Origin of the sequence: Amycolatopsis anabasis (genome assembly GCF_009765355.1) — a bacterium.
GTDB lineage: Bacteria > Actinomycetota > Actinomycetes > Mycobacteriales > Pseudonocardiaceae > Amycolatopsis > Amycolatopsis anabasis.
Genome location: NZ_VTHK01000010.1, coordinates 57,672 through 152,900 on the forward strand (window position 1 = coordinate 57,672; position 95,229 = coordinate 152,900).

The window sequence follows — 95,229 nt, forward strand, 5'->3', positions numbered from 1 at the left end:
TCGTGCGCGTGCGCCACGGCCACCGCCGCGTCGGTGAACCGGTCCTCGGCGAGCTGCGCCCGGCACAACCCGGCGTAGTGGCCGATCAGTTCGGTGACCCCGTCCTCGGGCCCGAGCCGCGCGAGCCGCAGCGCCCCGCGCGCGCACTCGCCCGCGCGTTCGACGTCGCCGAGCCGCAGGTGCAGATCGGCGAGCAGCGCGCGCAACGCCAGCAGCACGACCGGATCCCGGTATCCGGCGCGCAGCAGCTCGTCCTGGCAGTTCTGCAGCAGGTAGGTCGCGTAATGCGGTTCGCCCGCCTCGGCCAGCACCAGCGCGCGCACCGGCACCGCCAGCGCGCGCACCGGCGGCGTGTCCGGTTCCAGCGCGCGCTCGGCGGCGCGCAGGTGCTCCTCGGCCGCCGCGAGGTCCCCGCTCGCCAGCTCGACCCGGGCCAGCCACAGCCGGGCCAGCCCGGACTGCCGGGCCTGCCCGAGCCGATCGGCTTCCGGCCAGAGCCGCCGCAACCGGGTGCGCGCGGCGTCCGGCCGCCCGGCCAGGAACGCCTGCGCGGCCTCCACCAGCCCGAGGTCGAGCAGCATGACCTGCTGCGGTGAGCGCCCGGTCAGCAGTTCCTCCGGGTCGAGCCCCAGCCGGTCGGCGAAATGCCGCAACGCGTCACCGGACGGGGTCCGCTTCCCGCTTTCCACCGACGACACGTAGGCCGCGGTGTAGTGCGGCTGCGCGAGCGCGCGCTGGGTCAGCCCGCGCTCGGACCGCAGCCGCCGCAACCGGGCGCCGACGGGCTCCCGCGCCCGGCTCGCCGGTTCGGCGCCGAACGAGCCGTTCACGAAAGCCCGCCTCACCTTCTGCTCAGACTGCTCAGACCGTGATGCTCCAGCTGTCGAGCGTCCCGGTGTCCTGTGAATACGCGTCATATACCACGAGCGTCCAGGTGCCGCTCGCGTTCTCCCCGGTCACCGGCACGGAATAGGTGCGGGTGCCGAATTCGGTGCACGGTACCGATCCGGTGGCCTTGACCGAGTACGACTTGTTCGCCGGGGACTGCAGGCTGATCCGGAGATCCTCGGAACACGGGTGCGACGCGGTGATCGACAGCTGCACCGGCGACGCCGCGGACCCGGACGCCGAGGAAGTGACCGGGCTGCGCACGGTGCCGAAGTCGGCGATCGGGAAATCGGTGTCGTTGCGGAAGATCCGCACGTCACCCGAACCGACGGTCAGCGTGTACTGGGCCGTGCGGTCGACTTCGGCGCCGTCCCCGGTCACGGTGATCGTGGAGGTCCCGTTCGGGGTGCTGCTCGACGTGGCGATGGTCAGCGTCGAGGACGCCCCGGACTGCACGGAGGCCGGGTTGAACGTCGCGGTCGCCCCGGCGGGCAGGCCGCTCGCCGAGAGGTTCACCGTCTGCGCCGCCCCGGCCGTGGTCTGCGTGTTCACCGCGACGGTCGCCGACTGTCCGGGTTGGACGGTGCCGGAGGACGGGCTCAGCGAGAGCGAGAAGTCCCGGCTCTGGCTGGTGCCGACCGCCAGTTTCCACACCGCGTAGGCGATCGCGTCGCTGTTGCGGTCCAGCGGGGTGTCCGGGATGTTCGAAATGGTGTCGCACGCGCGGTGGTAGCAGTTGTCGAACGGCTGCCCGGCCGTGCCGCCCCACTTCTGCGCCTGTGCGCTGCTCTTGGTGTAGCCCGCGCCGGTGGCCAGGCCGCCGACCGGGATGCCCGCGCTCTTGAACGACGCGTGGTCGGACCGGCCGTCGCCTTCGGTGTCGCCCTCGGTGGGGATGTTGATCGAGGCGAAGTACTCGTCGAAGACCGCCCTGATCGAGGCCACGTCGTCGTACACGAAGTGGCCCCAGTTCTTCGACCCGATCATGTCGAAGTTGAGGTAGGTCTTGATCTTCGTCCGCTCGGCGGCGGGCAGCTGGCTGACGTAGTACCGGGATCCGCGCAGCCCGGATTCCTCGTCGGCCCACCAGGCGAACCGGACCCGTTTGACCATTTCCGGGTTCTGCTGCGCCAGGGTCAGCGCGGTCTCCAGGATCGCGGCCGACCCGGAGCCGTTGTCGTTGATGCCCGGCCCGGCGCTCACGCTGTCCAGGTGCGCGCCGAGCATGATGACCTGGTTGGCGTCGCCCTTCGGCCATTCGGCGATCAGGTTCTGCGTCTGCCCGGCACAGCTGGTGCAGGTCTGCCGGTTCACGGTGTAGCCCGCGGCCCGCAGCTTCTGCTCCACATAGGACACCGAGGCGGTGTAGCCGCCGCTCGGGGCCCGGTTCCCGCCGTTTTGCTGGGCGATGCTCTGGAACTGGTTCAGATGCGCCTTGACGTTGGCGAGCGAGATGTCCGGCGCGGCGGCGGTCGTGGTCTGCGCCTGGGCCGGGGTGGCCGGAACGGCCAGGGTGAGGGCGAGCCCGGCGAGTGCCGCCAGCCCGGCCCGCAGGGTCTTCTTCGTGTTCATGACCAGAAATCTCCGTTCGGGAGCGGAAAGCATGGCGCCCGCGCGGCGGCACCGGGCTCCTCCGGTGCCGCCGCGCGGGAATTCGGTGGGCACGCGCTAGAGCGTGATGCTCCAGCTGTCGAGCGTCCCGGTGTCCTGCGAGTAGGCGTCGTAGAGCACGAGCGTCCAGGTGCCGCTCGCGTTCTCCCCGGTCACCGGCACGGAATAGGTGCGGGTGCCGAATTCGGTGCAGGGCACCGATCCGGTGGCCTTGACCGAGTACGACTTGTTCGCCGGGGACTGCAGGCTGATCCGCAGGTCCTCGGCGCAGGTGTGCTTCGCGGTGATCGACAGCTGCACCGGCGACGTCGCGGTGCCGGACGCGGACGACGTGATCGGGCTGCGCACGGTGCCGAAGTCCTGGATCGGGAAATCGGCGTCGTTGCTGAAGCTCCGGATGTCGCCCGAGCCGACGGTCAGGGTGTACTGCGCCTCGTGGTCGATGTCGGCGCCATCGGCCTTGATGGTGATCGGCGTGGTGCTGTTCGGGGTGCTGCTCGACGTGGTGATGGTCAGCGTCGAGGTCGCCCCGGACTGCACGGAGGCCGGGTTGAACGTCGCGGTCGCCCCCGCGGGCAGGCCGCTCGCGGTGAAGTTCACCGTCTGCGCGTTGCCCTTGGTGGTCTGCGTGCTCACCGTGACCGTCGCCGACTGTCCGGGTTGGACGGTGCCGGAGGTCGAGCTGAGCGTCATCGAGAAGTCGTTGCCCGGCTGCGAAGTGCAGGTCGGTTCACCGGCCACCGCGGCCACGCTCACCGCGTCCCAGGCCTTCTTCACCGTGTCGTACTCGGTGCAGCTGCCCGGGAACACCGCGATCGCGGCCTCCAGGGTCGCCTTGCGGGCGGCCCGGTGGTTCCAGCCGGAGGTCTTCTTCAGCAGGCCGTTGTAGAAGATCTTCCCGGCCTTCTGGATGCCGATGCCGGTGATCGAGGAGTTGTTGCAGGTCGGGCTGTTCGGCTTGCCGCCGCCCGGGCTGGTGCCCTCGGCGAGCAGGTAGAACCAGTGGTTCTGCGGACCCGCGGCCGCGTGCACCTCGGTGTTCGGGATGGACGAGGAGTAGCAGTTCGGGTCGCCGACGCGGGACGGGTCGTACATGTAGCGGATCGGGCCCCGGCCGACCAGGTTGACCTCTTCGCCGACCTCGTAGTCCGGCGGGTCGTTCGGGTTGTTGGCGTAGTGCTCGGTGAGCGCGCCGAAGATGTCGCCGGTGGACTCGTTCAGCCCGCCGTTCTCGTTGCCCGATCCCGCGCCGCCGGGCGTGGTCTGGAAGATCGCGTGCCCGTACTCGTGGCCCACGACGTCCATCGGGGTGGCCTGGCGCTGGTTGTCCTGGGAGTGCCCGAACGTGGTCGAGCTGCCGTCCCAGTAGGCGTTGACCGCGTTGAGGCCGACCCATGCCGGGAAGCCGCCGCCGTTGCCGTTGATCCCGTTGCGGCCCAGCCACTCGCGCAGCATGTCCCATTCCCGCTGGACGTCGTAGAGCGCGTCCACGCAGGCGGTTTCCAGGTTCGTGCCGGAGCCGTTGCCCCAGGCGTCGTCCGGGCCGGTGAAGGGCTGCTTGCTGCTGTTGGTGCCGCAGCGGATGCCGCTGCGCGTCGGGTCCACTGTGGAGTACTGGCTGCCCGACTGGGTGGTGTTGATGGTGACGTTGCCGTTGTAGTAGCTGTTCCCGGTGCCCGCGATCGAAACGTCGCCCTGCGGCTGCGCGGCCTGTGCCGCGGGCGCGTAGGTGCGGACGTCGTCCCGGGTGTCGAGGACCGCGCCGCTGGTGCCGTCCACGAACACGTGCAGCTTGCTCGGCGCCTTGTCGGTCCGGCCGTTCACCACGACCTCGTACGCCAGTTTCGGCGCGCTTCCGGCCAGCACCACCAGCCGTGGCGAGTCCACCCCGTCCACCGCGGGCAGTTGGCGGCGGGCCACCTCGGCGGCCTTGGCCGCGTCGATCTTCGCGGTGGTGTCCACGGCGATGGGCGCGGTCTCCGCGGCGGTGGTGTCGCGCACCCGGCCCTGGCCGTCCGCGACGACGACCGCGTCGCCGCCGACCACCGGGAGGCCGCGGTAGGTGCGTTCGTAGCCGGAGTAGAACAGGCCACCGGCGCCGGGGGTGGTGAGCACCCGGTGGAACGCTTCGCCGACGCCCTTGCGCAGCCGGTCGAGCCCGGCCGCGGCGGCCTGGTCCGAGGCGGTGGCCGCGAGTGCTTGCGGGTCCGCCGTCTGCTGGATGGTCGTGTCCGCGCTCGCCGGGATCACCGGCAGGGCGAACGTCAGGGCCAGGCCGGCTATCGCCGCCAAGCCCGTTCTCGGCCCTCGCTGGGATGACATGGATGGATTCCTTCCAGGGCAGGACCGCGCGACCGGCGCCGGAAAGGCGAGGCAGGGAGGTGCCGTCCGCGCGGTGATCGTCAAACCATGTGCAGGGATGCGCCTGATGGAATAACTAGAGTTATGCCTATAGGCGCATTCGTTGAGTAAAGAGCGATCAACGACTTCCGTCAATTCGCCATTCGGCCTACGCGGAAAGTAGGTAGGCCCTGGTCGGCTCGGGGCCGTGCGGTCGGCGCCGGGAGAGGCATGGCAGGGAGCGCCGACCGCACGGGGGTATGCCGGAGCTTTATGCCTCTGGTGCGTCCCGAGTAATAACTGCCGTTATTCTTATGGACGCTTTATTCGAGTAAAGGACGGCTCGCGGTCCGCGTCAATTCGCCATTCGGACTACTCGGAAAGTAGGTCGGCACCGCGAACCCCGCGCCGGTAGGCGGCCACCGCGTCGTCGAGCCTGCCCTGCGCGCGCAGCACGTCGCCGAGATGCAGCGACGTGGTCACCAGCGCGGTGCGCAGGGCCGCCCGTTCCTGGTCCTCGGCGGCCCGGCGCAACAGGGCTTCCGCGCGCGGCAGGTCACCGCGGGCGCGGGCGAGCAGGCCGAGCAGCCGGGTGGCCTCGGCCCGCGCCTCCACGTCGGGCGAGGCTTCCAGCAGGGGCCGGATCTCCCGGATCAGCGCCTCGGCCTCGTCCAGCGCGCCCTGGCGGCGGCGGACCTCGGCCAGTTCGATCGTCGCGCCGATGACGCCCTCCTGGGAGTCCATCCCGGCGAGCAGGTCCCGGGCCCGGGTCAGTTCCGCGTGGGCCTCGTCCAGGCGCCCCACCTCGCGCAGCAGGAACCCGCGCGCCCAGCGGCAGCGCGCGATGTCCCGGTCGAATCCCAGCGCGGACCACAGCCGCAGCGCCTCGGACAGGTCCGCGTCCGCGCGGTCCGCGTGCCCGACCGCCTGCCACAGCTGCGCGGCCTGCCGGTGGAAGCGGGCGACGAAGTCCGCGCGGTTCGCCGCGGGCGCGATCCGGTCCCCGGCCTCGGCCGCCCGCCGCGCCCGGCGCAGGTCGCCCATTTCCACCAGGGGGTGGATCAGGGCGGTGAGCAGGGCGAGTTCGGCGTCCGGATCGGGCCGGTCACCGGCCCGCAACTCGCTGAGCGCGCCCTCCACCCGTGCGACCGCGGTCGTCGCGAACCCGGAGAGGTACTGGCAGCCCGCCCAGCGGTGCACGATCATCGCCCGCAGCCACGGCGGCGCGGCCGCCGCGACCCGCTCGGCGTGTTCGAAGCCGACCGTCGCGCCCGCGATGTCGAACCGCTGCCAGCGCGCCTCGGCCAGGCAGAACCGCGCGTAGCACTCGACGCCGGGCAGGTGGAACCGCGCGGCGCGGGTCTCCACGTCGACGAAGGTGGCCTCGGCGCGTTCGATCCGGCCCTGCGCGAGCGACCGGTACGCCTCGTCGAGTTCGGCCCACATGGCTTCGGCCAGCCCGGGCGGGCGGCCGTAGCGCAGGTCGTCGACGTCGAGGTCGAGCCTCCGGGCCAGGTAACCGAGCACTTCCTCGGACGGTGACCGCTGGCCGGATTCGACCTTCGCCAGGAAACCGCGGTTGTACTCGGGCTCGGCCAGTTCCCGCTGGGTCCACCCGCGCGCGACCCGAAGGCGGCGGATCCTCTCCCCGAGGCCTTCTCCGGCACCGGCTTCCGGCCACCCGAGCGTCATTCGCCTCACGGTAGATCACCGGCAATCCGATGGCGGGCTCCCCTAGGCTGTTGGAGTGAGCGAGCGACCAGAAGCGGTGACCGGCGAGCAGTACCCCGAGCACCCACCGGAGCGGCATCGGGGGCCCGTCGTGCTGCGGCGGGATCGGCGGTCCGAGGACACCACGACCGACCAGCGGCTGCTGGATTCGCGCGGGCCGAGCGACTGGGTGCACACCGATCCGTGGCGGGTGCTGCGCATCCAGGCGGAGTTCGTCGAGGGTTTCGGCGCGCTCGCCGAGGTGCCGCGCGCGGTCACCGTGTTCGGCTCGGCCCGCACGCCCCGCGACCATCCGGAATACGAACTGGGCCGCAAGATCGGCGCCGCGCTGGCCGGTGCGGGTTTCGCCGCGATCACCGGCGGCGGGCCCGGCGCGATGGAGGCGGTGAACCGGGGCGCCTCGGAGGCCGGTGGGCTGTCCATCGGCCTCGGCATCGAGCTGCCGTTCGAACAGGGCATGAACCCGTGGGTCGATCTCGGCGTGAACTTCCGCTATTTCTTCACCCGCAAGACGATGTTCATCAAGTACGCGCAGGCGTTCATCTGCCTGCCGGGCGGGTTCGGCACGCTGGACGAGCTGTTCGAGGCGCTCACGCTGGTGCAGACGAAGAAGGTGACGAAGTTCCCGGTCGTGCTGTTCGGCAGTTCCTACTGGGGTGGCTTGTACGAGTGGATCACCGGAACCGTGCTCGCCGAGGGCAAGATCAGCGAGAAGGACGCGGCGCTGCTGCACGTCACCGACGACATCGACGACGCGGTGCAGGTCGTGCTGGAGGCCTACCAGGCTTGGGAGGACACGCACTGATGCGGGGGATCTCGTGGAGCCGCGCCGCGGCACTCGTGGTGACCACCGAGCGCGTTTTGGCCGGAGGCCCCGCGATCGTGGCGGCGCGGCGTCCGGACAACGAAAGGGAAGCCAAATGAACGAGTCAAGCCCCGGTGACGCGATCGTGTCGCGCGCGGGCTCACGGGAAACACCGAAGAGGGTTTGCGTATTTTGCGGTTCTTCGGCGGGGAACTCGCCGGAGTATTCCGAGCAGGCCATGCGGCTCGGCAAGCTGCTGGCCGAACGGGGCATCGGGCTGGTCTACGGCGGGGCGAGCGTCGGCATCATGGGCGTGGTCGCCGACGCCGTGCTGGCCAACGGCGGCGAGGTCGTCGGCGTGATCCCGGAACACCTGATGCGGGTGGAGATCGCGCACGCGAACCTGACCGAGCTGCATGTGGTGCCCGGGATGCACGAGCGCAAGGCGAAGATGGCCGAACTCTCCGACGGGTTCCTCGCGCTGCCCGGCGGGGCGGGGACGCTGGAGGAGCTGTTCGAGGTGTGGACCTGGGCACAGCTCGGGCTGCACGGCAAGCCGATCGGCCTGATCGACGTGAACGGCTACTACCGTCCCTTGTGGACGTTTGTGGACCACATGGTGGAGCAGGGTTTCCTGCGGCAGGAACATCGCGACCTGATTTCCTTCGACGCCGATCCGGCGGCCCTGCTGGACGCGTTCGCGAAGTTCGAGCCCACCTCGGTCGCGAAGTGGACCTGACCTCCTGCCGGCACCTTCTTGTACCGTCGAGTAGGTACGGGCGACTGGTGAGCCCGGCTCGCGTTCGCCCTGGAGGAGGGTCCTGGTGCACCTGCTGATCCGCTGGCTGCTCGCCCCGCTGGCGCGCTTCCTCTACCGGCCGGACGTGTCGGGGGCGGAGCGGATCCCGCTCGAGGGACCGATCATCTTCGCGTCCAACCACCGCGCCGCCCTGGACACCGCGGTGATCCCGATGGTCGCGCCGCGGGTCGTCCGGTTCCTCGGCAAGGCCGAGTACTTCACCGGCACCGGGTTCCGCGGCCGGATGATGGCCAGGTTCGTTTCCGCGCTCGGTTACGTGCCCGTCGAGCGGGGGAACGCCCAGGCCGGGCTGTCCGCGCTGGAGGCGGCGCGCAAGGTGCTCGACGCGGGGGAGGCGTTCGGGATCTACCCGGAGGGCACCCGGTCGCTCGACGGCCGCCTGCACCGCGGGCACACCGGGGTCGCCGCGCTCGCGCTGGCCACCGGCGCGCGGGTCGTCCCGGTCGCGCTGGCCGGCACCGAGAACCTGCAGCCGGGCGGCCGGAAGATCCCGCGGATCTGCCGGATCACCGTCACGTTCGGCGAGCCGCTGGACTTCTCCCGCTACGAGGGCATGGAGAACTCGCCCGCGATCCGGCGCGCGGTCACCGACGAGGTCATGTACGCGATCTCCGAGCTCTCCGGCCAGGAGTACGTCGACCGCTACCACAAACGGCCGGGCGAAGCCGCTTGAGCGCCGACTGGTTTGCCGGGCGGACCTGGCAGCACCCGCCGTGGACGTCCCGCGAACTCGCTCGCGTCAAGGGCTCGCGCACGGTGTCGGTGGTGCTCCCGGCGCTGAACGAGCAGGACACGGTCGCCCGCGTGGTGGCCTCGGTGCTGCCGCATCTCGGTTCCCTTGTGGACGAACTCGTGGTGATCGATTCGGGGTCGACCGACGCGACCGTGCCGATCGCCGAACGCGCGGGCGCCCGGGTGGTGCGCCGCGAGGACGTGCTCCCCGGCTGGGCGCCGCTGCCGGGCAAGGGCGAGGTGCTGTGGCGCTCGCTGGCCGCGACCCGCGGCGATCTGGTGGTCTTCCTCGACTCGGACCTGGTCGACCCGGATCCCGCCTTCGTCCCGGCGCTGCTCGGTCCGCTGCTGTGCGAGCACGGGGTGCGGATGGTCAAGGGGTTCTACCGGCGGCCGCTGCGGCTGGAGACCGCGGAGATCGGCACCGGCGGCGGCCGGGTCACCGAACTGCTCGCGCGCCCGGTGCTGTCCGCGCTGCGCCCGGCGCTGTCCGGGATCGTGCAGCCGCTCGGCGGCGAGTACGCGGCGACCCGGGAATTCCTCGAATCGGTGCCGTTCGCGGCCGGGTACGGCGTGGAGATCGGCCTGCTGCTCGACGCGGAGGCGCGCTACGGGCTCGACGCGCTGGCCCAGGTCAACCTCGGCGTCCGCAAGCACCGCAACCGGTCGCTGCTGCAACTCGGGGTGATGGCGCGCCAGATCCTGGGGACCGCGCTCGCCCGCTGCGGCGTGGCGCAGGACGACCCGGCGCGGCTGACCCAGTTCGTCCAGGTTTCCGGGGAATGGCTGCCGGACAGCACGGACGTTCTGGTCGCCGATCGGCCGCCGATGCGGGACGTGCTGGCCGGGCTGCGCCCGCCGGGCGCGGAATCAGCCGAGGGTTAGGTTCGCCTGTTGCCCCCCGGGCAATCGAGGAATCTTTCAGGTGCATTCGGTCCCCGGGCCGCCGAATTCGGCGACACCCGGACTAGCTTCGGGGACATGGATCGGAAGACAATGCGGCTGTCCGCGGAAATGCGCCAACTCGTCGATTACGAGAATCGGGCGATCAGCATTACGGCCTATTCGGGTGACCTGATTCCCAGCCTGTTGCAGACCGCCGATTACGCCCGCGCCTCGATGCTGCGGGACCGGGAGATTCCGGCGGAGGAAATCGACGAGCGGGTCGCCATCCGCATCGCCCGCCAGGACGTCTTCGACCGCCCGGATCCCGGGCGGTACACGTTCTTCGTGCACGAGCGCGCCCTGCTCTCCCCGATCGGCGACAACGACATCATGGCCCGGCAACTGCGGCACCTGGCGCGGGTGGGCACCCGGCCGCAGGTTTCGGTGCGGGTGGTGCCCGCGTCCTCGGGGACCGATCCGCGGCACGCCGAACCGTTCGCGCTGATGGAATTCGCCGACGCGCCGCCGGTCGTCTACGTGGAAACGGAGACCACGTTGCGGCGGGTGGAAAACCTCGCGGAGGTGCCGCGGGACGTGTTGCGGAACCTGGGCGACCGCTAGCGTTCGCGTGCCCGTTCGGCCTGCCGGCGACTGGCGTAGTAGCCGGAGTTCGCGAGGAGTTCGGTGTGCGTGCCGCAGAAGTGCGTCCATCCGAGGTCCCTTCACCGGTTGCGCAGGACGCCTATAGGTAGGCGTACTACATGTAGCGGTCGAATCTATGAATTCAGGGACGGTTCAGGGAAATATCAGGGATGTCCCAGGGTTACCCGCGCCCGGTTCCGATGAGTAGAGTGCCTATGCATGAAAGCGGACGCGCTGCGCGGACATCTCGATGCCCTGCTGCTGGCCGTGCTCGACGGGAAGAAGCTGCACGGCTACGCGATCATCGAGGCGTTGCAGCTGCGCAGCGACGGCGCGCTGGACCTGCCGACCGGCACGGTGTACCCGGCGCTGCGCCGGCTCGAGCGGGCCGGTTACCTGGCCAGCGAATGGGACGTGGTGTCCGGCCGCAAGCGCCGGACCTATCGGCTCACCCGCGCCGGGCAGCGCGCGCTGGCGGCCGAGCGCGCCGAATGGCGGGAGTTCACCTCGGTCATCGGGGGAGTTCTGGAGGGCGGGACATGACGGGTGCGGCGGTGATCGACGGGTACCTCGGCGACCTGGCCGCGCGCCTGCGGGGGCCGTCCCGGGTGAAGGGCGACCTGCTCGCGGAGGCGCGCGACGGGCTCACCGACGCCGCCGACGCCTACCGGGACGCCGGATATCCCGATTCCGCCGCCGAGCGGCGCGCGGTCGACGAGTTCGGCGACCTCGACGTCGTCGCCCGGGAGTACCAGGCCGAACTCGGGGTGGCCAGCGGCGTGCACGCGCTGCGCACGGTGGTGTTCGCGTTACCGGCCATGTACGTGGTGTGGGAGCTGACCCGGGCGGTGTGGTTCGGCGACTGGTCCCAGCTCCGGTCGCCGACGCCGGACTGGTACCGCCCGGTCGCCCTGCTGAACGACTACACCGGCAGCGCCCTGGCCGGGCTGAGCGTGCTGGCGCTGGTCGTCCTGCGGTTCGTCAGCCGCCGTGCGGGCAGCGCGCGGATCGGCCGGGGCATCGCGCTGCTGCTCGCCGTGCTGCTCGGCGTGCACGTCACGGTCCAGTTCGCGCTGCTCGGCGCGACCGGCCTGGTCGAGGTGGACCGGCTGTTCCTGAGCGTGCCGTGCGCCCTGGTCGGGTTCCTGTCGATCCTGGTGAGTGTGCGGCTGGTCGTGTTGGCGCGACGGTCCTGGACGTCCTGTGTCACGATCGTCGCGTGACCACCGCGCTGATCTACCTCGTCGTGATGCTCCTCGTGGCGGCCGTGGTGTTCCTGCTGGCCGCGGTCGTGTTCGGCCGGGGTGAGGAGCTCGCCCCGCTCGCGCCGGGCAGCTCGCCGACCAGACTGCCCGCCGAGGACATCACCGGCGACGACGTGCACGACGTGCGGTTCCAGCTCGTCCTGCGGGGGTACAAGATGTCCGAAGTGGACTGGGTGATGCGCAGGCTGGGTACCGAGATCGACGGCCTGCGGGCACGCGTGCGGGAGCTGGAGGCCGAGCGCGAGGTCTCGCAGTGACCGATGTCGCGTGCTCGGTGGAGATCGGCGCGCCGGCCGGGACGACCTGGCTCGCGCTGACCGACTGGTCCCGGCAGGGCGAGTGGATGCTCGGCACCGAGGTGCACGTGATCGAGGGCAACGGGCGCAGCGTCGGCTCCCGGCTGTCGGCGTTCACCGGCGTGGCCGGGATCGGGTTCACCGACACCATGGAGATCATCGGCTGGGAGCCCCCGATTCGCTGCACGGTCCGGCACGTGGGCAAACTGATCCGCGGAACCGGCGCGTTCCACGTGCAGGGCAAGGGGCCGCAGCGGTCCACTCTGGTCTGGTCCGAACAGCTGATCCCGCCGTTCGGGCTGCTCGGGCGGCTCGGCTGGCCGGTGGCCAAACCGGCGTTCACCCTGGGGCTGCGGCATTCGCTGCAGAAGTTCGCGCGGTTCGCCGAGGCGTATTCGATGGGGGAAACGTGAGCGAACTACTGGGGTCGGACGGCGTGGCCCGCTGTTCCTGGGGCAATTCGGCCCCGGACTACGCCGTGTACCACGACACCGAATGGGGCGTGCCGCTGCACGGCGAGCAGGCCCTCTACGAGCGGCTGTGCCTGGAGTCCTTCCAGTCCGGCCTGTCCTGGATCGTCATCCTGCGCAAACGCGAAGGCTTCCGGCGGGCGTTCGCGGACTTCGACCCGGTGAAGGTCGCCGAGTTCGGCGAGGACGACATCGGGCGGCTGCTCGAGGACGCGTCGATCGTGCGGAACCGCGCGAAGATCGTCGCCGCGATCACCAACGCCCGGGCGATCGCGGAACTCGACCGCCCGCTGGACGAACTCCTCTGGTCCTTCGCGCCCACCGGGAAACGCGCGCGCCCGCGCACGATGGCCGACGTCCCCGCCACCACCCCGGAATCCAAGGCCATGGCCAAGGAACTGAAGAAGCGCGGCTTCTCCTTCCTCGGCCCCACCACCTGCTACGCGCTCATGCAGGCCACCGGCATGGTCGACGACCACGTAACCGGCTGCTTCCGCGCCGCCTGACTGTCATGAGGGGACCCCTCCTGACGAATTTCGTCCGGAGGGGTCCCCTCATGACAGTGCTACTCCGAGATCAGGCGCCGGTGAAGTTCGGCTTCCGCTTGGTGACGAAGGCTTCGACGGCTTCGCGGTGGTCGGCGGTCGCGCCGAGCGCGCCCTGGGCGGCGTCCTCGGCGGCCAGCGCCTCGTCGAGGGTGCTCTCGGCGGCCGCGGTCAGCACGCTCTTGATCTTGGCGTAGGCGACGGTCGGGCCGGAGGCGAGGCGCGCGGCCACGGCCTGGGTGCGGGCGGCCAGTTCGTCGTCGGCGACGACCTCGCCGACCAGGCCGAGGCGCTGGGCCTCTTCGGCGTCGACCGTGCGGGCGAGCAGCATCAGCTCGGCGGCGCGGCCGTAGCCGATCAGCCGCTGCAGCGTCCAGGACGCGCCGGAGTCCGGGCCGAGGCCGACGTTGGCGAAGGCCATCAGGAAGTTCGCCGAGCTCGCCGCGATCCGCAGGTCGCTGGCGTACGCGAACGCGGCGCCCGCGCCCGCCGCCGGGCCGTTCACCGCGGCGATCACCGGCTTCGGCATGTCGACGATCGCGCGGACGATCGGGTTGTAGTGGTCGGCCACCGTGCGCAGCGGCGACGGGTCGCCCGCCTGCAGCAGGCCGACGTGCTCCTTGAGGTCCTGGCCCGCGCAGAACGCCTTCCCGGCGCCGGTCAGCACGACCGCGCGCACGCCGGTGTCCGCCGCGGCCTCGCGCAGCGCCGCGAGCAGGCGCTCCTTCAGCTCGACCGTGAGCGAGTTGTACGCCTTCGGACGGTTCAGCGTCAGCGTGCGCACCCCGTCGGCATCGGCGGTCAGCAACACGTCCTCGGTGGTCACAGATGTCCTCCTGGTAAAAGGGGCCGGCAAGCGGGAGTCTGGCAGCCCCGCGAGCCGCATACCAGCACCTATGCAACACGAAAAGATCGGTCCGCGTTCGCGCCCCCGTACTGATGAGGGAGAATGGTCACAACCCGGTTGGCTTAGGCGAGCGCGACCCGGGCGCGCCGGTTGAGACGGAGGGAGCACGCTATGGCGGCCATGAAGCCCCGGACCGGAGATGGTCCCCTTGAGGTGACTAAGGAGGGGCGGGGCCTCGTGATGCGCGTACCGCTCGAGGGTGGTGGGCGTCTCGTCGTCGAGCTGTCGGCCGAGGAGGCCAAGGATCTAGGCGTGGCCCTGCAGGAGGCCACCAGCTGAGTTAGTTCCCGCCGAGCTGGACGAACATCCCAGCCGGTCCCCCGTTTCTTCCGCACCCCGGTCTCGCGTGCCGAGACCGGGGTCGTGGTTCGTCTGCCCATAAAGATCGTGGTTCCCCTCGCCATGATCCCCAGCCCCGAGCGTGGAGGTCAGGAGATGGCGCGCACCCTCAGCAAGGCACTGCCGTCCGTTCCCAGTTCGTTGGCCGAAGTCGAGGTCATCGACTCGGCCCGGCGTGGCGCGGCGGTGGCCGTGCTCGTCCGGTCGCCCGAAGATGATGCCGCGCTCGAACCCGATCCGGTTTCCGGGGTGCGCCCCTCCGGCAAGGCCGGTGACGTGCGGCTCGCGTCCGGTCCCGACGGCGGGGTGCGCTGGCTGGCCGGCATCGGGACCGGCGAGCCGAAGCAGCTCCGTGGTGCGGGCGCCGCGCTCGCCCGCGCCGCCGACGCGCACATCGCCGCGGAGACCGAGGCCGGGGCGCGGCCGCCGCGGGCCGTGCGGATCGAAGTGGGCGAGAACCTGCGGGGCGAGGACGTGGCCTGGCTGGTCACCGGGTTCCTGCTCGGCGGCTACCGGTTCACGGTCAGCGCGGAACCGGCGAAACCGGGCGTGCGCGCCCTGCACCTGCTGGCGCCGACCGAGCGCGTGGCCGAGTACGCCGAAGTGGTCGCCCGGGTGCGCGCGCTCGCCGAGGCCACCGTGCTGGCCCGGGACCTGGCCAACACCCCGTCGAACGTGAAGGACCCGGCCTGGCTCGCGGAGACCGCGGAACGCGTCGCCGACGGCGTGCCGAACCTGCGGGTCACCGTGCGCGACGAGATCTGGCTGGCCGAACAGGGCTTCGGCGGTGTGCTCGCGGTCGGCGGCGGCTCGGCGAGCCCGCCCCGGCTGATCGAGGCCGAATACCGGCCGCGCGGCGCGAAGACGCACCTGCTGCTGGTCGGCAAGGGCATCACGTTCGACACCGGCGGGTTGTCGATCAAGCCCGCGGACGGGATGCACCTGATGCGGACCGATATGGCGGGCGGCGCGGCCGTGATCGCCGCGGTCCGCGCCATCGCGTCGCTGCGGCTCGGCGTGCGCGTGACCGCGCTCGTGCCCGCCGCCGAGAACCACGTGTCCGGTGGCGCGTACCGGCCCGGGGACGTGGTCCGGCACTACGGCGGCCGGACGACCGAGGTCGCCAACACCGACGCCGAGGGCCGGATGGTCCTCGCCGACGCGCTCGTCTACGGGATCCGGCGGTTCAAACCGGACGCGGTGGTGGACGCGGCGACCCTGACCGGCGCCATGAAGGTCGCGCTGGGCCTGCGGACCGGCGCCCTGTTCGCGAACGACGACGACCTGGCGGAGCGGGTGCTGGCGGCCGGTGGCGACGCGGGCGAGGCGTGGTGGCGGATGCCGCTGCTCGACGCGCACGCCGACGCGGTCCGCGGTGAGCTGGGGGACGTGACGCAGGCGCCGTCCGGGCCCGGCGGCATCACCGCGGCGCTGTTCCTGCGCGAGTTCGTCGACGGGGTGCCGTGGGCGCACCTGGACATCGCGGGGCCCGCGCGGGCGGACAAGAACTACGCGGAGGTGGTGCCCGGCGCGACCGGGTTCGCCGCGCGCACGCTGGTCGAACTGGCGGCCTCTTACGCCTGAGCCCGCACGTAGTCGCGGAAGACGCGCACGGCCGGGGTGAGCGGCTCGTGCGCGGGCCAGGCGAGGCAGATCGAGCGGGTCACCACCGGCTGGAGGGGGACCTCGGTGACCCCCGCGGGCGGGCCGGGGTCGAAGCGGGGGAGCAGTGCGACCCCGAGCCCGGCGGCGACCAGTCCGCGCACGGTGTCGGATTCCTGGCCCTCGAACGCGATGCGGGGTTCGAAGCCTTCGCGCGCGCAGAGTTCGTCGGTGATCTGGCGGAGGCCGTAGCCGTGTTCGAGCGTCACGAACTCCTCGTCGGCCAGTTCGGCCCAGCGGATCGTCGAGCGGTTCGCCAGGCGGTGGGCGTGCGGGACGGTGAGGACGAGTTCCTGCTGGCTCAGCACCACCGCGTCCAGGGCGGGATCGTCGGGCACCGGGGCGAGCAGGGCGAGGTCGAGTTCGCCGCCGGTGAGCCGGTCGAGCATGTCCTGGCGGGAGCCCTGGGCGAGGGTGAACCGGATCCGCGGGTGGGCGGCGCGGAAGCCGCGGACCAGTTCGGGGACCAGGGACCGGCCGAGCAGGTGCAGGAAGCCGAGCACGACGTGGCCGCTGGCCGGATCGATCTCCTCGCGGGCCTGGCGGGCGCCCGTTTCCACGGCGGCCAGTGCGCGTTCGGCGGCTTCGGCCAGCTGGGCGCCCGCCCGGGTCAGCCGGATGCCGCGACCGGCGGGGCGGGTGAGCGGGGCGCCGAGCGCGTCGCCGAGGGCGGCCAGGCGGCGGCTGACCGTCGGCTGGGGGACGCCGAGCAGCTCGGCCGTTTTCGTGATGTTCGCCGTAGTGCGGAGGGCGGCGAGCATGGCCAGGTTCGGGGCGAGCCGGGTCACGAGGCTTTCATTCGTCACGGTATGGATAGTCGCAGATAGACGTATTAGACGTATTGGTTAGCCGCACTTAGCTTCGGTGCGTGGCTACCTCACTGTTCGCCGATCGGGTTTCCGGCACGCGCCGGGTGACGGTCGCCGTCGCGGCCGCCGGGATTTCGTCGTTCGCGCTGCTGTATGCGCCGCAACCGGTGTTGCCGCAGCTCGCGGCGCAGTTCCGGCTCGATCCGGGCGGGGCGTCGCTGGCGGTCAGCGTCGCGACCGGGGCGCTGGCGATCAGTGTGCTGCCGATCGCGGCGCTGTCCGAGGTCATCGGGCGGCGGCCGATCATCCTGACCTCGGTGATCGTGTCGGTGGTGCTGGGCCTGCTGCTGCCGCTGGCACCGTCGTACCCAGCGCTGCTGGTGCTGCGGGCGTTGCAGGGGATCGCGATCGCGGGGTTCCCCGGAGTGGCGGCGGCGTACCTGGCGGAACGGCTCGGCGCGGCGGGGGTCGCCGCGGCGGTCGGGGCGATGATCGCGGGGAACACGGTCGGCGGGATGCTGGGGCGGCTGTCCGCCGGGTTCACCGCGGACTGGCTCGGCTGGCACGGCGCGCTGGCCGTGGTGGCCGGTCTGTCGCTGGTGTTTTCCCTGGTCACCGTGGCGACCCTGCCCCCGGCGCCGCGGCAGGAAGGGACCTTTGCTCCGGCTGAACGTGAGCGAGGGACCTTTACTACCGAAAAACGTGAGCAAAGGTCCCTTCCTAAAAAATCCGCCGCCCGGAACGTGCTGCGCGGCCTGGGCCTGGCGATCCGGCGGCCCGTGCTCCTCGCCCAGTACGCGGTCGCGCTGCTGGCCATGGGTTCCTTCGTCGCGCTGTACAACGCCGCCGGGTTCCGGCTGACCGGCGAGCTCGGCCTCGCGCCCGCCGTCGCGTCGCTGGTCTTCCTCGCCTACGCGATGGGTGCGGTCTCCTCGGCCACCGCGGGCCGCCTGATCGGCCGCTTCGGCCGTCCCCGCGCCCTGGTCGGCGGCCTCGCCGTCACGATCGGCGGCGCCGCGCTGACCATCCCCGACTCGCTCCCGCTGGTCGTGCTCGGGTTCGTCGTGCTCACCGGCGGGTTCTTCGCCGCGCACGCCGTCGCGAACGGGTGGGCGGCGGCCGAGGCGCCCGCGCGGGCTCGCGGCCAGGTCGCCGGGCTGTACACGCTGGCCTACTACCTCGGCAGCAGCCTCGGCGGGACCATCGGCAGCTTCGTCTACGGCCACGCCGGCTGGAACTGGCTGATCGGCGCCACCGCCGTCTGGCTCGCGCTCGCCGCGTCGTCGGTGTTCCTGACCCGGCGAACCTAGGAAGCGGACGCGACCAGCAGGCCCCCGCCGACCGGAAGCAGCGCGGGGACCAGGCGCTCGTCCTCGCGGATCGCACGCGCCACCTCCCGCATGGCCAGCGTCTCGGCGTCGCGGCGGGACGGATCGCCCAGCCAGCCGCCCGCCAGGACGTTGTGGAACGCGATCACGCCACCGGGGCGCAGCAGGTGCACGCCGTGCTCGTAGTAACTCGGGTACTCGGCCCGCGTGGCGTCGATGAACACCAGGTCGTACCCGCCGCTGGTCAGCCGGGGCAGCACGTCGAGGGCGCGCCCCATGATCAGCCGGGTGCGCCCGGCCGGGAACCCCGCGTCGAGGAACGTCTTGCGCGCGGCGCGGTGGTACTCCGGTTCGATGTCGATCGAGGTCAGCACACCGTCCTCGGCCATCCCGCGCAGCAGGTAGAGCCCGCTGACCCCGGCGCCGGTGCCGATCTCCACCACGGCCCGCGCCCGCAGCGCCGCCGCGAGGAACCGCAGCGAGGCGCCCCCGGCCGGGCTGAGCGGGGACAGGCCGAAGTCGTCCGCCCGGCCGCGGGCGGCGACGAGCACCTCGTCGTCGGGCAGGTAGCCGTCGAGGTAATCACCGAGGCCTGCCGAAGCGGAGATGTGCGTCTCGGAGCTCACCCGAGGAGGTTAGCGCTGGTTGTCGATAAATCCGTGCAGGCTGACCCGCACGTCATCCTAAGTTCCCCAAGTTCTCTCAGGCTCTTCTCAGCGCCGTCTCACTACAACCATAAGGAAGTCAGTGAAACTACGTCTGACAAACAGGGAACACAGTGCGGATGGCCCGCGTTGGGTGGAGTAGTAGGGAGACAAGCCTGATGGAGGTGCCTTCCCCGCCGATGCAGAACAGCCCGATGACCGAGGCCGAGCCGGTGACGGTGGACCACGCCGAGTGGACGCCGCCGTCCTGGGACGAGGTCGTGCGCGAACACGCCGACCGGGTGTACCGCCTCGCCTACCGCCTCACCGGTAACATGCACGACGCCGAGGACCTCACCCAGGAGACGTTCATCCGGGTGTTCCGCTCCCTGGCCTCGTACAAGCCCGGCACGTTCGAGGGCTGGCTGCACCGGATCACCACGAACCTCTTCCTCGACATGGCGCGCCGCCGCGCCCGCGTGCGCATGGAGGGGCTGCCCGAGGACACCGACCGGATCGTCGGCGACGACCCGAGCCCGGAGCAGGTGTACTCCGACACCCATCTCGACCCCGACCTGCAGGCCGCGCTCGACGAGCTGCCGCCGGAGTTCCGCGCCGCGGTCGTGCTGTGTGACGTCGAGGGCCTCTCGTACGAGGAGATCGGCGCGACGCTCGGCGTGAAGCTGGGCACCGTGCGCAGTAGGATTCACCGCGGCCGCCAGGCGCTGCGTGCCTCGCTGGAACGCCGCCGCGCCCTCAAGAACGAGCCTGTGGGGTCGACGGTATGACCGAACCGCGCGGTTGGGGACTTCCCGAGTCGCATCTTCTCCCGGACGCCGTAGTCGCCTTCGTCGACGGAGAACTGTCGCTGGGCGCACAGGATCGCGCGTCGTCGCATATCGCCCGCTGCCCATCCTGCGCCGCCGAGGTCGCCGCGCAGCGGCAGGCCCGCGCCGCGGTGAAGCGCGCGGCGGCCCCGCCGATGTCCGCGGGTTTCCTGGCCAGCCTGCGCTCGATCCCGGAGCACACCGAACTCACCACCACCCCGGACAACCTGGCGATCACCCAGGACGGCCAGCTGGTCGCCATCCAGCGCCCGGACCGGGTGGCCGGACTGCGCGACGCGGGGCAACTCGGGGGCACCGCGCCGTTGGGAACAACCGCGCCACTGGGTAATTCGGCACTGGGCAATTCGCCGAACGTCCTGGGCGGGGGCCGGTTCGCCGGTTCGGCCCGCCGCCGTGCCGCACAGGGCGCGGGGGTCGTCGTGTCCGGGCTCGTGCTGAGCGCGCTGGCCCTGGTCGCCACGTCGAGCGGCGGCACCGGTGAAGAGCCGAACACCAGCCCGGGCGGCCCGCCGCCGGGTGTGCTGCGCGCCCAGCTCGGCGGCGTGCCGGAGGCGCCCGCGCCGACGACCACCACGACCACGCCCGCACCCGCCGGCAGCTTCGCGCCCGCCGCCCGCCCCTGAACCGCGGTCGAGCAGGCAACGCTCATTTCACCGGTCCGACGGCAGAATTTCCGGGGTGAGGCTTGGCGTATCGTCACGTCGAGCGACCACCGAATCCGTCTTCCCGGGGAATGATGAGCGAGCCGAACCCGCCCCAGAACCGTCCGGGCGAACCGCCGCGCGAGCAGCGGCTCACCCCCCGGCCCCTGGACCGCCCCGCGGTGGATCCGGCCCAGGCGGCGACCTTCGGCCGGCCGCGCGGGGTCGACGGCGCGTTCGACAAGCTCTACGCCCCCGATTCCCGCAACGGGAACGAGCCGGACAAGCTGCCGCTGGCGCCCCCACCGCCCGAATCGCTGGCCGAGGCGTTCCGCCGCCCGCCGGGCGCCGAGGACGTCGTGCTCCAGCGGCCGCACGACGACAACGGTTCCGCACCGGCCAACGGCTCGGAACCGCCGCTGTGGACGTCCTCGGCCGACCCGTGGCGGGATCCGGGCGCGGGCGCGGTGCTCGCGGGCCCCGCGGTCGGCGCCGAACGGGAGGCCGAAGCGGAAGCGCCGCGTCCGCGCGGCGCGATGCTGTCGCTGCCCGAGGTGCTGTTCGGCCGCCGGGTGAAGCCGACCGCGCTGGGCCTGCTCGGCGTGATCGCGCTGCTGATCGGCGCGCTCGGCGGGCTGGTCGGCTGGTGGCTGACCAGCACGGCCGAATCGCTCACCGGGGACGCCAAGATCTCCGAAGCCGAGGCGGGCAAGGAACGGGCTCCCGGCTCGATCGCCGACATCGCCAAGCGGATCGCCCCCTCGGTCATCTCGCTCGAGGTGGGCGCGCCCGGCCAGCCGGGCGGCCAGGGCTCGGGCGTGATGATCGACACCCAGGGCTACGCGATCACCAACGACCACGTGATCAGCGACGCCGTGCGGGATTCGAAGGTCAAGGTCACCGCGGTGTTCTTCGACGGCACCCGCGCCGAGGCCAAGGTCGTCGGCACCGATCCGAAGACCGATGTCGCGGTGATCAAGGTCGCGGTCAGCAATCCGGTCGCCATCCAGGTCGGCAAGTCCGCGGACCTGCAGGTCGGCGATTCGGTCATCGCGCTCGGCTCGCCGCTCGGCCTGGAGAACACCGTCACCCAGGGCATCGTGAGCGCGCTGAACCGGCCGGTCACCGCGGGCGGGACCAACGGCGAGCCGCCGGTCGTCTACGACGCCATCCAGACCGACGCCTCGATCAACCGCGGCAACTCCGGTGGTGCGCTGGTGGACTCGACCGGCGCGCTGATCGGCATCAACGAGTCGATCCGGACCGATGCCGGTCCGGGCGGGCAGGGCGGCAGCATCGGTCTCGGCTTCGCCATCCCGATCGACGACGCGATCAAGATCGCCCGCACGCTGATCAAGGACGGCCAGGTCAAGCACGCCGACATCGGGATCAACGCGTCTTCGGTGGAGGCCAGCACGTCGAAGGGCGCGCAGGTGCAGAACGTCGCGCCGGGCGGGCCCGCGGCGAAGGCCGGGATCGCCGAACAGGACGTGATCATCAAGGTCGGCGATCGCATGGTGCGCAACGCCGCCGAGCTGACCGTCGCGGTGCGGCGGCACAGCCCGGGGGACACGGTGCCGGTGCAACTGGTCCGGCAGGGAACACAGATCACCGTGGACGTTCCCCTGGGTTCGGATTGACCGGGTAGCGTGCGGAAGGCGGTATCCTGGGCGGCGGGATTGCCTGTGTGAGGCGGAGGTTTCGCGGTGTTCGAGAGCGTTGGCTGGGGCGAGATCCTCGTGCTCATCGTCGCCGGCCTGTTCATCCTTGGTCCGGAACGGCTGCCCGAAGCGGCCGCCTGGCTCGGCAAGGGCATGCGCAAGGTGCGCGATTTCGCCAGCGGCGCCCGCCAGCAGCTGCGGGACGAGATGGGGCCGGAGTTCGACGACTTCCGCAAGCCCCTGGAGGACCTGCGCCAGCTCCGGAACTTCGACCCGCGGCGCGCGGTCACCCAGCACCTGTTCGACGGCGACCCGGATCCGCTCGGGCTGAACGGGACGAGCGGGGGCAGCACCAAGCCGAACGGCTACCCGGTCGTCCAGTCCAACCCGCTGCCCGAACCCCTCAAACCCGGCGAGAAACCCCCGGTCGACCCGGACGCCACCTGATCTTGCGCGCGAATCGATAGCAAGGGACCTTTACTCACGTCTGGCCGTAGTAAAGGTCCCCCGCTCCCGGAGAACGATCGCGAAGGTCCCTTCCTGCCGCGCCGAGCGCCCCAGCGGGGTCGTGAGCGTTCCGACCGGTTAGAACCGGTCCAACCACTCACGACCCGGCCCCGCGGCGAGGCGACCACGTGGTTCCCTCGCCGCCTTGCCGGGTGAACTAGCGGCCGGTTGGGGTGACGTTGAGCATCATCCCGGCCAGCCCCCGGGCCCGGGTGGACAGCTTCGAGGCCGCCTCGCTCAGCACCTTCGACGCCGCGGCCTCCGGATCCGACAGCACGATCGGCGTGCCCGCGTCGCCCTGGGTCACCACCTTCGGGTCGAGCGGCACCTGACCCAGCAGCGGCACCGTGGACCCGGTCGTCGTGGACAGCGAATCGGCCACCAGCTGCCCGCCGCCGGAGCCGAAGATCTCCATCCGCGTGCCGTCCGGGGTCTCCAGCCACGACATGTTCTCGATCACCCCGGCGAGCCGCTGCCGGGTCTGCATCGCGATCGCGCCCGCCCGCTCGGCCACCTCGGCGGCGGCCTGCTGCGGCGTGGTGACCACCAGGATCTCCGCGTTCGGGATGAGCTGTGCCACCGAGATCGCGATGTCCCCGGTGCCCGGCGGCAGGTCCAGCAGCAGGATGTCCAGATCGCCCCAGAACACGTCGGCCAGGAACTGCTGCAACGCCCGGTGCAGCATCGGCCCGCGCCACACCACGGGCGTGTTGCCCGGGGTGAACATGCCGATCGAGATCACCTTCACGCCGTGCGCCTGCGGCGGCATGATCATCTTCTCGACCTTGGTCGGCTTCTCCCGCGCGCCGAGCATGCGGGGCACCGAGTGGCCGTAGATGTCCGCGTCGACCACGCCGACGGACAGCCCGCGCTGGGCCATCGCGACCGCGAGGTTCACCGTCACGCTCGACTTGCCGACCCCGCCCTTGCCGGACGCCACGCAGTACACCCGGGTCAGCGAGCCCGGCTGCGCGAACGGGATGACCGGCTCCTCGGCGTCCCCGCGCAGCGATTTGCGCAGCTCGGTGCGCTGCTCGTCGCTCATCACGTCCAGCTCGACGCGCACGTCCCGCACCCCGTCGAGCTTCCCGACCGCCGCGGTCGTGTCCTTGGTGATGGTGTCCTTGAGCGGGCACCCCGCGACCGTGAGGTAGATCCCCACGGTGACCAGGCCGTCGTCACCGACCACCACGTCCTTGACCATGCCCAGGTCGGTGATCGGTTTCTTGATCTCCGGGTCGTAGACGTTCTTCAACGCGGTGCGGACATCTTCGACGCTGGGGAGCTGCTGCGTGCTGGTCACTGCTCGAGCACCGGCCTTCTCTCGCGACAAAACTGCGGTTGTCCTCCATGTTACGGATCGGTAGCCGTGCCCGGTTCCGCACGCCCGCCTTTCTTCCGCCGCGGCTTGGTGTCCAGGTCCTCGCGGAGCTTGTCCAGCTCGCCGCGCAGGTAGTCCCGGGTCGCCACCTCGCCGATCGCCAGCCGCAGCGCGGCCAGCTCCCGGGCCAGGTATTCGGTGTCGGCCTTGGTCTGCGCGGCCCGGTTGCGGTCCTCCTCCAGGGATACCCGGTCCCGGTCGTCCTGCCGGTTCTGCGCGAGCAGGATCAGCGGCGCGGCATAGGCGGCCTGGGTGGAGAACGCCAGGTTGAGCAGGATGAACGGGTAGGGATCCCACTGCAGCGTCACCGCGGTGAGGTTGAGCACGATCCAGACGACGACGATCAGCGTCTGCCAGAACAGGTACTTCCCGGTGCCCAGGAAGCGGGCCAACCGCTCGGACAGCCGCCCGAAGGTGTCCGGGTCGATATTGAACGAAAAACGGCCCGATCCGCGGGGCTGGTCCAGCCTGCGCCTCGGCAGCAGCTCAGGCACGGTCCACCTCCGAGTCGGTCACGGTGTCGATCACCGGATCGCCGGCCACGTCGTGCAGTCCGGTCTCCCGCCAGCGCTCCGGCAGCAGGTGGTCCAGGACGTCGTCCACGGTGACCGCGCCGAGCAGGTGGTCTTCGGCGTCCACCACCGGTCCGCAGGCCAGGTTGTACGCCGCGAAATAGCGGGTGACCTCGGACAGCGGTGCGGTGGGGCGCAACGCGGCCAGATCGGTGTCCACCGCGCTGGCCACGAGTTCCGCGGGCGGTTCGCGGAGCAGCCGCTGGAAGTGCACGCAGCCGACGTACCGTCCGGTCGGCGTGTCGGTGGGCGGGCGGCAGACGAAAACCATGGTGGCCAGCGCGGCCGGTAGCTCGGGGTTGCGGATGTGGGCCAGCGCCTCGGCGACGGTCGCGTCCGGGGTGAGCACCACCGGTTCCGGGGTCATCAGCCCGCCCGCGGTGTCCGCGGAGTACGCCAGCAGCCGCCGCACCGGGGCCGACTCTTCCGGCTCCATCAGTTCCAGCAGGCGGCTCTGGTCGGCCGGGGTCAGCTCGGCGAGCAGGTCCGCGGCGTCGTCCGGGTTCATCGCCTCGAGGATGTCCGCGGCACGTTCCTCCGACAGGTGGGCGAGCAGTTCCTTCTGGTCCTCCTCGGGCAGTTCCTCGATGACGTCCGCCAGCTTCTCGTCGTCCATCGAGTCGGCGACCTCGTGGCGGCGTTTGAGCGGCAGGTCGCGCAGGGTCGCCGCGACGTCGACCGCGCGCATGGTGTCGAAGAGCATCAGCAGCTGCCCGGCGCCTTGCGGCTGACCGGACAGATCGGTGAGCCCGAGCCCGGCGACCTCCGACCACGGCACCACGTGCAGCGAGGACCGCCTGCGGCCCAGCCCGAGCCGGGCGCTGCGTTCCCGGATCGCGAGCTTGGCCAGCACCCAGTCCCGCGTGCGGGTCGGTTCCATCGCCGCGTCCACCACGGTGATCCTGGTGTCGGAGTCGACGAGCCGGGCGTGCGCGTCGAAGAGCTGGCCGAGCACGAGCACCTCGTTCGGCCGCTGGTGGAACCGGCGCATGTTCACCGAGCCGGTGGCCAGCGTCACCGCGTTCGGTTCGAGCGAGGTGACCCGCAGCATCGGCACGAACACCCGCCGCCGGGTGGACAGCTCGACCACCAGGCCCAGCACGCGCGGCGGCTGCTGGTCCAGGCGCAGCCCGGCGACCAGGTCGCGGACCTTCCCGATCGACTCCCCGTCCGGCCCGAAGACCGGAAGCCCGGCCAGCTGAGCAGCGAAAACCCGGTTCACGGCGGCCATGCCGCCAGGCTATCCGGTGTCGCTTCGCGTTGCTCAGTACGACGCGGCCGCCCAGCGGGCCAGGTGCGGGGCCGCCTGGAACGCGGGATCGTCCGAGTCCTCGAACTCGTCCGGATCCTCGTCGTCCTCGAGGTACCAGAGCCAGTTCTGCACCGCGCGCACCAGCGTCCACGCCCGCGCGCGGCCGGCGTCCAGCTCCGCGCCCGCGACCACGGCGGCGAACCGATCGTCCACTGTGGACTCCTCGAATCGGTTCCACAGCAAGGAGATCGTGCCCCACTCCGGGTCTCCGACCACCGGCTTCGGGTCGATGACCAGCCACGGTTCGCGGGTGCCCGCGAGCACGTTCTCGTAGTGCAGGTCCTCGTTCACCATCAACCGGTCCGCGGACGGGCCCAGGTCCCGGCAGACTTCGACGGCGGCGTCCACCAGGCGGCGCGGGAACGGCTCGCCGAGTTCCTTCCAGTCCCGCGGCAACTCCTCGACCAGGCGGGCGGCTTCCGCGCGCAGGTCGCAGGTCAGCCCCGGCGGGGCGGGCACGCAGAGGCGGCGCAGCAGCCCGGCGGCGACGCGGACCGCGTCGCCGATGGGCTCGGTCTGCAGCATCCGCCCGGAGTCCAGCCGCTCCAGGAGCATCGCGCCGCGCGCGGGATCCGACTCCAGCAGCAGGACCGCGCCGTCACCGTTCCATGTGGACAGTGCGACCGGCTCGTCCCGGGTGTCCTCGTCCAGCCAGGACAGCTTGAGCATCGCCCGCGTGCCGTCGGCGCGCCGCACCGGCAGGATCAGGCCCACGAAACCGTGCAGGGGGTCGCCGTCGGGTTCCAGCGACCACGCGCGGCAGTACCGGTCCGCCAGTCCGGGCAGCTCGGCCAGCCACGCCTCGCCCGCGGCGCCCTCGCGGTCGGCGGTCTGCTCGGCGAAGGCCGCGGGGATGATCAGTTCGCGCACGTGCCCAGCTTTTCAGCCCTGTCGAACGGTTTTCCCCGGCCCGCGTGACCGGAGTAACATCTCCAGGAGGGGTGCCTACCCCGGGAGGCGCCATGTTGGTGCAGATCATCGCCGCGGCCGCCATCGCGGGAGCCGCCTGGCTCGCCGCCGGTTTTCGCGTGGTCAGACAGTACGAGCGGGGCCTGGTGTTCCGGTTCGGCCGCGTCCGGGCCCGGGTCCGGGAACCCGGGCTGGCCTTCCTGATCCCGATCGCCGACCGGCTGCAGAAGGTGAACATGCAGATCGTCACCCTGCCCATCCCGGCGCAGGAGGGCATCACCCGCGACAACGTCACCGTGCGGGTGGACGCGGTGGTCTACTTCAAGGTCATCGAACCGGTGACCGCCGCGGTGAACGTGCAGGACTACCGGTTCGCCGTCGGCCAGGTCGCGCAGACCTCGCTGCGCTCGATCATCGGCAAGAGCGACCTCGACGATCTGCTCTCCAACCGGGAACGGCTCAACCAGGGCCTGGAGCTGATGATCGACAGCCCGGCGCTGGACTGGGGCGTCCACATCGACCGGGTGGAGATCAAGGACGTCGCGCTGCCGGAGTCGATGAAGCGGTCGATGTCCCGGCAGGCCGAGGCCGAACGGGAACGCCGCGCCCGGGTGATCTCCGCCGACGGCGAACTGCAGGCCTCGCACAAGCTGTCCCAGGCCGCGGCCACCATGGCCGACACCCCCGCGGCGCTGCAGCTGCGCCTGCTGGAGACGGTCGTCCAGGTGGCCGCGGAGAAGAACTCCACGCTGGTGCTGCCGTTCCCGGTGGAACTGCTGCGCTTCCTCGACCACGCCACCCGCGACGCCGGGCCCGCGCGGGAACAGGAACGGGCCCAGGCCAACGGGCAGCAGGTCGCACCGGCGCCGCGGACACCGGACGAACCCGCGCCGAGCACCTAGCCGGGCGGCACCGGGGTCAGGTGTACCAGCGCATCGAGATCCCGCCGATCAGGACGAGCAGCCAGAAGACCAGCCAGAGGCCGAGCACGACGTAGCCGATGATGAACGCGGCCTGCGCCATGCCCTGGCCACCCGCCTCACCGCGTTTCGCCTTCCCGTAGGCGAGGTGCCCGAGGATGATCCCGACGATGGTGACCGCGCCGCAGCTGACGATGCCGACCAGGGAGCAGACCAGCGCGCCGATGGCCATGCCGGTGTCCTGGTTCTGCACCGGCGGGCCGTACCCGTACGGCTGACCGTAGGGCTGCTGGCCGTACGGCTGCTGACCGTAGGGTTGTTGCGGATAAGGCTGCTGACCAGACGGCTGCTGCTGGCCGCCGGGCTGCTGCTCGTACGGATTCGGCGGATATGTCATGTCCTGTGCGACCCCTTGCGCTGAGCAGTTCCGGGCAGCGAAAAAGGCTCCCCTCCCGGGAGCATCTCACATCCGGCCGCGGATCACCGGAGTCCCGCCGAGCCCAGAACCGCCAAGCCGAAGAACAGCCAGAGCAACAACGGGATCAACCAGAGACCGACGATGACGTAGCCGATGATGATTCCGGCTTGGGCCATGCCCTGGCCGCCCGCCTCGCCCCGCTTGGCCTTGCTGTACCCGATGTGGCCGAAGACGATGCCCAGGATCGCCGGGAGGCAGAAGAGAATGCCGACCAGGGAACACACCAGGCTCGCGACGGCCATGCCCTGTTCCTGCTGGGGCGGCGGCCCGTAGCCGTAGCCGTAGGGCTGCATCGGGTACTGCGCCCCGTAGGGCTGCATCGGGTATTGCTGGTACTGCTGGGGATAGGGCTGCGATCCCGACGGCGGTCGCGGATCGTACGGGTTCGGTGGATTGGTCATGCTGCCCCCTCGCGTCCTCCCCAGGCTGCCCGATCACCGTACTCACCTTGGGGTGAGCATCGTCATGGCGCCATCGCCCGGCAGGGGTCATACTCACCGGTAACCCATCGCGCCACGAAAAGGGAGCATGCATGGCCCGCCTCGCGCAGACTGCCGGTCTCACCGACGTGCAGTCCGAGATCCTGTCCACGGTCCGGTCTTTCGTGGACAAGGAGGTCATCCCGCACGCGCAGGAACTGGAGCACTCCGACACCTATCCGGCGGACATCGTCGAGGGCATGAAGGAGATGGGCCTGTTCGGGATCACCATTCCCGAGGAGTACGGCGGCCTCGGCGAGTCGCTGCTGACCTACGCGTTGGTCGTGGAGGAGATCGCGCGCGGCTGGATGAGCGTTTCCGGCGTGATCAACACCCATTTCATCGTGGCGCACATGATTTCCCGGCACGGCACCCCGGAACAGAAGCAGCATTTCCTGCCGCGCATGGCGACCGGTGAGGTGCGCGGTTCGTTTTCCATGTCCGAGCCGGATCTCGGTTCCGATGTGGCGGCCATCAAAACCCGGGCGAAGAAGGACGGGGACGACTACGTCATCGACGGGTCGAAGATGTGGCTGACCAACGGCGGCACGTCGAACCTGATCGCGTTGCTGGTGCGCACCGACGAGGGCGCCGAGAAACCGCACCAGAACCTCACCACGTTCCTGGTGGAGAAGCCGGAGGGTTTCGGTGAGGTCGCGCCCGGGCTGACCATTCCCGGGAAGATCGACAAAATGGGGTACAAGGGCGTCGACACCACCGAGGCGGTGTTCGACGGATTCCGCGTCGGCGGCGACCAGGTGCTCGGCGCGGCGCCGGGCAAGGGTTTCTCGTTCATGATGGACGGGATCGAGGTCGGCCGGGTCAACGTGGCCGCCCGGGCTTGCGGGATCGCGATCCGCGCGTTCGAACTGGCCGTGGAGTACGCCCAGCAGCGCAAGACGTTCGGCAAGGCGATCGCCGAGCACCAGGCGGTCGCGTTCAAACTCGCCGAGATGGCCACCAAGGTCGAGGCCGCGCACCTGATGATGGTGAACGCCGCGCGGCTCAAGGACACCGGCGCGCGCAACGACGTCGAGGCCGGGATGGCCAAGCTCATCGCCAGCGAATACTGCGCCGAGGTCACCCAGGACGCGTTCCGGATCCACGGCGGCTACGGGTACTCGAAGGAATACGAGATCGAACGCCTGATGCGGGAGGCGCCGTTCCTGCTCATCGGCGAGGGCACCAGCGAGATCCAGAAGACGATCATCAGCCGCGGGCTGCTGCGCGAGTACAAGTCGAAGGGCTAAACGCGGGAACACTAGCCATCTGATCTTGGTCGCGGAAGGACACGTTGGAGTGAATCCATCTCGACCAAGATCGTTTCGGCTTTCCGGGCCCGATCCGCTGAGTTAGATTCCCGACGCCTCATCGGCTACCCGGGATGGTGATTCAGTGGTTCGACGCAGTGTGTTCGGCGTCCTGGTCCTCCCGGTTGTCGCGGTCGCCGCGCTGACCGGATGCGACGGCGACGGCACCGCCGTGGGCGGCGACGGCGGGTCCCAGCCCGGTACCACCAGCGGCTTGGTGGTCTCACCCCCGGCCCCGCCCGCGCCGCCGTCGAGCGCTTCGTCCGTCGCGCCGACCCCGACCCCCGCGGGCGGCGGGTACAACCTGCAGGCGAAGCTGGACGAGTTGCTCAACGGCGCCCCGCTCCGGTTCGACCCGGACAGCGTCCAGCTCTCCGAGGCCAGCAAGGCGACCATCAAGCAGATCGCCGAGGCGGCGCACTGCCCGCCGGGCGCGAAGCTCGAGGTCATCGCGACGGCCCGGTTCGAGGACGGCAAGAAGGCGACCGAGGTTTCCCAGCAGCGCGCGGACGCGGTCGTCCAGGGACTCATCGCCGGCGGGATCGCCCCGGAACGGATCACGGCGAAGGGCGTCGGCAACGAGGGCATCGGCGGCGACGACGCCACCCTCGGCGTCAAGATCAAAGTCGTCTAGCCCCTCCGCTCCTTTCGCGCAGCGGGGGGAGCAAGGGAGCTTTACTACGGTTCAACCGGAGTAAAGGTCCCTCGCTCCCGATCAGGCGGAGTAAAGGTCCCTTCCTGCCGGTGAGCTTCGCGGTCCCCGGGGCGCGGTGTGGTGCCGGACACCGGGCTCGCCTGGCGGCTGCCCCATGCCGGATTCGCGTGGTTACCTTGACATTGGCAGGATGGAAACATCCGTTCGAGCAAGGCATGGGTGATGATCGTGACCGGTCCATTCTCGTCAGCAGGACGCTCCCCCCAGGGGCACCCCCGCCTGCCGACGCCGCCGTCCGGGTGGCCGATCGGCTCCTACGGCACCTACTCCGAGGCGCAACGCGCCGTCGAACACCTTGCGGACAACGACTTCACCGTCGAGGACGTCACCATCGTCGGCGTCGACCTGATGCTGGTCGAGCGGGTGATCGGCCGCCTGTCCTGGGGCAAGGTGCTCGGCACCGGCGCGGTCTCCGGCGCCTGGTTCGGCCTGTTCGTCGGCGTGCTGCTGTCCATGTTCAGCAACCAGAGCGGCTTCAACTACCAGCCGATCCTGGTCGGCCTGTTCTCCGGTGTGCTGTTCGGCCTGGTGTTCGCCGCCATCAGCTACGCCTCCACCAAGGGGCGCCGCGACTTCTCCTCGGCGAGCCAGCTCGTCGCCGGCCGCTACGACGTGCTGTGCCAGCCGCGCAACGCCGAGCAGGGCCGCGACCTGCTCGCCAAGCTGGCCATGAAACCCTCCTGAGTCACCCCTACTGCGACGATTGGTCTAGGGGTTCGCTACCCTGGCGAGCTTTTGACCTGCACCGGCGGAATTGCCCATCTGGAGCATTTCGCTGAATCGTTACGGTTGTTGCTTGATTGCGATCATCACCGGGCATAGGTTGCTCAGCACCAGCCGGGCGCTCGCGTGCTCATTCGTGCGCTCTCGCCCGGCTCCATGCACGTCGGGGTGCAGGTGCGGTGCGTCTCGCCGCGCCCGCGTTCCGGTCCGGCCGCTGACGCCGGGGTGTGCGCGCTGGGAAGGAGGCCTGATGGGGAAAGCGAGCGGTCGACCACGACGTCGAATCGCCGCCGCGCTCGGTGCCGGGATGATGGCGGCGGGGCTGCTGACCGCCTGTGGTTCGGCGAGCGGCATGAAAATCAACATCTACTACGCGCCGGAAGACAACTTCCAGTCCGTTGTGGACAATTGCAACAAGAAAGCCGCCGGACGCTACGAAATCGTCTACAACAAGCTGCCACGCGGCGCGGACGACCAGCGCCAGCAGATGGTCCGGCGACTCGCCGCGGGCGACGACACCCTGGACATCCTGGGGCTGGACGTGAACTGGGTGTCCGAGTTCGCCGAGGCCGGTTGGGCCGCGGAATGGACCGGTGACAACAAGGCGAAGGCCTCCGAAGGTGTGCTGGCCGGCCCGCTGGAGACGGCGACCTGGAAGGGCAAGCTCTACGGCGCGCCGAAGAACACCAACGTCCAGCTGCTCTGGTACGACGACCGGGTCACCCCGAAGCCCCCGGAGACCTGGGACGAGATGATCGCCCAGGCCGAGGCGCTCAAGGCGCAGGGCAAACCGCACCAGATCCTGTTCACCGGCGCCCAGTACGAGGGCCTGGTGGTCATCTACAACACGCTGGTCGAGTCCGCGGGCGGGCACATCATCTCCGACGACGGCAAATCCGTGGTGATGGACGAGGGCGCGGTGAAAGCCCTGGAGATCCTCAAGCGGGTCACCTCCTCGGGCATCACCAACCCGTCGCTGACCAACCAGAAGGAGGACGACGTCCGCCAGTCGTTCCAGCGCGGCGAGGGTGCGTTCGAGCTGAACTGGCCGTTCGTCTACCCGTCCTTCGCCAAGGAGAAGAAGGCGGACCTGCCGCACTTCAAGTGGTCCACCTATCCCGCGGTGATCCCGGGAACGCCGCCGCGCACCACGATCGGCGGGTACGACCTGGCGGTGAGTTCGTACTCGAACCACAAGCCGGAGGCCTTCGAGGCGGCGCTGTGCCTGCGCAGCCAGGAGAACCAGAAGTTCTCCGCGCTCAAGGACGGCGTCCCGCCGACCATCGAGGCGATCTACACCGACACCACCGGGCTGGACCCGAGCAAACCGGCGGGTGACGACAACCCGAGCATGGACACGAAGTACCCGATGCGCGAGACCATTCTCGCCGCGCTCAAGAACGCCGCGGTCCGGCCGCTCACCCCGGCCTACCAGAGCGCGTCCACGGTCATCTCCAAACTGCTCTCGCCGCCCTCGGCCATCGACCCGAAGGCCACCGCGGACAAGCTCCGCGAGCAGATCGGTGATGCGCTGCAGTCGAAGGGAGTCATCCCGTGACCACCCAGGGACCTTCACCGGCCGAGACGGTCGTCGGCTCGACGGCGATCAAGGAGGCGGGCCGGACCCCGGCCAAGCACAAGAAACCCGCGCTGAGCGAGGGGAAGAAGGCGGAGCGGCGGCTCGGGCTGCTGCTGTGCGCCCCGGCCGCGATCGTGATGATCGCGGTCACCGGGTGGCCGATCATCTACTCGATCTGGCTCTCGCTGCAACGGTACGACCTGCGGTTCCCGGCGCAGCAGGAGTTCGTGGGCCTGGCCAACTACGCCGCGGTGCTGACGAACGGCTACTGGTGGACCGCGTTCGGCACGACCATGCTGCTGACCGTGGTCTCGGTGGCCATCGAACTGGTGCTGGGCATGGCGCTCGCGCTGATCATGCACCGCACGATCGTCGGCCGCGGCCTGGTGCGCACGGTTTCCCTGATCCCGTACGGCATCGTGACGGTGGTGGCGGCGTTCTCCTGGTACTTCGCGTGGACGCCGAAGACCGGCTACCTGGCCGATCTGCTCGCGTCGGATTCCGCGCCGCTGACCGAATGGCTGCCCTCGCTGGGCATCATCGTGCTGGCCGAGGTCTGGAAGACCACGCCGTTCATGGCTCTGCTGCTGATGGCGGGGCTGGCCCTGGTGCCCGACGACCTGCTCAAGGCCGCCTCGATGGACGGCGCGAACGCGTGGCAGCGGTTCACCAAGGTGATGCTGCCGGTGATGAAACCGGCGATCCTGGTGGCGCTGCTGTTCCGCACGCTGGACGCGTTCCGGATCTTCGACAACATCTTCGTGCTCACCAACGGCGCGCAGGACACGTCGTCGGTGTCGATGCAGACCTACAACAACCTGCTCAAGGGGTTGAACCTCGGCATCGGTTCGACGATGGCGGTGCTGATCTTCCTCACGGTCGCGCTCATCGCGTTCGTGTTCATCAAGTTGTTCGGCACGGCCGCGCCCGGCAGCGATCAAGGGGGTAAGCGCTGATGGCCATCACAGGTGCGGTCACCACCGGCCGCAAGGTCAAGTGGACGCTGATCGACATCGTGGTCGTGGTGTACGCGATCGTCCCGGTGTTGTGGATCGTCTCGCTTTCCTTCAAGACCAAGGAAACGCTCACCGACGGGAACTTCATCCCGCGCGAGTGGACCCTGCAGAACTACGCGGACATCTTCGACACCACCGAGTTCATCCGCGCGCTGGTGAACTCGATCGGCATCGCGATCATCGCGACGGTGATCGCCGTGGTGCTCGGCACGATGGCCGCGTACGCGATCGCCCGGCTCGACTTCCCCGGCAAGCAGCTGCTGGTCGGGGTGTCGCTGCTGATCGCGATGTTCCCGCAGGTTTCGCTGGTGACGCCGCTGTTCAACATCGAACGGCAGCTCGGCCTGTTCGACACCTGGCCGGGGCTGATCCTGCCCTACATCACCTTCGCGCTGCCGCTGGCGATCTACACGCTGTCGGCGTTCTTCCGCGAGATCCCGTGGGAGCTGGAGAAGGCCGCGAAGATGGACGGCGCCACCCCGGGCCAGGCGTTCCGGCGGGTCATCGCCCCGCTGGCCGCGCCCGGCGTGTTCACCACGGCGATCCTGGTGTTCATCTTCTGCTGGAACGACTTCCTGTTCGCCATCTCGCTGACGTCCACCGAGGCGTCGCGCACGGTCCCGGCGGCACTGTCGTTCTTCACCGGGGCCTCGCAGTTCGAGGACCCGACCGGGACGATCTCCGCGGCCGCCGTGGTGATCACCATCCCGATCATCCTGTTCGTGTTGTTCTTCCAGCGCCGCATCGTCGCGGGGCTGACGTCCGGCGCCGTTAAGGGGTAGCAAATGGCTGAGATCGTTCTCGACAAGGTGAGCAAGCGGTACCCCGATGGTGCGCTCGCGGTGTCCGAGGTCGACATCGAGATCGCCGACGGCGAGTTCATCATCCTGGTGGGGCCTTCGGGTTGCGGGAAGTCGACCACGCTGAACATGGTGGCCGGGCTGGAGGACATCTCCTCCGGTGAGCTGCGCATCGACGGCCAGCGGATGAACGAGCGCGCGCCCAAGGACCGCGACATCGCGATGGTGTTCCAGTCCTACGCGCTGTACCCGCACATGAGCGTGCGGGAGAACATGGCGTTCCCGCTGCGGCTGGCGAAGGTGCCCGACGCCGAGGTGCGGTCCAAGGTCGAGGAGGCCGCGCGCATCCTGGACCTGACCCAGCACCTGGACCGCAAACCGGCGAACCTCTCCGGTGGCCAGCGCCAGCGGGTCGCGATGGGCCGGGCGATCGTCCGCAGCCCCAAGGCGTTCCTGATGGACGAGCCACTGTCCAATCTGGACGCCAAGCTGCGCGGGCAGATGCGGACCTCGGTGTCGAAGCTGCAGAAGCAGCTGGGCACCACGACGCTGTACGTCACGCACGACCAGACCGAGGCGATGACCCTGGGCGACCGGGTCGTGGTGCTGCGCGCCGGGCACGTGCAGCAGATCGGCTCGCCGCAGTTCCTCTACGAGCAGCCGGCGAACCTGTTCGTCGCCGGGTTCATCGGCTCGCCGTCGATGAACTTCGTCCCGGTGACGCTCGAGGAGGGGCGGATCAGGGGCCCGCTCGGCGGTTTCGTCCTGTCCGACCGGGTGCGGCGGCTGGTCGAGGCCGCCGACGCCCCGCGCGAGGTGATCGCCGGGATCCGGCCGGAGCACTTCGAGGACGCGGCCCTGCTCGACGACGCCCAGAAACAGGGCGGCACCACGTTCACTGCGCAGGTCGACGTGCTGGAGTCGATGGGGTCGGAGAAGTACGCGCACTTCACCGTGGAAGGTGAGCTGGCGTCGACCTCGGAACTGCAGGAGCTGGCCGCGGACTCCGGTTCGGACGACGTCCCGGACAGCGGCGCGAACATCGTCGCCCGGCTCTCGGCGGCCTCCTCGGTGACCGAGGGCGGGAACGTCGACGTCTGGTTCTCCGCGGACAAGGTGCAGCTGTTCGACCCGTCCTCGGGCAAGAACCTGACCTACGAGGGCTGAGGTTCTCCCTCCTCGAGCCATGCATGCATGCCTGCATTCGTGCTAGCATGCATGCATGGCTCAGGTTTCATGGCGCGCGACGGATGAACTGGTGGACCGAGTGCGTCAGGTGGCCGAGCGGGAGGGGAGAAGCATGAACGAGTACATCACCCAGGTGCTCGACGCGGCCACGAATCCGGAGTGGGCGGGGGACGAGCGGCAGCGCCTGCGCGAACGCCTGGCCCGCGCGGGCTTGTTGCTGGCGCCCAGGGACCCGCGGCCGGAGCCGGATCCGGTGGCGGTCGCCGAGGCAGGCCGGGAGGCGGCTGCCCGGGGGCCGCTGCTGTCCGATCTGGTCGTCGAAGAGCGCGAACCGAGGTGAGCGCCTTCGCCGATACGTCGGCGCTGGTCAAGTTCTACGTCCCGGAGCACGGCCACGACCGCGTTCGCGCCTTGAATGCCGTGGTGGTGTCCCAGATCGCCTCGGTCGAGGTGCCGTCCGCGATCTGGCGGAAGCACCGCGTCGGCGGGCTGACGGCCACCGGCGCCCGGCGGCTCCTGTCCGCCTTCGAGGCCGACTACCACGGCACCCCGAAGCGAGCCCCGCGTTTCGAGGTCATCCCGGTGTCCCAGCTGATCTTCGATGTGGCGGCCCGGCTGACCGGCGTGCACGGCCTGCGCGGATTCGACGCCGTGCAACTGGCGACCGCCCAGCTCGCGGCCTCGGCCGATCCCGAGTGCCGCACCTTCGCCGCCTTCGACAAACGCCTGTGCGAAGCCGCCATCGGGGAAGGCTTCCACCTCCTCCCCGAAGCCTGACCTACCGAAACGGGGAACTCGCGCTACCGGAACGCGGGACTCGCGAGGAAGGCGAGCCAGGCGGCGGGCGGGTAGGTGAGGACGGGGCCGGTGGGGTTCTTGGAGTCCCGGACCGCGACGGCGGCTTCGGGCAGGAAGGCCACCTCGACGCATTCGGTGTTTTCGCCTTGGCTGTGGCTGCTCTTGCGCCAGAAGGCCACCTCGACGCACGCGGTGTTTTCGCCATGGCTGTGGCTGCTTTTGCGCCAGACTGCTCGATCCAAGTTCACGGCTCACCTCAGGTACTCAAGTCGCGGGCGAGCCGGGCGACGAGGTCTCGTGAGTCGGGCTCGCCGGGAGCGAGCTTAGCAAGCCGCTTGAACTTGGTGATCAGATCGGAAACTTGGCTTTCCTTGACCAGCTGAAGGTTTCCAGCGGCATGATCCACGTATCCGATGTCGGCGATGGTGTCCTCGGGGAAGGTGAGCACGGTGAAGGCTCCGGTCAGGCCGCTGTACATTCCGATCTGCGCGGGAACCACCTGCACGGTGATGTTCGGCAGCTCGGACATTTCCAGGATGTGGCGCATCTGGGCGGCCAGCAGCGCGGGTTCCACGATGGGCCGGACGAGCGCGGTCTCATCGACAATCGCGTGCAATGTGAGCGGGTCTTCGCCGAATAGCCGCTTGGCGCGGCCCATCCGAATCCGGAGGTTGCGGTTCTTCTCGCGAGTGTCGCCCACAGTGAACAACGCGCGGGCGTAATCCTCGGTTTGGAGTAGTCCCGGCACAGTCGCGAGCTGGAAGTTGCGGACTGTTACTGCTTCCGACTCCAGGGCGGGGTAGCTGTTGGCGGTTACGCCTTCGATGAGGTTGTGGTTGCGTTTGATGGCTTCGCGGGCGATGGCCATCAGGTGTTCCAGGTCGTCGAGGGAGACCCGGTACAGCTCGGCCATCGCGCGCACGTGCAGCGGATGCACGGTCACCGAGCCCTGTTCCGCGCGGTGCAGGCCGCTGGGGGACATGTCGAGGTCCTCGGCCGCCTGCTCGAGCGTCAGACCCGCGCGGTGGCGCCGGTCGCGCAGTTCCCGGCCCAGCTGCAGCCGCCTGATCGAAGGAACGCTGTACCGCGCCACGCAAGGACCTCCCCGTGCACCCGTTTCATGCTCGCGCGCGGAGCACTCTCGCCGCGGGAGGTGCGGCGCGGGATCCCGCACCGATCACCGGATCGGGTCACCTGCGGGTGTTGCGGAGGGTTTCGATGACGTCGTCGTCCCAGCGGTGGGTGCGGATCAGGCGGTACCGTTCGCTCGCGACCCACAGGTACGCCTCGGTCTCGGTGCGGGCGCCGATCAGGTCGGCCTGCCGCAGCATCTCGACCACGGGCACGTATTCCTCGTCGTACCAACGCTTCGCGATGGTCGGCCGGTCGAGGTAGGCGCATTCGTCCTGCATCAGCCGGAAGCCCCACGCTTCGACGTGCTCGCCGAGCTGCGCGTAGTCCCAGGGATCCGACACGAGCACCGAGGCGCGCGCCTGGCCGGTGAGCGGAACCCGTTCCAGGAACAACCGGCGGTAGTCCTTGACGATCAGGTCGCCGCGGTACCGGATCCCGCTCGGGTTCAGCTTGGTCCGCACCTCGGTCACCGAAGCCTCTATTGTGGACAGTCCCTGCGCGTAAGCGACGGAAACGCGGTGGTGGCCGTCGATGATGAAGTGCAGCTCGCCGATCCGGTACACCTCGATCGGCGGGATGCTCTCCCCGCGCCGCGCGGCCAGCGCGAGGCGTTCCCAGCGTTCCCGCACCCGGCCCGAGGTCGGCCGGAACCGGCGGTCGAAGTCGCGGCCGCGGTCCACGCTGCCCACGATCGAATCGAGCCGGATCACCCGCAGCCCGATCCGCCGCTCGCTCTGGTAGCCGAGTGCGTCCACGACCTCGTGGAACGGCAACATGATGTTCACGTCGTCGGGCTCGCGGCGCAGCCAGGTGGCCAGCCGGGAGAGCACCTGGCGCCGCCGCGCGCGCAGGAAGTCGTGCTCGGCGTCGGCCTTCGGGAACCCGGTGTCGCGACTCACGACTTCACCTCGTGCTCGGCGGGTACGTCGAACTCCATGATCTGCCGGCCCACCACGTTGCGCACCCGGGTTTCCCCCATCCGCCGGTCCGGGAGCCGCTCGCCGTACGGGTGGATGTGCCCGTGCAGCAACCATTTCGGCCGCAGCCGCTCGACCGTCCGATGCAGACACTCGAACCCGTGGTGCGGCGGGTCGTCCCGGTCGCCGACGCCGCGCGGCGGTGCGTGGGTCAGCAGCACGTCGACCCCGCGGCCGTCGCGGCGGCTTTGGCGCCCGGCCGCGCGCACCAGCCTGCGCGCGCGGCGCGCCTGCTGGCGCTCGGTCCACTGGTTCGGGCCGTCGTTGTACCGGATCGACCCGCCGAGCCCGGCGATCCGCAGCCCGGCCACGTCCACCACGCGCGCGTCGGCGTTGATCCCGCCCGCCGGGCCGGGCCAGGCGGCCGGGAAACCGTCCCGCATGGACAGCCCGCCGTACCGGGTGAAACCGCTCAGATCCGGATCGTGGTTGCCGGGGACGAACACGCAGGGAACATCCAGTGAACCGGCGAGGAACTCCAGGTACTTGTAGGGCAGATCACCCGCGCCCAGCACCAGGTCGACCGAGAACTCGTGGACGGCGGCGGTCCACAGCCGCTCGTCCACCTCGTCGGCGACCACCAGCGCGCGGAGCATGCGCCCAGGGTACGTCCTGGCTGGTCAGCGCGTGCCGTGTGCGAAGCCCGGATCCCGGGCGATGATCGCGGTGACCACCACGACCCAGACGACGGCGAACATGAGTCCCCAGAACTTCAGGTTCGTGAGCAGGCGAGGCATGGCAGAACTCCTCTCAATCGAATGGTCGGAAGAACTTCTAGAGCCAGCGGTTCTTCCGGAATATTCGATAGAGCAGCAGGCACACGCCGAGAATGACGCACATGACCATCGGGTAGCCGAACTGCCAGTGCAGCTCGGGCATGTAGTCGAAGTTCATGCCGTAGATCCCGGCGCCCGCGGTCGGCACGGCGACGATCGCGGCCCACGCGGTGATCTTGCGCATGTCGGTGTTCTGCTGGAGCGTGATCTTCGCCAGCGTGGCGTCGACCAGGGTGGTGAGCAGCTCGTCGAACCCGGCCACCCGCTCGGACACCGTGGTGAGGTGGTCGTCGACGTCGCGGAAGTAGGAGCGCACCTGGTCGGGCACCAGGCGGGTGTAGCCCTCGGCGAGGCGGCGCAGCGGGGTGGCCAGCGGCATCACCGCGCGGCGCAGCTCGAGCACCTCGCGCTTCATGAAGTAGATGGTCTCCGCGCTGACCGAGGACCGCGGCGCGAACACCTGGGTCTCCATCTCGTCGATGTCGCCCTCGATGCGCGCGGTGACGTCGAGGTAGTGGTCGACGACGTGGTCGGCGATCGCGTGCAGCACGGCCGACGGGCCCAGCCGCAGCCGCTCCGGATCGGCGTCCAGCTCGTGCCGCAGCCGGGCGAGGCCGGAGTGGTTCCCGTGCCGGACGGTGATGATGAAGTCCTGGCCGAGGAACGCCATCAGCTCGCCGGTCTCGACGATCTCGTTGGCGGTGGTCGGCGACTCGTGCTCCACGTACCGGACGGTCTTGAGCACCATGAACAGCGTGTCGTCGTAGCGCTCGAGCTTCGGGCGCTGGTGCGCCTGCACCGCGTCCTCGACGGCCAGCTCGTGCAGCCCGAACGTCTCGGCGATGCCCTGGATCTGGATCTCGTCGGGTTCGTGCAGGCCGATCCACACGAAACCGTCGCCCTGCTCGCGGACCTCCTTGATGGCGTCCATGTGCGAACAGCGCCCGGGCTGGCGCTCGCCGTCGACGTAGACGGCGCAGTCGACGACGTACGCCGAAAGGGGGACGGGGATGGGCGGCTCGACGCGCGCGGCGCGGCCGTTGCCCCGGCCTCGCAGACCGCCGAGGGAAGGAATCGCAGGCATGGCATCTCCTGGGGCTGACGTCGTGCATGGCTACGACGCGCCGAACGGATCGGGGTCCGCCCGGCACAACCAGCGTCCCGGTTCGCGCCCGGGCTACCAGTGAGAAGGCAGGCCGACCGGCGTGCGGGGAACGCTGGGACTACTAGGGAGCGGACTATCGCCACTACTCATCGTGCGTTCCTCACCTCCTCGGGTCGGCGGCTGCGACAACGTGTCATTGCTCGCGTTGACGCACTGACACCAATGGTCGAGGGTACTCCTCAACATCACCCCATGTCGTCAGAGGTCGATGTGGCGTTACCCGAGGAGGACAAATCGTGCAGTTCGGGCGGTACTTCGAGGAGTTCGAGGTGGGTGCGGTGTACAAGCACTGGCCCGGCAAAACGGTCACCGAATACGACGACCACCTCTTCTGCCTGCTCACCATGAACCACCACCCGCTGCACATGGACGCGCACTACGCGGGGGAGACCACGGATTTCGGCAAGAACGTGGTCGTGGGGAACTACATCTACTCGCTGCTGCTGGGCATGTCGGTGCCGGACGTCTCCGGCAAGGCGATCGCCAACCTGGAGGTCGAGTCGCTGCGGCACGTGAAGCCGACCTTCCACGGCGACACGATCTACGGTGAGACCGAGGTCCTGGACAAGACGCCGTCGAAGTCGAAGGACGACCGGGGCGTGGTGTACGTGGAGACCCGCGGGTACAAGCAGGACGGCACGATCGTGTGCGTGTTCCGCCGGAAGGTCATGGTGCCGAAACGCTCGTATGGTGAGACCCGCGGCGGCGAACAACCCGGCCGCCCGGTACCCCACGAGTGATCCGCACTTAGCCGACGAAGTGCGGCCTGGAGGCAGCGTGTCGATCGAGTTGGACGAGGTCAAGCGGCGGCTGCGGCGGTTCGCCGAGCGCGAGGCGCGCGGCAACTCGCCGCTGTACGACCACCTGGCGTCGCGGGCCGCCGACGATGACGAGATCGCCGGGCTGCTCACGCACGCCGCGCCCGAGGACGCGCGGGCGAACCTGCTGCTCGCGGTCGCGCACCGGCTCATCCAGGCGGATCCGATCCACCCCTTGTCCCGGTACTACCCCTCGCTGGGCGGATTCGACGGGGTGGATTCGGAGACCTGGCCGCTGTTCCGGTCGTTCCTGCTCGAGCGCGCGGACCAGGCCCGCGAGCTGATCGGCACGCGGTTCACCCAGACCAACGAGGTGCGCCGCGCGGCCCTGCTCTACCCCGGGGTCGCGCTGGCGGCGAAGGACGCGGGCGGCAAGGTCGGACTGCTGGAGGCGGGTTGCAGCGCGGGATTGCTGCTCGGGCTGGACAAGTACGGCTACCGCTACCAGTGCGACGGCGGTGAGCAGCTCGCCGTCGGCCCGGCCAAGGCCGCGGTCGGGCTGCACTGCGCGCTGGAGCTGGCGCCGGGCGCGACCGTGCCGAAGCTGCCGAAGAAACTGGCCGTCGCCGCGAAGGTGGGCCTGGACCGCGCGCCGGTGGACGCCGACGACGAGGACGAACTGGCCTGGCTCGAAGCGTGCGTCTGGGCCGATCAGGTGGACCGGATCCGGTTGCTGCGCACCGCCGCGGCCGCCCAGCGCAAGGATCCGCCGGAGTTCGTCACCGGGGACGCGGTGGACGATCTGGCCGCCGCGGCGGCCCGGGTGCCCGCCGAACTCCCGCTCGTGGTGCTCACCAGCCACGCGCTGGTCTACCTCCCCGAGCGGCGGCGCGCGGATTTCGTCGCCGCGCTGGGGGACATCGCGGCTGACCGTCCACTGTGGTGGGTCAGCCAGGGGCCCTACCAGGCCGGGCTCGCCTACGTCCTGCCCGGCCGCGACGATCTGCGCACCGAAGCGGGCGAGCCGCCGTGCGTGCTCGGCCTCGCGCACTGGTCCGGCGGCTCCATCCAGGCGAGGGCGCTCGCCCGCACGGACCCCCACGGCCAGCGCATGACCTGGCTCTAGTGGTTGTGCGGCGCCCGGCCTCTGGTGAGGATGGGGCGCCATGGACACCTGGTACACGCCGCTGACCCCGCTGGCGTTCCTGGAGCGCTCGGCCGAGGTCTTCGCGGACAAGACCGCGATCGTCTACGGCGACCGGCGCACCAGCTACCGCGAGTTCGCCGCCGAGGCGACCCGGCTGGCGCACGCGCTGCGCGCCACCGGCGTCGGACCCGGCGACCGGGTGGCCTACCTGCTGCCGAACATCCCGGAGATGCTGGTCGCGCATTTCGGCGTCCCGCTGGCGGGCGGGGTGCTGGTGGCGATCAACACCCGGCTGGCCCCCGCCGAGATCCGGCACATCCTCGAGCACTCCGGCGCCCGGGTGCTGGTGGCGGACTCCGGGCTGCACGCCTCGATCGCGCCGATCGCCGCCGAACTGGAGCTCGCGGAGATCGTCACGGTCACCGATCCGGCCTCCGGTGCCCGGCCCGATCCGGCCGTCGGCGGGATCTCGTACGCCGAACTGCTCGCGCGGGGGAGCGACGAACCGCTGCCGTGGACCGTCGAGGACGAGCGCGGCACGATCTCGATCAACTACACCTCGGGCACCACCGGCAAGCCCAAGGGCGTGATGTACCACCACCGCGGCGCCTACCTGAACGCGCTCGCCGAGGTCGTGCACTCGCGGCACACGCCGGAGTCGCGGTACCTGTGGACGCTGCCGATGTTCCACTGCAACGGCTGGTGCACGACCTGGGGAGTGACCGCGATCGGCGGCACGCACGTGTGCCTGCGCGCGGTGGACGCGGCCGAGATCTGGCGGCTGCTGGACACCGAGGGCGTCACGCACCTCAACGGCGCGCCGACCGTGCTGGTCACCATCGCGAACCACGAGGGCGCGCATCCGCTGGCCAACGAGGTCGTGGTCACCACGGCCGGGGCGCCGCCGAGCCCGACGGTGATCGAGCGGATGGCCGGGCTGGGCGCGCGGCTGGTGCACGTCTACGGGCTGACCGAGACCTACGGGCCCTACACCGTGTGCGAGTACCAGGAGGGCTGGGCGAAGCTGGACGTGGCCGCGCGCAGCACACTGCTGGCCCGGCAGGGGGTCGGCATGATCGTCGCCGACCAGATCCGGGTGGTGGACGAACAGCTGCGGGACGTGCCGCGCGACGGGGCGACCATGGGGGAGGTGGTGATGCGCGGCAACAACGTGATGTCCGGGTACTTCGCCGATCCCGAGGCGACCGAGAAGGCGTTCCGCGGCGGCTGGTTCCACTCCGGGGACCTCGGGGTGTGGCATGCGGACGGGTACATCGAACTGCGGGACCGGGCGAAGGACATCATCGTGTCCGGCGGCGAGAACATCTCGACGATCGAGGTCGAGGCGGCGATCTACGCGTTCCCCTCGGTGCTCGAGGTCGCCGTGGTGGGGGTGCCGCATGAGAAGTGGGGCGAGCGGCCGAAGGCCTACGTGGTGCTGCGCCCCGGTGCGACCCCCGACGCGGAGGCCCTGCTCGAGCACGTGCGTGGGCGGATCGCGCGGTACAAGGTGCCCGAGGCGGTCGAGTTCGTGCCGGAACTGCCGAAGACTTCGACCGGCAAGATCCAGAAGTTCCAGCTCCGCGAACGGGAATGGGCGGGGCGCGACCGCCGAGTCCAGGGTTAGGCCGACGGCAGGGCGTTCCAGTTACGGAGCGTGTCGACCAGGCCGTCGGTGAGGGCTCCCGCGTCGTCGAGCTCGGCGATCTCCGCCGCGCCGACCCAGCGCGCGTCGGCGGCGTCATCACCAGCCCGTAACCGTCCGCCCGTCACCGCGCAGCGATAGTCGAAGATCTCGTACGGACCGCGCACCACCGTGCCGACGAGTGCGCCCGGGCGCACCTCGAGCCCGGTTTCCTCGCGCAGTTCCCGGATCACCGCGGCGGCGTCCGTTTCCTCCCCTTCCACCCGGCCACCAGGCAGCGACCAGCGGCCGCGGCCCGGTTCGTTCGCGCGCTGGACGAGCAGTAGTCTGCCCGCGCCGTCGTACACGATTCCGCCTACGCACCGCACGGAATTCTGGTCGTTCACCTGCATTGGGAGAGGTTAACCGGGGTGATCCGGACCACGGTGTACACGGAGAGTAGTCGTACGGTACACTCTCAACCGGTCGCTGACCCAAGCGCGGGACTTTCCTCCCGTAACGCAGGGCGGTGCGGTACAACGTAACTGGTTGCCCTTGCAAGACAGGCGTACGCAAGAGACGGGATTGATCGTTGTGAACGCGAAAAAGCTTATCGGTATCGCGGCAATCGCGTTGGTTCTGTTTTTCGTGATCGCCCAGCCTGGACAAGCAGCGGGTCTTGTCAACAACATCATCGGCTTCCTGCGGGATTCGGCGGAATCGGTGATCACATTCGTCCGCAACGTGTTCAGCTGATCGACGGATAGTCTCCGGGTATGTTCGCCCCACGCGACCCCGACGAGTACCTGCTCGACACCGAGCGGCGGGTCATCCGGATCCGCCGCCATTGGGCGTACCTCATGTGGGACAGCTTCGAAGCGGTCGCCCTCATCGCGATCTGCGTGATGGTGTCCTACCTGCTCCCGCCGTCGATGTGGGTGCTGCAGAACGTGCTCTGGTACGCCGCGTTGCTCGTCGTGTTGCGTTACGCCTACCAGGTGATGGAGTGGTGGGTCGAGCGCCTGGTGGTCACGGACAAGCGGTTCGTGATGACCACCGGGGTGTTCACCACCAAGGTGCTGATGATGCCGATCAGCAAGGTCACCGACCTCACCTACGAGCGCACCTGGAACGGCCGGATGCTGGGCTACGGCACGATGGTCGTGGAGTCCGCCGGTCAGATCCAGGCGCTGAACCGGATCGAGTACCTGCCCCGCCCCGAGGAGTTCTACGACACGATCTCCGAGCTGGTGTTCGGCGACAAGCAGAAGCAGGCCGAGCGGTTCTCGATGATCAAGGCCCAGCGCGCCGCGCGCGGCAAGAAGATGGTCGGCTAGAACGTGTTCTCGCTTGACGGTCGTTCCACCTGGTAGAGACTGGTCGGGGGCGGTCGGCAAGAATGGGTCCGATGCGCATCGATCTGCACACCCATTCGAACGTCTCGGACGGCACCGACACCCCCGCCGAGCTGGTCGCCGCCGCGGCGCGCGCCGGGCTCGACGTCGTCGCGCTGACCGACCACGACACCACCGCGGGCTGGGCTCGTGCGACCGAGGCACTGCCGCCCGGGCTCACGCTCGTGCCGGGCGCCGAGCTGTCCTGCGTGTCCCACCGGGACGCCGGATACGGCATCAGCGTGCACCTGCTGGCCTACCTGTTCGATCCGGATTCGCCCGCGCTGGTCACCGAGCAGCTGCGGCTCCGCCTCGAGCGGCGGACGCGCCTGCACGCGATGGCCGTGCGGATGGCCGCCGACGGGTTGCCGATCGACGCGGACGAGGTGCTCGGCCTGCTGCCGGAGGACGCCCCCGCGGGTCGCCCGCACCTCGCGCAGGCACTGGTTCGCGCCGGGCTGGTGGAATCGGTCGACCAGGCGTTCGCGGAGTACCTCGGCCACGGCCGCGGCTACTACCTGCCGCGGGAGGACACCCCGGTGGAGACGGCGATCGACATGATCGCCGACGCGGGCGGGGTCACCGTGCTCGCGCATCCCTTCGCGTACTCGCGCGGCGCGACCGTTTCCGCCGCCACGATCGCCGAACTCGCCGACCGCGGCCTCGGCGGCGTCGAGGTCGACCACCCCAACCACGACGAGGAGGCCCGCGCGAAACTGCGCGGGCTGGCCGACGAGCTCGGGTTGCTGAAGACCGGGTCCAGCGATTACCACGGCACCAACAAGACGATCGGCCTCGGCCAGGAGACCACGGACCCGGAGGTCTTCGAGGCGATCGTCGAACGGGCGACCGGCGCCCGGGTCCGGACGGGCTGACCGGTGGCGCTGACCGACTTCTTCGAACCGAAGCTGTTCATGGAGGCGACCATCACGCTGGTCGTCATCATGGACCCGCCGGGCACGGTCCCGGTTTTCCTGAGCCTCACCGGGCGCAAGTCGCCCGCGGTCCGGGCGCGGGCGGCGCGGCAGGCGGTGCTGGTGTCGCTGCTGGTGATCTCGCTGTTCGCGGTGGCGGGCCAGGCGATCCTGTCCTACCTCGGGATCGGGATCCCGGCGCTGCAGGGGGCGGGTGGCCTGCTCCTGCTGCTCATCGCGCTCGACCTGCTGACCGGGAAGGGCGGCAGCGAACCCGAGGTCGCCGACGACGTCAACGTGGCGCTGGTGCCGCTCGGCACGCCGCTGCTCGCCGGACCGGGCGCGATCGCCGCGACGATCGTGTTCGTGCGGCAGGCGGAGGGGCGGCTCGGCGCGTACGTCGCATTGGCGCTGGCGATCGTCGCGGTGCATTTCGTGCTGTACACGTGCATGCGGTACTCGGGCGTGGTGATCAAGCTGATCAAGGAAAGCGGGATCACGCTGCTCGCGAAGATCGCCGGCCTCCTGCTCGCCGCGATCGCGGTCGAACTGGTCGCCAACTCGGTGCGCGGCTTCATCGCGGGCGCCTGACCCCGGCCACCCCCTGGCCGCGACGCGGAAGCAGGAAGGGACCTTCGCTCACGTATTTCTGTAGTAAAGGTCCCCCGCTCCGGTTTCGCGGCAGCGAAGGTCCCCCGCTCACGAACTTGGAGCGAACTTGGAGCAAAGGTCCCTCGCTCTCGGTTAGCCGTAGCGAATGTCCCTTGCTCCAGGCGAGCGATAGCAAAGGTCCCTCGCTGCCGGATCGGTGCCCCGGGGGCGAAGAGTGTCGGTGGGGGTGCGTAGCGTGGAACCCGGGGGAGCTTTTCCCGTGGAGCAGGGGTGTTTGCCGGTGGAGCAGATCGGTTTCGACTTCGGGGTGCAGCCTCGGCGGCTGACCAAGGTGAGCCCGGCTCGCCTGGCCACGTTCGAGGACTGCCCTCGCCGGTACCGCATGGCGTACCTGGATCGCCCGACGCCGCAGCGCACCGGGCCGTGGGCGCACAGCACGCTCGGCGCGGTGGTGCACAACGCGTTGCGGGCGTTGTTCGACCTGCCGGTGGAGAAGCGGACCCCGGCGCGCGCCGCCGCGTTGCTCACCGAGCACTGGAAGGACGCCGGGTTCGCCGACGCCGCGCAGGCCGCGATCTACCGCGAGCGTGCCAAATCCTGGGTCGCCGACTACGTCGAGGAGAACGACGTCACCATCGACCCGGTCGGCCTGGAGCGCTGGATCTCCGCCCCGGTCAACCCGCACGAAGGCGGGCGCGCGAACCCGACGATGATCATCGAGGGCCGCGCGGACCGGATCGACGAACGCGACGGCGAACTGGTGATCATCGACTACAAGACCGGCCGCCGCCCGCCCGACGAGTACGAGGCCCGCGGTTCCCAGGCGCTCGCCATGTACGCGGTCGCCTCGGCCCGGACCCTGCGCCGCCCGTGCCACCGCGTCGAACTGCACCACGTGCCGACCGGCACCATCGCCGCCGCCGAGCACACCGACGACAGCCTGCGCCGCCAGCTCGTCCGCGCCGAGGAGACCGCCGAAGATCTCCGGCTCGCGGCGGATACGCTTGCCGCGGGCGGGGACGCGGACGTCCTGTTCCCACCGCAGACCGGCCGGCGCTGCGCGTGGTGCGACTTCCGCCCGAGCTGCGCCGAGGGACAGCAGGCCGCACCGGCGGCGAAATCGTGGGATCTGCTGGCACCGTGAGGACGGGTAACGAGTTGGGACCGGAAGCGGAAACCGAAGAGTTGGAGCTGGGAGCATCAGGCACGCCCGGGGAGCGGCCCGCCGTCCGCTGGTGGCGCGGCCTGACCGGATCGCTCGCCGCGGGCCTGGTCGTGCTCGCCCTCGTGGTCCTCGGGATCACCCTGCTCTCCACCGCACCCGGGCCGGGGGCGGTGTCGCTGATCGGTCACCCGGTCGCCGCGGTCGTCGCGGTGGCGGCCCAGTGGATCGCCGACCACCGCCGCGGCCGGGTCGCCGGGATCGCGGGCCTCGTGGTGGTGGCGGACACCGTGCTCGCGATGTCGCTGTTCTGGTGGTTCTAGGGCGCCTTGACGCCGTTGAGCACCCGTTCCACGGTTCGCCGGCAGAGCGCGCGGAAATCGGCCTCGGACAGCGCCATGCGGCCGGCGAGGTACTGCTGCACCAGCCCCTGAGCCGGCGACGTGAGCGCGAGCGTGACCTCCAGCGGATCGTCCGGACGCAGCAACCCCTCCCGCATCCAGTCCTGCACGGCCTCGTAGACGGGGTTGAACGCCGCCGACCCGCCGGACCGGAAGTCCTCCGGGAACCGGCGTGCCGCCTCCCGCCGGTCGGTGAGCAGGAAGGTGTAGAGATTCGGCTTGCCGAGCGCGAAATCGAGGAAGTCGGTCAGCAACGACTCCAGGCGCGTGTTCATATCCGCGGCCTCGACGTGTTTGCCCCAGTCCTGCGCCAGCTCCGCGAGCCCGGCTTCGGCCACCGAGCGCAGCAACGTCTCGCGGTTCGGGAAGTGCCGGTAGGTCGCCATCGGCGTGACCCCCGCGGCGGCGGCGACCCGGCGCATGGTCACCGCCTGGGCGCCCTCCTCGACCAGGATCGCCAATGCCGCGGACGCGATCCGTTCCCCGGTGCCCTGATCAGCCATGTCTACAGCGTACACACCGCGATCTAGCGCCAGGACCGCCAGGCAGGGAGCAGGACCTCCAGGAGCCCGGCGGGGTTCTCGATGTTGGGGGAGTGCGCGGCGCCGGGCACCAGCGCGAACGGCGCGTCGAGGCGGCGGGCCATCTCGCGTTGTTCGGGAACGTGCCACGCGTCGTCGTTCTCGCCCGCGGCGACCAGCCGGGGCCGCCCGGCGAGGGCTTCGGCGAGCGCGTCGACGCGGTCCGGTTCGGTGCGCAGCCCCTGCGCCATGCCGAGCAGGGCGGCCGGGGCCGACGCCAGGAACCGGGCGCGGAAGAAGTCCTTGAGTTCGGCGGGCAGCAGCGCCCACACGGGAAAGCGGGCGCTCACCTTCTCGCGCTCGACGTAGGCGGCGGCGAGCCCGTCGGCGCGCAGCAGCGGTTCGCCGATCGACAACGCGTCCCACCGCATACCGCGGGGCAGGTGCCGCGGACCGCTGTCGAGCAGGGTCAGCCCGGCGATCGGGGCCCCGGCGAGGACCGCGCCGCGCGCGACCAGCCCGCCGTAGGAATGGCCGAGCAGCACGACCGGACCGTCGAACGTGCCGACGAGTTCGGCCACCTCCTCGCCGAGCGGGCCGGGCAGGTACGCCGATTCGTCGTCCGGGCCCGGCGACTCGTACTGGCCGGGCAGATCGATCGCCACCGCCCGCAACCCGGCCGCCGCGATCGGGTCCAGCAGCGGTGCGAAGTCCTCTTTGGACCCGGTGTACCCGGGCACCAGCAGCACGGTCGCGTCCGCCGCGCCCGGTGTGCGGAGGGCGGCGATCGGGCCGTGGCGGCCCGGCAGGTCGACGCGTTCGGCGTGGTGCGGGGTCAATTGCCCGACCCGGCCGCTTTCCACCACACTCATCGCAACGCCGCCAGCGTGTCGCCGCGCTGTTCGAACAGCATCGGGCCGAGCGCGCCCAGCCGGACCGGGCCCTGATAGCCGTGCCGGTCGACGCCGATCGTGCGGATCGTCGTGCCGGTCTGCTCGTCGAGCACCGCGAGCCCGCCCTTGATCGGCACCACGAGCTGCTTGGCGAACAGCACGCCCGGGCCGAGCGTGCCGTCGAGTGTCCACAGTGGAGTCAGATCGGATTTGGCCAGGGCCATGGTCTTCGAGCCGGTGAACCAGTACACGTTGTTCGCGGTCGTGGTCGTCGGCAGTACCCCGCCCGGCGGGTCCTGCGCGAGGTCCGCCGCGGGAATGGTGAGCGGGTAGGCGGCGCGCTGGTTGCCGTCCGCGCCGTAGAGCACCAGCAACTGCTGTTCCGGCAACGCGATCGCCGCGGAGTCACCGGACATCGCGACCAGTTTCGCCGAGCGGCCCGCGAGCAGCGCGCTGAACAGGACCTTCGGTTCGTCCTCCTTGTCGCCGGTCGACTTGTACACGGTGAACCGGTCGGCGAGGTCGCCCGGGCAGCGTTCGATCACGCCGACCTTGCCCGACGACACGGCCACCGAGCCGTACGTGCAGCCGGTGCGCGGCTGCTTCTCCGGGTTGACCAGCGCGGGCACCTGCCCGTACTCCATGCTCTTGACCAGATCGTCGCGCCAGGTGTTGAGCAGGCGCTGCCCGGTGGCGGTGACGTGCGAGCCGTCGCTGAGCAGCCGGGTGCCGAGTTCGGCGTCGCCGTTGCGCTGCGCGGTGCGGTGCCCGGTCGACGGGTCGAGCTGGGTGACCTCGCTGCACCCGATCTCCTTGCGGTACACCGCGTTCACCCGCGACCACGCCCCGCCGATCGTGCACAGCGGGATGTCGCGGGCGTAGCGCCAGCGGATCTGGCCGGTGACCGGGTCCCGGCCGTCGACCTCGCCGCCGGAGCCGGTCACCACGCTCGTTCCCTCGGTCACCGGCGCGGTGGTGGCCCCGCTCGGCGCCTGCCACACCTGGGTGAGCGAGCCGGGCACCGCGTCCGGGGCGGGCGGCAGTTCGGCGGCGGCGTTCGCGGTCTCCGAAACGGTCGCCCGGTGGTCGCTGCCCGCCCAGATGAGCACGCCCGCGACCACGCAGACCACCACGATCATCGCCGCGGCCACCCGGTCGCCCCGGCGGTTCCACGGCGAGCGCCGGGCGACCGGTTCGACGGCGTGCCGGGGCGCGCCGCCGCCTTCGACCGGAACGGGCAACACGTCTTCGGCGCCGATGTCCTCACCGGCGGGACGGCGGTGCCGCCCACCCTCAACGGGCTCGCTCACGTCCTCTGGCTCCCCGGTCGTCGGCTCCTGGGCCTATCAGTCTGCCGACGAGGATGTATCAGACGCGTTTGCCGTGGTGTTCGGGGTGCCCGACCGGCGGCGCCGACGGCGGCGGGCCGGGCGTTCGGCGTTGTCCGAAGTGTCCTTCTCCGCGGGGCCGGAGGTCTCGCCGCTGGGCTTGCCGCCGCGGGTGCGGCGACGGCGGGTGCGCGCGGCGCCCTCGGTGGCGCCGCCCTCGCCCTCGGACTTCTTCGCGGCGTCGGCGGCCTCGATCGCGGCCGCGGCCCGGGCGCCGCCCCGGGTGCGGACGCGCGGTTTGCGGGTGCGGCTGCGGGAGCTCTGCTCGGAGCGGCCGCGGCGCTTCTTGCCCAGGTCCTCTTCGTACTCCGCGGCGAGCCCGGCGCGGGTGCGCTTGGCCAGCGGCAGCCGCCCGGTCGCGTCCTCCGGGATGCCCAGGTCGCTGAACAGGTGCTTCGAGGTGGAGTAGGTCTCCACCGGCTCCGGCTTGTCCAGGCCGAGGGTGTCCGAGATGAGCTTCCAGCGCGCTTCCTCGTCCCAGTCGACGAGGGTGATCGCGACGCCGGTCTTCCCGGCCCGGCCGGTGCGGCCGATGCGGTGGACGTAGGTCTTCTCGTCCTCCGGGGTCTGGTAGTTGATCACGTGCGTGACGTCGTCCACGTCGATGCCGCGGGCGGCCACGTCCGTGGCGACCAGCACGTCGATCTTGCCGGAGCGGAACGCCCGCAGGGCCTGCTCGCGCGCGCCCTGACCCAGGTCGCCGTGCACCGCGGCGGCGGCGAACCCGCGTTCGGCGAGGTCGTCGGCGACCTTCTGCGCGGTGCGCTTGGTCCGGGTGAAGATCATCGTCAGGCCGCGGCCCTCGGCCTGCAGCGTCTTCGCGATCAGTTCGGGCTTGTCCATCGAATGCGCCCGGTAGACGAACTGGGTGGTGCGCTCGTGCACCGCGCCCGCGTCGTTCTCCTCGGCCCGGATGTGCGTGGGCTGGTTGAGGAACGTGCGGGCCAGCGTGATGATCGGGCCGGGCATGGTGGCCGAGAACAGCATGGTCTGCCGCTCGTCGGGGACCATCCGCAGGATCCGCTCGATGTCCGGGAGGAAGCCGAGGTCGAGCATCTCGTCGGCCTCGTCGAGCACCAGGCCGCGCACCTTGCCCAGCACCAGGTGGCGCTGCTCGGCCAGGTCCAGCAGCCGGCCCGGGGTGCCGATCACCAGGTCGACGCCCTTGCGCAGGGCCTCGATCTGCGGCTCGTAGGGCCGCCCGCCGTAGACCGAGAGCGTACGGATGCCGAGGTGCTTGCCGGCGTCGGTGAGGTCGTGGGTGACCTGCAGGCACAGTTCGCGGGTCGGGACCACGACCAGCGCCTGCGGGGTGCCGTCGCCCGGGGTGGTGATCCGCTGCAGCAGCGGCACGCCGAAGCCCAGCGTCTTGCCCATCCCGGTGCGGGCCTGGCCGATCAGGTCGTTCCCGGCCAGCGCGAGCGGCAGGGTCAGCTCCTGGATCGCGAAGGTCCGCTCGATGCCCGCCGCGGACAGCGCGCGCACGATTTCCGGGCGCACGCCGAATTCGGCGAAAGTGGGCGATTCGGGCGTGACCTCGTGGCCCGCCTGCAGCGGGTGCGAGGGGTCGGTCTCCGGGAGCCCGCTTTCGCTGTGCTCCAGGACGACCGGGTCGGTAGGGGTGGTGGTGTCGTCTTCCGACGGGGTTGCGGTCAGAGTGATCGCCTCTCTCATGCCAGCGCGCACGGCTTGGTCACGTCCGACACTCGACCGCACGGGGTTCGCTCGGCTTGTCGCCGGCACTCGGCGAACCTGGCCTGCGCGGGAATGCCGCTCGAGGCGTGCACGCACACTGTCTCCACCGCGGCTGAGGCGTCCGATTTGTCGTTCTCCCAGGTAGGAAGCTCGTCTGCTTCATGGAGGGACGCGCTGCGGAGCCACGGCGGCTCCTGTCAATACAATTGAAAGTGTACCTTGCCACTTCTTGATCTCCGCACTTCGGGCACGGCGAGTCCGCGTGGGATTGGTCTCCTTCCGGCGGGGGATACGCTCTCGGCGTGACCGAGGCGCGAAAGATCTCCGAAGGCGTTGTCGACCTGCTCGGCGTGGTGGCCTACCTGGAACTGTCCGCGTTCGACCGGATGGCCGAGGACGCGCGCAGCGCGCCGACGCTGTCCGGGCACGCGGCCCTGGCGTCCATGGCCGCCGCCGAAATCGGCCACTACGGCCTGCTGGAGAAGCACCTGGCCGAGCACGGCGTCGCGGTCGAGGACGCGATGGCGCCGTTCATCCAGCGCATCGACGCCTGGCACGCCTCGACCGAACCGAAGTCGTGGCTGGAGTCCCTGGTCAAGGCGTATGTCGGTGACGGGTTCGCGGCCGATCTGTACAGCGAGATCGCGAACTGGCTGGATCCGGAGACCAAGGACCTGGTGCTCACCGTGCTCGCCGACACCGGGCATTCGGCGTTCGCCGAGCGCGAAGTCAAGGCCGGGATCGAGGCCGACCGCAAGACGCGGGACAAGCTCGCGCTGTGGGGCCGGCGGCTGCTCGGCGAGGCGCTCACCCAGGCCCAGTACGTGGTGGCCGAGCGGGACGGGCTGGCCGAGTTGATCATCTCGGGATCGGGCGACCTCGCCGGGATCGCCGCCCTGTTCCGGCGGCTTCAGCAGGGTCACACCAAGCGGATGCAGGTGCTCGGTCTCGGTTAGGCTTTCCCGGTAAAGCTTGCGGAAACAACTGCGGAGGTCGCACGTGGAGGTCAAGATCGGCATCAAGGACACCCCGCGAGAGCTCGTGGTGTCCAGCGGCCAGTCGACGGACGAGGTCGAGGCCCTGGTTGCCGAGGCGTTGAAGTCCACCGACGGCCTGCTCCGCCTCACCGACGACAAGGGCCGCAAGTTCCTGGTCCCGGCCGACCGGATCGCCTACGTCGAGGTCGCGCCGTCCGACGTGCGCAAGGTCGGGTTCGCCGTCGGTTCCTAGGTCCCTTAGCGGGGTGAAGTCACAGCTCAGTCACCGCGCGGTCTCAGGAACCTCTCAGTTAGGCTCGTCAGGATCTGTCCAGCCCCTGTCGACTAGCTGAGAGCTGAGGTGGACGTCGTTACCGTCGCAGCGGAACCCGACCAGCTACTCACGAAGCCGGGTCGGCAGGACAGCAGACGGATCCCCGGGATCGCGCCACGCGTTCCCCGGCTGGCCGGGATCGACGTGGCCCGCGGGCTCGCGGTGCTCGGGATGTACGCGGCCCACGTCGGGCCGGATCCGTCCCAGGGCGGCGCCGGGGTGTTGTTCCGCCCTTTCGAGGGGCGTTCGGCCGCGTTGTTCGCGGTGCTCGCCGGGGTGTCCATCGCGCTGATGTCCGGTGGCCGGGAGCCGAAGACCGGGCTCGCGCAGACCCGCGTCTCGCTGCGGCTGGCCACCCGGGCGCCGCTGATCATGGCGCTGGGGCTGTGGCTGACCAACCTGAACACCGGGTACCTGGTCATCCTCTCCTACTACGGGATCTGTTTCCTGGTGGCGATCCCGTTCCTGCGGATGCGGGCCAAGGCGCTGGCGATCGCGGCGGCGGTGACGGCGGTGGTCGTGCCGTTCGCGTCGTACTTCATCCGCGCCGCGGTGGCCCCGCGCGATCTGTACTACCTCCTGCCCGACGCGCGGTTCGAACACTTCGGCTCGTTCGGGGAGGCGCTGACCATCCTGGTGCTGACCGGCACGTTCCCGGCGGTCGGCCTGATGACGTACCTGTTCGCCGGGATGGCGATCGGGCGGCTGGACCTGCGGTCACCGCTGGTGTGCCGCCGGTTGTTCCTCGGCGGGACCGCGCTGGCCGTGCTCGCGTACGGCGCGTCCTACCTGGCCACGGACGTGTTCGGCGGGATGCGGCGGATCTACGAGACGCTCGCCCCGGCGGCGGCGCGGGCCGGGATGACCCCGGAGCAGTACTTCGGCTTCCACCTCAACAACATCCACGGCACCCCGCCGACCACGACCCTGGCCTGGGAACTGGTGTCCAGCGCGCATTCGTACACGCCGTTCGACTTCGTCGCCTGCATCGGCGTCGCGGCCGCGGTGATCGGCGGGTGCCAGCTGCTGATGCGGCGGTGCGCCCGGTTCCTGCGGCCGCTCGCGGATCTCGGCTCGGTGATCCTGAGCGCGTACGTGTTCCACTTCATCGCGATCTGGCTGCTGTGGAACGCGGACGACGAATCGGCGTTCAGCCTGCTGCACTTCCTGGAGTTCTCGGCGGTCGCGATCGTGGCCGCGGTCGCGTGGAAACGCTGGATCGGGCGGGGGCCCCTGGAATGGCTGCTGCACGTGCTCTCGAAGTGGCCGAACCGGGTGATCCGGCCACGCATCCCCGCCCAGCGGTCGTAGCGGCGGCAGGAAGGGACCTTCGCTCCGCTCAAACGTGAGCGAGGGACCTTTACTACGGCAGAACGTGAGTAAAGGTCCCTTGCTATTTCGCGGTGACCCGGTGCTGGGGTCGTGAGTGAACAGGCCGGTTAGAACCGGTCCAAACACTCACGACCCCGTCGGCAGGTGGCCCGGGGCAGTCAGGAGCCCAGCTGTTCCAGCTCCTCCAGCGAGGTCGGCACGTGGAACGGGGGCGTGCTGGTGCCCATGATCCGGTACCGGCCCCACGGGTCCGGATCGGAGATCTCGCCCTTGGCCGAGCCGTCCGGGGTGCGGATCTCGGCGGGCTTCTTCTTGCCCTCGGCGATCTTGTCGAGCTGCTCGTTCGCCACGATCCGGCCGTACCAGCGGTAGTAGCCGTCGATCGGCTGGAAGTGCCCGCGCAGTTCGACCTCGATCGGGATCTCGGTGTCGGCCACGATCAGCGTGGCGGCGCCGGTGTAGCCGTCTTCGTCGTGCTCGTCGTGTTCGCTCACTCGGGGGCCTCCTTGCCCGCTAGCTGACATCCGATTCCCGCTCGCCCTCGGGTTTCGCGGCGGCGAGCTGGACGATCTTGTTCTCTTCCAGCGGCAGGTTCGGGTCGATGACGACCCCGTGCTGCCGGGTCAGGCCGTCGATCGCGGCCCAGATGATCTGCGTGAGGTACTCGACCACGCTGTCCCGGCCCATCGACTGCCGGTCCAGCCACCATTCGCCGGTGTTCTGCACCATGCCGACGATCCCGTGCGCCCACGGTTCCGCGGCGCCGGAGTCCATGTTGAACATCCGCATGTAGTCGCCGAGCAGCGCGGTCAGCGCGGTCGCGATGAGTTCCTTGTCCTCCGCGACGACGTCCGAATCGATCGGTTTGTCGGTCAGCGAACCGCGCGCCAGCAACCGGTAGAGGTTCGGGTGCTCCTCGATGACCGTGAAGAACGCGTCCAGGGCCATGCGGATCCGCGGCACCGGCGCGAGTTCGGCGTTGATGGCCGGGATCAGGCGCTCGAACAGCATCTCGGTGCCGCGCTGGCCGAGCGCCACGTACAGATCGGCCTTGTCGTCGAAATGCCGGTACAGCACGGGTTTCGTGACCCCCGCGGCGGCGGCGACATCCTCCATGCCGAGGTCGGGCCCGTGCTCGTCGAGCGCCCGGAGCGCGGCCTCGACGAATTCGGCCCGGCGGGCGATCCGGTGCTTGCGCCAGCGGTCCCGGCGCGCGTCGCCGGTGCCCGCCTCCCCCGGGATGGGGTGCTTGCTGGAGTGCTTGCTGCTGCGCTTGACACGATCCGCCACGGGCCTCATGCTACCAGAGGTAACTGTTACCTCAAGTTACAGTCATTTGGGTCACGAAGGGTGGGGCTTAGCAATGACGCGGACGCTCAACGAGCCAAGTCGCGAGAAGACCGCGGAACGGCTGCTCAAGTCGTCGGCCAACAAGTTCTACGACCCCGAGGTCGACATCGACTGGGACGCGCCCCTGGCCGACGGTCAATACTTCCTGCCGCAACACCGCTCGTCGCTGTACGGCACGCCGCTGTGGGACCGGCTGACCCCCGAACAGCGCATCGAGCTCACCAAGCACGAGGTCGTCAGCGTGGCGACCAACGGCATCTGGTTCGAGATCCTGCTCATGCAGATCCTGCTCAAGCAGGTCTACAACGTCGACCCCACGACCAGCCACGCGCAGTACGCGCTGACCGAGATCGCGGACGAGTGCCGCCACTCGACCATGTTCGCGAAGATGGCGTCGCGCTTCGGCGTCCCGGCCTACGGTCCGGTGAAGTGGCTGCGCCAGGTCGCCAAGATCCTGCCGATGATCGCGCACGGCCCGGCGGCCTACGGCTCGGTGCTGGTCGCCGAGGAGATCCTCGACCGGCTGCAGCGCGACCAGATGAACGATCCGGACATCCAGCCGCTGGTGCGCATGGTGAACCGGATCCACGTGCTGGAGGAGGCGCGGCACGTCACGTTCGCCCGCGAGGAGGTCAACCGCGGGATGGGCAAACTGTCCCGGCCGGTGCTGGCCTGGCAGCGGCTGCTGATGGCGATCGTGTCGTTCGCGATCGTGCGCACGCTGATCAACCCGAACGTCTACAAGTCCGTGGGGATCAGCCCGCGCGAAGGCCGCAAGGCGGCCATGGCCAACCCGCACTGGCGCGAGACGATCACCTACGCGGGCGAGAAGATCATGCCGTTCCTGCAGGAAGCCGGTCTGGTCAAGGGCCCGGGCATGATCCTGTGGCGCCGGTCCGGCCTGCTGCCCAAGAAGTGACGGGGACGCCGATGACCGCACTGCACACGGTGCCCGTCTCCTGGGATCCGGCGCGCGAGCACCGGTTCGTCACCGGCGACGGGACCGCGCTGCACTTCACGCTCACCGGCCCCGAGGACGCCCCGGTGACCCTCGTGCTGGTGCACGGCTGGACGCAGGACCACCGCACCTGGGACCGGGTGCTGGCCGAGTTCGACGAAACCGTCACCGGGCCGGTGCGGGTGCTGCGGTACGACCTGCGCGGCCACGGCGGCTCGGCTCCGGCGGCGCCGGGCACCGCGACCATTCCCCAGCTCGCCGACGACCTCGCCGAACTGCTCGAGGCGAAGGCGCCGCACGGTCCGCTGGTGCTGGCCGGGCATTCCATGGGCGGTATGACGATCATGGAACTGGCCGAACGGCACCCGGAACTGGTCGCCGACCGGGTCGTCGCGGTCGCCTTCGTGGCGACCTCGTCGGGGCAGATGGACCGGATCACCCTCGGCCTGCCGGGGCTCATGGGCAGCGGCGCGGCCCGGTTCGAGCGGTACCTGGCGAAGTTCCTCGCGCGACAGCGGCGGGACGCGCTGCCGCTGAAACCCGCGCTGGTGCGGCCGGGCGCGCGGTTCCTGGTCTTCGGCAAGCGGCCCCGGCGCGCCGATCTGGACTCGGTCGCGGAGCAGTTGCTCTCCGCGCATCCGGCGAGCGTCGGCGAGTTCCAGAACGCGATCTCCCGGCACGACAAGCGGGTCGCGCTGGCCGCGCTGCGCGGCACGCCCGCGGTGGTGCTGGCCGGTGACCGCGACCGGCTCTGCCCGCCGTCGCACGCGCACGTGATCGCCGAAGAACTCCCCCACGCCGAGTTCGTCCGGTATCCGGGCGCCGGGCACATGCTGTGCCAGGAGCGCGGGGCCGAGGTTGCCGTCCGGATCGGCGCGCTGGTGCGCGACGCGGTCCGGGAAAAGGTGAGGAAGTAGCCCGATGTTCCTCGCCCAGCAGGTCAAACCCGCCGGGGGAGCGGCCTTCGACCAGATCGCCATCGTCGCGGGGTTCACCACCCTGGTGTTCGCCGCGATCGCCTACGTCATCTGGCGGGAGGGACTCGGGCACCGCACGATCGTCGGCAAGCTGGCCGACGCGCTCGCCGTCGCCGCCGGGGTGCCGCGCTGGGTGGCCCTGCCCGCGCTGGTGCACCTGGCGTCCATCGCCTCGGCCGGGGTCGGCGTCTACTGGGACGTCTCGATCCACTTCGACCTCGGCCGGGACGAGGGCCCGCTGGCCAACCCGGCGCACTACTTCATGTTCGCCGGGCTGCTGGGTTTCCTCGCCGCGGGCGGGTTTTCGCTGGCACTGGCGGACAAGCGGCGGCCCCGCCGCACCTTCCGCCTGGGCCGCGCGTGGCGGGTGCCCTACGGCGCCGCGCTGATCACGCTGTCCGCCTTCTTCGCGTTCGCGGCGTTCCCGATGGACGACGTGTGGCACCGGATCTTCGGCCAGGACGTCACGCTGTGGGGGCCGACGCACATCCTGCTGATGGGCGGGGCGCTGTTCTCGTTCGTCGGCGCCTGGCTGCTCGCGGCCGAGGCCCGGCAGGTGACCGGGGAGAACCGGTGGCTGCGGGGCTACGAGTTCGGCGCGGCGCTGGCGACCCTGCTCTGCGCCTGCCTGTACACCATGGAGTACGACGACGGCGCGTCCCAGTTCCCGCTGCTGAACCACCCGGCCCTGCTCGCGTTCTGCGCGGCCGCCGTGCTGGCGGGCGTGCGGGCCCGGTTCGGCCGCGGTTCCACGCTGCTCGCGGTGGCGATCTTCGCCGCGCTGCGGGCGGTGCTCGCGCTGATCGTCGCGGGCGGGTTCGGCCTGTCCCTGCCGCATTTCCCGCTGCTGATCGCCGAGGCGCTGCTGATCGAGGGGGCCGCCCTGGCCCTCTCGCCGGAGCGGCGCAGGCTGGCCTTCGGCGCACTGTCCGGGTTCCTGATCGGGACGATCGGCGTGCTCGCCGAGTACGTCTGGCAGGGCGTCTTCTCCGCGGTGCCGTGGCCGGCGAACCTGCTGGCGTGGGCGCTGCCGGTGGCGGCGGTGACCGGAACCGCGGGCGGGGTGCTGTCGGCGTGGCTGTCCGCGCGGCTGGACGACATCGCCCGGGACGAACCGGTCCGCGTGCCCAGCCTGCCCGGCGGCCGGATCGCCGCGGTGGCGGTGGGCGTGGTCGCGGTGGTGCTGGGCCTGACCATCCCGCCGACCGCGGACACCAGGGCGGGCGGCACGCTCGCCCTCGAGGACGTGAAGTCCGGCCCGCGGCGCGAGGCGGTGATCACCGTGCGGACCGCGCCCGGTGACGTGGCCGAGGGCGCGATCTGGTTCGACGCGCTCGCCTGGCAGGGCGGCGGCCTGATCCGGGTGCCGATGAACCCGGCCGGTGACGGCACGTACCGGTCCGCCGGCTCGCTGCCGGTGCACGGCGAGTGGAAGACGGTCGTCCGGCTGCACCACGCGCCGAAGGACCTGGTGGCGCTGGCCGTGCACTTCCCGGCCGATCCGGCGATCGGCGCGCCCGGCGTGCCCGCGGTCTCCGGGGTGACCCGGGACTTCGTCGAGGAGAAGAAACTGCTGCGCCCGGAGGAGAAGGACGGGGTCCCCGGCTGGTTGTGGACCAGCGGTTACCTGGTCGTCGGCCTGGTGTTCCTGGCGATGATCGGCAGCAGCGGCGTGGCGCTCACCCGGGCCTCGGGCGGCACCGCGCGCACGTCCGCGCTGACGGGATGAACGCGATGCCGCTCGCCGCGCGGGTGGTGATGATGCACCAGGGCGGCTGGGACGAGATCGGCATGGTCGTCGGGCCGCTGATCGTCCTGGCCGTGTTCATCGTGGTCGCGCGCAAGCGCGAACCCGAAGACGGCGAGGACGACGATCCGGCGAGCTAGCCCCGCCCCCAATGCGGCCTCCGTAACCCTCAACGCCCCCAATGCCGCATTGGGTACTTTCAACGCCCCGAAAGCCACATTGGGGGACGTCAGCCCTGCGGGTGCAACGGGAAGCCGCCGCCGATGCCCTTCCAGGCCAGCGTCGAGGTGAGCGCGACGGCCTCTTCCTTGCTGATCGTGCTGTGGTGGGCCAGCCAGAACCGCGCGCTGACCTGGCTCAGCCCGACCAGGCCGACGGCGAGCAGCCGGGCGCGGTCCTCGTCGAGCCCGGCGTCCGCGGTGATCGTCTCGGTGATCGCGTCCACGCTGGCCGAGGTGGCCCGGTCCACCGCCTCCTGCACCGCGGGCTCGCCGCGCAGGTCGGATTCGAAGACCATCCGGAACGCGCCGGCGTCGCCGTTGACGAAGTCGAAGAACGCGCCCACGGTGGCCGGGACGCGCTGCTTGTTGTCCGTGGTGGACGCGAGCGCCTCGCGCACCCGGCGGACCAGCTCGTCCACATGGCTTTCCAGCAGGGCGATGTAGAGGTCGAGCTTGCCCGGGAAGTGCTGGTACAGCACCGGTTTGCTGACCCCGGCCTGATCGGCGATCTCGTCCATCGCGGCCGCGTGGTAGCCGTTCGCCGAGAACACGCGCTGCGCGGCGGCGAGCAGCTGCGCGCGCCGTTCGGTCCGGGGCAGGCGCACGCCCCGCGGCTGTAGTGGCGCGGTCTCCGTCATGGTTCCTCCAGTATGTTTCCGCCGCTTCGCGAGTGGGGTCACCACCGCGCGGAGCTGACCCGACACTACTCGCCGGTAGACCGGATATGCCAAGTACCTGGGGAGATCAGGCATATTGTCAGAGTGTCCGAAACGACTTCCACCGCCGCGGCGTCCCGGATGGACAGGGAGACGCCAGACCGGCCGCCGATCACGCACGTGCCGTTCTCGGCCACCCCGCTGCCGCCGCTCGACGAGCACGCGCCGCCCTGGCCGGGCGGGGTGGAGGAGGTCGGCGGGGTGCGGCTGCACGTCCGGCGCACGCCGGGGAACACCGAGGCCACCGCGGTCTACGTGCACGGGCTCGGCGGTTCGTCCACCAACTGGACCGATCTGGCCGCGCAGCTCGCGCCGTTCGCCCAGGGCGTCGCGGTGGACCTGCCCGGGTTCGGGTTCTCCGAGCCCGCGGACGGTTTCGACTTCTCGCTCGACGCGCACGCCGAGATCCTCGGCCGGTTCGTCACCGGTTTGGAGGCCGGGCCGGTGCATCTGGTGGGCAATTCGATGGGCGGCGCGGTCGCCCTGCTGCTCGCGGCGCGCAGGCCCGAGCTGGTGCGCACGCTGACCCTGGTGTCGCCCGCCATGCCGGACCGGCGGCCCGACCCCCGGAGGCTCTCCGATCCGCGGATGATGCTCGCCTACCTGCCCGTGGTGGGGCGCCGCGTCCGGCGCCAGCTCGCCGCGCTGGGGCCCCGGGAGCGCGCGTCGCAGGTGATCCGGCTGTGCTTCGCCGAGCCGGACGCGTTCCCCGAGCACCGGCTGGCCGAACTGGCCGAGGAGGCCCAGGCCAGGGCCGGGCTCGCCTGGGCGACGCCCGCGCTCGCGCGCAGCACGTTCGGCATCTTCCGCACCTGGTTCACCGGGGGCGACGGATCGCTCTGGTCGGTGGCGCCGAAGGCGTCGATGCCGTCGCTCGTGGTGTGGGGGACCCAGGACCGGGTCATCTCGGTCCGCCGCGCCGCGCGCACGGCGAGCCTGCTCCCGCGGGGGCGGCTGCTCGTGCTGCCCCGGACCGGGCACGTGGCGCAGATGGAACGGCCGGTGACCGTGGCGAAGGCCGTCCTCGGCATGTGGGAGCGGTCGGCGACGCGCCGCTGGTAGGCGGCGCGTTACGCCGACCGGGTGAAGGAATCGGTTGTGTGATGCGCCAGTCGCCGCGTGAACGACCGTCCGCATGTGGCACCCTGGGGTGCGTGAACCGGGTGACGCACGGCGCGCGAGGCGACGGTCAGCGGGCTCAGACCCCGCCGTTGCCCCGTCGTTCACCCCTGGCGCAGACGCCCGGCGGGACCGGGCAGTACCGGCCCAAGGCGTCCGTGCCGCGGGCCGTGCGGGCCCACGAGGAGCGCTACCGGCCGGGGGCGCGCCGGACCTCCGCGGAGCCGCTCACCGCCTCCTGGCAGCCGAAGCAGGAGGACGACGAGGGCGCTCGAAGCCGCCCGCGCAAGAAGCGCGGGCTCGGCAGGCTCACCAAGGTCTACGGCTGGCGGGTCTACGCGCTGCCGGTGCTGGTCGTCCTGACCGCGCTGGTGGTGTTCCAGACCGCGACCAGCTCGCCGGAGACCGGTGACCAGCAGAACGCGGCGTCGGCGGGCGCCGCCGGCGCGGACGGCGGCCCGGTGGCGACCGAGAACCCCGCCCAGCCGGTCAACCTGAACATCCCGACCGCCGAACTGCCGGCGGGCGCCGACTTCACCCCCAAGGGCGCGGGGACCTACCGCGTCCTCCCGGTGCCGCCGGGCCTGGGCAAGAAGGTCGGCAAGGGCACCAAACGCGCGTACACGTACACGATCGAGGTGGAGAACGGGATCGACCCGGCCAGCTACGCCGGCGACGACGCGTTCGCCCGGGCCGTCGAGGGGATCCTGGCGAACCCGAAGGGGTGGACCGGTGGCAACAGCGGGATCTCGCTGCAGTGGGTGGACGGCAGCAAACCGGACCCCGATTTCCGGGTGAGCCTGACCACACCGGAGACCGATCACCGGCCGGACGTCTGCGACTTCCAGATCAAGTACGAGGCGTCCTGTTACCGCCGGAGCTTCGAAAACCGCGTGGTGATCAATCTCGCGCGCTGGGTGCGCGGGGCCGCGGCGTTCGGCTCCGATCTGGGGTTGTACCGGCAGTACGCGATCAACCACGAGGTCGGGCACGCGCTGGGCAACGGTCACGTCGGCTGCGGGAAGGACGGCGACCCGGCGCCGGTGATGATGCAGCAGTCGTTCGGCGTCTCCAACGACTACGTGGCGCAGCTGAACCAGGTCGATCCGACCAACTACGGCAAGGTCGCGGCGGACGGCAAGGTCTGCAAGCCGAACCCGTTCCCGAACCCCTAGATCTTTTCCTAGATCTTCCGCCGGGCGAATGCCCTGCGGATGGCGCTGGCTCCCAGTATGTGGACGCCGGGAAGGTCGGCTTGCCTGCGCGCGTTGTGGATACTGGGATGCGACGACGCGATCCGCGTGAGATGGAGGACCCGATGTCAGGCACGCTGCCACCGCTCGTGGAGCCAGCCGCCGAGCTCACCAAGGAAGAGGTGGCCCGGTACAGCCGGCACCTGATCATCCCGGACGTCGGGATGACCGGGCAGAAGCGGTTGAAGAACGCGAAAGTGCTGGTGATCGGGGCTGGCGGCCTCGGCAGCCCGGCACTGCTCTACCTCGCCGCGGCCGGGGTGGGCACCCTCGGCATCGTGGACTTCGACGAGGTCGACGAGTCGAACCTGCAGCGCCAGGTGATCCACGGCCAGTCCGACATCGGCAAGCTCAAGGCGGCCTCCGCGCAGGAGTCGATCGCCGAGGTGAACCCGTACGTCAAGGTCCACCTGCACACCGAGCGGCTGGACAGCACGAACGCGCTGAAGATCTTCGAGGGCTACGACCTGATCCTGGACGGCACGGACAACTTCGCCACCCGGTACCTGGTCAACGACGCCGCGGTGCTGCTGGGCAAGCCGTACGTGTGGGGTTCGATCTTCCGTTTCGAGGGCCAGGTCAGCGTGTTCTGGGAGGACGCGCCGAACGGCAAGGGCCTGAACTACCGCGACCTCTACCCCGAGCCCCCGCCGCCGGGGATGGTGCCGTCGTGCGCCGAGGGCGGCGTGCTCGGCGTGCTGTGCGCGTCGATCGGTTCGATCATGGTGACCGAGGCGATCAAGCTCATCACCGGGATCGGCGAGCCGCTGCTCGGCCGGCTGATCAGCTACGACGCGCTGGAGATGCGCTACCGCGAGGTCAAGATCCGCAAGGACCCGGAGACGCCGAAGATCACCGAGCTGATCGACTACGAGGCGTTCTGCGGCGTGGTGTCCGACGAGGCGGCCCGCGCGGCGTCCGGCAGCACGATCACCCCGGCGGAGCTGAAGGCCAAGTTCGACAACGACGAGGTCTTCGAGCTGATCGACGTCCGCGAACCGCACGAGTACGAGATCGTGAACATCAAGGGCGCCAAGCTGATCCCGAAGGACCGGATCCTCTCCGGCGAGGCGCTCGCGGAGTTGCCGCAGGACAAGCCGATCGTGCTGCACTGCAAATCGGGCGCGCGGTCGGCGGAAGCCCTGGCGGCACTGCACGCGGCGGGCTTCAAGGACGCCACCCACCTCGGCGGCGGGGTCCTCGCCTGGGCTCGCCAGATCGACCAGAGCCTGCCCACCTACTGACCGGCTGACGGCGGCAGGAAGGGACCTTCGCTACGGCTCAACGGGAGCGGGGGACCTTTACTACGGTTGAACGGGAGTAAAGGTCCCCCGCTATTTTTTGGTGACCGGGTGCTGGGGGTCGTGAGTGGCCAGGCCGGTTAGAACCGGTCGGAACGCTCACGACCCACCCCACTCGGCGACCGTTCGCCGAACCCGTCGGTCCCGCGCGCCTGCCTGCCGCAAGCGTGAAAATCCTTGCGCCAGGACGCCAAAAAGTGTGCTCGGGCCGGTAACGTCCTGCGGCGTGTCCGCACCGCGCGAACGCCCGCCCGAGCACGTCTGCGCCGCGTTCGGCGTCCGGGCCGCCGACGCCGAGCCGATGCCGGGCGGCCTCGCCTGGCGCTGCGGTGCGGTCGTGCTGAAACCGGTGACGGACCGGGCCCGCGCGATGTTCGTCGCCCGCGTCCTCGAACGCGTCGACGTGCCCGGACTGCGGGTGGCCCGCCCGATCCGCGCCACCGACGGCCGCTGGATCCTCGCGGGCTGGGCGGCGAACCGGTATGTCACCGGATCGACCGAGCAGGGCCGGTTCGACGAGGTGGTGCTCGCGGCCGTCCGGCTGTCCCAGGCCGCCGTGGGACTGCCCCGGCCGTCCTACCGCGTCCCGGAGGACGATGTGGACGCGATCGCCGACCGGGTCGCCTGGGGCGAGCGGGAGGTGCCGCTCGACGAGACCAAGGGCGGGCGCTGGTTCGAGATCCTCGCCGCCGCGCGGCGGCCGATGCGGCAGCCGGATCAGGTGGTGCACGGCGACCTGTTCGGCACCGTGCTCTTCGACGGGGACGCGGCCCCGGGCATCGTCGACTTCAGCCCCTACTACCGCCCGGCCGAATGGGGCGCGGCGGTCGTCGCGGTGGACGCGCTCGCCTGGGGCGGCGCCGACATCGAACTGCTGCACCGGTGGGCGCACCTGCCGGAGTGGCCGCAGATGTTGTTGCGCGCCATGCTGTTCCGGCTCGCCGCGAACGCGCTGAACCCGAAGTCGACCAAGGCCGCATTGGACGGTCTGCGCGCCGCCGCCCGCGAGGTCAGCGAATTCGTCTGATCGTTTCGGGAGAAAGTGCCGGTCAGCGGCTTGACCGCGGCACTTTCCCACCAAAGTGACCGGTCTGACGCAGGCGGGGGAGATCTCACCAGCCACCAGCCCGGACACCAGTGCAATGTCAAACGCCTGAAACATTCGGGCATTTCCAGGTAACACCGCCTCCTTACCGTCGACCCACGCCGACGCGAGAGGAGGCAGCACGTGACGCTCACCGCGACCGCCCCTGCCACGGCCGTGGACACGCACTGTCCGTACTGCGCACTGCAATGCGGCATGAGCCTCACCCCGCGACCGGGAGAGACTCAAGTCACACCAAGGGATTTCCCCGCGAACGCGGGCGGTCTGTGCCAGAAGGGCTGGACGTCGGCCGCCCTGCTCACCTCGCCCGCGCGGCTCACCACCCCGCTGGTCCGCGTCGACGGCGAACTCCGGCCGTCCACCTGGGACACCGCGCTCGACCTCATCGCCCGCAAACTCACCGAGATCCAGGCGGCGCACGGGAAAGACGCGGCCGCCGTGTTCGGCGGCGGCGGGCTCACCAACGAAAAGGCTTACCTCCTCGGCAAATTCGCCCGGGTCGCGCTGCGCACCTCGCAGATCGACTACAACGGGCGGTTCTGCATGTCGTCGGCGGCGGCCGCCGGGAACAAGGCGTTCGGGATCGACCGCGGCCTCCCGTTCCCGCTCACCGATCTGGCCGAAGCGGACGCCGTGCTGCTCGTCGGCGCCAACCCGGCGGAGACCATGCCGCCGTTCGTCCAGCACCTGCGCGGCGCGACCGATGCGGGCGGGCTGATCGTCGTGGACCCGCGCCGCACGCCGACCGCCGAACAGGCGAGCCTGCACCTCGCCCCGGCGCCGGGCACGGATCTCGCGCTGGCCCTGGGAATCCTGCACGCCGTGGTCGCCGACGGGCTGTTCAACTGGTCCTATGTAGACACACGGACTCGCGGATTCGACGCGGTGTGGCGGATCGTGGCCCGGTGGTGGCCGGAACGCGTGGAACGGATCACCGGGGTCGCCGCCGCGGACCAGCGCCGGGTCGCCGCGAAACTGGCCCGGGCCCGCAACGCCTACGTGCTCACCGCGCGCGGCACCGAACAGCACGCGAGCGGCGCGGACACGGTCAGCGCGTGGATCAATCTCGCGCTCGCGCTCGGCCTGCCGGGTCGCAAAGGATCCGGATTCGGCTGCCTGACCGGGCAGGGCAACGGCCAGGGCGGCCGCGAGCACGGGCAGAAGGCCGATCAGCTCCCCGGGTACCGCAAGATCGACGATCCGGCCGCCCGCGAGCACGTCGCGAACATCTGGGGTGTCGAGCCGGACGAACTGCCCGGTCCCGGTCGTTCCGCCTACGAACTGCTGGACGCGCTCGGCACCGAGGACGGTCCCCGCGCGCTGCTGGTGTTCGGCAGCAACGTCGTGGTTTCCGCGCCCCGCGCCGCGCATGTCGCCGAGCGACTGTCCACATTGGATCTCTTGGTGGTCGCCGATCTGGTGCTGTCCGAGACCGCGGCGCTCGCCGACGTCGTGCTCCCGGTCACCCAGTGGGCCGAGGAAGAGGGCACGATGACCAACCTGGAGGGCCGGATCCTCCTGCGCCGCCAGGCGATCCGGCCCCCGGCGGGCGTGCGCACCGATCTCGAGGTGCTGAACGGGCTGGCGATCCGGCTCGGCCAGCCCGCCGATCGCTTCCCCGTCGACGCGGAAACCGTGTTCACCGAACTGCGCGCGGCCTCCCGCGGCGGGCTCGCCGACTACTCCGGGATCAGCTACGAGCGGCTGCGCGCGGGCGAGGCGCTGCACTGGCCGGTGCCCGCCGAAACGCACCCCGGCACGCCGCGCCTGTTCCTGGACCGGTTCGCGCACGCCGACGGGCGGGCCCGGTTCGTCCCGGTCGACCACGTCGGCCCGGCCGAACCGCCGGACGCCGAGTTCCCCCTGCAGGCCACCACCGGCCGGGTGCTGCAGCACTACCAGTCGGGGGCGCAGACGCGCCGGATCGAGGAACTGAGCGACGCGGTGCCCGAGGCCTACGTGGAGGTCCACCCGGACACCGCGGCCCGCCGCGGGCTCGCCGACGGCGACCGGGCCCGGATCGCCTCCCGGCGCGGCGAGACGACGGCCCGGGTGCGCTGCGTCCCCACGATGCGGCCGGATCTGGTCTTCCTGCCCTTCCACTTCCCCGGTGACCAGCGGGCGAACCTGCTCACCAATCCGGCCCTGGACCCGACCAGCCGGATGCCCGAATTCAAGGTCTGTGCCGTGAATCTTTCCACTGTGGACGGTGACTCATGAACCCGCGCAAGGTCGTCGTTCTCGGTTACGGTATGGCGGGAGCCCGGCTGGCCGAGGAGATCCGCCACCGCGACCCCGAAGGCGAACGCGTCGCGCTGACCGTGATCGGCGAGGAGACCCACCACGCCTACAACCGCGTCCTGCTCTCCGCGGTCGTCGCCGGGACCATGCGCCCGGAAACCGTGCTGCTGCACGAGGAGGACTGGGCGGAACGCCACGGCGTGACCCTGCTGCGCGGGGTCGCCGCCACCCGGATCGACCGGACCACCCGGACCGTGGCGCTTTCCGACGGATCCACAGTGGACTACGACGCCCTGGTGCTGGCCACCGGCAGCAAGCCGTGGCTGCCGCCGATCGAGGGCCTGATCACCGAGGACGGTTACCCGGCCGACGGCGTGGTCGCCTTCCGCGGCCTGGACGACTGCGAGCGGATCCTCGCGCACGCCAAGATCGGCGCGCCGGTCGCGGTGGTCGGGGGCGGGCTGCTCGGCCTCGAAGCGGCGCGCGGCCTGGCCGGGCGCGGAAACCTGGTGACCGTGGTGCACCCGGTCGGGCACCTGATGGAACGGCAGCTCGACCCGGCCGCGGGCCGTGTCCTCGCGCGCTCGCTTTCCCGGCTGGGCATCGACTTCCGGCTCGGCGCGAGCGCGGCCCGGTACCTGCCCGGCGACGGCCTGAAACTCGACGACGGCACGCATGTGCAGGCCGATCTCGTGGTCGTCTCGGCCGGGGTGCGGGCGCAGACCTCGCTGGCCGCCGACGCCGGGATCGCGGTGGACCGCGGGGTGCTCGTGGACGACGCGTTGCGCACCAGCGACGGCCGGGTGCACGCGATCGGCGACTGCGCCCAGCACCCGGGCACGGTTTCCGGGCTGGTGCAACCGGCTTGGGAACAGGCCGGGGTGCTCGCGGACCTGCTGACCGGCACGAACACCGCCGCGCGGTACCGGGGCACGCCGGTGGTGACCCGGCTCAAGGCCCGCGACATCGACCTCGCCGCGTTCGGTGACGCGCTCGTCGAGACCGACGACGAGCACACCGAGGTGGTGAGCCTGCACGACCCCGCCCGCGGCCGCTACGCCAAGCTCGTCGTCCGCGACGACAAGGTCGCCGGGGCCATCCTGCTGGGTTCCCCGGACGCCGCGGCGACCATCACCCAGCTCTACGACCGGGGCGTGCCGGTGCCCGAAGACCGGCTCGCCCTGCTGCTCGGCCGCGCGCTGCCCACCGCGGCCGCCGTCGCCGCCAGCCCGGCCGATCTGCCCGCCTCGGCGGTGGTGTGCCGGTGCAACACGGTGACCAAGGGGCGGTTGGTGGAGGCGTTCCGCGCCGGGGCGACGTCCGTGCCCGAACTGGCCTCGGTCACCAGGGCGACCACCGGCTGCGGTGGCTGCCGGGACGCGGTGTGCGGCATCGCGGACTGGCTGGCAAGTACTTCCTAGATCTTCCCGAAAGGAGCGAGCATGACCGTGACCGCGGAAGCCACCCGTAAGCGGTGGATCGAGCACTGGGATCCCGAGGACGAGACGTTCTGGGAGAACACCGGGCGGAAGGTGGCCCGGCGGAACCTGATCTTTTCCATCTTCGCCGAGCACGTGGGATTCTCGATCTGGACCCTGTGGTCGGTCATGGTCCTGTTCATGGGCAAGGACTACGGTCTCTCGGCGGCGGACAAGTTCCTGCTGGTGTCCACGCCGACCCTGGTCGGATCCATCCTCCGGCTGCCCTACACGCTGGCGGTGGCGAAGTTCGGCGGCCGCAACTGGACGATCTTCAGCGCCGGAATGCTGCTGGTGCCGACGGTCCTGGCCGCGATCGTGATGCAGCCGGGCACGTCGTTCGGCGTTTTCCTGCTGGTGGCGGCGATCGGCGGGGTCGGCGGCGGGAACTTCGCCTCATCGATGACGAACATCAACACCTTCTACCCGGAGCGCCGCAAGGGCTGGGCGCTCGGGCTGAACGCGGGCGGTGGCAACCTGGGCGTCGCGGTGATCCAGCTGGTCGCCCTGCTGGTGCTCGGCACGGTGGGCGCGGCCTCGCCGCGGCTGGTGCTGTGGATCTACATTCCGCTGATCGTGCTGGCCACTCTGGGTGCCGCGCTGTACATGGACAACATCGCCAGCGTGCGCAACGACAAGCGGTCGATGCGCGAGGTGATCAAGGAACCGCAGGCGTGGGTGATGTCGTTCCTCTACATCGGCACGTTCGGCTCGTTCATCGGGTACAGCTTCGCGTTCGGCCTGGTGCTGCAGAACCAGTTCCACCGCAGCCCGGTGCAGGCGGCCGCGGTGACCTTCCTCGGCCCGCTGCTCGGTTCGCTGTCCCGGCCGCTGGGCGGCAAGCTGTCCGACCGGATCGGTGGCGCGAAGGTCACCCTCGTCACCTTCGTGGCGATGGCGCTGGGTGCCGGGTTGACCATCGTCGCCTCGAACGCGCAGTCGCTGTCGCTGTACACGCTGGGTTTCATCGTGTTGTTCGTGCTGTCGGGGATCGGGAACGGCTCGACGTACAAGATGATCCCGGCGATCTTCCGCACCAAGGCCGCGCTCGCGATCGACGCGGGCGCGGACCAGGCGACCGAACTGCTCAAGGCCAGGCGCCTGTCCGGCGCGCTGATCGGCGTCGCCGGGGCGATCGGGGCGCTCGGCGGATTGTTCATCAACCTGGCGTTCCGGGCCTCGTTCCAGAGCTTCGGCTCCGGGGACATCGCCTTCTACTCGTTCCTGGCCTTCTACGTGGTGTGCGCGGTGACCACCTGGGCGGTGTACCTGCGCGGCGAATTCGCCCGCTCCTCCCAGCAGGTCGCCCTCGCCGGAGTCGGGGTGTGACGTGGTCGACGTACCCATCGCACCCTTCCTGACCTGGGAAGAGAGGTCTTGGTAACACCGGCGAAATAGCGCGGAAGCAGGCGTGACACGAGCGCTGGTGAGCATGGGACGTAACCGTTGATGGAGGTTGACGCAGATGAGTCGCACGCTGGTCGTCGTCGGACACGGCATGGTCGCCCACCGCCTGGTGGAGGCGGTCCGCGCCGAAGACCAAGCGGGCGCGTGGCGGATCGTCGTCCTCGCCGAGGAGGCGCGCCCGGCCTACGACCGGGTCGCCCTGACGTCCTATGTAGACGGTTGGGATCCGGCGGCACTGGCCTTGCCCGGCGCGGACTACGCGAACGACGAGCACGTCGAACTCCGGCTCGGCGACCCGGCCGTCGAGGTGGACCGCGACCGGCGCACGGTCACCACGGCGGCCGGGCACGTCCAGGACTACGACGTCCTGGTCCTGGCCACCGGTTCGCGCCCGTTCGTCCCGCCGGTGCCGGGGCACGACCTGCCCGGCTGCTTCGTGTACCGCACGATCGAGGATCTGGACGCGATCCGCGAGGCGGCCGAGCGGTCCGGCACCGGCCGCCGCGCGGCGATGGTCGTCGGCGGCGGGCTGCTCGGGCTGGAAGCGGCGAAAGCCTTGCGCGACATGGGGTTGTCCCCGCACGTCGTGGAGATGGGCCCGCGCCTGATGCCGTTGCAGGTGGACGAGGGCGGCGGCGGCCTGCTGCGCCGCCTGATCACCGCCCTCGACGTCACCGTGCACACCGGGACCTCGACGAACTCGATCGAAGCCGACGGCGACCGCCTGCTCGCCAAACTGGGCAACGGCACCGAACTGGACCTCGACCTGGTGGTGTTCTCCGCCGGCGTGCGGCCCCGGGACGAGCTGGCCCGCGCGTGCGGGCTGGACGTCGGCGAGCGCGGCGGCGTGCTGGTCGACAACGCCTGCCGCACCAGCGATCCGGCGATCTACGCGATCGGCGAGGTCGCCGCGGTCGAGGGCCGGGTCTACGGGATCGTGGCGCCCGGGTACGCGATGGCCGAGGTGGCCGCGGCCCGGATCGCGGGCGGCGGCGAGGCGACCTTCCCCGAACCGGACACCTCCACCAAGCTCAAGCTGATGGGCGTGGACGTCGCCAGCTTCGGCGACGCGCACGCGAAAACCGAAGGCGCGCTGGAGGTCGTGTTCAACGACGCGGTCGCCGGTTCGTACAAGAAACTCGTGGTCTCCGACGATTCGCACACCCTGCTCGGCGGGGTGCTGGTCGGCGACGCGAGCGAGTACAACATGCTGCGCGCGCTCGTCGGGCGGCCGTTGCCCGCCGATCCCGGGGCGATCCTGGCCCCGGCGGGCAGCGGGGAGAACGCGGTCGGCGTGGACGCGCTGCCGGACAGCGCGCAGATCTGCTCCTGCAACGCGGTGAGCAAGGGCGCCATCACCGACGCGATCGTCTCCGGCGGCTGCGATTCGGTCGCCAAGATCAAGGGCTGCACCCGGGCGGGCACGGCCTGCGGTTCGTGCGTGCCGATGCTGAGCAAACTGCTCGACTCGTGCGGCGTCGAACAGTCCAAGGCGCTGTGCGAGCACTTCACGCATTCGCGCGCGGAGTTGTTCGAGATCATCCGGGCCACCCGGCTGGGCACGTTCAGCGAGGTGATCGCCAAGCACGGCACCGGAAGCGGCTGCGCCATCTGCAAACCGGCGATCGCGTCCATCCTGGCGACCCTGGGCAACGGCCACATCCTCGGCGGCGAGCAGGCGACGCTGCAGGACACCAACGACCGGTTCCTGGCCAACATGCAGCGCAACGGCACCTATTCGGTGGTGCCGCGGGTGCCCGGCGGCGAGATCACCCCGGAGAAGCTGATCGCGATCGGCGAGGTCGCGAAGGACTTCGGGCTGTACACCAAGATCACCGGCGGCCAGCGGATCGACCTGTTCGGCGCGACCGTGGACCAGCTCCCGCACATCTGGCGGCGGCTGGTGGACGCCGGTTTCGAATCCGGGCACGCGTACGGCAAGGCGCTGCGCACGGTGAAGTCGTGCGTCGGGTCCACCTGGTGCCGGTACGGCGTGCAGGACAGCGTCGGCCTCGCGGTGGAACTCGAACTGCGGTACCGCGGGCTGCGCTCGCCGCACAAGCTCAAGGCGGGCGTTTCCGGCTGCGCCCGCGAATGCGCCGAGGCGCGCGGCAAGGACTTCGGCGTGATCGCCACCGAGAACGGCTGGAACCTCTACGTCGGCGGGAACGGCGGCACGATGCCCCGGCATGCGCAGCTGCTGGTGTCCGATGTGGACACCGAGACGCTGATCCGGATCATCGACCGGTTCCTGATGTTCTACGTGCGCACCGCGGACCGGTTGCAGCGCACCGCGCCGTGGATCGAGGAACTGGACGGCGGCCTGGACCATCTGCGCGAGGTCATCGTCGACGACAGCCTCGGCATCTGCGCCGAACTGGAGGCCGCGATGGCCGAGCACATCGCGAACTACGCCGACGAATGGCGTGGCGTTCTGGAGGATCCGGAGAAGCTGGCCCGGTTCACCTCGTTCGTGAACGCGCCCGGCACGCCCGATCCCACGATCTCGTTCCGGATGGAACGTGAGCAGAAGGTACCCGTGATGCTGGGGGTTCCGGAGGTGGTTTCCCGATGACCGCGATGGCCGAACTGACCTGGACTCCGGTGTGCCCGGTGGAAGCCGTGCTGCCGGGCAGCGGCGTGGCCGCGCTGCTGCCCGGGGACATCCAGGTGGCGATCTTCCTGGCCGGGGACGGCGAGTTCTACGCACTGTCCAATATGGATCCCTTCAGCGGGGCGGCGGTGCTGGCGCGCGGGATCGTCGGCGACACCGGGGGAGTCCCGACGGTCGCGTCGCCGATCTACAAGGAGCGGTTCGACCTGCGTACCGGCGCCTGCCTGGACGACGCCGAGGTCGAGATCACGAGCTACCCGGTGCGGGTGGCCGACGGCATTGTGCACGTGGGGTCGCCATGACCGATACGGCCGTCCTGCCACTCGCGGGTTTCGCGGTGGGGATCACCGCGGCGCGCCGGGCCGACGAACTCGGCGCGCTGCTGGTGCGCAAGGGGGCGACCGTCCGTTATGGACCGGCGATCCGGATCGTGCCGCTGGCCGATGACACCGAGCTGTACGCGGCGACGAAACGGTTGCTGAGCGGGCCGATCGACGTGGTGGTCGCGACCACCGGGATCGGTTTCCGCGGCTGGATCGAGGCGGCCGAGGGCTGGGGACTGGGGGACGAGCTGCTGACCCGGCTGGGCCGGACCGCGGTGCTCACCCGGGGGCCGAAGGCCAAGGGCGCGGTCCGCGCTGCGGGACTGTCCGAAGTGTACTCACCGCGTTCGGAGAGCAACGCCGAAGTGCTGCAGCACCTGCTGGAGTCCGGTGTGGAGGGTCAGCGGATCGCCGTGCAGCTGCATGGGGAACCGCTGCCGTACTTCGTCGACTCGCTGCGCTCGGCGGGCGCGGAGGTGATCGAGGTCCCGGTGTACCGCTGGGTGGGCCCGGCCGATCCCGGGCCGCTGGACCGGTTGCTGGACGCCGTGCTGGAGGGGGCGATCGACGCGATGCCGTTCACCAGCGCGCCGGCGGCGGCCAGCACGCTGGCCGTGGCCAAGCGGACCGGGCGGCTCGCCGCCCTGGTGAACGCGATGACGCAACGGGTGCTGGTGGCCTGCGTCGGCCCGATCTGCGCGGGACCGCTGGCGGCGCTGGGCATTCCCGTGGTGCAGCCGGAACGCGCGCGCATCGGCGCGCTCGCCCGGACGGTGTCGCAGGCGCTCGAGGAGCGGTCGCCCCGGATCCGCGCGGCGGGGCGGCAGATCGAACTGCGCGGCCAGGCGGCCCTTGTGGACGGTCAGTTGTGCGAGGTGGCCCCGGCGCCGATGGCGGTCCTGCGCGCGCTGGCCACCGAACCGGGTCGCGTGGTGTCCCGGCGGGAACTGACCTCGGCGCTGCCCAGCGGCGGGGAGGAACACGCGGTGGAGACGGCGATCGGGAGGTTGCGGACGTCCCTGGGAGAGGGGCGGATGGTGCAGACCGTGGTGAAGCGCGGCTACCGGCTCGCGGTGGAACGGGAGTACACATGATCGTCCTGGTGGCGCACGGGACCCGCGATCCGGCCGGGCCCGTGGTGATCGAGGAACTGGCCCAGCGGGTGCGGTCGGCTGGCGTGCGGGTGCGGATCGCCTACGCCGATGTGCGGGACCCGGACGTGACGACCGTGCTGCGGTCGGTGGCCGAACCGGTCGTGGTGCTCCCGGCCTTCCTGGCCGCCGGGTACCACGTGCGCACGGACATCCCCGCGCAGATCGAGGCGAGCGGGCACCGCGCGGTGACGCTGGCCGATTCCTTCGGCCCCGCGCCGGAACTCGTGCGCGCGATGCGGGACCGGTTGCTCGCCGCGGGCTACCGGCCGGGCGACGGCGTGGTCCTCGCGGCGGCGGGCTCGAGCGACCGGCGGGCCCTGGTCGACGTGCACGACGCCGCCTACGCGCTGAGCACCCGGCTCGGCGCCGCCGTCCGGGTCGGCTACGCCGCCACGGCGAGCCCGTCGGTCGCCGACGCGGTCGCCGAGGTCCGGGCCCGTCATTCCCGGGTCGCGGTCGCCTCCTGGCTGCTCGCCCCGGGCCTGTTCCAGCAACGGGTGCGCGACTGCGGCGCCGACGCCATCGCCGAACCGCTGGGCACCCATCCGGGCGTGGCCGACCTGATCGTCCGCCGCTACGTCGAAGCCCGCACCCGCCTCGCCGCCGCCTGATCGTCGGCTGCCGTACACGTGCGCGACAGCGGCCGGTCATGATCGCTCGCTTACGTTCGCTTGGTACGCGAGACGTGAGGAGTGTTCGGGTTATGGATCGCAGGGCGTTCATGGTGGCCGCCGGGGGCGCGGCGGGGGCGGCGTTGCTGCCGGGGCAGGCCCAGGCGCGGCCGGACTGGGGAGCGACCGGACCGGTCGTGCGGTTCAACGTCCTCAGCGACATCCAGGGCGACCTCGCCGATTTCGGCCGCGCGCTCGACGATCTGCACGCGATCAACCCGGGCAGCGCCGGGCTCGGCATCGCGGGCGACATCACGCCGCGCGGCTACGACTTCGAGTACGCCCAGGTGCGCGCGACCCTGGACCAGCACCCGCACCCGCGCGAGGTCGCCTGGGCGATCGGCAACCACGAGTTCTACGTGCCGAAGTGGCGGGACCCGGACACCCTCGCCCAGGAGACCTGGCCCAACGGCACCACGGAGGACTCGCTCTTCCGCAGCTTCTTCCACTTCGCGGGCCGCAACACGGTTTACACCGAAACGTCGTTCGGCGGGATTCCGGTGCTCTGCCTCGGCACCGAGCGCTACGCCAAGTACCACGACCCGAAGCTCTGGGACGAGGTGTGGATCAGCGACCAGCAGTTCACCTGGCTCGAGCAGCGGCTGAAGTTCTGGGCCAGCTGGCGCAAACCGGTGATGGTGCTGACCCACCACCCGTTGCCGAACACGGTTTCCGGCACGCACAACAAGCTCTACCTGTCCGACTACCTGCAACCCGACCGGCTGCTGTCGATCCTCGGCCGCTACCCGGACGTGTTCCTGTTCTCCGGGCACACGCACTGGGACCTCACCCTGTCCGACTGGGTGGTGCGCCGGGTCGTGCCGGGCACCGGCAACCTCGAAGGCTTCACCGTGGTCAACACCGCCGCCGTGCAAGTCGGCTGGCGCGACGACGGCAAGGGCGGCGAGGTGTCCCTCGGCGGCGCGTTCAACCAGGGCCTCCAGGTCGAGGTCTCGCGCCGCACGGTCGTGATCAAGGCCCGCGATTTCACCACCGGCACCTGGCTGAAGCAGATCACCGTCCCCCTGCACACCCCGGGGTCGTGAGCGGGCTGGATCTCACTTCAGATCACCCGACATCACGCTTACCGCGCATTATCGCGTACAATGATAAGCATGGGAGAAAACCGTGTACCTTTGAATGACGAGCCGCCGATTGCGGGGAGGGTGTCGGGAATCTCCTTCGATTCTGGGGACGGAGCGATGGAGTCCATCGTGTGCCCGCGGTGTGCCGCCGATGGTCCATTTACCGTGCTTTTGAATTCGGTCCTGGTATGCCCATCGCAACACCGTTTCACTGATCCTCGTTTAAGGCCGGATATGACCCCGGTCGCCGTTGACCGGATGTCCGGATCTGAGCTTGCGGCGATACAGGTCGACGACGACCAGGCTTAGGCGGTCGTGACACTGAACAATAAGGTGGGCATTGCAAGCAGTACTGCCCGCCCTTCATGGTTTCCCCTGAAGGGCGGGCGGTTTCTTTTGATTGGAATACTAACGAACGCAGGCTGGCGGTCTAGTGCGGAACCATTTGTAGCCTGGCACTTTCACAAATCCGAAGTAGCAATCGTTCGCCAGGCCGGTCCGTTGCATCCCATTTATGCTATGTGCATGTGAAGTGAACCATTCGGTTCCTCTCATGTAGCCTGTATGCCGCCCCGAAATCTTAAACATCACGACCCTACGGTCAGAAGTGGAACCAGGAACCACCTGACGAGCTTTCCCGTGCGATGTCGAGTGCTTAACCTTTCTTGGTTGCTTCTTTCGGAGGAAGTTGATGACACGTACTTGACTATGCGAGATCGACTTCACGATGCCTAGTGTTGACCTGTGGACCCTTCCAGGAAACTGAGACGTGTCTGGTGCAGCCGAACGCGCGAATAGCTGTGCGGCACGGGCACGAACTCCGCTCACGACCCCCAGGTGATCCGCACGTCCGGGAAGCCCCGGGTCGCCGCGGCTCGTTCGGCCTCCGCTTCCAGGGAGGCGCGAATCGGCGGCGGGAGTGTCCAGAATGGACTGAGGGTGAAGTCGAGGCGTTTCCCGCTCGACTTGGTGCGCCAGGTTCCGGCGACCTCGCCGTCGGCGAGCATGACGCCGGGGTTACCCAGGATCTTCCACACCTCCTTCCGTGCCGCCTTGTCCGGCACCAGCGATTCCCGGTCCCGCGCCTGCAGGAACGGATCCCACGGCGGCAACAGGCGCGCGGGCGCCGGTTCGGGCGGGTTCTCCAGCAGCGGCAACCGGGACGCGGGCAGGAACGCGGCCCGGCCGTCCACCCGCACCTCGGCGAGGTCGTCCGGCCACATCCCGGCGACGACCGTTTTCGTGGTGCCCGCGAAACCCGCCGCTTCGGCGGTCGTCGCCGGACCGTGCAGGGCGAGGTACGCCGCCACCACCCGGGTCGCGGCCGGAACGTCCGGGCTGGTCACCATCCGGCCCCGCCCCTCGATCGGTGCGAGGGTCGCCGGGGCCGCCCCGGCGACCAGCCGGACGCCCGCATGCGGGGCGGCCACGCGCATCAGCTGTTCGAGGATGTGCGTGGCCTGGCAGCCCCGGCACCAGAAGGACAGCCCGGCCGGGATGATCTTGGTGACCGCGGCGCTGACCGCCCCCTTGGTCATCGGTTCGGTCACCACCTCGCGGATCGCGCGGGCCGCGGTGAACAGCGCCTCGGTCGCCGGCATACCCGCGGCGGTGACCTGCTTGCGCTGCCAGGTCATCCGCGCCATGGCGTCGGCTTCGCTGAGCGGGATCAGCGCCCGGACGACTTCGGCCAGCTCGCCTGCCCGGTGCACGTGCGGCGCACCCCGGTGCGTCCACGCGAGAACGAACCGAGGATCGTCCACAAAGGACTCGGCGGTGACCTCGCCCCGCAGCCGGGCCGCGAGCGCGAGGGCCACCGAGTCCCGCTGGTTGTCCTGGACCCCGAGATCGAACACGGCGAGTTCCGCCGGATCGGATTCCGTGCGATGCAGGCCGTGCGCCGCGACGCGGTAAGCCATCACCTGCCTGCGATCGACCTCCAGCATCGCGCCTCCTCTAGAACGAATACTCGAACGTGTAGGACATCGCCTCCGCGCCTGCCGCGCCGGAAATCCCACCCGAACCGGTCAGGCCGCGCAACTCGCCGGTACCCGAACCGGGCACCACGGTCCACGTCCCCTCGATTCCCCGCGGATCGAAACCCACCTCGTGCCGGATCACGAAGCTGCCCTTGCGACCGGCGACGCTGCCGGTGATCCGCTCCAGGCCGGGCGAGGTCGTCCCGCCGCCGTCGTAGCCCTCCCCGGCGTAGTAGAGCAGCGAATCGCTCACCGACTCGCCCTCGATCACCCCGGAATACCGCATGGTCGCGTGCGCGTAGGCGAAGCGCGGCGTGCCCTCCTCGCCGCTGACGATCTTCTCGTCCCAGCTGAGCGGGACGAACGTGTTCTCGGACATGGCAGCTCCTCTCGTCGGTGACCACAGCCTGCCGCACATACCTGTCAGGTCGTGTCAGGTTTTATGCGCGATACTCGAAGCATGCGAGCGAGCAGGCTGCTGTCGGTGCTGTTGCTGCTGCAGAACCGCGGCCGGATGACGGCCGACGAACTGGCCGAGGAGCTCGAGGTGTCGGTGCGCACGGTGTACCGGGACATCGAGGCGTTGTCCGCCGCCGGGGTGCCGGTGTACGCGGACCGCGGCCGGACCGGCGGCTACCAGCTCGTCGACGGCTACCGCACGCGGCTGACCGGGCTGACCGAGCAGGAGGCGCAGTCGCTGCCGCTGGCCGGGCTCCCCGGCGCGGCGGCCGAGCTCGGCCTGGGCACCGTGCTGGCCGCGGCCCAGCTCAAGCTCTACGCCGCGCTGCCCGCCGAGCTGCGCAGCCGGGCCGGGAAGGTCGCCGAGCGCTTCTACCTCGACGTCCCCGGCTGGCACCGGGGCATCGAAAGCCTGCCGTGGCTGTCGGTGATCGCCGACAGCGTCTGGCAGTCGCGGCGGCTGCGAGTCCGGTACCGGCGCTGGGGCAATCGCGAGGTGGACCGCGTTCTCGATCCGCTCGGGCTGATCCTCAAGGCGGGCAACTGGTATCTCGCCGCGCGCTGCGACGGCAGCGACCGGACCTACCGGGTGTCCCGGATCCTCGAGCTCACCGAACTCGGCGAGACCTTCGAACGGCCGCCGGAGTTCGACCTGGCCGAGTACTGGCGGGAGTGGTCCGAGGGGTTCGAGCAGCGGATGTATCCGCGCGTTGCGGTGGTGCGGATGTCACCGCGCGCCCGGGCCCTCGTACCGTTCTACCTGGGCGCGGTCGGAGCACGCGCCGTGCGCGAGGCCGAAGCCGCCGCCGAACCGGACTCCGGCGGCTGGTTGAGCGTCGAGCTGCCGGTGGAACCCGGCGAACCGGCGCTCGGCGAGTTGCTGCGGTTCGGGCCGCACCTGCAGGTCCTCGAACCCGCCGACCTGCGCGAACAGGTCGCCGAAGCGATCAGGAAGATGGGCGCCCACTATGGCTGAACTGACCGGAGTGACGATCGGGGTGACCGCCGAACGCCGCGCGGAGGAGTTCATCGGCGCCCTGGAGCGCAACGGCGCGACCGTCTGGCACGCGCCCGCCCTGCGGATCGTCCCCTTGCCGGACGACGAACGCCTGCGCGCGGCGACCGAGGAGGTGCTCGCCGGGGACGTGGATCTCACGGCGGTCACCACCGGCCAGGGTTTCCGGGGCTGGCTGGAGGCGGCCGAGGGCTGGGGACTGCGCGACCGGCTGGTGACCTCGCTCGCCGGTTCCCGGGTGTGCACCCGCGGGCCCAAGTCCACCGGCGCCGTCCGCGGGGCCGGGCTCCGCGAGGGCTGGTCCGCGCCGGACGAGAGCAACCGCGCGCTCTTCGAGCACCTGCATGAGTCCGGTGTGGACGGTCGCCGGATCGCGGTCCAACTGCACGGGGGACCGTTGCCGGAGTTCGTGGAGCCGTTGCGGGCCGCGGGTGCCCGGGTCGTCGAGGTGCAGCCGTACCGGTGGCTGCCGCCCGCCGAACCGGACCGGGTGTACCGCCTGATCGACGGGGTCCTCGCCGGGCGGGTGGACGCGCTGGCGTTCACCAGCGCGCCGGCGGCGGCGAACCTGCTCCGGATGGCGTGCGAACACGGCCGCTACGAGGAGTTCGTGGCCGCGCTCCGGCGCGAGCACGTGGTGTGCGCCTGCGTCGGGCCGGTCACCGCCGCGCCGCTGGCCGAGCTCGGCGTGCCGACCCGGCAGCCCGCGCGGCAGCGCCTGGGCGCGCTGGTCAAACTGCTGGCCGCCGAACTGGGCCGGTGAGCCCGGTCAGTCCTCGTCGACGAGGGGCTCTCCCGCCTCGATCTTGCGCATGCTCTCCCGGCTCTCCTGCTCCTCGGAGACGCCCTGGCGCCAGTACCCGGTGAACGTGATGGCGCGCTTGTCGATCCCGCGTTCGCGCACCAGGTGCCGCCGCGCGAACTTGACCAGCCCGGCCTCCCCGGCGAGCCAGGCATACGGCTGCCCGTCCGGGAACTCGGCGGCGCGGACCGCGTCCAGCACGGCCTCGCCATAGCCGCGCGATCCCCGGACGATCCAGTGCACCTCGGCGCGGCCGCGGGTCTCGAACTGCTGCTTGTCGGCCGGGTCGTCGAGTTCGATCCAGACCTGCGCGGGCTGGCCGTCCGGCAGCCCTTCGAGGATCCCGGCGATCGCGGGCACCGCGGTTTCGTCGCCGACCAGCAGCTGCCATTCGGTGCCCTCGGGCACGGCGTACAGGCCGCCCGGCCCGATGAACGCCACCTCGTCCCCGGGTTTCGCCGCCTGCGCCCACCGGGTCGCCGGTCCGGTGTCCCCGTGCACCACGAAATCGACGTCGAGTTCGGCCTGTTCCGGCCGGTGCGCGCGCACGGTGTAGGTCCGCATCGGCGGCCGCACGTCGTCCGGCATCGCCAGGTAGCGGCGGTACCAGGACAGCCGGTCTTCCTCGTGCGGCGGGAGCACCGGCCGCTCCTGGCCGCTGAGCGGGAAGAAAACCTTGATGTACGCGTCCGGGCCGCCGTTCACGAACTCGCGGACCTGCTCGCCGGCCAGGGTGATCCGCACCATGTGCGGGGTCAGCTCGCGGACCCTCGCCACCTGGACCAGGTTGTACCCCAGCGTCTGCCGGGTCTCCGATGTCGCGGTCATGTGCTCGCCCCCTTCACTGCTAATTAGGCGAGGCTAACCTATCTACCCTAGAAGAGGCCAGCTTCGGCTTCTTCCTCCTCCTGTGGCGACCGCCACCGGTAGACGCGCAGGTTCACCCGCTCACCGTCGGCGAGGACGCCCTCCGCGCGCAGCCGCTCGAGTTGCTCGTGCTGGAGGTGGGGCGCGGGCGTGCCGTTGGCGCGCAGGATCCGGTGCCAGGGCAGATCGTGGCCGTCCTCGGCGAGGATCCGGCCGACCAGGCGGGGCGACGGCGCGCCCGCGATCGCCGCGATGTCGCCGTAGGTCGCGACCTTTCCGGCGGGCACCCCGGCGATGACCTCCCGCACCCGCTCGTGCAGTTCATCGTCCATACGCTCACTATGCACTGCCCCGAAGGACTCCTTTGCGACACTGGGGGACCTCAATGTTCCCTTCATGCATGCCGGTCCTCGGCTATGTCGGGTCAGCGTGGTTTCCTTGCGATCGTGAGCGGACAGAGGTCGACTCGGGCGAGCGCACAGCTGGTGCGCCGGATCGTGCCGTCCCCTCCCGGACAGGACTGGGAGGACGGCGCGCGCCGAGTGCTGCGCGCGCCACAGGGGTTCGTGCGCGTGCTCGGCGGGCCCGGCACCGGGAAGACCACGCTCATCGCCACCGCCGCCGCCGGCCGGATCCGCGAGGACGGCGTCGACCCGGAGCGGCTGCTCGTGCTCACCACCTCGCGGCGCTCGGCCGACGCGCTGCGCGTGGACATCACCCGCCGCCTCACCGCCGATCCCGGGCACACCGGGCGCACCATCCGCGAGCCGATGGTGCGCACCGTGCACTCCTACGCCTTCGCCCTGCTCCGGTTGCAGGCCAGTGCCGAAGGGATGCCGCCGCCGCGGCTGCTGTCCGGGCCCGAGCAGGACGTGGTGGTGCGCGAGCTGCTCAAGGGCGACCTCGAGGACGGCGCCGAGTACTGGCCGGAGCGGCTGCGTCCCGCGCTCGCCGTCTCCGGATTCGCCGAGGAACTGCGCGATCTGATCCTGCGCGCGGCCGAACGCGGCCTCGGGCCGGAGGATCTGATCAAGGTCGGGCGGCGCAAACACCGCGAGGAATGGGTCGCCGCCGGCCGGTTCTGGCGGCAGTACGAGGAAGTCAACCTGCTGCACGGCGCGGGCGGCAACGCGCTGGGCCTGCCCGGTGCGCCCGCGCTGGACGCGGCGGAACTGGTCACCTCCGCGTTGCTCGCGCTCGACTCCGACCCCGATCTGCTCGCCCGGGAGCAGCAGCGGATCCGGCACGTGTTCGTCGACGACGCCCAGCACCTGGACCCGCTGCAGTTCCGGTTGCTCCGGCGGCTCGGGTCGAGCGCCAAGGAGTTCGTGGTCGCCGGCGATCCGGACCAGTCGGTGTTCTCCTTCCGCGGCGCGGATCCGATGGCGCTCGCGGACGCGGACCCCGGTGACGAGCACACGGTCGTGCTGCGGGTGGCGCACCGGATGGCGCCCGCGGTGCACGCGGCGGTCACCCGGCTCGCGGGCACCCTGTCCGGGGTGGCCAAGCACCGCGACCTGATCGACGTCGGCGGGGCCGAGCCGGGCGCGGTCAAGGTGCGGCTGCTGCCCACCACCTCGGCCGAGGCGAGCTGGGTCGCCGACCAGTTGCGGCGGGCGCATCTGGTGGACGGGATCCCGTGGTCGGAGATGAGCGTGCTGGTGCGGTCGCCGGGGCAGTCGTTTCCGGTGCTGCAGCGGGCCTTGCGGGCCGCCGGGGTGCCGATCGCCACGGCCTCGGAGGATCTGCCGCTCGCCCAGCAGCCCGGGGTGCGGCCCCTGCTCACCGCGCTGCGGGTCGCCGCGGACCCGTCGCTGTGGACCGTCGACGTCGCCGAGGAACTGCTGTCCTCGCCGCTCGGCGGGGCGGATCCGCTGGCCCTGCGCCGGATGCGGCGCGGGCTGCGCCGCCTCGAACTGGCCGGTGGCGGCCAGCGCTCCAGCGACGAACTGCTGCTGGAAGTGTTGCGCGGTAACGATCTGCTGTCCGCCCTGGCCGAGGCGGAGGCGGCGCCGATCCGCCGGGTGGCCGAGCTGATCGAGGCCGCGCACCGGTCGATCTCCCGCGGCGCCGGGGTCGAGCAGGTCCTCTGGGATCTGTGGAAGGACAGCGGCTTGCAGGACAGGCTGCTGCGGCTGGCCAGGCGCGGCGGCTCGCTCGGCCAGCAGGCCGATCGCGACCTCGACGCGATCGTCGCGCTGTTCCACGCGGCGGGCAGCTACGTCGACCGGCTGCCCAAGGCGAGCGTCGCCGGATTCGCGGAATACCTTTCGTCCCAGCAGATCGCGGGCGACAGCCTGGCTCCGGTCGCGGCCCGGGGCGAGGGCGTCTCGCTGCTCACCGCGCACGGCGCCGCCGGTCGCGAGTGGACGGTCGTGGCGATCGCCGGGGTGCAGGAGGGCAGCTGGCCGGACCTGCGGCTGCGCGGCTCGCTGCTCGGCGTGGAACGGCTGGTCGACCTGCTGTCCGGAGTGGACGGCGACAACATCTCCGCGACCGCGCCGCTGCTGGCCGAGGAGCGGCGGCTGTTCTACCTCGCGGCCAGCCGGGCCCGCCGCGTGCTGCTGGTCAGCGCGGTGGCGGGGGAGGACGAGCAGCCTTCGCGGTTCCTCGACGACCTCGCCGAGCACACCGACGAGTCCACCGCGGACGCCCGGGTGAAGCCGCCGGGCCGTTCGCTGGTGCTCGCCGAGCTGGTCGGCGAGCTGCGGCGGGTGTCCTGCGACGGCCGGGCCGATCCGGAGCGGCGGCGGCGCGCGGCGCGCCAGCTGGCGCGGCTGGCCGCGGCCGGGGTGCCCGGCGCGCATCCCGATACCTGGTACGGCGTCCAGCCGGAGTCCTCCGCGGAGCCGCTGCACTCGGCGGGCGAGGTCATCAGGATCTCACCATCCACTGTGGACGTTCTGGCGAAATGCCCGCTGCGCTGGCTGATCGAGCGGCACGGCGGCACGGATCCGGCTCAGCTCGCCGCGATCACCGGGACGCTGGTGCACGGGCTGGCGCAGGCCGCCGCCACCGGGCACGACGACCAGCAGCTGCGCGAGGCGCTCGACGAGGCGTGGTCCCGGGTGGACGCCGGGGCGCCGTGGTACTCCCGCCGGGAGCGCCGCCGGGTCGAGCAGATGATCCGCAACTTCGTCGCCTGGCTGGAACGCAGCCGGTCCGAGCTGACCCAGCTGGGCATCGAACAGGACGTCGAGGTCGAACTGCCCTCGGGCGAGAACGAACTGCGGGTCCGGTTGCGCGGGCGGATCGACCGGCTGGAGGCCGACGAGCACGGGCGCCCGGTGATCATCGACATCAAGACCAGCAAGGTGCCGGTCAGCGCCGCCGACGCGGAAGCGCACCCCCAGCTCGCCGCGTACCAGCTCGCGGTGCTGCTCGGGGCGGTCAAGGACGGGCGGAAGCCGGGCGGGGCGAAGCTCGTCTACGTGGCCAAATCGCATATCCGCACCGGCGCCACCCAGCGCCAGCAGGAACCGCTGGACGACGACAGCGGGAAGCGCTGGCTGGAACTGGTGCACAAGGTGGCCACCTCGGCGTCCGGGCCGGAGTACCAGGCGCACGAGAACTCCGACTGCGATCGCTGCCCGGCTCGCGGCTCCTGCCCGCTGCGCCCCGAAGGCCGGCAGGTGACGGGACCATGACCGAGCACAGCCCTGCCCTTTCCCGGCCCGGTGGCCCGAGTACGTCCGCACGTTCTCAGCCGGGCGACGAGGAGCGGACCACCCCCGCCGAGATCGCGGTCGCGCTCGGCCTGCACCCGCCCACCCCGGAACAGGCCGCGGTGATCGCCGCGCCCACCGAACCGTCGCTGGTGGTGGCCGGCGCCGGGGCCGGCAAGACCGAGACCATGGCCGCCCGGGTGGTCTGGCTGGTGGCCAACGGAATCGTCACCCCGGAACGGATCCTGGGCCTGACCTTCACCCGCAAGGCCGCCCGCCAGCTCGCCGAACGGGTTCGCGCGAGGCTGCGGCGGCTGGCCGGTTCCGGGCTGCTGGACCGGATCGATCCCGGCGGGCAGCGCCGGGCGGCGGTGCTGGCGGGGGAGCCGACCGTGCTCACCTACCACGCCTACGCGGGGCGGCTCCTCGGCGAACACGGGTTGCGGTTGCCGGTGCAGCCGGGCGCGCGGTTGTTGTCGGAGACCTCGTCCTGGCAGCTCGCGCATCGCGTGGTGTCCACATGGGACGGTGACTTGGAGACCGACCGGGTGCCCGCCTCGGTCACCGCGCAGGTGCTCGCCCTGGCCGGTGAACTCGGCGAGCACCTGGTGGAGGCGGGTGAGCTGGCGGAGTACACCCGCTGGCTGTGCCGGGTGATCGAAAGCGCGCCCCGGGCCAAGGGGCAGCGCGAGGCGTTGCCGCAGCGACTTGTCGACATCGTCACCGCGCAGCGGTTCCGGCTCGAGCTGATCCCGCTGATCGAGGGCTACCAGCAGCGCAAACGGGCCGAGGGTGCGCTGGACTTCGCCGACCAGATGTCGCTGGCCGCCCAGCTCGCCTCCGGCCACCCGGAAGTCGTGGCGGGCGAGCGCGAGCGGTACGGCGCGGTCCTGCTCGACGAGTACCAGGACACCGGGCACGCCCAGCGCGTGCTGCTGCGAGCGTTGTTCGGTGGTGGGCAGAAGCCCGCGCTTCCGGTGACCGCGGTCGGCGACCCGGCGCAGGCGATCTACGGGTGGCGTGGCGCGAGCGCGGCCAACCTGCCACGGTTCACCACCGACTTTCCCCGCAAGCGCGCCAAGAAACTCGAACCGGCGGCGGAGTACGGGTTGCTCACCAGCTTCCGGAACCCGCCCGAGGTGCTGGAACTGGCCAACGCGATCGCCGAACCGCTGCGGGCCCGGGGGCTCGGCGTCGAGCGGTTGCGTGCGCGGGAAGGGGCCGGACCCGCGGACATCGACTGCGGCCTGCTGCCCGATATCCGGGCCGAGCGGGAATGGGTGGCCGACGCCGTGGCCCGGCGGTGGTTCGGCGAACAGGAGGCCACCGGCACCCCGCCCACCGCGGCGGTGCTGGTCCGGCGCCGGGCCGATATGGCGCCGATCGCGGCCGCCCTGCGCGCCCGGGGGCTGCCGGTCGAGGTCGTCGGGCTCGGCGGCCTGCTCGACGAACCCGAGGTCGCCGATCTGGTGGCGACCCTGCGCGTGCTCGCCGATCCGCTCGCCGGCACCGCGGTCGCCCGGCTGCTCACCGGTGCGCGCTGGCGGCTGGCGGCCGCCGATCTCGCCGCCCTGTGGCGCCGGGCCATGACGCTGGCCAGCCCGCCGCGCGCGGAAGGCGCCACGGTGGACGATCCGGCGTTGTTCGCCGAGCGCGCCGAGCAGACCGGGCTGGTGGACGCGATCGACGATCCCGGCGACCCGGCGCAGTACTCCGCGGAGGGGTATCGCCGGATCCGGCGGGTGGCCACCGAACTGGCGGCCCTGCGGAGGCGGCTGGACCAGTCGCTGCCCGAACTGGTCGCCGATGTCGAACGGACCATGCTGCTCGACGTCGAATCCCTGGCCCGGCCGGGCGGCGCCGGGCGGGCGCATCTGGACGCCTTCGCCGATGTGGTCACCGATTTCGCGGAGACCTCGCCCACCGCGAGCCTGATGTCCTTCATGGACTACCTGGCCACCGCGTCGCACGCGGAGGACGGGCTCACCCCGGGTGAGGTCGAGGTGGTGCCGGACCGGGTGCAGGTGCTCACCGTGCACTCCGCGAAGGGGCTGGAATGGCGGGTCGTCGCGGTGCCGCATCTGGTGCGCGAGGTGTTCCCGAGCAAGCGGCGGTCCTCGTCGTGGCTGCGCACGGTCACCGATCTGCCCGCCGCGCTGCGCGGGGACGCCGAGGACCTGCCGAAGCTGCGGGTGGCCGAGGGATACGACCGCAAGGAAATCGACGAGGGACTCCAGCTGCACGAGGAGGGGTTCGCCGAACGGGAGGCCGAGGAGGAGCGGCGGCTCTGCTATGTCGCGCTGACCCGGTCCGAGCACGCGCTGGTGGTGTCCGGGCACTGGTGGAACGAGTCGAGCGCGAAACCGAAGGGGCCGTCGGAGTTCCTCACCGAAATCGCCGAAATCCTGCGCGAGGAACGGGAAACGCCGATCGGCCGGATCGACGTGTGGACCGACGAGCCCGACGCCGACGCCGAGAACCCGTTGGTCACCGACTCGCGTTCGGCCACCTGGCCGTACGACCCGCTCGGGGAACGCCGCTGGGAGGTCACCGAGGGGATCGACCTGGTGGCCGGAGAACTGGCCGCCCTGGAGAGCGGCGAGACCCCGGACGGGGAGCCGGACGACGAGGAAGATCCGGACGGCTGGCTCGCGGACACCGAGGTGCTGCTCGCCGAGTGGACGGGAGCCCGGGAGAAAACCGAGCAGGTCGTGCTTCCCGCGCAGCTTTCGGTGAGCCAGCTGGTCGATCTGGCCGCCGATCCGGAGCGGCTCGCCGGGCGCCTGCGTCGCCCGCTGCCGGTGGAACCCAACACCTACGCGCGCCGGGGGACCGCGTTCCACGGCTGGCTGGAACGCCGGTTCGGCGGCGAGCGGCTGCTGGAGATCGAGGACCTCCCGGGCGCCGCGGACACCGCCGCGCCGCCCGACGGCGAACTCGAGGCGCTGCAGGCGGCGTTCGAGGCCAGTGCATGGGCGAACCGGATGCCGCACGAGGTGGAGGTGCCGTTCTCGACCGATGTGGACGGGGTGACCGTGCGCGGCCGGATGGACGCGGTGTTCGCCGATCCGGACGGCGGCTGGACCGTGGTCGACTGGAAGACCGGGTCGGTGCCGGACGAGGACAAGCTGGCCCCGCTCTCGGTCCAGCTCGCGGCGTACCGGCTGGCCTGGGCGGCGCTGGCCGGTGTCCCGGTGGAGAAGGTCCGGGCCGCGTTCCACTACGTGCGCCAGGACCACACCCTGCGCCCGGTGGACCTGCTCGACGCCGAGGGCCTGCGCGACCTGCTGCGGAGCATCCCCGCGATCTGACCGCGAATCCCGGCTGCCCGCGAGTTCCCCGTTCCGGTCGCGCGTGTCCCCCGTTCCGGTCGTCCGAGTTCCGCACTCCGGTCGCCGAACTCCATACTTGCCCGGGCAAGCTGCCGGAGCGTTGCCAGTCGCGGGACCGAGCGCTGAATGTCCGGGACCGACCCTATTGGGTTAGATACATGCAGGGCTGTATCTATGTATGCTGCTCGCATGACACCGCGGTCACGGGCAATGGCGCTCGCGCTTTTCGGGATAGTTCTGCTGATGTCGTCGGGCTCGCCCGCTGCCGCCGCCGGTGCGGATCCCGGCAGGGAGGTACGTAACCTGACGATCTCCGGGCAGCGCGCCGCGGTGCTGGCCGATCCGGCTTTCGCCGCGCGGTACGCGGCCGAGGTCGCCCGGCACACCGCCGAGCGGCTCGCGCTCCGCGTGCGCGATCCGGAACGCAACCCCGATCCGAACTTCTGCACGATCACGCCCGTCTGCGAGGGCGACGTGCGGTTGTACGACTGGGACGGGCGAGTCGAGCCCGTGCTGTTCACCGCCCGCAGCGGCGCGACGCTTTCCGGGCACGTGTGGGCGGCCCGGGCGGGTGCGGCGAAACGACCGGGGGTGCTGGTCATCAACGGCTCGATCGCGGGGTTCGAGCGGGCGTACTGGTGGGCGGCGCGGGCACTGGCCGAGGCCGGGTACGTGGTGCTCACCTTCGACGTGCAAGGGGAAGGGGACTCCGACCAGTTCGGCGAGGCGCCCGACGTCCTGGAGGGTTCGCGGGCCGGATTGCCGGTGCTCGGGGACGGGCTGCCGTTCTACGACGGCGGCACGGACGCGCTCGACTTCTTTCTGTCCACACCGGACAGTCCGTACGTGCCACGGGCCAGCCGGACCTCCGGCACCAGCCACGCGGGCAAGCAGAGCCGCCGGGTCGCCGCGGGGTTGAATTCCGCGTACAACCCGTTGTGGCGGCTGGTGGATCCGGGCAGCCTCGGGGTCACCGGGCACTCGTTCGGCGCGATCGCCGCGAGTTACCTGGGGCAGAGCGATCCGCGCCTGGACGCGGTGGTGGCCTGGGATTCGCTGTGCACCCCGGTGCAACCCGCACCGGACGAACTCCCCGCGTTCCTCCGCCGCGGGCCCGATCTCCTGCCCGGCCTGCCCACCCCGGCGGTCGCGTACGGTTTCGACCCGGAGTGCTTCAGCGCGCCACCGGGCCCGCAGCCGGTGCTGCGCAAACCCGCGCTCGGCATCAACGGCGACTACCTGCTGACGCCGACGCCGTATCTCACCCCGCCCGATCCGGGCTTCAAGGCACGGTCGTCGCGGGCGTACTCGGCGGCCGGAGTGGACACCGGCAACATCACCATCCGCGGCGGGACCCACCTCGAACAGTTCTTCGTCCCGCTCCCGGCGCCCGGCGCGTCGCTGCGCGGAATCGACCTGTCGGCGGACTACACCGTCGCGTGGTTCGACAAGTACCTCAAGCGGGATCCCGGGGCCGACGCGCGGCTGCTGACCGACCGGTGGCGGGACGATCCGGCCACCCGGGCCGTGGACCCGGACCACGACGGCAACCTCTTCTCCTACCACTACCGGTCGCGGCTCGACGTCCACCTGGCCGACGGAACCCGCCTCGGCTGCGAGGACTTGCGCGCGGGGTGCTCGCCCCGGCCGGGCACGTCCTGAAACACCGGCGGAACGGCGTTGCGCCGAGCGGGTGATGTTCGTCTACGATCCCCGGCGTGAGTGACGCGGAGCACCCGATCGCCGGTGTCGCATGATCAAGGGGATCAAGCGGTTCCCGCTCGGCGACCGGCTGAGCGACCAACCGGACCACACACTGGTCGGCGTGATCAGGATGCCGGAGGGCACGGTCAGCCCGTTGCGGGCGATCGTCCGCCGGGTGATCGGCGCTCTGCTCGCCCTGCTGGCGACCGTGCTGATCGTCTACCTGGACCGGGACGGCTACCGCGATGCCAACGGCGACGGCCTGTCCTTCCTCGACAGCCTCTACTACGCCACGGTGTCGCTGTCCACGACCGGTTACGGCGACATCGCCCCGGCGACCGCGTCGGCGCGGCTGATCAACGTCGTCGTGATCACCCCGCTGCGGGTGCTGTTCCTGATCGTGCTGGTCGGCACCACACTGGAGGTGCTCACCGAGCGCTCCAGGCAGGCTTTCCGGATCCAGAAGTGGAGGCACAAGGTGCGAGACCACGTGGTGGTCGTCGGTTTCGGCACGAAGGGCCGCGCCGCGGTGAAAACCCTTCTCGGGGACGAGAACCTCGAGCCGAACCGGATCGTCGTGGTGGACACCGACCAGCAGGCGCTCGACGCGGCGACCGCGCTGGGCCTGGTCACCGTGCACGGTTCGGCGACCCGCTCCGACGTCCTGCGGGTGGCCGGGGTGCAGCGCGCGCGGGCGGTCGTGGTCGCGGCGAACCGGGACGATTCCGCGGTCCTGGTCACGCTCACCGCCCGCGAACTGGCCCCCAAGGCGCACATCGTCGCCTCGGTGCGCGAGGCGGAGAACGTCCACCTGCTCAAGCAGTCCGGCGCGAACCAGGTGGTCATCTCCAGCGAGACGGCCGGCCGCCTGCTCGGGATGGCCACCTCGACCCCGCTGGTGGTGGACATGGTCGAGGACCTGCTCACCCCGGAGTCGGGCCTGGCGATCGCCGAGCGCGTGGTCGAGCCGTCCGAGGAGGGCGGTTCGCCGCGGCACCTGCCCGACATCGTGCTGGGGATCGTCCGCGACGGCACGCTGTACCGGGTGGATTCCCCGCAGGCCGACGCGATCGAACCCGGTGACCGGTTGCTCTACGTGCGCAAGGTGACCCGCGCCGACACCGTGGAGAGCTGAGCCCTTGCCCGGATGGGCGCTCTCCTGTGCTTACCCGGGCGTATCTGGAACGATTGACGGTGTGCCGTCTACGTCTCCGTCAGCGCACCTGCGCTGGAACGTACTAGCGATCGCCGCGCTGGTCGGCGTCGCGGTCGTGGTGATCGCCTGGTGGGTCGGGCCAGGGCTGTTCGGAACGAGCACGCGGAGCGAAGGCGCGGTCGTCGAGGCCACGGTGACCCGCCCGGTGCCCTGCACGGACGGCGGCGCCCAGGAGGCCGTGCGGTTCGAACTGGCCGGGCAGTCCCGGGAGGGCACGCTCAACGGCTGCGGGCACGGGCAGGATGAGCGGCTGAGCGTCGCGGTGCCGGACGACGCGGGCGCCGGGCCGGTGGCGGTCAGCCTGGCCGGGCTGTCCCAGGGCCACGGCGAACTGCGCCGGCCGGTCGGGCTCGCGCTGGTCGCGTTGAGCTGTTTCAGCGGCGGGATGTACGCGTTCCTGGTCGTGCGCGGGCCGCGGCCTCGCGCCCTCGCCCCGGGCTGATCTCCCGGGATGCTCCGAGTGGCGCTAGAGCCGGGCATCCGGCCCGGTCACAATGGCGATGACCAGCGCGCGGAGGGAGTACCGGTGTGGAGTTCCGGCTCCTCGGTCCGCTGGAGGCAGTGCGCGACGGGACGCGGATCCCGCTCACCGGGCGGCGGCAGCGGTCCCTGCTGGCCGCCCTGCTGTTCCACGCGAACACGGCCGTGACCATCGAGCGACTCGCCCGCGCGGTGTGGGACACCCCGCCGGTCGCGCCGACGTCGAACCTGCGCACCGGCATCGCCGAACTGCGCCGGAAGTTCCGCGCGGCGGGGGAATCCGGCGACGTGCTGACCACCGTTCCCGGCGGGTACCGGCTCACCGCGCGGCCCCGCGAGCTGGACCTGCTCGCCTTCGCCGACCTCGCCGCGCGGGGCGAGGCGGCGCTCGGGCAACGCGACCTCGCCGCCGCGGCGACCCTGTTCGGTCAGGCGCTGGCGCTGTGGCGGGGCGTCCCGCTGACCGGCGAGGAACCCGGCGCGGTGCTGCGGGCCGAGGTGGCCGTGCTGGTGGAACGGCGGGCGGCGATCGCCGAGCGGTACACGAGCGCCCGCATCGAACTGGGCGAATCGCACGCCGTCCTGGGGTACCTGCGTTCGCTGGTCACCGAGCACCCGTTGCGGGAAGAACTCTGGGCACAGCTGATGATCGCGCTCCACCGGTGCGACCGGCCGGTCGACGCGCTGGACACGTTCACCCGCGCGCGGCGGCACCTCGGGGACGTGCCGAGCCTGCGCTTGCACGTGCTGCGCCAGGACATCCTGGCCGGAAACCGTCCTCTTTAGACAGTTCAGGAAACTTCGGCGCCGGGGGCGGCGAAGGTGTTGCAGCGCGCGATCCGGTTGTCCTGCGCGCCGGTGCGCCACCACGCCGCGTAGTGCGCGTTGGTGCCGTGGTCGTGGCTGCCCGAGGTGTTGTCCCCGCGGGTTTCCTGGTCCTTCCACGCCTTCGCGTACATGTCCCGGGTGATCGAGCCGCCGCGGTCGACGTGCGCGCCGAGGAACATCCCGGAGAAGCACTGCGCCTGGAGTTCCTTGCGCCGCGCCATTTCCAGCCCGGCCTCGCTGTTCTGGCCGACCGCGTAGATCCGCTCCCACGCGGCGTCCATCAGCCCGGCGACCTCCTGGACGTGGTGCCCGTACTCGTGCGCGAACAGCGCGAGGTACACCCCGGGGTTGTCGCCGTACTGATCGGTCTGCAGGCCCCGGAACGGGACGTACAGGTTGTTCTCGCAGTAGTACGCGGCGGTCGCGATGCCGACCTTGATCGTGCCGCAGTCGGTCTGGAAGCTCGCCCCGGTGGGGAAATGCAGCGCGGGCGGGGTGAACGGGAGGTGGTAGTACTGCAGGAACGGGCCCCAGGCCCGGTCCAGGCACCGGCTGGCGGCGCTGAAGAACGCCTCGGCGCCCTGCTGGTTGCTGCGCCAGGTCGGCAGGTCGCAGGCCAGGTTCTTCAGGCCCGCGTCGGGATCCTGCAGGATCGGGTGGTCGGCGAGTTTGAGGATCTTCTGGTCGTCGGACGGACCGGGCTCCGCGGTCGGCGACGCCGCGCCGGCGCCGTTCCCGCCGCTGGTCGGCCCGGGCGCCGGTGCCGCGGCGGCCGGATCGCCCTGCTGCCCGGAGGTGGGCGAAGGGGCTTCGCGGCCCTGGGTCACCGCGACGTAGACGACGAGCCCGGCGAGCAGGACGGCGACCGCGCCGAGGGTGAGGGTCAGCAGGGGGCGCGCCGTCCGGGCCGGCGGCGCCCGGTGACTGCCGCCCGATCGCCCGGAGGGCGGAGGCAGCGGGGCGGAGGGGCCCGGCGGCGGTTGCGTCATCGGTGCTTTCCCGGGTCGTGTGGCACGGCCGCCGCGCCACCCGGCTGGCGCGGGCCGTAAGGCCGCCTTGTCACGGCATGGTCACAGCATAACGAGCGGGCCGCCCGGCGCGAGGGTGTACGCCGAAGATCACCGGCTGTCCGACACCCCTCCCCGCTGGTAGCCGAACGATGTCCGCTCTGCAAGAGTGTGCACGATTCCGATAGGACGACCGGGGAGTGTCGATGACTGAAACGGGAGGCTGGGCGGCTCCCGATCCGGATCGGGAACCGAAACCGGACGGCACGCAGCCAAACCCGCCCGAGGCCGGGCAACCGCAGGACCAGGCCGCACAGCCGGGCCGGGCGGAACCACCGCAGCAGCCGGGCCGGGCGGAACCACCGCAGCAGCCGGGCCGGGCGGAACCACCGCAG

The 95,229-nt window shown here is 70.7% G+C and carries 94 protein-coding genes and 1 pseudogene (1 of these 95 cut by a window edge); 64 read left to right on the plus strand and 31 right to left on the minus strand.

All coding sequences use genetic code 11. The annotated features are described in order from the left end of the window. The 4 genes from FXO23_RS15350 to FXO23_RS15365 all read right to left on the minus strand — a co-directional run. On the minus strand, nucleotides 1-830 hold the 5' portion of the coding sequence (locus tag FXO23_RS15350; RefSeq protein WP_246257279.1) for a helix-turn-helix domain-containing protein. Its footprint begins 487 nt before the window's first position; only the first 830 of its 1,317 coding nucleotides appear in the window; its start codon is at nucleotides 828-830; its stop codon lies off the left edge, out of view. 31 nt (nucleotides 831-861) lie between these two features. Further along, entirely contained in the window at nucleotides 862-2,460 is a 1,599-nt protein-coding gene (locus FXO23_RS15355) for a M20/M25/M40 family metallo-hydrolase (RefSeq protein ID WP_158885595.1), read from the minus strand. Nucleotides 2,461-2,556: 96 nt separating this feature from the next. Beyond that, nucleotides 2,557-4,821, minus strand: a complete 2,265-nt coding sequence (locus FXO23_RS15360; RefSeq protein ID WP_158885304.1) for a M4 family metallopeptidase — start codon at nucleotides 4,819-4,821, stop codon at nucleotides 2,557-2,559. Nucleotides 4,822-5,211: 390 nt separating this feature from the next. Then, the gene (locus FXO23_RS15365) at nucleotides 5,212-6,531 is read right to left on the minus strand and encodes a helix-turn-helix domain-containing protein (protein WP_158885306.1); all 1,320 of its coding nucleotides are present in this window, start codon (nucleotides 6,529-6,531) and stop codon (nucleotides 5,212-5,214) included. Between the two features lie 76 nt (nucleotides 6,532-6,607). Here FXO23_RS15365 and FXO23_RS15370 point away from each other — a divergent pair, with 76 nt between their 5' ends. The 10 genes from FXO23_RS15370 to FXO23_RS15415 all read left to right on the plus strand — a co-directional run bounded on the left by FXO23_RS15370 (nucleotide 6,608) and on the right by FXO23_RS15415 (nucleotide 12,991). Continuing rightward, nucleotides 6,608-7,375 carry an LOG family protein gene (locus FXO23_RS15370; protein WP_425484866.1) on the plus strand — a complete coding sequence of 256 codons (768 nt, stop codon included), beginning with the start codon at nucleotides 6,608-6,610 and terminating at the stop codon, nucleotides 7,373-7,375. 115 nt (nucleotides 7,376-7,490) lie between these two features. Further along, complete coding sequence (locus FXO23_RS15375) at nucleotides 7,491-8,114, plus strand: LOG family protein (RefSeq protein ID WP_158885310.1); 624 nt, start codon at nucleotides 7,491-7,493, stop codon at nucleotides 8,112-8,114. A gap of 82 nt (nucleotides 8,115-8,196) precedes the next feature. Then, the gene (locus FXO23_RS15380) at nucleotides 8,197-8,868 is read left to right on the plus strand and encodes a lysophospholipid acyltransferase family protein (protein WP_158885597.1); all 672 of its coding nucleotides are present in this window, start codon (nucleotides 8,197-8,199) and stop codon (nucleotides 8,866-8,868) included. Beyond that, nucleotides 8,865-9,812: a glucosyl-3-phosphoglycerate synthase gene (locus FXO23_RS15385; protein WP_158885312.1), complete on the plus strand. Its 948-nt coding sequence runs from the start codon at nucleotides 8,865-8,867 to the stop codon at nucleotides 9,810-9,812. The genes FXO23_RS15380 and FXO23_RS15385 overlap by 4 nt, the downstream gene beginning before the upstream one ends. Before the next feature lie 96 nt (nucleotides 9,813-9,908). Beyond that, on the plus strand, nucleotides 9,909-10,433 hold the full coding sequence (locus FXO23_RS15390; protein WP_158885314.1) for a DUF5753 domain-containing protein: 525 nt from the start codon (nucleotides 9,909-9,911) through the stop codon (nucleotides 10,431-10,433). A gap of 240 nt (nucleotides 10,434-10,673) precedes the next feature. Then, entirely contained in the window at nucleotides 10,674-10,997 is a 324-nt protein-coding gene (locus FXO23_RS15395; RefSeq protein ID WP_158885316.1) for a helix-turn-helix transcriptional regulator, read from the plus strand. Beyond that, on the plus strand, nucleotides 10,994-11,677 hold the full coding sequence (locus FXO23_RS15400; RefSeq protein WP_246257280.1) for a permease prefix domain 1-containing protein: 684 nt from the start codon (nucleotides 10,994-10,996) through the stop codon (nucleotides 11,675-11,677). Before FXO23_RS15395 ends, FXO23_RS15400 begins: the two co-directional genes overlap by 4 nt. After that, nucleotides 11,674-11,976 (plus strand): DivIVA domain-containing protein, encoded by a 303-nt coding sequence (locus tag FXO23_RS15405; RefSeq protein WP_158885318.1) that lies wholly within the window; start codon nucleotides 11,674-11,676, stop codon nucleotides 11,974-11,976. The genes FXO23_RS15400 and FXO23_RS15405 overlap by 4 nt, the downstream gene beginning before the upstream one ends. Further along, nucleotides 11,973-12,428 carry an SRPBCC family protein gene (locus tag FXO23_RS15410; protein WP_158885320.1) on the plus strand — a complete coding sequence of 152 codons (456 nt, stop codon included), beginning with the start codon at nucleotides 11,973-11,975 and terminating at the stop codon, nucleotides 12,426-12,428. The genes FXO23_RS15405 and FXO23_RS15410 overlap by 4 nt, the downstream gene beginning before the upstream one ends. Further along, nucleotides 12,425-12,991: a DNA-3-methyladenine glycosylase I gene (locus FXO23_RS15415; protein ID WP_158885322.1), complete on the plus strand. Its 567-nt coding sequence runs from the start codon at nucleotides 12,425-12,427 to the stop codon at nucleotides 12,989-12,991. Before FXO23_RS15410 ends, FXO23_RS15415 begins: the two co-directional genes overlap by 4 nt. A gap of 70 nt (nucleotides 12,992-13,061) precedes the next feature. Here the strand turns inward: FXO23_RS15415 and FXO23_RS15420 are convergent, their stop codons facing one another. Next, nucleotides 13,062-13,856 (minus strand): enoyl-CoA hydratase-related protein, encoded by a 795-nt coding sequence (locus FXO23_RS15420; protein WP_158885324.1) that lies wholly within the window; start codon nucleotides 13,854-13,856, stop codon nucleotides 13,062-13,064. A 192-nt stretch (nucleotides 13,857-14,048) separates the two neighbouring features. Between FXO23_RS15420 and FXO23_RS15425 the strand changes: the two genes are divergently transcribed. Then, complete coding sequence (locus tag FXO23_RS15425) at nucleotides 14,049-14,216, plus strand: DUF3117 domain-containing protein (RefSeq protein ID WP_081617745.1); 168 nt, start codon at nucleotides 14,049-14,051, stop codon at nucleotides 14,214-14,216. A 156-nt stretch (nucleotides 14,217-14,372) separates the two neighbouring features. Continuing rightward, a complete protein-coding gene (locus FXO23_RS15430; RefSeq protein ID WP_158885326.1) occupies nucleotides 14,373-15,860 on the plus strand; it encodes a leucyl aminopeptidase family protein in 1,488 nt (495 codons plus the stop codon). On the opposite strand, the gene FXO23_RS15435 is transcribed toward FXO23_RS15430, so the two are convergent. After that, entirely contained in the window at nucleotides 15,851-16,699 is an 849-nt protein-coding gene (locus FXO23_RS15435; RefSeq protein ID WP_158885601.1) for a LysR family transcriptional regulator, read from the minus strand. The genes FXO23_RS15430 and FXO23_RS15435 overlap by 10 nt on opposite strands. 152 nt (nucleotides 16,700-16,851) lie before the next feature. Here FXO23_RS15435 and FXO23_RS15440 point away from each other — a divergent pair, with 152 nt between their 5' ends. Beyond that, nucleotides 16,852-18,057: an MFS transporter gene (locus tag FXO23_RS15440; protein WP_179956785.1), complete on the plus strand. Its 1,206-nt coding sequence runs from the start codon at nucleotides 16,852-16,854 to the stop codon at nucleotides 18,055-18,057. On the opposite strand, the gene FXO23_RS15445 is transcribed toward FXO23_RS15440, so the two are convergent. Then, a complete protein-coding gene (locus tag FXO23_RS15445) occupies nucleotides 18,054-18,701 on the minus strand; it encodes an O-methyltransferase (protein ID WP_158885328.1) in 648 nt (215 codons plus the stop codon). The genes FXO23_RS15440 and FXO23_RS15445 overlap by 4 nt on opposite strands. Before the next feature lie 197 nt (nucleotides 18,702-18,898). Between FXO23_RS15445 and sigE the strand changes: the two genes are divergently transcribed. From sigE to tatB, 4 genes are all read left to right on the plus strand, one after another. Further along, a complete protein-coding gene (gene sigE / locus FXO23_RS15450) occupies nucleotides 18,899-19,507 on the plus strand; it encodes an RNA polymerase sigma factor SigE (protein WP_158885330.1) in 609 nt (202 codons plus the stop codon). After that, nucleotides 19,504-20,190, plus strand: coding sequence for a zf-HC2 domain-containing protein (locus FXO23_RS15455; protein WP_158885332.1), 687 nt, complete (start codon nucleotides 19,504-19,506; stop codon nucleotides 20,188-20,190). Before sigE ends, FXO23_RS15455 begins: the two co-directional genes overlap by 4 nt. Before the next feature lie 110 nt (nucleotides 20,191-20,300). Next, the gene (locus FXO23_RS15460; protein WP_246257296.1) at nucleotides 20,301-21,848 is read left to right on the plus strand and encodes a trypsin-like peptidase domain-containing protein; all 1,548 of its coding nucleotides are present in this window, start codon (nucleotides 20,301-20,303) and stop codon (nucleotides 21,846-21,848) included. Between the two features lie 66 nt (nucleotides 21,849-21,914). Further along, a complete protein-coding gene (gene tatB / locus FXO23_RS15465; RefSeq protein ID WP_158885336.1) occupies nucleotides 21,915-22,316 on the plus strand; it encodes a Sec-independent protein translocase protein TatB in 402 nt (133 codons plus the stop codon). A 217-nt stretch (nucleotides 22,317-22,533) separates the two neighbouring features. Here tatB and FXO23_RS15470 read toward each other — a convergent pair whose 3' ends face one another. Genes FXO23_RS15470 through FXO23_RS15485 form a run of 4 tightly spaced genes read right to left on the minus strand, consistent with a single transcriptional unit; the run spans nucleotide 22,534 to nucleotide 26,511 of the window. After that, complete coding sequence (locus tag FXO23_RS15470; RefSeq protein WP_158885338.1) at nucleotides 22,534-23,679, minus strand: Mrp/NBP35 family ATP-binding protein; 1,146 nt, start codon at nucleotides 23,677-23,679, stop codon at nucleotides 22,534-22,536. Nucleotides 23,680-23,729: 50 nt separating this feature from the next. Further along, the gene (locus FXO23_RS15475) at nucleotides 23,730-24,251 is read right to left on the minus strand and encodes a DUF1003 domain-containing protein (protein ID WP_158885339.1); all 522 of its coding nucleotides are present in this window, start codon (nucleotides 24,249-24,251) and stop codon (nucleotides 23,730-23,732) included. After that, a complete protein-coding gene (locus FXO23_RS15480; protein ID WP_158885340.1) occupies nucleotides 24,244-25,560 on the minus strand; it encodes a magnesium transporter MgtE N-terminal domain-containing protein in 1,317 nt (438 codons plus the stop codon). Before FXO23_RS15480 ends, FXO23_RS15475 begins: the two co-directional genes overlap by 8 nt. Nucleotides 25,561-25,593: 33 nt before the next feature. Then, nucleotides 25,594-26,511 carry an aminoglycoside phosphotransferase family protein gene (locus FXO23_RS15485; protein WP_158885341.1) on the minus strand — a complete coding sequence of 306 codons (918 nt, stop codon included), beginning with the start codon at nucleotides 26,509-26,511 and terminating at the stop codon, nucleotides 25,594-25,596. 92 nt (nucleotides 26,512-26,603) lie between these two features. Between FXO23_RS15485 and FXO23_RS15490 the strand changes: the two genes are divergently transcribed. After that, on the plus strand, nucleotides 26,604-27,452 hold the full coding sequence (locus FXO23_RS15490) for an SPFH domain-containing protein (RefSeq protein WP_158885342.1): 849 nt from the start codon (nucleotides 26,604-26,606) through the stop codon (nucleotides 27,450-27,452). A 16-nt stretch (nucleotides 27,453-27,468) separates the two neighbouring features. On the opposite strand, the gene FXO23_RS15495 is transcribed toward FXO23_RS15490, so the two are convergent. Both FXO23_RS15495 and FXO23_RS15500 read right to left on the minus strand, forming a co-directional pair. Next, nucleotides 27,469-27,867: a DUF4190 domain-containing protein gene (locus tag FXO23_RS15495; RefSeq protein ID WP_158885343.1), complete on the minus strand. Its 399-nt coding sequence runs from the start codon at nucleotides 27,865-27,867 to the stop codon at nucleotides 27,469-27,471. Between the two features lie 83 nt (nucleotides 27,868-27,950). Then, nucleotides 27,951-28,349 carry a DUF4190 domain-containing protein gene (locus tag FXO23_RS15500; RefSeq protein ID WP_158885344.1) on the minus strand — a complete coding sequence of 133 codons (399 nt, stop codon included), beginning with the start codon at nucleotides 28,347-28,349 and terminating at the stop codon, nucleotides 27,951-27,953. A gap of 131 nt (nucleotides 28,350-28,480) precedes the next feature. Between FXO23_RS15500 and FXO23_RS15505 the strand changes: the two genes are divergently transcribed. From FXO23_RS15505 to FXO23_RS15545, 9 genes are all read left to right on the plus strand, one after another. Beyond that, nucleotides 28,481-29,677, plus strand: coding sequence for an acyl-CoA dehydrogenase family protein (locus tag FXO23_RS15505; RefSeq protein ID WP_158885346.1), 1,197 nt, complete (start codon nucleotides 28,481-28,483; stop codon nucleotides 29,675-29,677). Nucleotides 29,678-29,822: 145 nt separating this feature from the next. After that, a complete protein-coding gene (locus FXO23_RS15510; protein ID WP_158885348.1) occupies nucleotides 29,823-30,371 on the plus strand; it encodes an OmpA family protein in 549 nt (182 codons plus the stop codon). 243 nt (nucleotides 30,372-30,614) lie between these two features. Beyond that, complete coding sequence (locus FXO23_RS15515; RefSeq protein WP_158885350.1) at nucleotides 30,615-31,136, plus strand: YflT domain-containing protein; 522 nt, start codon at nucleotides 30,615-30,617, stop codon at nucleotides 31,134-31,136. A gap of 289 nt (nucleotides 31,137-31,425) precedes the next feature. Further along, on the plus strand, nucleotides 31,426-32,733 hold the full coding sequence (locus tag FXO23_RS15520; RefSeq protein ID WP_158885352.1) for an ABC transporter substrate-binding protein: 1,308 nt from the start codon (nucleotides 31,426-31,428) through the stop codon (nucleotides 32,731-32,733). 47 nt (nucleotides 32,734-32,780) lie between these two features. Continuing rightward, entirely contained in the window at nucleotides 32,781-33,710 is a 930-nt protein-coding gene (locus FXO23_RS15525) for a carbohydrate ABC transporter permease (RefSeq protein WP_246257331.1), read from the plus strand. Beyond that, entirely contained in the window at nucleotides 33,710-34,552 is an 843-nt protein-coding gene (locus FXO23_RS15530; protein ID WP_158885356.1) for a carbohydrate ABC transporter permease, read from the plus strand. Before FXO23_RS15525 ends, FXO23_RS15530 begins: the two co-directional genes overlap by 1 nt. Before the next feature lie 3 nt (nucleotides 34,553-34,555). Next, a complete protein-coding gene (locus FXO23_RS15535) occupies nucleotides 34,556-35,737 on the plus strand; it encodes an ABC transporter ATP-binding protein (RefSeq protein ID WP_158885358.1) in 1,182 nt (393 codons plus the stop codon). 55 nt (nucleotides 35,738-35,792) lie between these two features. After that, nucleotides 35,793-36,098 carry an Arc family DNA-binding protein gene (locus FXO23_RS15540; RefSeq protein WP_158885360.1) on the plus strand — a complete coding sequence of 102 codons (306 nt, stop codon included), beginning with the start codon at nucleotides 35,793-35,795 and terminating at the stop codon, nucleotides 36,096-36,098. Next, nucleotides 36,095-36,535, plus strand: coding sequence for a type II toxin-antitoxin system VapC family toxin (locus FXO23_RS15545; protein WP_158885362.1), 441 nt, complete (start codon nucleotides 36,095-36,097; stop codon nucleotides 36,533-36,535). Before FXO23_RS15540 ends, FXO23_RS15545 begins: the two co-directional genes overlap by 4 nt. A gap of 23 nt (nucleotides 36,536-36,558) precedes the next feature. Here FXO23_RS15545 and FXO23_RS15550 read toward each other — a convergent pair whose 3' ends face one another. From FXO23_RS15550 to corA, 5 genes are all read right to left on the minus strand, one after another. After that, on the minus strand, nucleotides 36,559-36,798 hold the full coding sequence (locus tag FXO23_RS15550; RefSeq protein WP_158885364.1) for a DUF397 domain-containing protein: 240 nt from the start codon (nucleotides 36,796-36,798) through the stop codon (nucleotides 36,559-36,561). A 14-nt stretch (nucleotides 36,799-36,812) separates the two neighbouring features. After that, a complete protein-coding gene (locus FXO23_RS15555; RefSeq protein ID WP_158885366.1) occupies nucleotides 36,813-37,649 on the minus strand; it encodes a helix-turn-helix domain-containing protein in 837 nt (278 codons plus the stop codon). A gap of 97 nt (nucleotides 37,650-37,746) precedes the next feature. Then, entirely contained in the window at nucleotides 37,747-38,589 is an 843-nt protein-coding gene (locus FXO23_RS15560) for a chromosome partitioning protein ParB (protein WP_158885368.1), read from the minus strand. Then, nucleotides 38,586-39,263 carry a metallophosphoesterase family protein gene (locus tag FXO23_RS15565; protein ID WP_158885370.1) on the minus strand — a complete coding sequence of 226 codons (678 nt, stop codon included), beginning with the start codon at nucleotides 39,261-39,263 and terminating at the stop codon, nucleotides 38,586-38,588. The genes FXO23_RS15560 and FXO23_RS15565 overlap by 4 nt, the downstream gene beginning before the upstream one ends. 178 nt (nucleotides 39,264-39,441) lie before the next feature. Continuing rightward, a complete protein-coding gene (corA, locus tag FXO23_RS15570) occupies nucleotides 39,442-40,527 on the minus strand; it encodes a magnesium/cobalt transporter CorA (RefSeq protein WP_158885372.1) in 1,086 nt (361 codons plus the stop codon). 317 nt (nucleotides 40,528-40,844) lie between these two features. On the opposite strand from corA, the gene FXO23_RS15575 reads away from it, so the two are divergent. From FXO23_RS15575 to FXO23_RS15585, 3 genes are read left to right on the plus strand one after another with little or no spacing between them, the layout of a single operon-like run. Beyond that, nucleotides 40,845-41,348, plus strand: coding sequence for a MaoC family dehydratase (locus FXO23_RS15575; protein WP_158885374.1), 504 nt, complete (start codon nucleotides 40,845-40,847; stop codon nucleotides 41,346-41,348). Between the two features lie 37 nt (nucleotides 41,349-41,385). Then, a complete protein-coding gene (locus FXO23_RS15580; protein ID WP_179956777.1) occupies nucleotides 41,386-42,492 on the plus strand; it encodes a DUF2332 domain-containing protein in 1,107 nt (368 codons plus the stop codon). Between the two features lie 40 nt (nucleotides 42,493-42,532). Further along, complete coding sequence (locus FXO23_RS15585) at nucleotides 42,533-44,140, plus strand: acyl--CoA ligase family protein (RefSeq protein ID WP_158885378.1); 1,608 nt, start codon at nucleotides 42,533-42,535, stop codon at nucleotides 44,138-44,140. On the opposite strand, the gene FXO23_RS15590 is transcribed toward FXO23_RS15585, so the two are convergent. Then, the gene (locus FXO23_RS15590) at nucleotides 44,137-44,550 is read right to left on the minus strand and encodes an NUDIX hydrolase (RefSeq protein WP_158885380.1); all 414 of its coding nucleotides are present in this window, start codon (nucleotides 44,548-44,550) and stop codon (nucleotides 44,137-44,139) included. The two genes, FXO23_RS15585 and FXO23_RS15590, sit on opposite strands and share 4 nt — an antisense overlap. A gap of 181 nt (nucleotides 44,551-44,731) precedes the next feature. Between FXO23_RS15590 and FXO23_RS15595 the strand changes: the two genes are divergently transcribed. The 6 genes from FXO23_RS15595 to FXO23_RS15620 all read left to right on the plus strand — a co-directional run bounded on the left by FXO23_RS15595 (nucleotide 44,732) and on the right by FXO23_RS15620 (nucleotide 48,542). Beyond that, on the plus strand, nucleotides 44,732-44,893 hold the full coding sequence (locus tag FXO23_RS15595) for a hypothetical protein (RefSeq protein ID WP_179956778.1): 162 nt from the start codon (nucleotides 44,732-44,734) through the stop codon (nucleotides 44,891-44,893). Nucleotides 44,894-44,913: 20 nt separating this feature from the next. Further along, nucleotides 44,914-45,474 carry a PH domain-containing protein gene (locus tag FXO23_RS15600; protein ID WP_158885382.1) on the plus strand — a complete coding sequence of 187 codons (561 nt, stop codon included), beginning with the start codon at nucleotides 44,914-44,916 and terminating at the stop codon, nucleotides 45,472-45,474. 71 nt (nucleotides 45,475-45,545) lie between these two features. Then, a complete protein-coding gene (locus tag FXO23_RS15605) occupies nucleotides 45,546-46,406 on the plus strand; it encodes a PHP domain-containing protein (protein WP_425484864.1) in 861 nt (286 codons plus the stop codon). Between the two features lie 3 nt (nucleotides 46,407-46,409). Further along, complete coding sequence (locus tag FXO23_RS15610) at nucleotides 46,410-47,036, plus strand: MarC family protein (RefSeq protein ID WP_158885386.1); 627 nt, start codon at nucleotides 46,410-46,412, stop codon at nucleotides 47,034-47,036. Between the two features lie 301 nt (nucleotides 47,037-47,337). Beyond that, entirely contained in the window at nucleotides 47,338-48,201 is an 864-nt protein-coding gene (locus tag FXO23_RS15615; RefSeq protein ID WP_179956779.1) for a RecB family exonuclease, read from the plus strand. Beyond that, entirely contained in the window at nucleotides 48,198-48,542 is a 345-nt protein-coding gene (locus FXO23_RS15620) for a hypothetical protein (protein WP_425484865.1), read from the plus strand. Before FXO23_RS15615 ends, FXO23_RS15620 begins: the two co-directional genes overlap by 4 nt. On the opposite strand, the gene FXO23_RS15625 is transcribed toward FXO23_RS15620, so the two are convergent. Genes FXO23_RS15625 through FXO23_RS15640 form a run of 4 tightly spaced genes read right to left on the minus strand, consistent with a single transcriptional unit; the run spans nucleotide 48,539 to nucleotide 53,096 of the window. Beyond that, nucleotides 48,539-49,123 (minus strand): TetR/AcrR family transcriptional regulator, encoded by a 585-nt coding sequence (locus FXO23_RS15625; RefSeq protein ID WP_158885388.1) that lies wholly within the window; start codon nucleotides 49,121-49,123, stop codon nucleotides 48,539-48,541. The genes FXO23_RS15620 and FXO23_RS15625 overlap by 4 nt on opposite strands. A gap of 23 nt (nucleotides 49,124-49,146) precedes the next feature. After that, nucleotides 49,147-50,013 carry an alpha/beta fold hydrolase gene (locus FXO23_RS15630; RefSeq protein ID WP_158885390.1) on the minus strand — a complete coding sequence of 289 codons (867 nt, stop codon included), beginning with the start codon at nucleotides 50,011-50,013 and terminating at the stop codon, nucleotides 49,147-49,149. Then, nucleotides 50,010-51,344: an Rv3212 family protein gene (locus tag FXO23_RS15635; protein WP_158885392.1), complete on the minus strand. Its 1,335-nt coding sequence runs from the start codon at nucleotides 51,342-51,344 to the stop codon at nucleotides 50,010-50,012. Before FXO23_RS15635 ends, FXO23_RS15630 begins: the two co-directional genes overlap by 4 nt. A gap of 36 nt (nucleotides 51,345-51,380) precedes the next feature. Then, nucleotides 51,381-53,096 carry a DEAD/DEAH box helicase gene (locus FXO23_RS15640; RefSeq protein ID WP_158885394.1) on the minus strand — a complete coding sequence of 572 codons (1,716 nt, stop codon included), beginning with the start codon at nucleotides 53,094-53,096 and terminating at the stop codon, nucleotides 51,381-51,383. A gap of 323 nt (nucleotides 53,097-53,419) precedes the next feature. Between FXO23_RS15640 and FXO23_RS15645 the strand changes: the two genes are divergently transcribed. The 3 genes from FXO23_RS15645 (at nucleotide 53,420) to FXO23_RS15655 (ending at nucleotide 55,739) form a co-directional block, all read left to right on the plus strand. Beyond that, nucleotides 53,420-54,073 (plus strand): ferritin-like fold-containing protein, encoded by a 654-nt coding sequence (locus FXO23_RS15645; RefSeq protein ID WP_158885396.1) that lies wholly within the window; start codon nucleotides 53,420-53,422, stop codon nucleotides 54,071-54,073. 43 nt (nucleotides 54,074-54,116) lie between these two features. After that, nucleotides 54,117-54,347 carry a DUF3107 domain-containing protein gene (locus FXO23_RS15650; RefSeq protein ID WP_158885398.1) on the plus strand — a complete coding sequence of 77 codons (231 nt, stop codon included), beginning with the start codon at nucleotides 54,117-54,119 and terminating at the stop codon, nucleotides 54,345-54,347. 108 nt (nucleotides 54,348-54,455) lie between these two features. Beyond that, entirely contained in the window at nucleotides 54,456-55,739 is a 1,284-nt protein-coding gene (locus FXO23_RS15655; RefSeq protein WP_246257300.1) for a heparan-alpha-glucosaminide N-acetyltransferase domain-containing protein, read from the plus strand. 179 nt (nucleotides 55,740-55,918) lie between these two features. Here the strand turns inward: FXO23_RS15655 and FXO23_RS15660 are convergent, their stop codons facing one another. Together FXO23_RS15660 and FXO23_RS15665 are read right to left on the minus strand one after the other, a co-directional pair. Then, nucleotides 55,919-56,254: a DUF4873 domain-containing protein gene (locus FXO23_RS15660; RefSeq protein WP_158885400.1), complete on the minus strand. Its 336-nt coding sequence runs from the start codon at nucleotides 56,252-56,254 to the stop codon at nucleotides 55,919-55,921. 19 nt (nucleotides 56,255-56,273) lie between these two features. Further along, a complete protein-coding gene (locus tag FXO23_RS15665; protein WP_158885402.1) occupies nucleotides 56,274-57,059 on the minus strand; it encodes a TetR/AcrR family transcriptional regulator in 786 nt (261 codons plus the stop codon). Between the two features lie 64 nt (nucleotides 57,060-57,123). Between FXO23_RS15665 and FXO23_RS15670 the strand changes: the two genes are divergently transcribed. The 4 genes from FXO23_RS15670 to FXO23_RS15685 are packed head-to-tail and all read left to right on the plus strand — an operon-like array spanning nucleotide 57,124 to nucleotide 60,932. Beyond that, complete coding sequence (locus FXO23_RS15670) at nucleotides 57,124-58,029, plus strand: AurF N-oxygenase family protein (RefSeq protein ID WP_158885404.1); 906 nt, start codon at nucleotides 57,124-57,126, stop codon at nucleotides 58,027-58,029. 11 nt (nucleotides 58,030-58,040) lie between these two features. Continuing rightward, nucleotides 58,041-58,985, plus strand: a complete 945-nt coding sequence (locus tag FXO23_RS15675; RefSeq protein WP_158885406.1) for an alpha/beta fold hydrolase — start codon at nucleotides 58,041-58,043, stop codon at nucleotides 58,983-58,985. A 4-nt stretch (nucleotides 58,986-58,989) separates the two neighbouring features. Beyond that, nucleotides 58,990-60,774: a hypothetical protein gene (locus tag FXO23_RS15680; protein WP_158885408.1), complete on the plus strand. Its 1,785-nt coding sequence runs from the start codon at nucleotides 58,990-58,992 to the stop codon at nucleotides 60,772-60,774. Further along, nucleotides 60,771-60,932 carry a hypothetical protein gene (locus FXO23_RS15685; RefSeq protein WP_158885410.1) on the plus strand — a complete coding sequence of 54 codons (162 nt, stop codon included), beginning with the start codon at nucleotides 60,771-60,773 and terminating at the stop codon, nucleotides 60,930-60,932. Before FXO23_RS15680 ends, FXO23_RS15685 begins: the two co-directional genes overlap by 4 nt. Nucleotides 60,933-61,021: 89 nt before the next feature. Here FXO23_RS15685 and FXO23_RS15690 read toward each other — a convergent pair whose 3' ends face one another. After that, nucleotides 61,022-61,651, minus strand: coding sequence for a TetR/AcrR family transcriptional regulator (locus FXO23_RS15690; RefSeq protein WP_158885412.1), 630 nt, complete (start codon nucleotides 61,649-61,651; stop codon nucleotides 61,022-61,024). Between the two features lie 159 nt (nucleotides 61,652-61,810). Here FXO23_RS15690 and FXO23_RS15695 point away from each other — a divergent pair, with 159 nt between their 5' ends. The 12 genes from FXO23_RS15695 to FXO23_RS15750 all read left to right on the plus strand — a co-directional run bounded on the left by FXO23_RS15695 (nucleotide 61,811) and on the right by FXO23_RS15750 (nucleotide 77,441). Next, nucleotides 61,811-62,791, plus strand: coding sequence for an alpha/beta fold hydrolase (locus tag FXO23_RS15695; RefSeq protein ID WP_158885613.1), 981 nt, complete (start codon nucleotides 61,811-61,813; stop codon nucleotides 62,789-62,791). Nucleotides 62,792-62,883: 92 nt separating this feature from the next. Then, nucleotides 62,884-64,023: a DUF3152 domain-containing protein gene (locus tag FXO23_RS15700; protein WP_158885414.1), complete on the plus strand. Its 1,140-nt coding sequence runs from the start codon at nucleotides 62,884-62,886 to the stop codon at nucleotides 64,021-64,023. A gap of 143 nt (nucleotides 64,024-64,166) precedes the next feature. After that, nucleotides 64,167-65,345 (plus strand): adenylyltransferase/sulfurtransferase MoeZ, encoded by a 1,179-nt coding sequence (moeZ, locus tag FXO23_RS15705; protein ID WP_158885416.1) that lies wholly within the window; start codon nucleotides 64,167-64,169, stop codon nucleotides 65,343-65,345. Nucleotides 65,346-65,628: 283 nt separating this feature from the next. Next, nucleotides 65,629-66,429, plus strand: a complete 801-nt coding sequence (locus FXO23_RS15710) for a TIGR02569 family protein (RefSeq protein ID WP_158885418.1) — start codon at nucleotides 65,629-65,631, stop codon at nucleotides 66,427-66,429. Between the two features lie 201 nt (nucleotides 66,430-66,630). Then, a complete protein-coding gene (locus tag FXO23_RS15715) occupies nucleotides 66,631-68,727 on the plus strand; it encodes a molybdopterin oxidoreductase family protein (protein ID WP_158885420.1) in 2,097 nt (698 codons plus the stop codon). Continuing rightward, nucleotides 68,724-70,169, plus strand: a complete 1,446-nt coding sequence (locus FXO23_RS15720) for an FAD-dependent oxidoreductase (protein WP_158885422.1) — start codon at nucleotides 68,724-68,726, stop codon at nucleotides 70,167-70,169. The genes FXO23_RS15715 and FXO23_RS15720 overlap by 4 nt, the downstream gene beginning before the upstream one ends. 21 nt (nucleotides 70,170-70,190) lie before the next feature. After that, nucleotides 70,191-71,555 carry an MFS transporter gene (locus tag FXO23_RS15725; RefSeq protein ID WP_158885424.1) on the plus strand — a complete coding sequence of 455 codons (1,365 nt, stop codon included), beginning with the start codon at nucleotides 70,191-70,193 and terminating at the stop codon, nucleotides 71,553-71,555. A gap of 136 nt (nucleotides 71,556-71,691) precedes the next feature. Then, nucleotides 71,692-74,208 carry a nitrite reductase large subunit NirB gene (gene nirB, locus FXO23_RS15730; protein ID WP_158885426.1) on the plus strand — a complete coding sequence of 839 codons (2,517 nt, stop codon included), beginning with the start codon at nucleotides 71,692-71,694 and terminating at the stop codon, nucleotides 74,206-74,208. After that, nucleotides 74,205-74,549 carry a nitrite reductase small subunit NirD gene (gene nirD / locus FXO23_RS15735; RefSeq protein ID WP_158885428.1) on the plus strand — a complete coding sequence of 115 codons (345 nt, stop codon included), beginning with the start codon at nucleotides 74,205-74,207 and terminating at the stop codon, nucleotides 74,547-74,549. Before nirB ends, nirD begins: the two co-directional genes overlap by 4 nt. Then, nucleotides 74,546-75,664, plus strand: a complete 1,119-nt coding sequence (locus tag FXO23_RS15740; RefSeq protein WP_158885430.1) for a uroporphyrinogen-III synthase — start codon at nucleotides 74,546-74,548, stop codon at nucleotides 75,662-75,664. Before nirD ends, FXO23_RS15740 begins: the two co-directional genes overlap by 4 nt. Next, nucleotides 75,661-76,335, plus strand: coding sequence for a sirohydrochlorin chelatase (locus tag FXO23_RS15745; protein WP_158885432.1), 675 nt, complete (start codon nucleotides 75,661-75,663; stop codon nucleotides 76,333-76,335). Before FXO23_RS15740 ends, FXO23_RS15745 begins: the two co-directional genes overlap by 4 nt. Nucleotides 76,336-76,427: 92 nt before the next feature. Next, nucleotides 76,428-77,441 carry a metallophosphoesterase family protein gene (locus tag FXO23_RS15750; RefSeq protein WP_246257302.1) on the plus strand — a complete coding sequence of 338 codons (1,014 nt, stop codon included), beginning with the start codon at nucleotides 76,428-76,430 and terminating at the stop codon, nucleotides 77,439-77,441. A gap of 863 nt (nucleotides 77,442-78,304) precedes the next feature. Here the strand turns inward: FXO23_RS15750 and FXO23_RS15755 are convergent. Together FXO23_RS15755 and FXO23_RS15760 are read right to left on the minus strand one after the other, a co-directional pair. Continuing rightward, complete coding sequence (locus tag FXO23_RS15755; RefSeq protein WP_158885434.1) at nucleotides 78,305-79,426, minus strand: DNA glycosylase AlkZ-like family protein; 1,122 nt, start codon at nucleotides 79,424-79,426, stop codon at nucleotides 78,305-78,307. Between the two features lie 10 nt (nucleotides 79,427-79,436). Beyond that, nucleotides 79,437-79,838, minus strand: a complete 402-nt coding sequence (locus FXO23_RS15760; protein ID WP_158885436.1) for a DUF3224 domain-containing protein — start codon at nucleotides 79,836-79,838, stop codon at nucleotides 79,437-79,439. Between the two features lie 81 nt (nucleotides 79,839-79,919). On the opposite strand from FXO23_RS15760, the gene FXO23_RS15765 reads away from it, so the two are divergent. Further along, the gene (locus FXO23_RS15765; RefSeq protein ID WP_158885438.1) at nucleotides 79,920-80,894 is read left to right on the plus strand and encodes a helix-turn-helix transcriptional regulator; all 975 of its coding nucleotides are present in this window, start codon (nucleotides 79,920-79,922) and stop codon (nucleotides 80,892-80,894) included. Then, entirely contained in the window at nucleotides 80,887-81,696 is an 810-nt protein-coding gene (locus tag FXO23_RS15770) for a uroporphyrinogen-III synthase (protein ID WP_158885440.1), read from the plus strand. The genes FXO23_RS15765 and FXO23_RS15770 overlap by 8 nt, the downstream gene beginning before the upstream one ends. 6 nt (nucleotides 81,697-81,702) lie before the next feature. Here the strand turns inward: FXO23_RS15770 and FXO23_RS15775 are convergent, their stop codons facing one another. After that, entirely contained in the window at nucleotides 81,703-82,563 is an 861-nt protein-coding gene (locus FXO23_RS15775; protein ID WP_158885442.1) for a siderophore-interacting protein, read from the minus strand. 47 nt (nucleotides 82,564-82,610) lie between these two features. Beyond that, complete coding sequence (locus FXO23_RS15780; RefSeq protein WP_158885444.1) at nucleotides 82,611-82,934, minus strand: MGMT family protein; 324 nt, start codon at nucleotides 82,932-82,934, stop codon at nucleotides 82,611-82,613. Nucleotides 82,935-83,018: 84 nt separating this feature from the next. Between FXO23_RS15780 and FXO23_RS15785 the strand changes: the two genes are divergently transcribed. The 6 genes from FXO23_RS15785 to FXO23_RS15810 all read left to right on the plus strand — a co-directional run bounded on the left by FXO23_RS15785 (nucleotide 83,019) and on the right by FXO23_RS15810 (nucleotide 93,785). Further along, the gene (locus FXO23_RS15785) at nucleotides 83,019-86,249 is read left to right on the plus strand and encodes an ATP-dependent helicase (RefSeq protein WP_158885446.1); all 3,231 of its coding nucleotides are present in this window, start codon (nucleotides 83,019-83,021) and stop codon (nucleotides 86,247-86,249) included. Further along, complete coding sequence (locus FXO23_RS15790) at nucleotides 86,246-89,578, plus strand: ATP-dependent helicase (protein ID WP_158885448.1); 3,333 nt, start codon at nucleotides 86,246-86,248, stop codon at nucleotides 89,576-89,578. The genes FXO23_RS15785 and FXO23_RS15790 overlap by 4 nt, the downstream gene beginning before the upstream one ends. 210 nt (nucleotides 89,579-89,788) lie before the next feature. Continuing rightward, nucleotides 89,789-91,261: a hypothetical protein gene (locus FXO23_RS15795; protein ID WP_158885450.1), complete on the plus strand. Its 1,473-nt coding sequence runs from the start codon at nucleotides 89,789-89,791 to the stop codon at nucleotides 91,259-91,261. Nucleotides 91,262-91,355: 94 nt separating this feature from the next. Continuing rightward, the gene (locus FXO23_RS15800) at nucleotides 91,356-92,438 is read left to right on the plus strand and encodes a potassium channel family protein (protein ID WP_158885617.1); all 1,083 of its coding nucleotides are present in this window, start codon (nucleotides 91,356-91,358) and stop codon (nucleotides 92,436-92,438) included. 61 nt (nucleotides 92,439-92,499) lie between these two features. Further along, nucleotides 92,500-92,961 carry a hypothetical protein gene (locus tag FXO23_RS15805; protein WP_246257303.1) on the plus strand — a complete coding sequence of 154 codons (462 nt, stop codon included), beginning with the start codon at nucleotides 92,500-92,502 and terminating at the stop codon, nucleotides 92,959-92,961. An 86-nt stretch (nucleotides 92,962-93,047) separates the two neighbouring features. After that, the gene (locus FXO23_RS15810; protein WP_158885452.1) at nucleotides 93,048-93,785 is read left to right on the plus strand and encodes an AfsR/SARP family transcriptional regulator; all 738 of its coding nucleotides are present in this window, start codon (nucleotides 93,048-93,050) and stop codon (nucleotides 93,783-93,785) included. A gap of 5 nt (nucleotides 93,786-93,790) precedes the next feature. Here the strand turns inward: FXO23_RS15810 and FXO23_RS15815 are convergent, their stop codons facing one another. Beyond that, entirely contained in the window at nucleotides 93,791-94,816 is a 1,026-nt protein-coding gene (locus tag FXO23_RS15815) for a neutral zinc metallopeptidase (protein WP_158885454.1), read from the minus strand. A gap of 224 nt (nucleotides 94,817-95,040) precedes the next feature. Between FXO23_RS15815 and FXO23_RS51570 the strand changes: the two are divergent. Continuing rightward, a pseudogene (locus FXO23_RS51570) lies at nucleotides 95,041-95,229 on the plus strand (hypothetical protein); the annotation flags it as partial.

Coding starts and splice junctions, on each gene's coding strand:
- FXO23_RS15355 (WP_158885595.1), bottom strand. CDS start 2,460: ATGAACACGAAGAAGACCCTGCGGGCCGGGCTGGCGGCACTCGCCGGG.
- FXO23_RS15360 (WP_158885304.1), bottom strand. CDS start 4,821: ATGTCATCCCAGCGAGGGCCGAGAACGGGCTTGGCGGCGATAGCCGGC.
- FXO23_RS15365 (WP_158885306.1), bottom strand. CDS start 6,531: ATGACGCTCGGGTGGCCGGAAGCCGGTGCCGGAGAAGGCCTCGGGGAG.
- FXO23_RS15375 (WP_158885310.1), top strand. CDS start 7,491: ATGAACGAGTCAAGCCCCGGTGACGCGATCGTGTCGCGCGCGGGCTCA.
- FXO23_RS15390 (WP_158885314.1), top strand. CDS start 9,909: ATGGATCGGAAGACAATGCGGCTGTCCGCGGAAATGCGCCAACTCGTC.
- FXO23_RS15395 (WP_158885316.1), top strand. CDS start 10,674: ATGAAAGCGGACGCGCTGCGCGGACATCTCGATGCCCTGCTGCTGGCC.
- FXO23_RS15400 (WP_246257280.1), top strand. CDS start 10,994: ATGACGGGTGCGGCGGTGATCGACGGGTACCTCGGCGACCTGGCCGCG.
- FXO23_RS15425 (WP_081617745.1), top strand. CDS start 14,049: ATGGCGGCCATGAAGCCCCGGACCGGAGATGGTCCCCTTGAGGTGACT.
- FXO23_RS15430 (WP_158885326.1), top strand. CDS start 14,373: ATGGCGCGCACCCTCAGCAAGGCACTGCCGTCCGTTCCCAGTTCGTTG.
- FXO23_RS15435 (WP_158885601.1), bottom strand. CDS start 16,699: ATGCTCGCCGCCCTCCGCACTACGGCGAACATCACGAAAACGGCCGAG.
- sigE (WP_158885330.1), top strand. CDS start 18,899: ATGGAGGTGCCTTCCCCGCCGATGCAGAACAGCCCGATGACCGAGGCC.
- FXO23_RS15455 (WP_158885332.1), top strand. CDS start 19,504: ATGACCGAACCGCGCGGTTGGGGACTTCCCGAGTCGCATCTTCTCCCG.
- FXO23_RS15460 (WP_246257296.1), top strand. CDS start 20,301: ATGATGAGCGAGCCGAACCCGCCCCAGAACCGTCCGGGCGAACCGCCG.
- FXO23_RS15480 (WP_158885340.1), bottom strand. CDS start 25,560: ATGGCCGCCGTGAACCGGGTTTTCGCTGCTCAGCTGGCCGGGCTTCCG.
- FXO23_RS15490 (WP_158885342.1), top strand. CDS start 26,604: ATGTTGGTGCAGATCATCGCCGCGGCCGCCATCGCGGGAGCCGCCTGG.
- FXO23_RS15495 (WP_158885343.1), bottom strand. CDS start 27,867: ATGACATATCCGCCGAATCCGTACGAGCAGCAGCCCGGCGGCCAGCAG.
- FXO23_RS15500 (WP_158885344.1), bottom strand. CDS start 28,349: ATGACCAATCCACCGAACCCGTACGATCCGCGACCGCCGTCGGGATCG.
- FXO23_RS15505 (WP_158885346.1), top strand. CDS start 28,481: ATGGCCCGCCTCGCGCAGACTGCCGGTCTCACCGACGTGCAGTCCGAG.
- FXO23_RS15515 (WP_158885350.1), top strand. CDS start 30,615: ATGATCGTGACCGGTCCATTCTCGTCAGCAGGACGCTCCCCCCAGGGG.
- FXO23_RS15520 (WP_158885352.1), top strand. CDS start 31,426: ATGGGGAAAGCGAGCGGTCGACCACGACGTCGAATCGCCGCCGCGCTC.
- FXO23_RS15530 (WP_158885356.1), top strand. CDS start 33,710: ATGGCCATCACAGGTGCGGTCACCACCGGCCGCAAGGTCAAGTGGACG.
- FXO23_RS15535 (WP_158885358.1), top strand. CDS start 34,556: ATGGCTGAGATCGTTCTCGACAAGGTGAGCAAGCGGTACCCCGATGGT.
- FXO23_RS15540 (WP_158885360.1), top strand. CDS start 35,793: ATGGCTCAGGTTTCATGGCGCGCGACGGATGAACTGGTGGACCGAGTG.
- FXO23_RS15565 (WP_158885370.1), bottom strand. CDS start 39,263: ATGCTCCGCGCGCTGGTGGTCGCCGACGAGGTGGACGAGCGGCTGTGG.
- corA (WP_158885372.1), bottom strand. CDS start 40,527: ATGCCTGCGATTCCTTCCCTCGGCGGTCTGCGAGGCCGGGGCAACGGC.
- FXO23_RS15585 (WP_158885378.1), top strand. CDS start 42,533: ATGGACACCTGGTACACGCCGCTGACCCCGCTGGCGTTCCTGGAGCGC.
- FXO23_RS15590 (WP_158885380.1), bottom strand. CDS start 44,550: ATGCAGGTGAACGACCAGAATTCCGTGCGGTGCGTAGGCGGAATCGTG.
- FXO23_RS15600 (WP_158885382.1), top strand. CDS start 44,914: ATGTTCGCCCCACGCGACCCCGACGAGTACCTGCTCGACACCGAGCGG.
- FXO23_RS15605 (WP_425484864.1), top strand. CDS start 45,546: ATGCGCATCGATCTGCACACCCATTCGAACGTCTCGGACGGCACCGAC.
- FXO23_RS15625 (WP_158885388.1), bottom strand. CDS start 49,123: ATGGCTGATCAGGGCACCGGGGAACGGATCGCGTCCGCGGCATTGGCG.
- FXO23_RS15630 (WP_158885390.1), bottom strand. CDS start 50,013: ATGAGTGTGGTGGAAAGCGGCCGGGTCGGGCAATTGACCCCGCACCAC.
- FXO23_RS15640 (WP_158885394.1), bottom strand. CDS start 53,096: ATGAGAGAGGCGATCACTCTGACCGCAACCCCGTCGGAAGACGACACC.
- FXO23_RS15665 (WP_158885402.1), bottom strand. CDS start 57,059: ATGAGGCCCGTGGCGGATCGTGTCAAGCGCAGCAGCAAGCACTCCAGC.
- FXO23_RS15670 (WP_158885404.1), top strand. CDS start 57,124: ATGACGCGGACGCTCAACGAGCCAAGTCGCGAGAAGACCGCGGAACGG.
- FXO23_RS15675 (WP_158885406.1), top strand. CDS start 58,041: ATGACCGCACTGCACACGGTGCCCGTCTCCTGGGATCCGGCGCGCGAG.
- FXO23_RS15680 (WP_158885408.1), top strand. CDS start 58,990: ATGTTCCTCGCCCAGCAGGTCAAACCCGCCGGGGGAGCGGCCTTCGAC.
- FXO23_RS15685 (WP_158885410.1), top strand. CDS start 60,771: ATGAACGCGATGCCGCTCGCCGCGCGGGTGGTGATGATGCACCAGGGC.
- FXO23_RS15690 (WP_158885412.1), bottom strand. CDS start 61,651: ATGACGGAGACCGCGCCACTACAGCCGCGGGGCGTGCGCCTGCCCCGG.
- FXO23_RS15695 (WP_158885613.1), top strand. CDS start 61,811: ATGGACAGGGAGACGCCAGACCGGCCGCCGATCACGCACGTGCCGTTC.
- moeZ (WP_158885416.1), top strand. CDS start 64,167: ATGTCAGGCACGCTGCCACCGCTCGTGGAGCCAGCCGCCGAGCTCACC.
- FXO23_RS15720 (WP_158885422.1), top strand. CDS start 68,724: ATGAACCCGCGCAAGGTCGTCGTTCTCGGTTACGGTATGGCGGGAGCC.
- FXO23_RS15725 (WP_158885424.1), top strand. CDS start 70,191: ATGACCGTGACCGCGGAAGCCACCCGTAAGCGGTGGATCGAGCACTGG.
- nirB (WP_158885426.1), top strand. CDS start 71,692: ATGAGTCGCACGCTGGTCGTCGTCGGACACGGCATGGTCGCCCACCGC.
- nirD (WP_158885428.1), top strand. CDS start 74,205: ATGACCGCGATGGCCGAACTGACCTGGACTCCGGTGTGCCCGGTGGAA.
- FXO23_RS15740 (WP_158885430.1), top strand. CDS start 74,546: ATGACCGATACGGCCGTCCTGCCACTCGCGGGTTTCGCGGTGGGGATC.
- FXO23_RS15745 (WP_158885432.1), top strand. CDS start 75,661: ATGATCGTCCTGGTGGCGCACGGGACCCGCGATCCGGCCGGGCCCGTG.
- FXO23_RS15750 (WP_246257302.1), top strand. CDS start 76,428: ATGGATCGCAGGGCGTTCATGGTGGCCGCCGGGGGCGCGGCGGGGGCG.
- FXO23_RS15755 (WP_158885434.1), bottom strand. CDS start 79,426: ATGCTGGAGGTCGATCGCAGGCAGGTGATGGCTTACCGCGTCGCGGCG.
- FXO23_RS15760 (WP_158885436.1), bottom strand. CDS start 79,838: ATGTCCGAGAACACGTTCGTCCCGCTCAGCTGGGACGAGAAGATCGTC.
- FXO23_RS15765 (WP_158885438.1), top strand. CDS start 79,920: ATGCGAGCGAGCAGGCTGCTGTCGGTGCTGTTGCTGCTGCAGAACCGC.
- FXO23_RS15770 (WP_158885440.1), top strand. CDS start 80,887: ATGGCTGAACTGACCGGAGTGACGATCGGGGTGACCGCCGAACGCCGC.
- FXO23_RS15775 (WP_158885442.1), bottom strand. CDS start 82,563: ATGACCGCGACATCGGAGACCCGGCAGACGCTGGGGTACAACCTGGTC.
- FXO23_RS15780 (WP_158885444.1), bottom strand. CDS start 82,934: ATGGACGATGAACTGCACGAGCGGGTGCGGGAGGTCATCGCCGGGGTG.
- FXO23_RS15785 (WP_158885446.1), top strand. CDS start 83,019: ATGTCGGGTCAGCGTGGTTTCCTTGCGATCGTGAGCGGACAGAGGTCG.
- FXO23_RS15790 (WP_158885448.1), top strand. CDS start 86,246: ATGACCGAGCACAGCCCTGCCCTTTCCCGGCCCGGTGGCCCGAGTACG.
- FXO23_RS15795 (WP_158885450.1), top strand. CDS start 89,789: ATGACACCGCGGTCACGGGCAATGGCGCTCGCGCTTTTCGGGATAGTT.
- FXO23_RS15815 (WP_158885454.1), bottom strand. CDS start 94,816: ATGACGCAACCGCCGCCGGGCCCCTCCGCCCCGCTGCCTCCGCCCTCC.